General features: G+C 66.3%; 112 protein-coding genes, 1 tRNA gene and 1 riboswitch (2 of these 114 running past the window's edge). Of the genes, 58 read left to right on the top strand and 55 right to left on the bottom strand.

Features of this window, described 5'->3' with window-relative positions; all coding sequences use genetic code 11:
* On the top strand, nt 1-934 hold the 3' portion of the coding sequence (locus SLQ30_RS12240) for an MFS transporter (protein WP_413468031.1). 503 nt of this gene lie to the left of the window's left edge; 934 of the gene's 1437 nt are visible here — the last part of the coding sequence; its start codon lies beyond the left edge, outside the window; the stop codon is at nt 932-934.
* Nucleotides 924-1346 carry a MarR family winged helix-turn-helix transcriptional regulator gene (locus SLQ30_RS12245; RefSeq protein WP_319446565.1) on the top strand — a complete coding sequence of 141 codons (423 nt, stop codon included), beginning with the start codon at nt 924-926 and terminating at the stop codon, nt 1344-1346. Before SLQ30_RS12240 ends, SLQ30_RS12245 begins: the two co-directional genes overlap by 11 nt.
* Here SLQ30_RS12245 and SLQ30_RS12250 read toward each other — a convergent pair.
* Nucleotides 1343-2887: an NAD(P)/FAD-dependent oxidoreductase gene (locus tag SLQ30_RS12250; protein ID WP_319446566.1), complete on the bottom strand. Its 1545-nt coding sequence runs from the start codon at nt 2885-2887 to the stop codon at nt 1343-1345. The two genes, SLQ30_RS12245 and SLQ30_RS12250, sit on opposite strands and share 4 nt — an antisense overlap.
* 27 nt (nt 2888-2914) lie before the next feature.
* Entirely contained in the window at nt 2915-3163 is a 249-nt protein-coding gene (locus tag SLQ30_RS12255) for a DUF2630 family protein (protein WP_319446567.1), read from the bottom strand.
* Between the two features lie 31 nt (nt 3164-3194).
* Here SLQ30_RS12255 and SLQ30_RS12260 point away from each other — a divergent pair, with 31 nt between their 5' ends.
* The 4 genes from SLQ30_RS12260 (at nt 3195) to SLQ30_RS12275 (ending at nt 6106) form a co-directional block, all read left to right on the top strand.
* Nucleotides 3195-3563 (top strand): FKBP-type peptidyl-prolyl cis-trans isomerase, encoded by a 369-nt coding sequence (locus SLQ30_RS12260; RefSeq protein ID WP_319446568.1) that lies wholly within the window; start codon nt 3195-3197, stop codon nt 3561-3563.
* Between the two features lie 162 nt (nt 3564-3725).
* Nucleotides 3726-4739: an OmpA family protein gene (locus tag SLQ30_RS12265; protein WP_319446569.1), complete on the top strand. Its 1014-nt coding sequence runs from the start codon at nt 3726-3728 to the stop codon at nt 4737-4739.
* Nucleotides 4740-4751: 12 nt separating this feature from the next.
* On the top strand, nt 4752-4904 hold the full coding sequence (locus tag SLQ30_RS12270) for a hypothetical protein (protein WP_319446570.1): 153 nt from the start codon (nt 4752-4754) through the stop codon (nt 4902-4904).
* A complete protein-coding gene (locus tag SLQ30_RS12275) occupies nt 4904-6106 on the top strand; it encodes a hypothetical protein (RefSeq protein WP_319446571.1) in 1203 nt (400 codons plus the stop codon). Before SLQ30_RS12270 ends, SLQ30_RS12275 begins: the two co-directional genes overlap by 1 nt.
* 5 nt (nt 6107-6111) lie before the next feature.
* Here the strand turns inward: SLQ30_RS12275 and SLQ30_RS12280 are convergent, their stop codons facing one another.
* Nucleotides 6112-7452, bottom strand: a complete 1341-nt coding sequence (locus SLQ30_RS12280; protein ID WP_319446572.1) for a HAMP domain-containing sensor histidine kinase — start codon at nt 7450-7452, stop codon at nt 6112-6114.
* Nucleotides 7449-8156 (bottom strand): two-component system response regulator PrrA, encoded by a 708-nt coding sequence (gene prrA / locus SLQ30_RS12285; protein WP_319446573.1) that lies wholly within the window; start codon nt 8154-8156, stop codon nt 7449-7451. The genes SLQ30_RS12280 and prrA overlap by 4 nt, the downstream gene beginning before the upstream one ends.
* Nucleotides 8157-8291: 135 nt before the next feature.
* Here prrA and SLQ30_RS12290 point away from each other — a divergent pair, with 135 nt between their 5' ends.
* The 10 genes from SLQ30_RS12290 (at nt 8292) to SLQ30_RS12335 (ending at nt 20893) form a co-directional block, all read left to right on the top strand.
* Complete coding sequence (locus SLQ30_RS12290; RefSeq protein WP_413468019.1) at nt 8292-9260, top strand: phospholipase D-like domain-containing protein; 969 nt, start codon at nt 8292-8294, stop codon at nt 9258-9260.
* Entirely contained in the window at nt 9253-9843 is a 591-nt protein-coding gene (locus SLQ30_RS12295; RefSeq protein WP_319446575.1) for a chromate transporter, read from the top strand. The genes SLQ30_RS12290 and SLQ30_RS12295 overlap by 8 nt, the downstream gene beginning before the upstream one ends.
* The gene (locus SLQ30_RS12300; RefSeq protein ID WP_319446576.1) at nt 9840-10385 is read left to right on the top strand and encodes a chromate transporter; all 546 of its coding nucleotides are present in this window, start codon (nt 9840-9842) and stop codon (nt 10383-10385) included. Before SLQ30_RS12295 ends, SLQ30_RS12300 begins: the two co-directional genes overlap by 4 nt.
* A gap of 105 nt (nt 10386-10490) precedes the next feature.
* On the top strand, nt 10491-12368 hold the full coding sequence (locus SLQ30_RS12305) for an ABC transporter ATP-binding protein (protein WP_319446577.1): 1878 nt from the start codon (nt 10491-10493) through the stop codon (nt 12366-12368).
* 66 nt (nt 12369-12434) lie between these two features.
* Nucleotides 12435-14345, top strand: a complete 1911-nt coding sequence (locus SLQ30_RS12310) for an ABC transporter ATP-binding protein (protein WP_319446914.1) — start codon at nt 12435-12437, stop codon at nt 14343-14345.
* Nucleotides 14342-16162, top strand: coding sequence for an ABC transporter ATP-binding protein (locus SLQ30_RS12315; RefSeq protein ID WP_319446578.1), 1821 nt, complete (start codon nt 14342-14344; stop codon nt 16160-16162). The genes SLQ30_RS12310 and SLQ30_RS12315 overlap by 4 nt, the downstream gene beginning before the upstream one ends.
* 17 nt (nt 16163-16179) lie before the next feature.
* Entirely contained in the window at nt 16180-17145 is a 966-nt protein-coding gene (locus SLQ30_RS12320; protein ID WP_319446579.1) for a LysR family transcriptional regulator, read from the top strand.
* 94 nt (nt 17146-17239) lie between these two features.
* Nucleotides 17240-18598 (top strand): histidinol dehydrogenase, encoded by a 1359-nt coding sequence (hisD, locus tag SLQ30_RS12325; protein WP_319446580.1) that lies wholly within the window; start codon nt 17240-17242, stop codon nt 18596-18598.
* Entirely contained in the window at nt 18598-19428 is an 831-nt protein-coding gene (locus SLQ30_RS12330; RefSeq protein ID WP_319446581.1) for a nitrilase-related carbon-nitrogen hydrolase, read from the top strand. Before hisD ends, SLQ30_RS12330 begins: the two co-directional genes overlap by 1 nt.
* Nucleotides 19429-19438: 10 nt before the next feature.
* A complete protein-coding gene (locus tag SLQ30_RS12335; protein WP_319446582.1) occupies nt 19439-20893 on the top strand; it encodes a cytosine permease in 1455 nt (484 codons plus the stop codon).
* Nucleotides 20894-20906: 13 nt separating this feature from the next.
* On the opposite strand, the gene SLQ30_RS12340 is transcribed toward SLQ30_RS12335, so the two are convergent.
* Nucleotides 20907-22280, bottom strand: a complete 1374-nt coding sequence (locus SLQ30_RS12340; protein ID WP_319446583.1) for an NAD(P)-binding protein — start codon at nt 22278-22280, stop codon at nt 20907-20909.
* Nucleotides 22281-22456: 176 nt separating this feature from the next.
* On the opposite strand from SLQ30_RS12340, the gene SLQ30_RS12345 reads away from it, so the two are divergent.
* A complete protein-coding gene (locus SLQ30_RS12345; protein WP_319446584.1) occupies nt 22457-24082 on the top strand; it encodes an AMP-binding protein in 1626 nt (541 codons plus the stop codon).
* Nucleotides 24083-24123: 41 nt separating this feature from the next.
* Here SLQ30_RS12345 and SLQ30_RS12350 read toward each other — a convergent pair whose 3' ends face one another.
* Nucleotides 24124-24960 carry a VOC family protein gene (locus tag SLQ30_RS12350; RefSeq protein ID WP_319446585.1) on the bottom strand — a complete coding sequence of 279 codons (837 nt, stop codon included), beginning with the start codon at nt 24958-24960 and terminating at the stop codon, nt 24124-24126.
* 38 nt (nt 24961-24998) lie between these two features.
* Nucleotides 24999-26132, bottom strand: a complete 1134-nt coding sequence (locus tag SLQ30_RS12355) for an FAD-dependent oxidoreductase (protein ID WP_319446586.1) — start codon at nt 26130-26132, stop codon at nt 24999-25001.
* Between the two features lie 101 nt (nt 26133-26233).
* Here SLQ30_RS12355 and SLQ30_RS12360 point away from each other — a divergent pair, with 101 nt between their 5' ends.
* The gene (locus SLQ30_RS12360) at nt 26234-26776 is read left to right on the top strand and encodes a TetR/AcrR family transcriptional regulator (protein ID WP_319446587.1); all 543 of its coding nucleotides are present in this window, start codon (nt 26234-26236) and stop codon (nt 26774-26776) included.
* A gap of 18 nt (nt 26777-26794) precedes the next feature.
* On the opposite strand, the gene SLQ30_RS12365 is transcribed toward SLQ30_RS12360, so the two are convergent.
* The 7 genes from SLQ30_RS12365 to SLQ30_RS12395 all read right to left on the bottom strand — a co-directional run bounded on the left by SLQ30_RS12365 (nt 26795) and on the right by SLQ30_RS12395 (nt 33550).
* Nucleotides 26795-26932 carry a hypothetical protein gene (locus tag SLQ30_RS12365; protein ID WP_319446588.1) on the bottom strand — a complete coding sequence of 46 codons (138 nt, stop codon included), beginning with the start codon at nt 26930-26932 and terminating at the stop codon, nt 26795-26797.
* Between the two features lie 249 nt (nt 26933-27181).
* Nucleotides 27182-27859: a hypothetical protein gene (locus SLQ30_RS12370; protein WP_319446589.1), complete on the bottom strand. Its 678-nt coding sequence runs from the start codon at nt 27857-27859 to the stop codon at nt 27182-27184.
* A gap of 47 nt (nt 27860-27906) precedes the next feature.
* A complete protein-coding gene (locus tag SLQ30_RS12375; RefSeq protein WP_319446590.1) occupies nt 27907-28881 on the bottom strand; it encodes an ornithine cyclodeaminase family protein in 975 nt (324 codons plus the stop codon).
* 9 nt (nt 28882-28890) lie between these two features.
* A complete protein-coding gene (locus SLQ30_RS12380; RefSeq protein WP_319446591.1) occupies nt 28891-29808 on the bottom strand; it encodes an ABC transporter substrate-binding protein in 918 nt (305 codons plus the stop codon).
* Between the two features lie 30 nt (nt 29809-29838).
* Entirely contained in the window at nt 29839-31299 is a 1461-nt protein-coding gene (locus tag SLQ30_RS12385; RefSeq protein ID WP_319446592.1) for an MFS transporter, read from the bottom strand.
* 204 nt (nt 31300-31503) lie between these two features.
* On the bottom strand, nt 31504-32115 hold the full coding sequence (locus tag SLQ30_RS12390) for a GntR family transcriptional regulator (protein ID WP_319446593.1): 612 nt from the start codon (nt 32113-32115) through the stop codon (nt 31504-31506).
* Nucleotides 32116-32125: 10 nt separating this feature from the next.
* Nucleotides 32126-33550, bottom strand: a complete 1425-nt coding sequence (locus SLQ30_RS12395; protein WP_319446594.1) for an ADP-ribosylglycohydrolase family protein — start codon at nt 33548-33550, stop codon at nt 32126-32128.
* A gap of 72 nt (nt 33551-33622) precedes the next feature.
* Here SLQ30_RS12395 and SLQ30_RS12400 point away from each other — a divergent pair, with 72 nt between their 5' ends.
* A complete protein-coding gene (locus SLQ30_RS12400; protein WP_319446915.1) occupies nt 33623-34279 on the top strand; it encodes an NUDIX hydrolase in 657 nt (218 codons plus the stop codon).
* Between the two features lie 47 nt (nt 34280-34326).
* On the opposite strand, the gene SLQ30_RS12405 is transcribed toward SLQ30_RS12400, so the two are convergent.
* Both SLQ30_RS12405 and SLQ30_RS12410 read right to left on the bottom strand, forming a co-directional pair.
* The gene (locus SLQ30_RS12405) at nt 34327-35571 is read right to left on the bottom strand and encodes an HNH endonuclease signature motif containing protein (RefSeq protein WP_319446595.1); all 1245 of its coding nucleotides are present in this window, start codon (nt 35569-35571) and stop codon (nt 34327-34329) included.
* 44 nt (nt 35572-35615) lie between these two features.
* Nucleotides 35616-37088 (bottom strand): carboxyl transferase domain-containing protein, encoded by a 1473-nt coding sequence (locus SLQ30_RS12410; RefSeq protein WP_319446596.1) that lies wholly within the window; start codon nt 37086-37088, stop codon nt 35616-35618.
* A 37-nt stretch (nt 37089-37125) separates the two neighbouring features.
* On the opposite strand from SLQ30_RS12410, the gene SLQ30_RS12415 reads away from it, so the two are divergent.
* From SLQ30_RS12415 to SLQ30_RS12440, 6 genes are read left to right on the top strand one after another with little or no spacing between them, the layout of a single operon-like run.
* Nucleotides 37126-37860, top strand: a complete 735-nt coding sequence (locus SLQ30_RS12415) for an enoyl-CoA hydratase (RefSeq protein WP_319446597.1) — start codon at nt 37126-37128, stop codon at nt 37858-37860.
* Complete coding sequence (locus SLQ30_RS12420) at nt 37861-38976, top strand: MBL fold metallo-hydrolase (protein ID WP_319446598.1); 1116 nt, start codon at nt 37861-37863, stop codon at nt 38974-38976. It begins immediately after the preceding gene.
* Nucleotides 38977-39025: 49 nt separating this feature from the next.
* Nucleotides 39026-41416, top strand: a complete 2391-nt coding sequence (locus SLQ30_RS12425) for a cation-translocating P-type ATPase (RefSeq protein WP_319446599.1) — start codon at nt 39026-39028, stop codon at nt 41414-41416.
* A gap of 22 nt (nt 41417-41438) precedes the next feature.
* The gene (locus tag SLQ30_RS12430; protein ID WP_319446600.1) at nt 41439-41648 is read left to right on the top strand and encodes an antitoxin; all 210 of its coding nucleotides are present in this window, start codon (nt 41439-41441) and stop codon (nt 41646-41648) included.
* Between the two features lie 4 nt (nt 41649-41652).
* The gene (locus SLQ30_RS12435; protein ID WP_319446601.1) at nt 41653-42096 is read left to right on the top strand and encodes an SRPBCC family protein; all 444 of its coding nucleotides are present in this window, start codon (nt 41653-41655) and stop codon (nt 42094-42096) included.
* A complete protein-coding gene (locus SLQ30_RS12440; protein WP_319446602.1) occupies nt 42093-43310 on the top strand; it encodes a cyclopropane-fatty-acyl-phospholipid synthase family protein in 1218 nt (405 codons plus the stop codon). The genes SLQ30_RS12435 and SLQ30_RS12440 overlap by 4 nt, the downstream gene beginning before the upstream one ends.
* A 1-nt stretch (nt 43311) precedes the next feature.
* On the opposite strand, the gene SLQ30_RS12445 is transcribed toward SLQ30_RS12440, so the two are convergent.
* The gene (locus SLQ30_RS12445) at nt 43312-43995 is read right to left on the bottom strand and encodes a GAP family protein (protein ID WP_319446603.1); all 684 of its coding nucleotides are present in this window, start codon (nt 43993-43995) and stop codon (nt 43312-43314) included.
* Nucleotides 43996-44043: 48 nt separating this feature from the next.
* On the opposite strand from SLQ30_RS12445, the gene SLQ30_RS12450 reads away from it, so the two are divergent.
* Nucleotides 44044-44931, top strand: a complete 888-nt coding sequence (locus SLQ30_RS12450; RefSeq protein WP_319446604.1) for an amidohydrolase family protein — start codon at nt 44044-44046, stop codon at nt 44929-44931.
* Here the strand turns inward: SLQ30_RS12450 and SLQ30_RS12455 are convergent.
* Nucleotides 44928-46658: an NAD-binding protein gene (locus tag SLQ30_RS12455; RefSeq protein WP_319446605.1), complete on the bottom strand. Its 1731-nt coding sequence runs from the start codon at nt 46656-46658 to the stop codon at nt 44928-44930. The genes SLQ30_RS12450 and SLQ30_RS12455 overlap by 4 nt on opposite strands.
* Before the next feature lie 50 nt (nt 46659-46708).
* Between SLQ30_RS12455 and SLQ30_RS12460 the strand changes: the two genes are divergently transcribed.
* The gene (locus SLQ30_RS12460; protein WP_319446606.1) at nt 46709-47425 is read left to right on the top strand and encodes a 3-keto-5-aminohexanoate cleavage protein; all 717 of its coding nucleotides are present in this window, start codon (nt 46709-46711) and stop codon (nt 47423-47425) included.
* Here SLQ30_RS12460 and SLQ30_RS12465 read toward each other — a convergent pair.
* A complete protein-coding gene (locus SLQ30_RS12465) occupies nt 47415-47861 on the bottom strand; it encodes a cupin domain-containing protein (RefSeq protein WP_319446607.1) in 447 nt (148 codons plus the stop codon). The genes SLQ30_RS12460 and SLQ30_RS12465 overlap by 11 nt on opposite strands.
* A gap of 49 nt (nt 47862-47910) precedes the next feature.
* On the opposite strand from SLQ30_RS12465, the gene SLQ30_RS12470 reads away from it, so the two are divergent.
* Nucleotides 47911-48333 (top strand): hypothetical protein, encoded by a 423-nt coding sequence (locus SLQ30_RS12470; protein WP_319446608.1) that lies wholly within the window; start codon nt 47911-47913, stop codon nt 48331-48333.
* On the top strand, nt 48330-48917 hold the full coding sequence (locus tag SLQ30_RS12475; RefSeq protein ID WP_319446609.1) for a GNAT family protein: 588 nt from the start codon (nt 48330-48332) through the stop codon (nt 48915-48917). Before SLQ30_RS12470 ends, SLQ30_RS12475 begins: the two co-directional genes overlap by 4 nt.
* Here SLQ30_RS12475 and SLQ30_RS12480 read toward each other — a convergent pair.
* From SLQ30_RS12480 to SLQ30_RS12490, 3 genes are read right to left on the bottom strand one after another with little or no spacing between them, the layout of a single operon-like run.
* Nucleotides 48914-49759, bottom strand: a complete 846-nt coding sequence (locus SLQ30_RS12480; RefSeq protein WP_319446916.1) for a winged helix-turn-helix transcriptional regulator — start codon at nt 49757-49759, stop codon at nt 48914-48916. The genes SLQ30_RS12475 and SLQ30_RS12480 overlap by 4 nt on opposite strands.
* A 44-nt stretch (nt 49760-49803) precedes the next feature.
* Nucleotides 49804-51321 carry a carotenoid oxygenase family protein gene (locus SLQ30_RS12485; RefSeq protein ID WP_319446610.1) on the bottom strand — a complete coding sequence of 506 codons (1518 nt, stop codon included), beginning with the start codon at nt 51319-51321 and terminating at the stop codon, nt 49804-49806.
* Between the two features lie 3 nt (nt 51322-51324).
* The gene (locus SLQ30_RS12490; protein WP_319446611.1) at nt 51325-52545 is read right to left on the bottom strand and encodes an acetyl-CoA acetyltransferase; all 1221 of its coding nucleotides are present in this window, start codon (nt 52543-52545) and stop codon (nt 51325-51327) included.
* Between the two features lie 26 nt (nt 52546-52571).
* Here SLQ30_RS12490 and SLQ30_RS12495 point away from each other — a divergent pair, with 26 nt between their 5' ends.
* Both SLQ30_RS12495 and SLQ30_RS12500 read left to right on the top strand, forming a co-directional pair.
* Nucleotides 52572-52865, top strand: coding sequence for a hypothetical protein (locus tag SLQ30_RS12495; RefSeq protein WP_413468020.1), 294 nt, complete (start codon nt 52572-52574; stop codon nt 52863-52865).
* A 142-nt stretch (nt 52866-53007) separates the two neighbouring features.
* Nucleotides 53008-53688 (top strand): ANTAR domain-containing protein, encoded by a 681-nt coding sequence (locus SLQ30_RS12500; protein WP_319446612.1) that lies wholly within the window; start codon nt 53008-53010, stop codon nt 53686-53688.
* A 114-nt stretch (nt 53689-53802) separates the two neighbouring features.
* Here the strand turns inward: SLQ30_RS12500 and metE are convergent, their stop codons facing one another.
* A complete protein-coding gene (gene metE, locus SLQ30_RS12505; RefSeq protein ID WP_319446613.1) occupies nt 53803-56073 on the bottom strand; it encodes a 5-methyltetrahydropteroyltriglutamate--homocysteine S-methyltransferase in 2271 nt (756 codons plus the stop codon).
* A gap of 124 nt (nt 56074-56197) precedes the next feature.
* A riboswitch (cobalamin riboswitch) is annotated at nt 56198-56405 on the bottom strand.
* Between the two features lie 89 nt (nt 56406-56494).
* Between metE and SLQ30_RS12510 the strand changes: the two genes are divergently transcribed.
* Nucleotides 56495-56854, top strand: a complete 360-nt coding sequence (locus SLQ30_RS12510) for a hypothetical protein (RefSeq protein ID WP_319446614.1) — start codon at nt 56495-56497, stop codon at nt 56852-56854.
* On the opposite strand, the gene SLQ30_RS12515 is transcribed toward SLQ30_RS12510, so the two are convergent.
* Nucleotides 56761-57756, bottom strand: coding sequence for an LLM class flavin-dependent oxidoreductase (locus tag SLQ30_RS12515; RefSeq protein ID WP_319446615.1), 996 nt, complete (start codon nt 57754-57756; stop codon nt 56761-56763). The genes SLQ30_RS12510 and SLQ30_RS12515 overlap by 94 nt on opposite strands.
* Nucleotides 57757-57806: 50 nt before the next feature.
* On the opposite strand from SLQ30_RS12515, the gene SLQ30_RS12520 reads away from it, so the two are divergent.
* The 7 genes from SLQ30_RS12520 to SLQ30_RS12550 all read left to right on the top strand — a co-directional run bounded on the left by SLQ30_RS12520 (nt 57807) and on the right by SLQ30_RS12550 (nt 62919).
* Nucleotides 57807-58526 carry a TetR/AcrR family transcriptional regulator gene (locus SLQ30_RS12520; protein ID WP_319446616.1) on the top strand — a complete coding sequence of 240 codons (720 nt, stop codon included), beginning with the start codon at nt 57807-57809 and terminating at the stop codon, nt 58524-58526.
* An 88-nt stretch (nt 58527-58614) separates the two neighbouring features.
* Entirely contained in the window at nt 58615-58899 is a 285-nt protein-coding gene (locus SLQ30_RS12525) for a hypothetical protein (RefSeq protein ID WP_319446617.1), read from the top strand.
* A 214-nt stretch (nt 58900-59113) separates the two neighbouring features.
* Nucleotides 59114-59413 (top strand): hypothetical protein, encoded by a 300-nt coding sequence (locus tag SLQ30_RS12530; RefSeq protein ID WP_319446618.1) that lies wholly within the window; start codon nt 59114-59116, stop codon nt 59411-59413.
* A gap of 45 nt (nt 59414-59458) precedes the next feature.
* A complete protein-coding gene (locus tag SLQ30_RS12535; protein WP_319446619.1) occupies nt 59459-59803 on the top strand; it encodes a heme-binding protein in 345 nt (114 codons plus the stop codon).
* Between the two features lie 229 nt (nt 59804-60032).
* On the top strand, nt 60033-60587 hold the full coding sequence (locus tag SLQ30_RS12540; RefSeq protein WP_319446620.1) for a hypothetical protein: 555 nt from the start codon (nt 60033-60035) through the stop codon (nt 60585-60587).
* Nucleotides 60588-61907 (top strand): peroxidase, encoded by a 1320-nt coding sequence (locus tag SLQ30_RS12545; RefSeq protein WP_319446621.1) that lies wholly within the window; start codon nt 60588-60590, stop codon nt 61905-61907.
* Nucleotides 61908-61917: 10 nt separating this feature from the next.
* Nucleotides 61918-62919: a hypothetical protein gene (locus SLQ30_RS12550; protein ID WP_319446622.1), complete on the top strand. Its 1002-nt coding sequence runs from the start codon at nt 61918-61920 to the stop codon at nt 62917-62919.
* Nucleotides 62920-62969: 50 nt separating this feature from the next.
* On the opposite strand, the gene SLQ30_RS12555 is transcribed toward SLQ30_RS12550, so the two are convergent.
* The 3 genes from SLQ30_RS12555 to SLQ30_RS12565 form a co-directional block, all read right to left on the bottom strand.
* Entirely contained in the window at nt 62970-63620 is a 651-nt protein-coding gene (locus tag SLQ30_RS12555; protein ID WP_319446623.1) for a stage II sporulation protein M, read from the bottom strand.
* A gap of 149 nt (nt 63621-63769) precedes the next feature.
* Nucleotides 63770-63842, bottom strand: a tRNA-Arg gene (locus SLQ30_RS12560).
* A gap of 186 nt (nt 63843-64028) precedes the next feature.
* Entirely contained in the window at nt 64029-65096 is a 1068-nt protein-coding gene (locus tag SLQ30_RS12565; protein ID WP_319446624.1) for an AraC family transcriptional regulator, read from the bottom strand.
* A 208-nt stretch (nt 65097-65304) separates the two neighbouring features.
* On the opposite strand from SLQ30_RS12565, the gene SLQ30_RS12570 reads away from it, so the two are divergent.
* Entirely contained in the window at nt 65305-66108 is an 804-nt protein-coding gene (locus tag SLQ30_RS12570; RefSeq protein WP_319446625.1) for an SDR family oxidoreductase, read from the top strand.
* Nucleotides 66095-67444: a lipase family protein gene (locus tag SLQ30_RS12575; RefSeq protein WP_319446626.1), complete on the top strand. Its 1350-nt coding sequence runs from the start codon at nt 66095-66097 to the stop codon at nt 67442-67444. The genes SLQ30_RS12570 and SLQ30_RS12575 overlap by 14 nt, the downstream gene beginning before the upstream one ends.
* Before the next feature lie 13 nt (nt 67445-67457).
* On the opposite strand, the gene SLQ30_RS12580 is transcribed toward SLQ30_RS12575, so the two are convergent.
* Genes SLQ30_RS12580 through SLQ30_RS12610 form a run of 7 tightly spaced genes read right to left on the bottom strand, consistent with a single transcriptional unit; the run spans nt 67458 to nt 73674 of the window.
* Nucleotides 67458-68279, bottom strand: a complete 822-nt coding sequence (locus SLQ30_RS12580; protein WP_319446627.1) for an LLM class F420-dependent oxidoreductase — start codon at nt 68277-68279, stop codon at nt 67458-67460.
* Nucleotides 68280-68288: 9 nt separating this feature from the next.
* Complete coding sequence (locus tag SLQ30_RS12585) at nt 68289-69008, bottom strand: anti-sigma factor (RefSeq protein ID WP_319446628.1); 720 nt, start codon at nt 69006-69008, stop codon at nt 68289-68291.
* Nucleotides 69005-69586 carry a sigma-70 family RNA polymerase sigma factor gene (locus SLQ30_RS12590; protein ID WP_319446629.1) on the bottom strand — a complete coding sequence of 194 codons (582 nt, stop codon included), beginning with the start codon at nt 69584-69586 and terminating at the stop codon, nt 69005-69007. Before SLQ30_RS12590 ends, SLQ30_RS12585 begins: the two co-directional genes overlap by 4 nt.
* Entirely contained in the window at nt 69583-70368 is a 786-nt protein-coding gene (locus tag SLQ30_RS12595; protein ID WP_319446630.1) for a DUF1295 domain-containing protein, read from the bottom strand. The genes SLQ30_RS12590 and SLQ30_RS12595 overlap by 4 nt, the downstream gene beginning before the upstream one ends.
* Nucleotides 70365-71639, bottom strand: coding sequence for a class I SAM-dependent methyltransferase (locus SLQ30_RS12600; RefSeq protein ID WP_319446631.1), 1275 nt, complete (start codon nt 71637-71639; stop codon nt 70365-70367). Before SLQ30_RS12600 ends, SLQ30_RS12595 begins: the two co-directional genes overlap by 4 nt.
* On the bottom strand, nt 71636-72379 hold the full coding sequence (locus SLQ30_RS12605) for a DUF1365 domain-containing protein (protein WP_319446632.1): 744 nt from the start codon (nt 72377-72379) through the stop codon (nt 71636-71638). Before SLQ30_RS12605 ends, SLQ30_RS12600 begins: the two co-directional genes overlap by 4 nt.
* Nucleotides 72373-73674, bottom strand: a complete 1302-nt coding sequence (locus SLQ30_RS12610; protein WP_319446633.1) for an NAD(P)/FAD-dependent oxidoreductase — start codon at nt 73672-73674, stop codon at nt 72373-72375. The genes SLQ30_RS12605 and SLQ30_RS12610 overlap by 7 nt, the downstream gene beginning before the upstream one ends.
* A gap of 88 nt (nt 73675-73762) precedes the next feature.
* On the opposite strand from SLQ30_RS12610, the gene SLQ30_RS12615 reads away from it, so the two are divergent.
* Nucleotides 73763-75376, top strand: a complete 1614-nt coding sequence (locus tag SLQ30_RS12615; protein WP_319446918.1) for an amidohydrolase — start codon at nt 73763-73765, stop codon at nt 75374-75376.
* A 13-nt stretch (nt 75377-75389) separates the two neighbouring features.
* Entirely contained in the window at nt 75390-76739 is a 1350-nt protein-coding gene (locus SLQ30_RS12620) for an APC family permease (protein ID WP_319446634.1), read from the top strand.
* 1 nt (nt 76740) lies between these two features.
* Here SLQ30_RS12620 and SLQ30_RS12625 read toward each other — a convergent pair whose 3' ends face one another.
* The 6 genes from SLQ30_RS12625 to SLQ30_RS12650 all read right to left on the bottom strand — a co-directional run bounded on the left by SLQ30_RS12625 (nt 76741) and on the right by SLQ30_RS12650 (nt 81603).
* Entirely contained in the window at nt 76741-77790 is a 1050-nt protein-coding gene (locus SLQ30_RS12625) for a poly-gamma-glutamate hydrolase family protein (RefSeq protein WP_319446635.1), read from the bottom strand.
* A 1-nt stretch (nt 77791) separates the two neighbouring features.
* Nucleotides 77792-79018, bottom strand: coding sequence for an Nramp family divalent metal transporter (locus SLQ30_RS12630; RefSeq protein ID WP_319446636.1), 1227 nt, complete (start codon nt 79016-79018; stop codon nt 77792-77794).
* Between the two features lie 88 nt (nt 79019-79106).
* On the bottom strand, nt 79107-79343 hold the full coding sequence (locus SLQ30_RS12635) for a hypothetical protein (RefSeq protein ID WP_319446637.1): 237 nt from the start codon (nt 79341-79343) through the stop codon (nt 79107-79109).
* A 56-nt stretch (nt 79344-79399) separates the two neighbouring features.
* Nucleotides 79400-79675, bottom strand: coding sequence for a hypothetical protein (locus SLQ30_RS12640; RefSeq protein WP_319446638.1), 276 nt, complete (start codon nt 79673-79675; stop codon nt 79400-79402).
* Between the two features lie 48 nt (nt 79676-79723).
* A complete protein-coding gene (locus SLQ30_RS12645) occupies nt 79724-80800 on the bottom strand; it encodes a diacylglycerol kinase (protein WP_319446639.1) in 1077 nt (358 codons plus the stop codon).
* A gap of 11 nt (nt 80801-80811) precedes the next feature.
* The gene (locus SLQ30_RS12650) at nt 80812-81603 is read right to left on the bottom strand and encodes an SDR family oxidoreductase (protein WP_319446640.1); all 792 of its coding nucleotides are present in this window, start codon (nt 81601-81603) and stop codon (nt 80812-80814) included.
* A gap of 138 nt (nt 81604-81741) precedes the next feature.
* Here SLQ30_RS12650 and SLQ30_RS12655 point away from each other — a divergent pair, with 138 nt between their 5' ends.
* On the top strand, nt 81742-82116 hold the full coding sequence (locus tag SLQ30_RS12655) for a phage holin family protein (RefSeq protein ID WP_319446641.1): 375 nt from the start codon (nt 81742-81744) through the stop codon (nt 82114-82116).
* Here SLQ30_RS12655 and SLQ30_RS12660 read toward each other — a convergent pair.
* The 6 genes from SLQ30_RS12660 to SLQ30_RS12685 are packed head-to-tail and all read right to left on the bottom strand — an operon-like array spanning nt 82097 to nt 87231.
* Nucleotides 82097-82540, bottom strand: a complete 444-nt coding sequence (locus tag SLQ30_RS12660) for an RDD family protein (RefSeq protein WP_319446642.1) — start codon at nt 82538-82540, stop codon at nt 82097-82099. The two genes, SLQ30_RS12655 and SLQ30_RS12660, sit on opposite strands and share 20 nt — an antisense overlap.
* Nucleotides 82537-83004 carry a hypothetical protein gene (locus SLQ30_RS12665; RefSeq protein ID WP_319446643.1) on the bottom strand — a complete coding sequence of 156 codons (468 nt, stop codon included), beginning with the start codon at nt 83002-83004 and terminating at the stop codon, nt 82537-82539. The genes SLQ30_RS12660 and SLQ30_RS12665 overlap by 4 nt, the downstream gene beginning before the upstream one ends.
* Nucleotides 83001-83882, bottom strand: coding sequence for a Ku protein (locus tag SLQ30_RS12670; RefSeq protein WP_319446644.1), 882 nt, complete (start codon nt 83880-83882; stop codon nt 83001-83003). The genes SLQ30_RS12665 and SLQ30_RS12670 overlap by 4 nt, the downstream gene beginning before the upstream one ends.
* Before the next feature lie 21 nt (nt 83883-83903).
* Entirely contained in the window at nt 83904-84821 is a 918-nt protein-coding gene (locus SLQ30_RS12675) for a carbohydrate kinase (protein WP_319446645.1), read from the bottom strand.
* A complete protein-coding gene (locus SLQ30_RS12680; RefSeq protein ID WP_319446646.1) occupies nt 84818-86233 on the bottom strand; it encodes a mannitol dehydrogenase family protein in 1416 nt (471 codons plus the stop codon). Before SLQ30_RS12680 ends, SLQ30_RS12675 begins: the two co-directional genes overlap by 4 nt.
* On the bottom strand, nt 86230-87231 hold the full coding sequence (locus tag SLQ30_RS12685; RefSeq protein ID WP_319446919.1) for an NAD(P)-dependent alcohol dehydrogenase: 1002 nt from the start codon (nt 87229-87231) through the stop codon (nt 86230-86232). The genes SLQ30_RS12680 and SLQ30_RS12685 overlap by 4 nt, the downstream gene beginning before the upstream one ends.
* A gap of 120 nt (nt 87232-87351) precedes the next feature.
* Here SLQ30_RS12685 and SLQ30_RS12690 point away from each other — a divergent pair, with 120 nt between their 5' ends.
* From SLQ30_RS12690 to SLQ30_RS12715, 6 genes are read left to right on the top strand one after another with little or no spacing between them, the layout of a single operon-like run.
* Nucleotides 87352-88389 (top strand): sugar-binding transcriptional regulator, encoded by a 1038-nt coding sequence (locus SLQ30_RS12690; protein ID WP_319446920.1) that lies wholly within the window; start codon nt 87352-87354, stop codon nt 88387-88389.
* 2 nt (nt 88390-88391) lie between these two features.
* Nucleotides 88392-89765, top strand: coding sequence for an ABC transporter substrate-binding protein (locus SLQ30_RS12695; RefSeq protein ID WP_413468022.1), 1374 nt, complete (start codon nt 88392-88394; stop codon nt 89763-89765).
* Nucleotides 89765-90739 carry a sugar ABC transporter permease gene (locus SLQ30_RS12700; RefSeq protein ID WP_319446647.1) on the top strand — a complete coding sequence of 325 codons (975 nt, stop codon included), beginning with the start codon at nt 89765-89767 and terminating at the stop codon, nt 90737-90739. The genes SLQ30_RS12695 and SLQ30_RS12700 overlap by 1 nt, the downstream gene beginning before the upstream one ends.
* 4 nt (nt 90740-90743) lie before the next feature.
* Nucleotides 90744-91613, top strand: a complete 870-nt coding sequence (locus SLQ30_RS12705) for a carbohydrate ABC transporter permease (RefSeq protein WP_319446648.1) — start codon at nt 90744-90746, stop codon at nt 91611-91613.
* Nucleotides 91614-91626: 13 nt separating this feature from the next.
* Nucleotides 91627-92706: an ABC transporter ATP-binding protein gene (locus SLQ30_RS12710; RefSeq protein ID WP_319446649.1), complete on the top strand. Its 1080-nt coding sequence runs from the start codon at nt 91627-91629 to the stop codon at nt 92704-92706.
* A gap of 1 nt (nt 92707) precedes the next feature.
* Complete coding sequence (locus SLQ30_RS12715; protein WP_319446650.1) at nt 92708-93976, top strand: DUF4032 domain-containing protein; 1269 nt, start codon at nt 92708-92710, stop codon at nt 93974-93976.
* Between the two features lie 5 nt (nt 93977-93981).
* On the opposite strand, the gene SLQ30_RS12720 is transcribed toward SLQ30_RS12715, so the two are convergent.
* Nucleotides 93982-94203, bottom strand: a complete 222-nt coding sequence (locus tag SLQ30_RS12720; protein ID WP_319446651.1) for a hypothetical protein — start codon at nt 94201-94203, stop codon at nt 93982-93984.
* 32 nt (nt 94204-94235) lie between these two features.
* Between SLQ30_RS12720 and SLQ30_RS12725 the strand changes: the two genes are divergently transcribed.
* The 3 genes from SLQ30_RS12725 (at nt 94236) to SLQ30_RS12735 (ending at nt 101134) form a co-directional block, all read left to right on the top strand.
* Nucleotides 94236-96500 carry an ATP-dependent DNA ligase gene (locus SLQ30_RS12725; protein ID WP_319446652.1) on the top strand — a complete coding sequence of 755 codons (2265 nt, stop codon included), beginning with the start codon at nt 94236-94238 and terminating at the stop codon, nt 96498-96500.
* Nucleotides 96501-97586: 1086 nt separating this feature from the next.
* On the top strand, nt 97587-97934 hold the full coding sequence (locus SLQ30_RS12730; RefSeq protein WP_319446653.1) for an aminopeptidase: 348 nt from the start codon (nt 97587-97589) through the stop codon (nt 97932-97934).
* Between the two features lie 407 nt (nt 97935-98341).
* Nucleotides 98342-101134, top strand: a complete 2793-nt coding sequence (locus SLQ30_RS12735; RefSeq protein WP_319458315.1) for an ATP-binding protein — start codon at nt 98342-98344, stop codon at nt 101132-101134.
* Nucleotides 101135-101741: 607 nt separating this feature from the next.
* Here SLQ30_RS12735 and rnhA read toward each other — a convergent pair.
* The 3 genes from rnhA to SLQ30_RS12750 are packed head-to-tail and all read right to left on the bottom strand — an operon-like array spanning nt 101742 to nt 103575.
* Complete coding sequence (gene rnhA / locus SLQ30_RS12740) at nt 101742-102197, bottom strand: ribonuclease HI (RefSeq protein ID WP_319446654.1); 456 nt, start codon at nt 102195-102197, stop codon at nt 101742-101744.
* A 34-nt stretch (nt 102198-102231) separates the two neighbouring features.
* Entirely contained in the window at nt 102232-102894 is a 663-nt protein-coding gene (locus SLQ30_RS12745) for a glyoxalase (protein WP_319446655.1), read from the bottom strand.
* A 6-nt stretch (nt 102895-102900) separates the two neighbouring features.
* Nucleotides 102901-103575, bottom strand: a complete 675-nt coding sequence (locus SLQ30_RS12750; RefSeq protein WP_319446656.1) for a cutinase family protein — start codon at nt 103573-103575, stop codon at nt 102901-102903.
* Between the two features lie 34 nt (nt 103576-103609).
* Between SLQ30_RS12750 and SLQ30_RS12755 the strand changes: the two genes are divergently transcribed.
* Nucleotides 103610-104503, top strand: a complete 894-nt coding sequence (locus SLQ30_RS12755; RefSeq protein ID WP_319446657.1) for a hypothetical protein — start codon at nt 103610-103612, stop codon at nt 104501-104503.
* On the opposite strand, the gene SLQ30_RS12760 is transcribed toward SLQ30_RS12755, so the two are convergent.
* Nucleotides 104489-105673, bottom strand: coding sequence for an MFS transporter (locus SLQ30_RS12760; RefSeq protein ID WP_413468032.1), 1185 nt, complete (start codon nt 105671-105673; stop codon nt 104489-104491). The genes SLQ30_RS12755 and SLQ30_RS12760 overlap by 15 nt on opposite strands.
* A gap of 132 nt (nt 105674-105805) precedes the next feature.
* Here SLQ30_RS12760 and SLQ30_RS12765 point away from each other — a divergent pair, with 132 nt between their 5' ends.
* On the top strand, nt 105806-106996 hold the full coding sequence (locus SLQ30_RS12765; protein WP_319446659.1) for an ROK family protein: 1191 nt from the start codon (nt 105806-105808) through the stop codon (nt 106994-106996).
* Here SLQ30_RS12765 and SLQ30_RS12770 read toward each other — a convergent pair.
* The gene (locus SLQ30_RS12770) at nt 106986-107651 is read right to left on the bottom strand and encodes a TetR/AcrR family transcriptional regulator (RefSeq protein ID WP_319446923.1); all 666 of its coding nucleotides are present in this window, start codon (nt 107649-107651) and stop codon (nt 106986-106988) included. The two genes, SLQ30_RS12765 and SLQ30_RS12770, sit on opposite strands and share 11 nt — an antisense overlap.
* Nucleotides 107652-107761: 110 nt before the next feature.
* Between SLQ30_RS12770 and SLQ30_RS12775 the strand changes: the two genes are divergently transcribed.
* Nucleotides 107762-108697 (top strand): SDR family oxidoreductase, encoded by a 936-nt coding sequence (locus SLQ30_RS12775; RefSeq protein ID WP_319446660.1) that lies wholly within the window; start codon nt 107762-107764, stop codon nt 108695-108697.
* Here the strand turns inward: SLQ30_RS12775 and SLQ30_RS12780 are convergent.
* Complete coding sequence (locus SLQ30_RS12780) at nt 108681-109556, bottom strand: LLM class flavin-dependent oxidoreductase (RefSeq protein WP_319446661.1); 876 nt, start codon at nt 109554-109556, stop codon at nt 108681-108683. The genes SLQ30_RS12775 and SLQ30_RS12780 overlap by 17 nt on opposite strands.
* A 52-nt stretch (nt 109557-109608) precedes the next feature.
* Between SLQ30_RS12780 and SLQ30_RS12785 the strand changes: the two genes are divergently transcribed.
* A complete protein-coding gene (locus SLQ30_RS12785) occupies nt 109609-110805 on the top strand; it encodes an MFS transporter (RefSeq protein WP_319446662.1) in 1197 nt (398 codons plus the stop codon).
* Here SLQ30_RS12785 and SLQ30_RS12790 read toward each other — a convergent pair.
* Nucleotides 110766-111992, bottom strand: a complete 1227-nt coding sequence (locus SLQ30_RS12790; RefSeq protein ID WP_319446663.1) for a diiron oxygenase — start codon at nt 111990-111992, stop codon at nt 110766-110768. The two genes, SLQ30_RS12785 and SLQ30_RS12790, sit on opposite strands and share 40 nt — an antisense overlap.
* A gap of 92 nt (nt 111993-112084) precedes the next feature.
* Here SLQ30_RS12790 and cobF point away from each other — a divergent pair, with 92 nt between their 5' ends.
* Entirely contained in the window at nt 112085-112843 is a 759-nt protein-coding gene (cobF, locus tag SLQ30_RS12795) for a precorrin-6A synthase (deacetylating) (protein ID WP_319446664.1), read from the top strand.
* On the opposite strand, the gene SLQ30_RS12800 is transcribed toward cobF, so the two are convergent.
* Nucleotides 112794-113106 carry the 3' end of an alkane 1-monooxygenase gene (locus SLQ30_RS12800; RefSeq protein ID WP_319446665.1) on the bottom strand. 863 nt of this gene lie beyond the right edge of the window, so the window shows 313 of its 1176 coding nt (coding positions 864-1176); its start codon lies off the right edge, out of view; its stop codon occupies nt 112794-112796. The two genes, cobF and SLQ30_RS12800, sit on opposite strands and share 50 nt — an antisense overlap.

Below are 113106 nucleotides of genomic sequence, written 5' to 3' on the forward strand. Positions count from 1 at the left end.
CAACTTGCCGATCTGCGCGGCCGCCATCGTGCTGACGGCGATCTTCGTGCCCGAGACCAAGTCGAAGACCATGCGCAACATCGATCCGATCGGTCAGGGGCTGGCGGTGTTGTTCCTGTTCGGCATGGTGTTCACGCTCATCGAAGGCCCTGGTTACGGCTGGAGCAACCCCCGCGTCATTGCGGTCGCGGTGGTGGCGGTGATCGCCTTCGTGGCGTTCCTGCGCTACGAGTCCAAGCGTCACCACCCGTTCATCGACCTGCGCTTCTTCCGCAGCATTCCGTTCGCGGGCGCGACGCTGACCGCGATCTGCGCGTTCTCGGCGTGGGGCGCGTTCCTGTTCATGATGTCGCTGTACCTCCAGGGCGAGCGTGGGTACTCCGCCATGCACACCGGCCTGATCTACGCCCCCATTGCCATTGGCGCGCTGGTGTTCTCGCCGATCTCCGGTCGAATGGTCGGCCGCTTCGGCGCTCGTCCGTCACTGCTGGCGGCGGGCGTCCTCATCACCACCGCGTCGATCCTGCTGACGTTCCTGACCAAGACCACCCCGGTGTGGGGACTACTGGTGATCTTCGCCGTGTTCGGCATCGGTTTCTCGATGGTCAACGCCCCAATCACCAACGCGGCGGTCAGCGGAATGCCGCTGGACCGGGCGGGTGCGGCCTCGGCGGTGACGTCGACCAGCCGTCAGATCGGGGTGAGCATCGGTGTGGCGCTGTGTGGTTCGATCGCCGGGTCGGCGCTCTTGCACACGGGCGCTGACTTCGCGGCGTCTGCCCGGCCGCTGTGGTTCATGTGCATCGGGATCGGCGTCGTCATCACGGTGCTGGGATTCTTCTCGACGACACCGCGCGCATTCCAATCGGCCGAGCGGCTTGCTCCGCTGATCGCGGGTACCGCCGCACCCAAGGTGAGCGTCCATGCCGGATAACCCGATTGCCAACGACGTGTGGCGTGCCATGGCCGCGGTGGTCTTCGACAACCGCGATGTGTGGCGGCGCCACGTCATTGAAGCCACGGGCTTGCCCTTCAGCCGAGTCCGGGTGCTCCGCCGCCTCGCCAGGCGGTCGATGACGGCGAAGGAGATCGCCCACGCCGCGTCCATGGATGCACCCGCCACGTCCGTCGCGGTCAGCGACTTGGAGGATCGCGGTCTCGTTGTGCGGCACGCGGATCCGACCAATCGCAGATGCAAGGTCATCTCGCTTACCGACGCCGGCCACCAGGTGGTTGCCAGTATCGACGGGATCGATGACCCGGCTCCGCCTTCGTTCGCCGCGCTCAGCGCTTCCGAACTGGAGACCCTCCGCGCGATCCTGACGAAGCTGACCGGTTCCGGCTAGCTCTCCACGACCGCCATCGCGGCGTTGTGTCCGCCGATGCCAGAGACCGCGCCGCCCCTGCGGGAACCGGAACCACACAACAGGATCCGGTCGTGTGCAGTCGCCACTCCCCAACGGCGGGCGGGAGTATCGAGCGGTTGGTCGTCCTCGACGAACGGCCAACTCAGCGCCCCGTGGAAGATGTTGCCGCCGGTCATGCCGAGCGCGTCCTGCAAGTCCGCCGTCGTCTTGGTCTCGATGCATGGATGACCATGAGCGTCCTTCATCACCACGTCCTGAATCGGCTCGGCGAGCACCGAATTCAATGAGGCGAGCACCGCATCGGTCAGCGTCTGCCGGACTGCCGCGGGGTCGGCCGCGGCGGTCAACCGGTGGGGCGTATGAACCCCGAACACCGTGAGCGTCTGAGCCCCGGAACGTCGCAATGCCTCGGACAGGATGGTCGGATCGGTGAGCGAATGGCAGTAGATCTCGCAGGGCAGCGGATCGGGCACGTCGCCACCGGCGGCGCGGTCGTAGGCGGCGTCGAGTTGCGACATCGTCTCGTTGATGTGGAATGTGCCACCGAACGCCTGCTCCGGTGCGACGGATTGGTCGCGAAGCCTCGGCAGTCGCTCCAGCATCAGGTTGACCTTCACCTGCGCCCCTGGTGCGAGTTCGGGTTCGGCGTCTCCGAGCAGCCGCGCGAGCACTGCTGGCGTGACGCCCGCCAACACCCAGCGCGCGCTGACCACGTGTTCTCCATCGTCCTTGCGGTAACGCACCTCTCCATCTGGGGTGATTGAGTAAACCTCTGCACCAGTGACGAGTTCGGCCCCGTGAGATGATGCGGCGGACGCCAGTGCCCCGGTGACGGCACCCATGCCACCGATCGGGACGTCCCAGTCTCCGGTGCCGCCGCCGAGTAGGTGATAGAGGAAGCACACATTCTGAGCGAGCGAGGGGTCGTCGGTCCGCGCAAACGTTCCGATCAGCGCATCGGTCGCCATCACGCCGCGCACTAGGTCGTCACAGACCGCGTCGGTGATGGCCGTGCCGATCGGGCGCTCGAACAGTGCGTCCCACGCGGCGCCCGTGTCGGGATCACCGCCGTCGGTGACGTATCGCCGTGCGTCCGTCGCCGTGCGAAGCGGTTGCATCAACGTGGGCCAGAGCCGTTGAGTCACTATGCGGCAGCGGCGATAGAACTCGTCGAATCCGGCCCGGTCGACGCCCGCTCCGATGGTGTCGAACGAGCCGCCGGGGCCCACCAGCAGGCCGGTGCGACCGCCGGTGGCCGGATCAGGCGTGTACGACGAGTAGCGGCGCCGGGCCAGCTGAACCCGCGCGCCTAGGTCGTCGACGATGCGCTGGGGAAGCAGGCTGACAAGATACGAGTACCGCGACAGACGCGCGTCCACCCCGTCGAAAGCTTGCGCCGAAACTGCCGCTCCACCAACACTTTCGAGTCGTTCCAGCACCTGAACCCGGCGGCCCGCCCTTGCCAGGTAGGCCGCGGCCACCAACGCGTTGTGGCCGCCACCGACGATGACGACGTCCAACGGTGCTGCTGCGGTGACGGGCGTTGGTCAGCCTAGATAGCCCTCGACCTGGCCGGGTGGGCGCACTCCGGCCTGACCGGGGTCCTGGCCCGTCTCGCGTAGCGCCCTTCGCTGCCGCAGCAGATCCCAGCACTGGTCGAGCTGAACCTCCACCGCGCGAAGCCGCCGATGCTCATCGGTTTCGTCGATCTCGTGGTGTTGCAGCTTCGTCCGTAGTTCCTGCTCTTCGGCGACGAGTTTATTGACGTCATCGAGAATGTCTCGGTCCTTGTCCACCTGCCCAGTGTGCCCGACTACCGTGAGGGTCGTGGCCAACGACAAGAAACCCGAGATCGACTTTCCCGACGGTCCCGCTCCTGCCGAGCTCCTCATCGAGGACGTCATCGTCGGTGACGGCGATGAGGCAGTTCCCGGCGGAACCGTCACGGTGCACTACCTCGGCGTCGAGTACGACACCGGCGACGAATTCGACAGTTCCTGGAACCGCGGCGAATCCATCGAGTTTCCGCTTCGCGGGCTGATTCAGGGCTGGCAGGACGGTATTCCGGGGATGCGGGTCGGAGGGCGGCGCAAACTAGTGATCCCGCCGGCTCAGGCTTACGGCCCAGAGGGTTCCGGACATCGCTTGTCGGGCAAAACGCTCATCTTCGTTATCGACCTGCTCGGCGTTCGCTGACGCGGGGGTAGCAAACGGGCTGTGCTACGGCACAGTTCGCGTCGAAGTTCGCCGAATCGTCGGATTCCGACGAAACTCTACCGGCTGCTCTTCGTCGGCTCTAGGCTCTAATTTGCCGCATCCGTGCTACATCGTCTTAGTGCGCCGACGACAGGAGTGACCATGTCGGGTTCCGAGGAAGACCGCGCCGTCACTGGCTGGCGGACCGAGTCGAGGTTCTATCGACGCAAACCGGGCGCAGGCTGGCTGTGGGCACTCCTGGCCATTCCATTGCTGCTCGCCGTGATTGGCTGGGGCTGGCTGAACGGGACCAATAATTCCGGACAACTGACGATGCCGTCGATCAATCCCTCGAACAGTCTGTCGGTGCCGACCGCGCCGTCGGCCCCCACGGGTGAGGCAAGTGTCGGCTTCCCGGGGATGTCAATCGTGCGCAGTGGCAACGATTTGACGCTCACCGGTGAACTGCCGGACGCCGACTCGAAGAAGGGATTGCTCGACTCGCTGAAGTTGGTGTTCCCGGGTGCCAACCTCATCGACAAGCTCACCGTCACGCCGGGCGTCAAGGCGCCCGACATGGCTGCGCTGGGCGGATTGTTCAGCGGGGTCGTGGACATTCCCGACTTCAACCTCAACCTCGACGGCGACACGTTGACGCTGACGGGCACCGCCCCTTCCGAAGCGGTGAAGGCGAGTGCCGAGTCGAACGCCCAAGCCGCATGGCCGAATGTGAAGATCGTCAACAACATTGAGGTCAATGCGGCTAGCCCCAGCGCACCCGCGCCACCCGCGCCGGGACCTGGTGCCGGCGGCGCTTGCGCGAATTTGCAGGCGGACATCTCCAGCCTGCTGCAGACGCCGATCAACTACGACACCAACGGCTTCGCGCTCGCAGCCAACTCGCAGGGTCTGGTTGCTCAGATCGCGGACAAGTTGAAGGCGTGCCCGGACGCACGGGTGGCGGTGATCGGATTCACCGACAACACCGGCAATGACGCCATCAACGTGCCGCTGAGCGGCAACCGCGCGAAATCCGTTGCAGATGCGCTCGTTTCCGATGGGGTCGCTGCCGATCACGTCTCGTCGCGAGGTGAGGGCTCGGCGAATCCAGTTGCAACCAACGACACCGTCCAGGGTCGGTCGCAGAACCGTCGCGTCGAGATCACGGTCAGCTAAGGAGATTTGGACATGGCCTTCTTCATTCAATGGGTGTGGTACCTGCTCGCATTCCTGGTCGGTTCCTTGGTGGCGTGGTTGATCGCGGTCGTGACGGTCAAGCGCACCAGTGAGGAAGAGGCATTCGCCGATCTACCCGGCTCACGCGAGATCGGAGCACGGTAATGCACAACGTGAACTGCTGGCTGCTGGCGCTGGCCTTCTTGCTCGGCCTGGTAATCACGCTCGCCTTCTTGCTCAGGCGGGTGAAAAGGGAAGTGCCCGAGTATGGGTCGGGCGGTGGCTCGGCGCGCTTGACCGGTCCGTCGGCGGGCCTGAAGGCTCCGAAGGTGGATCTGCCCGACGTGGACGCGCCGACGGCCAAGGTGCCGAAGATCTCGAGTGGCGGTGCCGTGGCAGCCGGCGCGGCGGGTGCCGTTGGCGGTGCCGCGGCCGCGAAACTCACTGGCTCCGGCGGCGACGTGGATACGCCGACGGCCAAGGTGCCCAAGGTGGACGTGCCTGACGTGGACGCGCCGACTGCGGTAGTGCCCAAGGTGGATGCGCCGAAGATCTCGGGCGCCGGTGCCGTGGCAGCAGGCGCGGCGGGGGTTGCCGCCGGTGCCGGAGCTGCGAAACTCGTTGGCTCGGGCAGTGACTCGGGCAAGGACTCCGAGCCGTACGGAGCGGGTTCGCTACGTCTGGCAGGTGGCGCGGCGGCCCCATCGGGGTGGACGATCAAGGGCAACGAGGATTCGATGCTCTACCACACGACCGAGAGCCCCTCGTACAAGCAGACGATCGCCGAGGTGTGGTTCCGCGACGAACCGACCGCGGAGCGGGCCGGGTTTACGCGATGGGACAAGGGCCGTAGTTCCGGTGGTGGCGGTGGTATTGCCGCGTTGGCCGATGTTCCTGCGGGTAAGCACGGTCCGGGGTCGGCGACGCCCGGTGCCGGTGGCAGCGGCCCGCAGGGGTGGACCATCAAGGGCAACGAGGATTCGATGCTCTACCACACGACTGAGAGCCCGTCGTACAAGCGGACGATCGCCGAGGTGTGGTTCTTCGACGAGGACACCGCGCGGAAGGCCGGCTTCACCCACTGGAAAGAAGGCCGCAAGACAACGGGCGCAGCCCAATTCGCCGCGATCGAGCCGGAGGTGCCGCCGGGTCCGCATGGTCCGGGATCGGCTACGCCGGGGCCCGGTGGCAGCGGTCCTGCGGGCTGGTCCGTCAAGGGCAACGAGGATTCAATGCTCTACCACTCGACCGAAAGCCCGGCCTTTGACGTGACCGTCGCCGAGGTGTGGTTCCGCGACGTGGCGACGGCAGAGGCGGCGGGGTTCAACCGCTGGGACAGCGGCAAGTCCCAACGCGGGAAGCACTAGACGTCCTACTGGGGCCCAGGCAGTCGCAGCAGTAGGCGGGCGCCACCAAGCGGGCTTTGCTCCAACGATGCGGTGCCGCCGTGTAGTTCGGCCTGTTGTGCAACGAGCGCGAGTCCGAGGCCGGACCCCGAGTGGGAGGCGGTCGAGCCGCGCGTAAATCGGTCGAAGACGCGCGTGCGCTCTTCCTCCGGCACACCGACACCATCGTCGTCGATGGCGATCTCGACTCCGGCCCGCGAGCTCACCGCGGACAGCTGAACGCGGGTGGCGCCGCCGTGCTTGACCGCGTTGGCGATGGCGTTGTCAACAGCCAGTCGCAGCCCTGCCGGCAGGCCGATGATGATGACGGTCGGGGCGGGCACCAGCGACACGTCGAGATCGCCGAACACGCGCATGGCGTCATGGGCGGCGCGGTCGAGGAGTTCGGTGATGTCGACCGGAACGTGGTCGTCCGACGTCGACAGCTCGCCCTGGGCGAGTCGCTCGAGCGCGCTCAGTGTCGCTTCGATGCGCGTCTGCGTTCGGATGACGTCGTGCAGTATTTCCTTGCGTTGGTCGTCGGGCATCTCGAGCGTCGCCAGCACCTCGAGGTTGGTACGCATGGCCGTCAACGGCGTGCGCAGTTCGTGCGACGACACCGCCGCGAAATCGCGGGCCGACGTGAGCGCAGCTTTGGTCCGATCCTGTTCGTCCCAGATGCGTTGCACCAAACCGTTGACGGCGTCGCCGATCTCGACGGCCTCGGTGGCGCCGCGCACCTCGACGTCGGGCGCCTCACCTCCGACGTCGATGGCGCGCGTCTGCTGCGCGAGTTGTTTGAGCGGGCGCACCGCGAACGCCGCGAGCAACCATCCCGCGAACGTCGCCGCGCCGATCGCCAACGAGCAGATGATCAGCACCCGGCGGTGCAGGTTGTTGGTGTCGGCGATGGTGGCGTTGTAGGTGTCGCCGACGGCGACGGTCATTCCGTCGGGCGCCGAAATCTCCACGGTGCGGACGCGGTAGCGCACCCCGTCGACGTAGGTGTCGGCGTAGCCGGGCGGTAGTTCGGGCAGAACGACGCTGGTGTTCGACGTCACCTGTCCGCCCCTGCGCACCGTGATGATGGCGTCCTGATCGTTGGGCGACTTCGGGATCTGTTCGAGACCCCTCGGCAGCAGCGGGATCGCGAACCCGGCCACTTCGTCGAGCCGACGGTCGAGCCGCTCCTTGCGGTCGTTCGTGATCCCGATCCACACCACGGTTCCGACGATGCCGACGACGATCGCAGCGGCGATGGCCGTGGCGAACGCGACGCGGGTCCGCAGCGACGGTGTCCGCCGAAACGTCCGCGCCAGGATGTTCACTGCTGCCGCAGCACGAATCCCACGCCCCGCACCGTATGGAGCAGCCTCGGCGCACCACCGGCTTCCAGTTTGCGGCGCAGGTACCCGATGAACACGTCGACGACGTTGGTGTCGGCCGCGAAGTCGTAGCCCCACACCAGCTCGAGCAGCTGCGCGCGCGAGAGCACCGCGGTCTTGTGCTCGGCGAGCACGGCCAGCAAGTCGAACTCGCGCTTGGTCAGGTCGACGTCGACGCCGTTGACCCGGGCTCGTCGACCAGGAATGTCGACCTCGAGCGGTCCCACGACGATGGTCTCCGACGAGAACGTCGCCGTCGCACCGCGCCGGCGCAGCAGCGCCTTGATGCGCGCGACCAGTTCGGTCAGCTGGAACGGCTTGACCAGGTAGTCGTCGGCGCCCGCCTCGAGACCGGCCACCCGGTCGTCGACCGAACTACGGGCCGAGAGCACGCACACCGGTACGTCGTTGTCCATGGCGCGTAGCGCGGTGACCACGCTGACGCCGTCGAGCACCGGCATGTTGATGTCGAGCACGATCGCGTCGGGCCGGGTCTCCGTCGCGCTGCGCAACGCCTCGGCGCCGTCGACCGCCGTTGATACGTCGAAACCCGACAGTCTCAGACCCCGTTCGAGCGACGCAAGCACGTCGGGGTCGTCGTCAACGACGAGCACCCGGGGGGAGGCAACGCTGTCCATAGGGGCCATCTTGCCCGATGACCATCCTGCGGCGCGTTAGGCGCGTGACCGCGTGCAACGCGAAACCATGAATTCATCTCGCCAGAGTCCGAAACCCCCCGCTCACTGCTAGCTTCGACATTTGTGCAGCCGAATGGTCCCCAATTGATCGTTGAACCGGATGACGGTCTCGAACCGGTACTCCAATTCATCGGATCAGCGCAGAATTCACTTCTCGTCAAACAATTCACGTTCACCGACGAGAGCCTGATCCAGGCCGTCATCGACCGCAGGAAAGCGGGCGTCGACGTGCGGGTCATGCTCAACCCGGCCCGATCCGGCGGTGACCGCGCCAACGACGAGACCCATGAACGATTCTCCAACGCGGGCATCGACGTTCAGTGGACCAATCCCAAGTTCTACGTCACGCACGAGAAGTCGATCGTCGTCGACGAACGGACCGCACTGGTCGCGACGTTCAACATGTGCCTCAAATACTTCACGCTGACACGGGACTACGGCGTGATCATCGACGATCCGGTGCACGTCGCGCAGATCGTCGAGGTCTTTAACGCCGACTGGAAACACGACGATTGGGAGCCGTCGGTGTATCGGGGTCTGCTGTGGAGCAATTCCAACTCGCGGTACCACATGGCCCGGTTCATCGACACCGCCACTCACCGCATCGACGTTCAGCACCCCAAGTTCGTCGACGCCGTGATCCTCGATCACTTGGCGGCCGCCGTCGAACGAGGCGTGAAGGTGCACGTGCTGTGTGGTGGCAGACACGGCATCAGCGAAGGGGACGTGCTGGACACCTTCGCATCCCTGCGCACGCTGCGCCGCTTCGGCGCCAAGGTGCACAAGCAGAAGAACCTGCGGGTGCACGCCAAGCTGCTCATCGTCGACGACGAGCGGGCCCTGGTCGGGTCGATGAACATCGACCGCAGCGCTTTCGACCTGCGGCGCGAACTCGGCATCACGATCACCGAACCGGCCGTCGTCGCGCGCCTGAAGGCGGTCTTCGAGTCGGACTGGGAACTCTCGCACCAGTACGAGGCGCCGGATCCGCTCGACCCATCCACCCACCACGAAGACGACTTCCCGCACGACCCCGAACTCGTCCATGAGTGAGGGGGAACTCGCTCCGTCCGCGAACGCGGAGAAGGTCGGTTTGTTCGAACTCGCGTGGACGTTCAATCACATCGCGCTGGCGTCGTTCGGCGGTGGGCTGTCCGCATGGTCGCGGGAGGTGATCGTCGTCGAGAAGGAGTGGATGGGGGAGACAGAGTTCTTGTCGGCGATGACGATGTGCCGAATCCTGCCTGGCGCCAACCAGGTCAACATGGCCGTCTTTACTGGCACCAAGTTGCGGGCCGTTCCCGGCGCCGTCGCGGCGGTGATCGGGCTGTGCTTCATGCCGATGGTGTTCGTCTTGGTGATGGCCTTCCTGTACTTCCGTTTCAAGGAAGTGCCTGCGGTCAAGGGCATCCTGCACGGCGCATCCGCGGCCGCCGTCGCGCTGACGCTGACGATGGTGATCAAGACCGGGAAGAGTTGTCTGACGGGACTGGTGCCAGTAGGGCTGTTCGGGTTGGCATTCGTGCTCAACGGCCTCGTCCGCATGCCGCTGCTGCTCACCCTGGCCATCGTCGCGCCGCTCGCACTGCTGTGGGCGTGGCCGCGCGGTCGTGACAAGGCCGCGGAAGCGTCATGAGCACCTATCTGCAACTGATCGTCATGTTCGGCACGCTGTCGCTGCTGTCGATCGGCGGCGGCAACGCCGTGCTTCCCGACATGCACCTGCAGGCCGTCCGCCAGCACCACTGGCTCAGCGACAGCCAGTTTGCCGACGTCTTCTCGATCTCCCAGACCGCGCCAGGGCCGAGCATCCTGATCGTCACGATGATCGGGTACGCCGCCGGGCTACACGTCGGCGGCATACCCGGCGCCATCGTCGGCGGCGTGATCGCGACCGTCGCGATGGTGCTCCCCGCTGCGTCGCTGGTGTACGCCATCACGTTGTTCTGGCAGAAGGCCGAGCAGTCCAACTGGCGAATCGCCGTCGAGAAGGGCTTCGCCCCGCTGACCGTGGGCCTGATCCTGGCCTCGTCGCTGGTGATGAGCCGCGCCGCCGACCACGACTGGAAGGCGTACACGTTGACCGCGATATGCACGCTGATCTTCGTGCGTACCAAGCTCAATCCGCTGTTCGTGGTGGCCTTCGCCGGGGTGATCGGTTACTTCGGCATCGTCTAATCCGCGGGTTCGGCGCGCTATCCGGTGCTCAGCTCGGAAATGCGCGCCCAAATCACCGGGGGATGACGTTGACCTCATCATTTGTTGAGGTTCTACGGTGATGACATGAACTTCGAGACCGTAGCGCGCCAGTCGCTCCGCCTACAGACGCGCGCGGCGGGCGGTGACCTGCGCACGCTGGCCAACCGCACCCTGCTGTTGCGCATCTGGCGGTTTGCGGCGCGCCATCATCGCCGGCTCGGCGGATTCGTCGCGATCAGCGTGGTGGGGGCGCTGCTGGCGGTGGCAACCCCGCTCATGGCGGGGCGGGTGGTCGACGTGATCGTGCGCGGCGGCGCACCGGGCACTGTGGTGCTTATCGCGTCGGTCATCGCCGTCGTCGCCGTTGCGGAGGCAGGCGTCGGACTGCTCACTCGCTGGTTGTCGTCGACCATCGGGGAAGGGCTGATCCTCGACCTGCGCAGCGCGGTGTTCGATCACGTCCAGCGCATGCCCATCGCGTTCTTCACCAGAACCAGGACGGGCGCGCTGGTGAGCCGGTTGGGCACCGACGTCATCGGCGCCCAGCGGGCGTTCTCCGACACGCTGTCCGGGGTGGTGTCCAACCTGGTCACGCTGACGCTGACGTTCGCGGTGATGGTCAGCATCTCCTGGCAGCTCACCGCACTGGCCTTAGTGCTGATGCCGCTGTTCCTGTTGCCCGCCCGCCGGATCGGTCGCACGATGGCGGCATTGAGTCGCGAGAGCGCGATCTACAACGCGACGATGCAAACCCAGATGACGGAGCGTTTCTCGGCGCCAGGTGCGACGCTCGTCAAGCTGTTCGGCAACCCGGCAAGCGAATCAGCCGAATTCACCGCCCGCGCAAGCCGTGTGCGCGACGTCGGAGTGCGTACCTCGATGCTGCAGTCGACGTTCATGAACTCGCTGACGTTGATGTCGGCACTCGCGCTGGCGCTGGTCTACGGGCTCGGCGGCGTGTTGGCCATCGGTGGTCACCTGCAGGCGGGCGCGATCGTATCGCTGGCCCTGCTGCTCACACGGTTGTACGCACCGCTGACGGCACTGGCCAACGCCCGCGTCGAAATCGCCAGTGCGCTGGTCAGTTTCGAGCGGGTCTTCGAGGTGTTGGATCTGGTGCCGCTGATTCGGGAGAAGGCCGACGCGGTAGCCGTGCCCGCCGGTCCGGTCGCGGTTCGGTTCGACGGCGTGCGCTTCGGCTACCCCTCGGCGGACAAGGTCTCGCTGGCCTCCCTCGAAGAAGTGGCGGTGCTCGACGATCGCGGGGGAGCCGAAGTGCTGCATGGCATTTCGTTCACCGCCCAACCCGGTCAGATGGTCGCGCTCGTCGGATCGTCGGGGGCGGGCAAGTCGACCATCGCGTCGTTGCTGGCCCGGTTGTACGACGTCGACGACGGCAGCGTGCGACTCTCGGGGCTCGACGTGCGCGATCTGTCGTTCCAGTCGTTGCGGGATACCGTCGGCGTGGTCACCCAGGACGGGCACCTATTCCACGAATCCATTCGAGCCAACCTGGTGTTGGCCAACCCCGACGCAGGAGATGACGAACTGTGGGATGCGCTGCGCCGGGCCCGGCTCGACGACGTGGTGGCCGATATGGCCGACGGGTTGGACACGGTCGTCGGCGAACGGGGCTACCGGTTGTCGGGTGGTCAGCGTCAGCGGTTGACCATCGCTAGGCTCCTGCTTGGCAGTTCGCGGGTCGTAGTGCTCGACGAGGCGACCGCGTCGCTGGACTCCGAATCGGAGGCGGCTGTTCAGCAGGCTTTGAACGAGGCGTTGGCCGGGCGCACGTCGATCGTCATCGCACACCGATTGTCGACCGTCCGTGCGGCGGATCTGATCCTGGTCGTGGAAGCCGGCCACATCGTCGAGCGGGGTACTCATCGTCAGCTGCTTGGCCGTGGTGGCCGCTATGCGGAGCTGTACGAGACGCAGTTCCGCGAGCCTGCGGCGGCGTGACACACGGTTATTCGGTTGTTGGTGTCGCAGGTGTGGGATAGACAAGTGCAGAAGGGTGGTGAGGTCATGCGCGCGCAGGAGAAGGGGCTCCGGTCGGAGCCTGCCATCGCGCCGCCACCCCGCAGGATTCGCTCGTCGTCCGACATCCTTCGGCTCCTGCCGTACCTGAAGCCGTACCGCGTGCGCTGGACCGCGATGCTCGTCGCGGCGCTGCTCAGCCTGGTCGCCACCGTCACCATTCCGCTGTTGACCAAGGCCGTGATCGACGGGCCGGTCCGGCACCAGGACCCTGCGCGGCTGTGGGTGCTCGGCACCGCGGCCACCGCCGTCCTGATCTCCGAGGCCGTGCTGTGGTTCATCCGCCGCTGGCTGGTGGCCCGCGCCACCATGGGCGTCGAGGCGGACATCCGCAAGGACCTCTACGCCCGACTGCAGCTGCTGCCCATGGCATTTCACGGCAAGTGGCAGTCCGGCCAATTGCTTTCGCGGGTGATGAACGACCTGAGCACCATCCGTCAGTTTCTGTCGTTCGGCCTGCTGTTCCTGATACTCAACATCATTCAGATCATCGCCGTGACGGGCATCCTGCTGGCGATGTACTGGCCGCTCGGCGTGGTGGTGGTGGTGTCGATCGTGCCGATCACCGTCACGGTGCTGCACTTCCAGCGCCAGTTCACCGTGCTGTCCCGTGCCGCCCAGGACCAGTCGGGCAACGTCGCAACCCATGTCGAGGAGCAGGCGCTCGGATTGCGGGTGGTCAAGGCGTTCGGCCGCGAGGAGTACGCCTACGAGCGGTTCGACCAGCGCGCTACGGATCTGTTCGACACCGAGGTGCGCAAGGTCGGTGTCTCGGCGAGGTTCTGGACCCTGCTCGAGGTCATTCCGAACGTCACGCTGATCATCGTGCTCGGTGTCGGCGCCTACGCGGCGGGTAGCGGGCTGGTCACGATGGGCACCCTCGTCGCCTTCATCACCATGATGCTGTCGCTGGTCTGGCCCATCGCTTCGCTCGGCTTCCTGCTGTCCATGACGCAAGAGTCGATGACGGCAGCCAACCGCGTCGCGGAGATATTCGATGCCCCACGCGAACTGGAGGACGGGCCACGGGCGGAATCGCCACGCGGTGGCCGGCTGGAACTCGTCGACGTCGGATTCCGCTTTCCCGACGCCGAGGACTGGGCGCTACGGCACGTGAACGTCACCGTCGAACCGGGCGAGACGCTCGCCCTTGTCGGTGCTACTGGTTCTGGCAAGTCGGTGCTCGCGGCTCTGCTATCGCGGCTGTACGACGTCACAGAGGGGGCCATCCTCATCGACGGCGTCGACATCCGCGAGTTGACGCTGCCCGCGCTGCGCCGTGCCGTCGCAACGGCTTTCGAAGATCCGACGCTGTTCTCGATGTCGGTCGCGGAGAACCTCCGGCTCGGCAGGCCCGACGGTACCGATGCCGAACTGGTCCAAGCCGTCGACATCGCGGCCGCCGACTTCGTCTACGACCTGCCCTTCGGGCTCGACACCCGCATCGGGGAACAGGGCATGAGCCTGTCCGGCGGTCAGCGGCAACGGCTTTCGTTGGCCCGCGCACTTCTGGCCGCTCCGTCGATCCTGGTGCTCGACGACACGTTGTCGGCGTTGGACGTGCACACCGAGGCCACCGTCACCGCGGCGTTGCGTCAGGTGCTGCAGTCGGTCACCGGGGTCGTGGTGGCGAACCGGGCCTCGACGGTGTTGCTCGCCGACCGGGTGGCGCTCCTTGAACGCGGCACGATCACCCGCGTCGGCACGCACGCCGAATTGCTCTCCAGTGCACCGGAATACCGCTACCTTCTGGCCGCCGACGAGGATCTCGACGACGGGTCCGAACGCAACTGTGATTGGGAACAGGACGCGGACCGCAGTCGGCTCGACCACGTGTATCAGGAGCGGGAGTCGGAGGACAAAGAAGATTACGTGGCCTCCAAGGTGGACAGGCGATGAGCACGACGGACTGGCGTGGTCGCGCCGTCACCAACGACGACGACGATCTGCCCATCGACGAATCGGTCTCGCGGCGCCGCGAGGCCGGCTCGCTGCTGGGGTCGCTGTTGCGGCCCTACGCGCGCACGGTGGCACTGCTGGCGGTCGTCGTCGTGCTGGAGAATGCCGCAAGGCTTTCGGTTCCGCTGCTGGTTCAGCGTGGCATCGACCACGGCATTCCACCGATCGTGGACGGCGGCTCGACAAGCGAACTGCTGTTGATCGTTGCGGCGCTGTGCGGCGTGGTGCTGGTGCAGGCGGTCAGCCGGATGTACTTCCTGCGCCGCGCCGGTCGCATCGGTCAAGAGGTGCTGCTGGAGTTGCGCCGCAGGATCTTTCGGCACTTCCAGCGGCTCGACGTAGCCTTCCACGACCGATACACCTCCGGCCGCGTGGTGGCCCGCTCGACCAACGACGTCGAGGCCATCCAGGACATGTTGGAGACCGGGTTCGACGGTCTGATCACCGCCGCGCTGACGTTGTGCGGCACGGCTGTGCTGTTGGTCGTGCTCGACGTGCGGCTAGGTCTTCTGTGTCTCGGCGCCTTCCCAGCGCTGGTGGTGCTGGTGTGGTGGTTCCGCACCGAATCGTCCAAGACGTACCTGAAGGTCCGAGAGAGCGCCGCCCTGGTGATCGTCCAGTTCGTCGAGACGATGACGGGCATCAAGGCCGTGCAGGCCTACCGGCGCGAGCCGCGCAATCAAGAGATCTTCGAAGACGTTGCCGACCAGTACAAGAACATCAACGAACGGGCCTTCAAGCTGCTGGCGGTGTTCATGCCGGGCGTGCGACTCGTCGGCAACATCACCACCGGGCTGGTGTTGATCTACGGCGGTTACCTCGTACTGCAGGGCGAGATGACGTTGGGCACGTTGACGGCGTTCCTGCTGTATCTGCGGATCTTCTTCGAGCCCATGCAGGAGATCTCGCAGTTCTTCAACACCTTCCAGTCGGCCGCCGCCGCACTGGAGAAGATCGCGGGGGTGCTGGCTGAGCAGCCGGGCATCCAAGATCCCGCACACCCGGCGAAGCTACCAAAGGTCGAGGGCGACATCGGGTTTCGCGACGTGAGCTTCTCCTATTCACCGGGCCGGCCGGTGCTGCCTGAGCTGAACTTCGAGATTCCGGCGGGTCAGACCATCGCGTTGGTCGGCACCACGGGCGCGGGCAAGACCACCATCGCCAAGCTGATCGCGCGTTTCTACGACCCGACCTCGGGCTCGGTGACCCTCGACGGAGTCGACCTGCGCGAACTTGCGCAGGCCGAGTTGCGTCGTCACGTCGTGATGGTCACCCAGGAGAACTTCATGTTCGAGGGCACGGTCGCCGACAACATCCGGTTCGGTAGGCCCGACGCGACCGACGACGAGGTCCGTGCCGCGGCGACGGCCGTTGGCGCCGACAGTTTCATCGACGCGCTCACGGATGGCTACGACACCGATGTCGCCAAACGCGGTGGCCGGTTGTCCGCGGGGCAGCGTCAGCTGATCGCATTCGCGCGGGCGTTCCTCGCCGACCCCGCGGTGCTCATCCTCGACGAGGCGACGTCGTCGCTCGACATCCCCAGCGAGCGGATGGTGCAGCGCGCGCTCGCGACGGTGCTGGCGCAGCGGACCGCGGTGGTCATCGCGCACCGGCTGTCGACGGTGCAGATCGCGGATCGGGTGCTGGTGCTCGACCACGGACGGATCGTCGAGGACGGTCCGCCGGCCGAATTGGTCCGCAGTGACGGTGCGTACGCGGCGTTGCACCGCGCCTGGGTCGACTCGCTGGCGTAGCGGCATAGGGTCACCGCATGACGCTTAGCCAGCTTCGGGCGTTCGTCGAGGCCGAGCGGCTCGGGTCGTTCACCGCCGCGGCCGATGCGCTCGAGATGGCTCAGGCTTCGGTGTCGGAACTGGTCCGAAGGCTCGAGGACGAACTCGGCGCGCAGCTCTTCGTGCGGGGCAGCCGACGGCTGGCGCTGACTGCGGCGGGCCAAGAGCTCCTTCCGTATGCGCAGCAGTCCGTGCACGCCGCCGACGGCGGGGTGCAGGCGGTGCGCTCGGTCGGCTCACTCGGCGGCGGGACGGCGACGTTCGGCGTGCCCCGCAATGCGGACTACTACCTGCTGTCCAGCCTGGTGCAGACCTTCCACACTCGATACCCCTCGGTGCGGGTGAGGCTCGTCGGACAGAACTCCGCGGAGACCGCCGCCGCGATCCAGGCCGGCGAGATCGAGGCGGGCATGTTGATCCTGCCGATCGACGATGAGGACCTCGTGGTGCGCCCGTTGTTGCGCGACGAGGTGTTCTACGTCAGCGCGGACCCGGCGCACACCGAAAAGCCGGTCACCATAGACCAATTCGCACGAGCCACCCTTGTGCTCTACGACGCGCACTACGGCTGGAAGGACCCGACGCGCCGTCAGCTGGCCGAGCGGGCCCAGCTCGCCGGGGTGCGGTTGGAGCCGATGATCGAGATCGAGCACGTGGAGTCCGCGCTCAAGCTCGTCGCCTCGCGGGTCGGCGACACCATCGTCAGCGGCGCGGTGCTGGCCAGCGACGCCTTTCCGCCAGCACTGCACACGGCCCCGTTCGCCGAACCCCTGTACGACACGATCGCGCTTGCGCAGCACCGGGCGCGGCCGCTGTCGAACGCCACCCGCGAATTCGCGAGGCTGGCCGAGGACTCCATACGGGAATTGCCGGTCGTGGGACGGTCGGGCCGCGCCGATCGACGGTCGTCGACGGTTCCGCTGATCGATCGCAGTCGCCGCTGACCAGCAGATATGGCTCTAGTATCGGGTTACCCTTTGGATTGTGCAGGAGTCACCCATCTAGTCCTCTGGCTGAATGCGGCCTACCGTCCGTCCCATGCAGATCACCGCTGATGAAGCTCGCGCCCTCGGTCCGTTTACCTGGCTGAAGAAGCCCGCCGTCGACGGGCCTGCGGCGCAACGGGATCCGAAGGTCGTCGAGCGGGTATCGGCGATGCTGTCCGATATCGAGCGCAACGGCCTCGACGCAGTGCGCGGCTATGCGCAGGAGCTCGACGGGTGGTCCGGTGAGCTCGAGATCGGCGCCGACGAGCTCCGCAGGAGTGGTGATGCACTGCCCGCCGACGTGCGGGCGGCGCTCGAGTTGGGTTACGACCGAACCAGCCGCTTCGCGACCGCGCAGCGCGCGCACCTGTCCGACTTCGAAGTCGACGTCGCCCCCGGCGTCGTCGGCGGTGTCCAGTACATCCCGGTCAGCCGGGTGGGCGCGTACCTGCCCGCCGGCCGCTTCCCGCTGCTCGCGAGCGCCTTCATGACGGTCGGGGTGGCGAAGGCCGCAGGCGTCCCGACCGTGCTGGCCTGTACACCTCCGTCGGGCGAGCACGGCGCGCATCCGGCGGTGCTGTACGGCGCCTACCTGTCCCGGGCCGACCACGTATTCGCGGTGGGTGGGGTCCAGGCCATGGGCGCGATGGCCTTCGGCCTGCTGGGTGAGGCGCCCGTCGACATGATCGTCGGTGCGGGCAACGCGTTCGTCACAGAGGCCAAGCGGCAGCTGTTCGGTCGTGTCGGCATCGACCTGCTGGCCGGCCCGTCGGAGGTCGCCGTGCTGGCGGACGAGTCGGCCGATCCGGAGTGGGTGGCCGCCGACCTGCTGGGCCAGGCCGAACACGGGCCGAACTCGCCCGCCGCGCTGATCACCACATCGGAAGTGTTGGGCCGCAAGGTGATCAAGGCCATCGACCGTCAATTGGAGACGCTGGCCACCCGCGACGTCGCGGGGGCGGCCTGGCGCGACTATGGGTCCGTGGTGGTCGCGACCGATCGCGCGCAGGCCGCGGCCATCGCCGACGTGTTGGGACCCGAGCATCTCGAGGTGCAGACCGACGACGACGACTTCTTTCTCAAGGAGCTGCGCAACTACGGCTCGCTGTTCCTTGGGCCGTGGAGCACGGTTGCGTACTCCGACAAGGGCATTGCAGGTCCCAACCACGTGCTGCCCACCGGCAAGACCGCCCGCTACAACGCGGGGCTCTCGGTGTCGCGCTTCCTCAAGCCGCTGACCTATCAGCGCGTGCAGCGCGAGGCGACGGCGGCGCTGGCGCCTGCGGTCGAGCGCATCTCGGCGTTCGAGGGACTGGCCGCGCACGAAGCCACTGCGACCATCAGGATCGACGAGATCGGCCGTTTCTCAGGAGCGTTCGACGGTACCCCGGCAGTCGACCGGGCCCACTGATGGCCACCATCAGAGTGTCGGCGATCTCGCTTGCGATCGAGTTCGGCTGTGTCGAAGCCAATCTGGCCGCCATCCGCACGGCGCTGACGCGGGCCGAGCGTGGGGCGCATCTGATCGTGCTTCCGGAATTGGCCACCAGCGGTTACGTCTTCACCGACGCCGCGGAGGCTCGTTCGTTTGCGCTGCGCGCCGACGACCCACGGCTGGTGTCGCTGGCCGACGCGGTACCGGACGCCGCGGTCGCCGTCGTCGGGTTCTGCGAAAGTGCGGGGGACCGGTTGTACAGCTCCGCGCTGGTGCTGGGCCGCGCCGGGGTGCTCGGTTGCTACCGCAAGGCGCACCTGTGGGATGCCGAGAAGCTGGTCTTCGCCGTCGGCGACGAGGCGGGCGCGGTGCTCGACACGCCCATCGGCAGGCTCGGCGTAGCCATCTGTTACGACAACGAATTCCCGGAGGTACCAAGGCGATTGGCCCTGGCAGGCGCGGAATTGCTGGCGCTGCCGGTCAATTGGCCGCTCGTAGACAGGCCAGCCGGTGAACGTCCGCCAGAGACCATCCAGGCGATGGGCGCCGCCCGCTCGTCCAGGCTGCCGACGGTCATCGCCGACCGGCACGGTGCCGAACGCGGCGTCGAGTGGACCGGCGGTACGACCGTAATCTCGTCCGACGGCTGGATATGTGCGACGCCCGACGCGCACGGGGTGGCGTCCGCCGTCATCGAGGTCGACGGCAACAAATCCCTTGGCGCGCACAATGATCTGTTCGCCGATCGACGGCCCGAACTGTACGCGGACGCGTCCGTGTCGATCCCTGCCCTACTGACCACCTAGCGAGGAATCCATGCCCGAGACACCCGCCATCGAGTCGAAGTCCATCGACTGGATCCCGCTCGACGAACGGCGAGGGAAGCCCTCGACGCTGTTCCCGTTGTGGTTCATGTCGAACGCGAACCTCACCACCCTGGCCACCGGCATGGTCGGCGCCGCGCTCGGGGCCTCGTTCCTGACGTCGCTTGTCGCGATCGTGCTCGGGGTGGCGGTCGGCACTGTGTTCACCGCATTCCACTCGGCGCAGGGCCCGCAGCTTGGGCTGCCGCAGATGATCCAGTCCCGAGCCCAGTTCGGTTACCGCGGCGTCGTAGTGATCTGTGCGGTCGTGGTTTTCAGCATCGTCGGCTTCAACGTCTTCAACCAGATCCTGGCCGCAGACGTGATCACGCTGACGACCGGTGCCGACTTGCGTGACCTGTGGTTCGTCGTCATCACCGGACTCGCGCTGGCGCTGGCGATCTTCGGCTACCACTGGATTCACCGCTTCCAGACATGGTTGACGTGGTTGTTCCTGGCCACCTTCGGCGTGTTCACGGTCGCGGCGTTCGGCTGGCTGGACCTGCCGGCCGGACAGTTCGGATTCGGTGGGTTCACCTGGGCCGCGTTCCTCGTACAATTCGGCGCGGCCGCGGCCTATGCACTGGGCTGGGCGCCCTACGTGTCCGACTACTCGCGCTACCTGCCGCCGCAGACGAGTCCGCGAAAGGCATTGTGGTACACCTACGCCGGTGTATTCGTCGGCGCGGCGTGGCTGATGGTGCTCGGCGCATTGGTGGCCGCGCTATTCGCCAACGCAACGCCGTTGGAGGCGGTCAAGAGCGCTGCCGACGGGCTGCTGGCCGGGTCGGGAGACTGGCTGCTGATCGCTGCACTGCCGGGCCTCGTCACGGTGATCACCGTGAACATCTACGCCGCCTCCCTCGAACTCATCACGATGATCGACTCGTTCAAGGCCGTCCAACCCACCCGCAGGCTGCGCGTCATCTCGTGTTCGTTGATCGCCGCCGCGGGTCTGCTCGGCGCCGTGCTCTCGTCCGGTGAGTTCCTTGCCAATTTCGGCAGCTTCCTGGTGGTGCTGCTGTACCTGTTGGTGCCGTGGACGTCGGTGAACCTGGTGGACTACTACTTCGTCCGACGCGGGCACTACGCGATCCGCGAGATATTCGTGCCGAGCGGTGGCGTGTACGGCACATGGGGCTGGCGGGGACTCGGCGCCTATGCCATCGGGATCGTCGCGATGATCCCGTTCGTGGTGACGGTCTGGTACACCGGTCCCGTCGCTTCGGCCATGGGCAACGTCGACATCGCGTTGTTCGTCGGGCTGTTCGTCTCCGCGTTCGCTTACCTGCTGATGGCCCGGTCGCTGGACCTCGCCGCCGAAATCGCCAAGGCGGAGGCTGATTCCCGCGACCACGGGATCGAAGCGGTCAGCTTCGCGGGTCGGGTGGCGCCGGTAGAAACCTAGGCGCGCGCAACGATTAGCGCTGTGCCAGTAGGACTTCGAGCTTCTCGTTGGCGGCCCGCAGCCGCGGAATCACCGCGGCGGCCCCGGCCGCGGCGTCCTCGTCACCGGATTGCATGTGGCTCACCGCGTTCAGACGGGCGCGGTTGAGCCAGTGCATCAGCTCGGGGTCGCTGAACCACGTCAACTGGTTGTGGTTGAACGCGACCGACATGGTGAGCCAGTCGATGGGATTGGTCGGGTGCGGGACCGGTCTGCAGTACCCGTTCTTGGCGTCGTCGTCGACGTCCATCGCCTCGACACGAGCAATCACGGCCGCGCTGAAGGCCGGCTGACACGTGCGCACCGACTGCAGCACGAGGTGGCCGGGGGAGAAGATCGGGGTGGCCTCGCGCAGCCCGATCCCGTCGCCGGTGCAGTCGATGTAGAGCGCCGCCGGATCGGTGTCGAAGGTGCCCCCGTCGAGCACGACCCGGCCCGGCTCGATCGACCGGACGCGGCCCATCCGGACGATGTGCTCGATGAGCCGCAACTTCTCGAGCTCGCCCTGCGACAGGATCGCGCACCGGTACATCGTCGGCTCGACGGTCCGATCGATGCGCATAAGGCAGCCCAGCGCCTCCAGCTGCACGTAGAGGTCGTCGATCGACGTCGCCTTCTTGATCGCCCGGCACTGGGCGGAGAAGTCGGCCAGCACGCGGCGGGCGAATTGCATGCCCGGCTGGACGGCGGCGCGGTCGAGCACCCAGGAGTCACGCGGCTTGATCCAGACGATCTTCTCCGGCGCGATGCCGTGGCGCAGCAGCCACAAGCAGGTGTCCATGGACGTCTTGCCCGCGCCGACGATCACGTACTGGTCGTGGACGGGCTGTCGTGGGAGCCCGTTGGGCGGGATGCACGTCACGCCGTCGGCAACGTCATAGGCCGGCGGCCGCATCGACGGCACGATGATGCTCAGGTAGCTGGCGTCGACGATTCTGTGCCGGATCTCGACGCGATAGTCGTCGCCACCGAGGGTGTGGAAGCGGCCATCGCCGGTGTATTCGCTCATCGGGAAGTAGGACACCCGCCCGCTCGGCAGCAGGTGCTGGCGCATCACGGTGTCGTAGTAGGACACGACCTCGCTGCCACCGGCGAGCTCGTAGAACCCCGCGTTCCAGCCGTCGGTGTCGATCGAATCGCTGCCGAGTTGTCGCGAGTTCACGCCGTAGTAGGCGGACGGCTGGTGGAGCCGCACGTACGGGTACGCGGTGGTCCAGTGCCCGCCGGGTTGATCATTGCGGTCGACGATCACCACGGACGCGTCCGTCTCGGTGATCAGGGTGTCGACGAACGCCATTCCCATTGCGCCGGCCCCAACTACCAGATAGTCGGCCTCGATCGTCTGCACGCCGTCAGCTTGCCAGGCGCCCCGGCGGCAGGTGGCCAGGGGATGAGCCGCCAGCGCCTGGCCTAGACGATTTCGGGCAAGATCCGCCGCGTCGAGTTGCGCAGGCGGGAGGATGACGCCCACCGGTCGGGTACGCCGATCGAGACGGAGCACCGTTACGAGGACCTGGTGACCTAGTGAAGTCATACGATGCGGGCCCGACCGACGTCGCCGTGCTGGAAGAGTCCATCGGCGCGAACTTCGAGCGCACCGCGGCTGCGCACCCCGCCAACGAGGCGCTGGTGGACGTGGCCCAAGGACTGCGCTACACCTACGCCGAACTGAACGCCGAGATCGACCTCATCGCACGGGGTTTGATGGCGGCGGGCATCGGCAAGGGCGACCGAGTCGGGATCTGGGCGCCAAACTGCGCCGAGTGGGTGATCGCGCAGTTCGCCATGGCCAAGATCGGTGCGATCCTCGTCAACATCAATCCGGCCTACCGCACTTACGAACTCGCGTACGTGCTCAACCAGTCGGGGGCGCGGCTGCTCATCGCGGCGACGGCATTCAAGACGTCGAACTACGTCGCCATGGTCGAGCAGGTGCGTGACGAGGCGCCCGGCCTGACCGACGTGGTGTTCATCGGAACGCCCGGCTGGGCGGCGCTGCGGTCCCGCGCCGCGGAGGTGTCGGCTGACGCACTGGCCGAACGCATGGCCACACTGGTCAACACCGAGCCGATCAACATCCAGTACACCTCGGGCACAACGGGTTTCCCCAAAGGTGCGACGCTGTCGCACCGCAACATCCTCAACAACGGCTATTTCGTGACCGGGCTGATCAACCTGGGCCCTGGCGACCGGCTGTGCATTCCGGTGCCGTTCTACCACTGCTTCGGCATGGTCATGGGCAACCTCGGCTGCACGACACACGGGGCCACGATCGTCATCCCTGCCCCGGGCTTCGACCCCGGGCTGACATTGGCGGCCATCGAGAACGAGGGCTGCACAGGTCTTTACGGGGTGCCGACGATGTTCATCGCCATGCAAAATCATGCCGACTTCGCCAGGCGCGACGTCTCGTCGTTGCGCACGGGCATCATGGCTGGCGCGGTCTGCCCGGTCGACGTGATGAAGCACTGCGTCGACGACATGAACATGTCGGAGGTCGCGATCGCCTACGGCATGACGGAGACGTCACCCGTCTCGTGTCAGACGATGCTCGACGACGATCTCGACCGACGAACGTCGTCGATCGGACGGGCGCATCCGCACGTCGAGGTGAAGATCGTCGACCCCGAGACCGGCGACCCGGTGGAGCGCGGCCAGCCAGGCGAGTTCTGCACGCGCGGCTACTCGGTGATGCTCGGGTATTGGAACGATGCCGAAAAGACGGACGAGGCAATCGATCCCGAGGGCTGGATGCACACCGGCGACCTGGCCGTCATGCGCGAGGACGGCTATTGCAACATCGTCGGACGCATCAAGGACATGGTGATCCGGGGCGGCGAGAACGTCTATCCGCGTGAGATCGAGGAATTCCTCTACGGCCACCCCGACATCGAGGACGCACAGGTGATCGGCGTACCCGACAGGCGGTATGGCGAAGAGCTCTGCGCCTGGATCCGGATGAAGCCCGACCGCGCCCCCCTCGATGCGGCCGCGGTGCGCTTGTTCGCCGCGGGCCGGCTGGCGCACTACAAGATCCCGCGCTACGTGCACGTCGTCGACGAGTTCCCGATGACGGTGACGGGCAAGGTCCGCAAGGTCGAGATGCGCGAGCGCAGCATCGAGATGCTTGGGTTGGACGCAGGCGAGTAGCGACCCGAACGCCCGTCGACCGTTATGACAATGCCTCTCGGTTAGGCCTTGGGCGGGGTGAACTGGCTGAGCACGAATTCCGCGCCCTGCGGATCGCGGACGTTCGCCGTCTTGGTCCACTCCGCGTTCTCGGTGCTGACGACGGTGCCGCCGAGGTTCTCGACCTTGGCCGCGGATGCATCCCGATCGGCGACGGTGAACGACACCTGCCAAGCCTCGGCATGTCCTTGCGGGACGATGCCCATCCAAGCGACAGCGTCCTCGAATCCCGGAGGCGCGTTGACGTCGGATTGAATGTTCAGGATGGCGGGGTTGACTGTCGCGGCCAGGTGCGCGCCGTAGCCGGGCCTGCGCACCATCGTCGCGAACCCGACGTCGTCGAGCTCCCATCCGAACAACGACGCGTAGAACACCGAGGCGGTGTGCGGATCGGTGGTGAGTAGATCGCTGAAGTTCCACGACCCGGGTTCGTTGACGAGTTGCGCGCCGAGCCGCTCGCGGGCCTGCCACAGCCGGAATTCGGCGCCGCGCGGATCGACGCACACCGCCTGCCGACCGCCTGGCCCGGCGTCGACGGGAGCCACGGTGACGGTGCCGCCCTGGGCCTCCACGGCCTTGGCCGTGGCATCGGCATCGTCGACGGCGATGTAGGTGCGCCACGACGGGACGTCGTCAATCGTGTCCGGTGAGCCGATCGCCGCGACGTCCGCACCGCCGAGCGTGGCGATCAGATAGTTGCCCGGTGCAGCGGGCGGCATCGCATCGGTGAAGGTCCAGTCGAAGAGTCCGCCGTAGAAGCGCTTGGCGTCGTCGAGGTCGTGCGCGATGGTGTCGACCCAGCTGGGTACGCCGTGTGGGTAGGTCCTCGATTCGGTCATGGCCACATGGTTACCGTGCGGACCGACAACCAAACGCGTCAGCGGTAGACCAGGCCGGACAGTCGCGATGCGAGCGCCCGCGTGGCCCGCGGAATGCGGCCGATGATGCCCAGCATGACGTTTCGCACCGGGCGAAGCGCGCGGGGCAGCGTGGCGAGTTTCGTCAGCCGGTCGGTCAACGCCACGACTTGCGTAGCGATGGGGCGCCGAGTAGCGCTGTACTCGTCGAGGAGGGCGTCGGGCCCGCCGTCGAGCACGGCCGCCAACGCGTCGGCAAGCACGACCGCGTCCTGGATGCCGAGGTTCATGCCCTGCCCACCGGCGGGGCTGTGTACGTGGGCGGCGTCGCCGGCGATCAGCATCCGGCCTGCGCGGTACGTGTCCGCGACGCGGTGGTGAATCCGGAACCGCGAGCCCCAGGCGATGCCCGTCACGGTGATGCCGCCTGGGCCCCTGGCGTCGAGGAGCTGCTGAACGAGCTCGAGCGACGGCACTTCGGGTGCGTCGTCCACGGGCGCGACGATGCGGAAGTCACCGTTGGGCAGGGGCGCGACGACGGTGAGCCCTTCGCTCGCCCAGAACAGGCGCACCTCGTCGGTGGGGGCGTCGCCGCTGAGTTGTGCGTCGGCGAGCACGAACGAATGCTCGTATGCGCCACCGGAGAAGCCGATGCCTGCCTGCTCGCGCACGGTGCTGTGCATGCCGTCGGCGCCAACGATGTAGCGGGCTCGAATGGTGTCGCCGTCGGCGAAGGTCGCGGTGACGCCCGTTGCGTCCTGGATGACGGTGTCGAGCACCTTGGGTCGGATCACGTCGCCGCCGAGCTCGCGCACGCGGTCGAGCAGCAGCCGTTCCGTCGTCGACTGAGGTACCAGCAGTGTGAATGGGTACGCGGTCTGCAGCCCGCTGAAGTCGATGGAGAGCAGCGCCTTCGCACCGTCCCGGATCGCGAACCGGGGCGCCTCGATGCCTTCTTTGACGAGGCGACGGGCGACGTCTAGCCCCTCGAGCACTTCGAGCGTGCGGGCGTTCACAGCGGCGGCACGCGAGGTGTTCGCGCCCTCGGACTGTCGGTCGACGAGCGCGACGTCAACCCCCTTGAGCAGCAACGATGCGGCCACGGTCAGTCCGGTCGGGCCGGCTCCCACGATGAGTACATCGGTGTCCTTCATCTCTATCCTCCTTGTCCGAACTTTTGCCAACGCGTGTTGGTATTTCTATGGTGCGCCCGGATCCTAGAAAAGTCAACATGTGTTGGCCTACACTTGTTGGCATGGGTAAGAAGGCCGACCAGACCAAGGCCGTCATCCTCGCCGCGGCCAGGGAGCGGTTCGCCGAATCGGGGTACGAGGCCGCCACCATCCGGGCCATCGCCGCGGACGCGAACATCGACCCATCGATGGTGATGCGCTACTTCGGCAACAAGGACCAGTTGTTCGCGGCGGCCGCCGAGTTTGACCTCCGCTTCCCGGATCTGTCCGACGTCCCGCCGTCTGGGCTAGGGCATGCGTTGGTGGCGCACTTCCTCGCGCGCTGGGAGGAGGACGACGCGCTCGTCGTGTTGTTGCGTTCGGCCACCACGAATGCCGAAGCCGCGCAACGGATGAAGGACATCTTCGCGGCGCAGTTGATGCCAGCCATCAGCAAGTTCGTCCCGGATGACGCCCCGCGCCGGGCCGGGCTCATCGCCACGCAGGTACTCGGGATGGCGTTGTGCCGCTTCGTATTGCGGCTACCTCCCGTGGTCGCGATGAGCCCCGACGAACTGGTCGACTGGCTGGGGCCCACACTGCAGCGCTACGCGACTGCGCCCTGACGATTGGTGGCGTCAGCCCTACTTCGTGCCGTAGACCCTTGCCTGCAGTTCGGTGTCCGCAATGCTCACGGCCTTCACCACTAGGCCGTTGCGGTAGGTCAGGACGTCGGCCTGAAGCGCGGATTCGTCACCAGCGGTGATCTTGGTGATGACCACTACGTCGTCGCCGTCGGCAATGATGCGCTCGGGTGTCGTCGAAGCTCGCCAACGTCGATTCGATGTCTCCCGTACCGAACGCCGCGTACGCCTTCTTCGCGATTTCGCCATTCTGATTGGACATGTCGTTCCCCCGAACCCTGTTTCGTTCTCATGCGGGTGTTCCCGCCGAGCGGGGTTGATCTTGCTTGGCCGAGGCCGCCGAGTGCGCATTTTGGACAAAAGAGTTGACGATGTCGTCAATTCGCGTCAGGCCTCGAGTTCCCCCGCGACCCGGTGCTCGATGGCGGTGCGGGTGGCAGACGGCAACACGATGAGGCCGTCGAGCTCGCGTTGCGCCTTGGCGTATGCGTTGTGCCGCTCGTCGGGGGTGGCGGCCTCGTCGGTGGCAAGTCGAATCAGCCGCTGGGCACGCTCGATCCGCTCCTGGCCCTCGGTCGAGAAGTCACTGCGCCGCCTGCGGATGGCCTCCGCCTCGGCGACGTCGAATGCCGCGACGTACTCGTGCACGGCATCGCGATAGTCGAGCGTGGCGGCACGGTCGGCGACGAGGTCGTCGGCGCTGCCCGGCCGCAACAGGTCAGCGCGGCTGCGGGCCTTGTGGAACGCGACCGTGAGCGGCTGACGCATGTCGGTCATCATCGGGAAGTCCAGCAGCTTCGCGACGTCGACCTCGTACGACAGCCAGCGGGCATCAGTGCGGTCGTGCTTGTCGAGCAGCTTCGTAGCCTCACGCCTGGCAACCCCTTCGTCGAGCCTGCCGCGTCCGGATGCCTCTGCCACGGCGATCTTGGTCTGCTGCTTGATCCGGTACCGCTCGAGCCGACGTTCCGCGCGCCTGTCGTTGGCCGCTGCCACCGCCCGAATACCTCCGGCGAGCATCCCGCCGAGCGGAAAGATCAGCCACCAGAAGTGAAGGACGTCCATTCCTCCCAGAATGCCATCGCTACCCGCGAGGGGTCATCCCGTTATCGCTACGCGCTTAGCTCGACACTTGCTCCTACCCTGAGAGCTTGCGCGTGCGCGATCACCAGCTGGGCGGTGGCGAGGTCTTGAAGCCCCATGCCGACGGACTCGAACAGCGTGATGTCGCCGTCGGAAGATCGACCCTCACAGGCTCCGACGATGACGTGTCCGAGTTCGGTGCGGACGTCGTCCTCGATGATGGCCCCCTCGGCGATGGCCATGAGCACGCCCCCTGACTTGACCATGGCCGTGGAGTGGCTGTCGACGATCACGCGGGATCGCTTCATGGCCTCCGAGTCGACCTCGCGATGGTCTGGTCTTGGCGGCGCACCGACGGCGTTGATGTGTTGGCCGGGCCGCAGCCAAGCGCCGCGGACGATGGGTTCGCGTGCCGGGGTAAGCGTGCACACGATGTCCGCCGCGGCCAGCACGGCCTCTGCCGACGCCGCTGGCTCGATCGGGATGCCGAGGCCCTCGGTCGCAGCCCGAAACGCCTTGAGCGTGGCGTCGCTTCGAGTCCAGACGACAATGGTGTCGATGTCCCTGACGGCGGCGATGGCGTGAGCGTGCTCGATCGCGAGGTTCCCCGCGCCGACGAGTCCGAGGACGGAGGCGGAGCGGCGGGCGAGGTGATCGGTGGCCACGGCGCTGACCCCGGCGGTCCGGATCGCGGTGATCGCCCGGCCGTCGAGTAGGGCGACGCACTCGCCGGTCAGCGCCGACGTCACCACGATGGACGAGCGTTGCACCGCAAGTCCGCGAGTCCTATTGCCGGGCAGGTCACAAAGCAGCTTGAGGGATACCGAGTCGCCGCCGGCCGCGGTCATGGGGATCGCCGACCCGTCGCCGGGCAGGCGCATTGATCGTGGCGCGGGGTTTTGCCAGTCACCGCGCGCCAGCCCGGCGTGTGCCAGCTCGACGGCCCTGCGGACTTCGTCGCGGTCGAGCAGCGGCGTGATGTCGGAGTGGTTCAGGATCAGCACCACGGTGGATCAGACCGAGACCGCAGCCGAATCGACCTTGTCGACGATTGTGGTGTCGACGACGTCGCCGAAGTTCGGCACGCTGCGAACCATGCTCTCCTCGAACAGGATTCGCATCCATCGTTCGGTGGCGGGCTGGTCTATGCGCGCCGTATCCCAGGTGTGCGACTGCAGCATGCGTGCGCAGGCGCTCGCCATTACGTCCTGGGGCGCAGTAGGCCAGTGCTCGGCGAGCAGCGCCTCAACGTCGGCGACGTGCACCGACTTCAGCAGCTTCATCGACTCCTCAAGCGCCGAGGTGAACCGCTCCAGGCGGTCGGACAACTCCCCGATCCGGTCGGTGCGGCAGTAGTAGACGCTGTTGGGCCCAAGCCCACCGCTTACGGTGTAGTCGTCGACGATCGCGCCGGTTCCCCTGTGCTGCAACGCTTCCGCGTTGACCAGGTCCAGCACGATTGCGTCGCCGAGGCCGGCTTCGAACAGTTCGACGTACATCGGTGTCGACAGGTCGCGAAGCCACGTGATCGACGCGGGGTCGACGCCGGACTCCCGGATCAGGCCCGCAGTGAAGGCGTATGGGGCGCTACCTCCGATGCCTGGTGCGAGCACCGTACGTCCAACCAGGTCGGACCACCTGAAGTCCGGGCGGGGCGTCCGGATCACCAATGCCTTGGGGAACTGGTGATTGACCTGAGCGAAGACGGTGAGCTTGCGGGGTGTGTTGGCATACATGGCGGGCACCCAAAGGCCACCGAGTGCCACATCGGCAGCCCCGCTGTCCAAGTCGTCCAGCACGCCGGTCCAAGGATCCTTCGCGGTGGCCGTCACGGCAAGGCCGCGGTCGGTGAACAACCCGAGCTGGTCGGCGTAGTACTGCGGCAGATAGTTCAGGGCGTGTGCGGTCGCGGAGATGTTGAGTGTCAACATGTTCGGTGCTTCCTCTCTAGATGTGGATGATCAGGCTGCGGTAGCGAGCGCTGGCTTCTCGGTAACGGATTCCAAGGTCCTGCCGAATGTTTCGGGTCCGAAGCGTGCGGCGACGACCAGCAGTCCGTACATGACGGCGATCATGGCGAAAACGCCCGCCACGCCCGCGCGGTCGAAGAAGAACAGTGCGGCAAAGGGCATGACGGCGCCTGCGACGTTGCCGATCCCGTTGACCACCGACGTACCCATGGCGCGCACCGAGGTCGGGAAGAGTTCGGGCGACCAGACCGACAGCATGGTGTTGAGCATCATGGTGAAGAACTGGAAGATCATGCCCAGCACCAGGATCAACGCCGTCGTGTTGGCAAACGACGCGAAGCAGATGGCGGAGATGCAGCCCAGCACGGCGGCGACGGTGACGGTCATCCGCCGTGGGGCCTTGCCTGCCAGGTATGACGCCGCGCACGCTCCGAACAGCGACCCGATGTTCATGATCATCGTGAAGGCCAACGAATCGGACAGCGAGTAGCCGCGAGAGACAAGCAAGATCGGCATCAGGAACAGCAGGGTGACCTGAGCACCGAACGACATCCAGGAGGCCGCGCCGATCGCCGCGGTGCGTTTGAGGTTCTGCCCCTTGAACACCTCGGCGTAACTCGACTTCACCTTCACGGGGATGTCGGCAGCGGTGACGAATTGCCTCGTGATGCCGGGTTTGCGCAGCGCCGTGATGCTTCCGCTGGCCAACCGAGTCAGGCTCTGGTTGGCGTCGTCGACGCGGCCCTTGGACAGCAGGAAGCGCGGTGACTCGGGCAGGTACCGCCGGAAGAAGACCACCAGCACGGCGGGCACGGCGAGCAGTACGTAAGTCCACCGCCAGGCCGTGTCGTTGCCACCGAGCATTCCGTTGAGTGGTCCGAGCACCAGCCAGAAGAAGCCGAAAGAGGCGATGTTGCCGATTCCGCCGGAGGAGATGTTGAGCGTCGCGAGCAAGGACCCGCGATGCCGGGTGGCGACGATCTCGGCCAGGATCGCAAGGCCGACCGTGAATTCGCCGCCTAGGCCGATGCCGACGATGAACCGGCTTGCCAACAGCATCTCGTAGTTGACCGCCGCGGCGCTGATCAGGCCGCCAAGGGTGTAGACGAGCAGGTTGAGGCTGAGCGCCGCGCGTCGTCCCCAGCGGTCGGCGATGTAGCCACCGAGGAGCCGTCCGGCCAGACCTCCGACCACGGTCGCCGTGTTGATCATCGTGAGCTCGGCGTTGCCGATGCCGAAGGATTCCTTGAGCAGCGGGCCCATCGCGCCGGTGGAGTTCTGCTCGAGCGAGTCGAAGAACAATCCGGCCATCAGAAGCAGGATCAGGGCGGCTTGGACCCGGCCGAAGCCGATGCGGTCCAGGGCGGCGGTCAGTCCGGGCGACGCGGCGTCGTCCTTGGTCAGGTGGGTGTCGGGGGGAACTGATTCGGTACTGGTGCGGATGGGGGACATGTCGGGCTCCGGGTGGACGAGTCGACACCGACGGCGGTTGCGTCGGTGAGCCGACCTCTGGTCGTCCCTGACCGAAATCGTGCTGCCCAATTTGTATACGAAATCTGTTACGCAACTGTTTCCCACCAGCCATGTTTCGTTACGGCTACGAAAACTCGGTTCCGATTGTAATACAATCGTGGAGTGTGTTGACTGGTGCCGGTCTTACTGCTGATCGAACTTGTCGGCGAAGTACTGCTCGTCGCGCCGCAGGTGCTCGTCCATCAGATACCCGGCCTGCATGACCGATCCGTTCACGATCGCGATGGCCAGCACGCGGTGGTCGCTGGTCGATGCATCCGGGTTGTGGCCTAGACCCCACTGGACTCGGCGGTTGACTCCGGCCAGCATCTCCTCGAGTTGTCGGTTTCCGGAAGCGATGGCGACGAGTTCGTGAAACGACGGCCCGTCGTGGTCGTGGTGCCGATCCTCGGCGATGGCGGCCAATTCGTCGGCGACTGTTCCGCCGCGGTGTTCGGCGGCTAGCTGGGCCGCTAGCATCTCGAGGCCACGACGGATCTGCAGTAGCTCACGGCCATCCTGGACCAACGTTTCCGACACCGCCGCACCGCGATAGCGGACGATCGTCACGAAGCCTTCGGACTGCAGCCGGTTGAGGGCCTCGCGTACCGGAACTCGCGAGACGCCATACTTCTTGGCGATCGCCTCCTCGACCAGCCGCTCGCCGCCGGTCAAACGGCCCGCGAGGATCTCCTCACGCAGGGCGTGGGCGATCGAATCGCCGGTCGACTCGACGCGGGACAACGGCTCTGCCACGAAAGGCAGCCTAATCCGCTGGGGCCGTGCGATTCAGTGCTGCGCGAAACGCCGGGTTGGGGTTCGCATCGGGCAACACCTTCAGTACGGCCGCGAGGGCCTCGTCCGCGCTGACGCGGCCCACGCGTGCGCCGTAGAGCGCGCCGATCGTCGGCGTCCGGCTGTATGCGCCGTGGCAGTGCACCAAGACCGTCCGCCCTTCGCGGCGCAGCAGTTCGATCAGCCGGACGGTGTCGGTCAGCACGAAGTCGAGGTTGGGGTTGGCGTCGTCGCACTCCTGGTCGATCAGTCGCACGTCGATCTGCTCGACACCAGCGGGCAGGTCGTCGTCGTGCACCCGGCACAACGACACGACGGCGTCGACGCCATCGGCGAGGTCGCGCAGCGCCGCGGCGTTGCCCAGCCACACGCCCTCGTCGTCGGGATGCTGAACGTAAATCGCAGGCTCGACCGGGCGTGGAAAGTCCCCGTCCGCCTTGATGATTCGATTGACCAGCGCCACCAGGCCGCGAGTCCGTAACCCGGGCCACCCGTTGAGCAGCCTGCGCCACTCGGCAGGCACGGCCGACGCGCCGTACCTGGCGCCGAGCAGGCCGCCCGCGATGGCGGCCACCGTGTCGGTGTCGTCGCCGGCCCGCACGGCGGCGTCCAGGCCCCGGCGCAGGTGCTCGGCGGGTAGTCCGTCGCCGGTGTTCGTCATCGAGATCGCCGACCACGCCGCCTGCAGAGCGGCGACAACCCAACCGTTGTTGCGAATGTCGGCCGGCCGGGCTGCCTCGGCATCATCCAATCGCATGTTCCACACTTCGCGCCTGTCCGGGTCGAGGTGACGTAGGCCGATGCGCACGTCCAACTCGCCCGTGCGCACCGCGTGCCGGATTGCGCAGCACCACAGCACACATGCGTCCTGCGCGTCGGGGTCGAAGTGCGTCAGCGCACTGATCTCACGCGCCGCGGTGACGAGCGCGTCCTCGTCGTGCTCACTCAGATACGCCAACGCCACGGGTGCGGTGCGCATCAACGCCCCGTTGCCTCCGGTGTGGCGGCTGTGTTCGTGGAGTGCCCGTGAGGTGGCCAATGCGCTTGCCGCCCAACCATCTTGGGCTCCCACCCTGCTGAGCACGTTGCGGGTTTGATTGCCGACGTCGGTCGCCGTACGCGACCAGTGATACCAGCGCTCGACGATGGCGTCCTTCGCGGATTCGTCCCGCAGGTCGGCCCCGGTGGCGGCGACCTCGGCGATCGCGAGGGCCATCGAGGTGTCGTCGGTCCATTCGCCAGGCTTCCACCCGAAGCTGCCACCGCCCACCATGGCGACCTGCTTCTCCGGGCCACGTGCGGACTGGAACTCGTAGGGCGCGCCAAGCGCATCGCCCGCCGCGGTGGCCACCAGTACCCCGCAGGCCCGATCGATCTGTGCCGTCGTCAGTTTCATGTCGTTCCCCCCTCTGCGCTGATTTAGCGCGATAATGAGCTAAATACATTCAACCATGAGAGGCAGACAGAAATCGCTGAGTTCTCGGACGCCCGCGGTAAGACACTGCAGGACTACCCTCGGCCGTCGGTCGCCGTCGACACTGCGCTGCTCACACTCGAAGACGACGAGCTGGTGGTCCTCGAGGTACGGCGCAACGACGGCACAGGCTGGGCACTGCCGGGCAGGATCGTGCGCGAACGCGAACGGCTCGCCGCCGCGGTCGAGCGATCACTGCTGGAGAAGGCGGGCGTCGAAGGTCTGCGACCCCGCCAGTTGCGCGTCTTCGACGAGCCCGACCGCGACCCTCGCGGCTGGGTGATGTCCGTTGCGCATTCCACCGTCGTGCCACCGGAGAGGTTGGCGATACGGTTCCGCGATCGCACGCGGCTGATGCCCGTCGCGAATCCCGGTCGGCTGCCCTATAAGCACGACGAGATCATCGCGCTCGCCGTGGCGGAGTTGCGCAGTCGCTACCTCACCTCACCTGACCCCGGTGGACTGCTCGGCGAAGAGTTCACGATGCGCGACCTACGCCGAGTCCACGAAGCCGTGCTGGGCGCGAAACTCGAACCCGACACGTTCCGCCGCAGAATGCTGAAGACCCGCAAGCTGGCGCAGACGAGGCGCGACACCGAGGGCACTCGTGGCCGACCGGCCGAGCTCTTTCGCCGAAGTCGGCCGCGCTGAATGCCACCTGTGGCCCACTGGCTCAACAACTTTCGCAGTGAGCCGTGTCAGTTGCCGGTTGGTGGTGGTTGTGGTTGGAAGGGGTCGTACCACCACCAGTCGGCGCGTTCGCCGGTGGGCCCGGGGCAGGGTGGGACTGCGGGTGGGGGTGTGGTCGGTGGGCGGGCCAACGACGCCGAACTGAGTGGTCGGCCGGCGTTGTCGGTGACGATGAGGTGGTCGGCGGGTCCGGTGATGGTGATGACGCCGCGGTGATGTGCCCGGTGGTGATGGGGGCAGAGGAGCACCAGGTTCGGTAGTTCGGTGGGGCCGCCGTCTTCCCAGTGCTGGATGTGGTGGGCGTGCAGTCCGCGGGTGGCCCCGCAGCCGGGCACCACACAGCAGCGGTCGCGGTGTTCGAGGGCGCGGCGCAACCGTCGACTCAGCTGCCGGGTGTCGCGTCCGGATCCGATGACCTGGCCGTGGCGTTGGAACCAGACCTCCCAGGTGGCATCACAGGTCACATACTGGCGTTCGTCGTCGGTCAGCACCGGTCCCAGATGCAGTGCCCCGAGGTGGGTGTCGAGGTCGAGGTGCACGACCACGGTGGTGCGTTGCCCGTGCGGGCGGCGCGCCACTTCGGTGTCCCAGCCGGCCTCGATCAGGCTCATGAACCCGTCGACCGCACCGGGAAATGGTGGGGTCTGCTCGGAGGCACCGTCGGCGTGGACGCGTTTCCGTTCGGCGACCAGCGCGTCCTGGTGCGATTGCAGGGCGGCGTCGAAGGTGGCCGCCTCTGCGTGGGGCAGGGTGATGCGCCAGGTGGCCGACTGCTCATCGCTGGTCTTGGTGATCGACCGCAGCGGTTCGGGCCGCGGGTCGGGGTCGGGGCGCGGTTCCAGTTTGACCGCGGTACGCAGTTGGCTGACCGTCGCCACGGCGGCCAGTTCGGCGTAGTGCGCATCGGAGCCGTCGGCCGCGCGGTCGGCGATGACGCCGACCTGATCCAGCGAGAACCGGCCCTCCCGCATCCCCTCGGCGCAGCGCGGGAACTCCTGCAGCCGGTGCGCGACGGTGGCGATCGTGTGGGCGTTCGCCGGTGACACCCCGGTCTTCCACGCCACCAGCGCCGCGACCGACCGGGCGCCGGTCATGCCGGCCAACTCGTCGTGGTCGATCTCGGCCACGATGTCGACGATGCGCCCGTCGATCGCGTTGCGCTGACCGGTCAACTCCGCCAACTGCTCGAACAGCACCTCAAGCCGTTCCTTGGGGAGCATCTCGGTGTCCAAAGCGGCTGCGGTCGAGGACATACCGCCATCAAAGCAGACAGGTCCGACAACAAATTTCGCGCGATCTAGCGCAGCCCGATGCGGCGATATCGGCGCAGCCGGGCGGCCAGTCGGGCGTCGTCCGGCACCGACCGCAATTGATGGAGTTCGGCCGCGATGGTCGCCGACAGCCGCTCGGTGAAGTCCGCAGGGGTGTCCGCGGCGTCGGGGTGTTCGGGCACGATCGCGTCGACGATTCCGTTGTGCATCAGGTCAGCCGACCGAATGCCCTGTGCCGCAGCGAGTTCCGGGGCATGGGCGATATCGCGGAAGACGATCGCGCTGGCTCCTTCCGGCGGGAGGGGGGCCAGCCAACCGTGCAGTGCGGCCAACACCCGGTCGGCGGGCACCATCGCCAGCGCCGGCCCGCCGCTGCCCTGGCCGAGCAGCACCGAGACCGTCGGGGTGTCGAGCGTGACGAGATCGGCCAGGCAGCGGGCGATTTCACCGGCCAGGCCATCCTGCTCGGCTTCCACCGACAGTGCGGGCCCCGCGGTGTCGATGACGAGTACCAGCGGCAGCTTCAACCCGGCGGCCAGCGCCATGCCGCGGCGGGCTTCCCGAAGCGCGGCGGGTCCGGCCAGCCCACCGACCAGCCGCTGCTGCCCGACAACCACCGCGGGCTGACCGCCGAACCGGGCCAGCGCAAGCACCGTCGTCGCCGCTTCACCCCGTTCGGTCCCCGAGAGCAGCACGCGTTCCGTCGTCCCATGGCGCAGCACGTAGTTGATCCCGGGCCGGTCGGGCCGCCGGGACGCCTCGACGGAATCCCACGCGGGTACGTCGGGCACCGCTTCTTCGGCCGGTGTCGCAGGCGGAGCCCCCGGCGCATCGGCCACCACTTTCAAGGCGCGGTTCAGCGTCGCGCGCAGCAGTTCGAGCGGCACCACCCCGTCGATGACGCCGTGGCGATGCAGGTTCTCCGCGGTTTGGATGCCGTCCGGGAACGGCTCGCCGTAGAGGTGCTCGTACACCCGTGGCCCCAGGAAGCCGATCAAAGCGCCCGGTTCGGCCGCCGTGACGTGGCCCAGCGAACCCCACGACGCGAAGACCCCGCCGGTCGTCGGATGACGGAGGTAGACCAGATAGGGCAGGTGGGCCTGTTTGTGTAGTTCGACGGCCGCGGCGATCTTGACCATCTGCAGGAAGGCGACCGTGCCCTCCTGCATGCGGGTGCCCCCTGAACTCGGCGACGCCACCAAGGGCAGCCGCTCGGCCGTCGCGCGTTCCACCGCCGCAGTGATGCGCTCGGCGGCGGCTACTCCGATCGAGCCGGCCAGGAAGTCGAACTCGCAGGCCACCACCGCGACCCTGCGCCCGAACACCGTGCCCTCGCCCGTCAACACCGCTTCGTCGAGACCCGTCTTCGCCCGGGCTTCGGCCAGTTCAGCGCGGTAGGAATCGTCGGGATGCACGTCCAACGGGGCGACGTCCCAGCTGACGAACGACCCCTCGTCCAACACGGCGTCGCGCAGCGCAACAGCGCCGATCCGGCTCACAGCGCAAGGCTAACCGGACGGTGGATAGGCTTGACCCATGATTGGAGTTACCCGCGACGGCGACGTGATGACCCTGGAGATGCAACGCGAGGACCGTCGCAACGCGCTGAACTGCGAGCTCGTCGATGGTTTGCGGGAGGCAATCGAGCACGCCGCCGCCCAGGACGTGCGCGCCATCGTGCTCACCGGCGCAGGCCACGTCTTCAGTTCCGGTGCCGACCTGACCGATGCGGCGGGGATGGCGGAGAAGCTGCCGGACAAGGCCAAGGCGCTGAACCTCGCGATCGATGCGGCGCCGATCCCCGTCATCGGCGCGATCAACGGGCCGGCGATCGGGGCCGGTGTCATTCTCTCGATGATCTGCGATCTGCGCGTCGTCAGTCCCGATGCCTACTTCCAGTTTCCCGTCGCGAAATACGGTTTGGCACTCGACAACTGGAGCATCCGCCGCCTGACGTCCTTGGTGGGCGCAGGGCGGGCGCGTGGCATGTTGATGGCCGCCGACCGGCTCACCGCGGACGTCGCGCTCCAAACGGGGTTGGCCAACCGGCTGGGCACGCTGGCCGACGCGCAGGCCTGGGCCGCGCAGCTCGCCGACTACGCTCCGCTGGCCATCCAGCACGCCAAGCGGGTGCTCAACGACGACGGTGCGTACGAAGATCCGTGGCCGGCCCACCAGGAGCTGTTCGACAAGGCCTGGAGTAGTCAAGACGTCATCGAGGCCCAGGTGGCCCGCATCGAGAAGCGGCCGCCGAACTTCCAGGGCGCCTAGATGCTGCGCGCGGCGGTCCGGCTGGCTGGTGGCACCGCCGCCATCGTCGGCGGGGGCTGGGCGTTGCGCGCGCTGCAGGGCGCCCCGTCGGCGCTCGGTGCGTCCCCGGTCGAGATCGACGCCGTTGCGAAGCGCTCGCCGAATTACCGCGACGGCGTGTTCGCCAATCTTGAACCCGCATCGGACGTCAGCCTGAGCCGTCAGGAGCAGTTCTTGCTGGCGCGCGAAGTCGTCGCGGGCAGCGTCAATCAACATCCTTCTGCGTCGGTTCCGCTGGTGACGCCCGCGGTTGGACTGGCCGCCGCCGACCTGGCCGTCACCTGGTACGGCCACTCGTCGGCCGTCATCGAAATCGATGGTTACCGCGTGCTCGCCGATCCGGTGTGGAGCGAACGGTGTTCGCCGTCGCACGCCATCGGCCCCAAGCGACTCCATCCACCGCCGTCGGCGTTGGAGGCGCTGCCCGCCATCGACGCCGTGATCATCAGTCACGACCACTACGACCACCTTGACGTCGACACCGTGAGGCAACTGGCTCGCATGCAGCGCGCGAAGTTCTTCGTGCCGCTCGGCATCGGTGCGCATCTGCGCCGGTGGCACATCCCGGCCGACCGGATCGTCGAACTCGACTGGAACGAGAGCGCGACGCTCGGCGAACTCACCCTGGTGTGCACGCCGGCACGGCACTTCTCCGGGCGGTTCGTGAACCGCAACGTCACGCTGTGGGCGTCCTGGGCGTTGATCGGGCCAGCACACCGTGCCTTCTTCGGCGGAGATACCGGCTACACCAAGAGCTTTGCCGACATCGGCTCCGATCACGGCCCGTTCGACCTCACGCTGATGCCGATCGGCGCGTACCACCCGGGTTGGCCGGACATTCACATGAATCCGGAGGACGCGGTCCGCGCGCACCGGGACATCACCGATTCCGGTCTGCTGGTGCCCATCCACTGGGCGACGTTCCGGCTCGCGCCGCACCCATGGTCCGAGCCGGTGGAGCGAATGATCACGGCCGCCGAGGAAGAGCGCGTGGCGGTGGCAACGCCACGGCCGGGCCAGCGCATCGAATCCGGCGCGGGGCCGATAGACCCATGGTGGAGGACGTTGACCGGCTAGCGTGCTGGTGTGCAGCGTTCACCGATGTTCCGCGACTCAGCCTTACGAGATGATTAGTGCACTTGCCGTAGGCCTTTCCGATGCCGAGGTGGCAGCACGGGTTGCGGCGGGCAAGACCAACGACGTCCCCAGCCGGGCCGCCCGCTCCGTGTCCGAGATCGTCCGTGCCAATGTATTCACCAGAATCAATGCGATTCTCGGCGTGCTGTTCCTCATCGTGTTGAGCACCGGGTCGCTGATCAACGGCCTGTTCGGCATCCTCATCGTCGCCAACAGCGCGATCGGCATCATCCAGGAACTGCGCGCCAAGCAAACGCTCGACAAGCTGGCGATCGTCGGTCAGGCGAAACCCATGGTGCGCAGGCAATCCGGGACGGCCGCACTCGCGCCGAGCGAGGTCGTGCTCGACGACGTCATCGAACTCGGGCCCGGTGACCAGATCGTCGTCGACGGAGAAGTTCTCGAGGAGGCGAACCTCGAGGTCGACGAATCACTGCTTACCGGTGAAGCCGACCCGGTGGACAAGGCCGCAGGCGACGAGGTGAAGTCGGGCAGCTTCGTGGTCTCGGGTAGCGGCGCATACCGGGCCACCAAGGTCGGCCACGAGGCGTATGCCGCGAAGTTGGCGGAGGAGGCCAGCAAGTTCACCTTGGTCAAGTCCGAATTGCGTACTGGCATAAACAAGATCCTGCAGTTCATCACCTACCTGCTGATCCCGGCCGGCCTCCTGATCATCTACACCCAGCTGTTCACCACCGACGCGGGCTGGCGGGAATCGGTGTTGCGCATGGTCGGTGCGCTGGTGCCGATGGTGCCAGAAGGCCTGGTGCTGATGACCTCCATCGCGTTCGCCGTCGGCGTGGTCCGACTAGGCCGCCGCCAATGTCTTGTGCAGGAACTGCCGGCCATCGAGGGGCTGGCCCGAGTCAATGTGGTGTGTGCCGACAAGACCGGCACTTTGACCGAGAACGGTATGCGGGTAAGCGATCTCAAGGTGCTGAGCGCGCAGGACGTCGGCGACGTACTGGCTCAGCTCGCCAGCGACGACACCCACCCCAACGCCAGCATGGTCGCGATCGGCGAGGCGTACAAGATGCCGCCGGGCTGGACGGCGACGGCGAGCGCGCCGTTCAAGTCGGCGACGAAGTGGAGCGGGACGTCGTACGGCGAGCACGGCAACTGGGTCATCGGGGCGCCCGACGTGCTACTCGACCCGGCGTCGGCTGAAGCGGAGCAGGCCGAGCGCATCGGAGCGCAAGGGCTGCGGGTGCTGCTGCTGGGTTCCGCCGATCGCCCCGTCGATGCCGACGACGCGCCCGGTGAGGTCACCCCTGCTGCGCTGGTCGTGCTCGAGCAACGCGTCCGACCCGATGCCCGTGACACCCTGGATTACTTTGCCGCGCAGAAGGTTACGGTCAAGGTCATCTCCGGCGACAACGCGGTGTCCGTCGGTGCGGTAGCCGACTCGCTGGGACTGCACGGCGAGACGATGGACGCGAGGCAACTGCCCGAGGACGCGGATGCACTGGCTGACACGCTCGAGGAGTACACCACCTTCGGCCGGGTGCGGCCGGATCAGAACCGCGCCATGGTGCATGCGCTGCAAGCGCGGGGCAACACGGTTGCGATGACGGGCGACGGCGTCAACGACGTGCTCGCGCTCAAGGATGCCGACATCGGCGTCGCCATGGGATCGGGTAGCTCCGCGTCGCGGGCCGTGGCTCAGATCGTGTTGCTGGACAACAAATTTGCGACGTTGCCCTATGTGGTCGGCGAGGGCCGTCGCGTCATCGGCAACATCGAGCGCGTCTCCAACCTGTTCCTCACCAAGACCGTGTACTCCGTGCTGCTGGCGGTACTGGTCGGATTGGCTGGGCTGTCGTCGAAGTTCTTCGGTACCGATCCGCTGTTGTTCCCGTTCCAACCGATTCACGTCACGATCGCGGCCTGGTTCACCATCGGTATACCCGCGTTCATCCTGTCGCTGGCACCCAACCGCGAACGCGCACACTCCGGGTTCGTACGCAGGGTGATGACCTCGGCGCTGCCCTCGGGGCTCGTCGTGGGCATCGCGACGTTCACGTCGTATCTGCTCGCGTACCAGGGGCGTGCGTCGACTTGGCTGGAACAGACGCAGGCGTCGACGTCGGCGCTGATCACGCTTCTGGTCTGCGCGGTGTGGGTGCTCGCAGTGGTGGCCCGGCCCTACGAGTGGTGGCGGGTGGTGTTGGTCGCGGCGTCAGGGTTGGCGTACGTCGTGATCTTTTCTCTGCCGTGGGCCCGCGAGAAGTTCATGCTGGACCCTTCGAATGTTCAAGCCACGGCATTGGCGCTGGTCATCGGTCTTTTCGGGGCTGCGCTGATCGAGGCCAGCTGGTGGATTCAGGGTCGGATGCTGGGAGAGCGCCGTACGTTGTGGCGAACGGATCCAGAGGGCTAGCCAGGCCCATTAGGCTGGGGTCATGGGATTCATAGATACGTTGAAGGGCCTGCTGTCGAAGAACGCCGACAAGGTCGACTCTGCGATCGACAAGGTCGGCGACGTCGTCGACTCGAAGACGGGCGACAAGTACAAGGGCGCCGTCGACAAGGTGCAGGACGTCGCGAAGAAGGCCGTTGACGGGACGAACCCGCAGACTCCGCCTCCGGCGGCACCGCCTCCCACCTCGTAGGTCGATGGCGAAGCTGTCAGTCTCGGTCGACGTCCCCCTGTCACCGGAAAAGGCATGGGAGGCGGCGTCCGATCTTTCTCGCTACAAGGAGTGGCTGAGTATCCACCGGGTGTGGCGTAGCAAGCTGCCCGAAACCTTGGAGAAGGGCACGCAACTGGTCTCCATCGTCGAGGTCAAGGGCATGCCCAACCTCATCAGGTGGACCGTCGTCAACTACAAACCGCCGGAAGCCTTGACGCTCAACGGTGACGGCAAGGGCGGCGTGAAGGTCAAGCTCATCGGGAAGATCAAGCCTGCCGAGCAGGATCCCGAAGGGTCGACGGTGACGTTCGACGTGCACCTCGGCGGTCCGGCGCTCTTCGGGCCCATTGGCATGCTCGTCGCGGGTGCGCTCAAGGGCGACATCCGGGCGTCGCTGGACACGTTCAAGTCCGTCTTCGCGCCGTGACCGCTGCGGACCGGCTGGCGGCGCTTGTGCGTGACGCGGCCGGTATCGAGCTGCCCGTTCGCGTGCGGGCCTGGGACGGCAGCGAGGCTGGGCCCGCCAACACTCCGGTCTTGGTCATCAAGCGCCGCAAGGCATTACGCCGCTTGCTGTGGGCGCCTGGCGAAATGGGTTTGGCCCGTGCATACGTCACGGGCGACATCGACGTCGAAGGTGACCTTGCCGACGGCCTCCGCAGGGTGTGGGCCATCGCGGCGGAGCGCCCTCCGGCGCCGACGGGCTGGCGCGGCAAGGCTTCCGCAGCACTGGCGGCCATCAGGCTCGGCGCGGTCGGACCGCCGCCGCGGCCACCCGCGTCCGAGGCACGACTGAGCGGCCGCCTGCACACCCGGTTGCGTGACCGCGCCGCCATCGCGCACCACTACGACCTGTCGAACGACTTCTACCAGTTGCTGCTCGACGACCACATGGCCTACTCGTCGGCCTATTACACCGACGACGGCCAGTCGCTGCACGACGCGCAGACGGCCAAGCTCGAACTCGTCTGTCGCAAGCTGGAATTGAAGCAAGGTCAGCGGTTGCTCGACGTCGGCTGCGGGTGGGGTTCGATGATTCTGTACGCGGCCCGCAACCACGGCGTGCACGCCACCGGCATCACGCTTTCGACCGAGCAACGCGACTTCATCGAGGCCCGTGTTGCGGAGCACGGGCTCATCGGTCGCGTCGAGGTTCGGCTGCAGCACTACCGCGAATTCGATGATCCACCAGCGTCATTCGACGCGGTCAGTTCCATCGAGATGGGCGAGCACGTCGGCGAGGAGCATTACCCGAGCTACGTCGACGTCATGCACCGCGCGCTCGAGCCAGGTGGACATCTTCTGCTGCAACAGATGTCGCGCAGTGCCGATGCCGCACCAGGTGGTGGCCCCTTCATCGAGTCGTACATCGCACCCGACATGCACATGCGGCCGTTGTGGCAGACCGTGCGACATCTGCAATACGGCGGCTTCGAGATTCGCGACGTCGAGGCCATGCGTGAGCAGTACGTGCGCACCGTCGCGCACTGGCTGGAGACGTTCGAGCAGCGGTACGACCAGTTCGTCGCGTTGCAGGGTGAAGAGGTTGCGCGGGTATGGCGGTTGTATCTCGTCGGCGGCGGGCTGGCGTTCGAGCAGGGCCGGATGGGCGTCGACCAGATCCTGGCGCGCAAGAGCTAAATCAGCCGGCCAACTCGCGGATGCCGCGCCCGATCAGCAACGCGCCAATCAAGACGAAGAGCACCATCATCACCGTCTTCTCGTTGGCGAGCAGCCAGCCCTTGAGCCCAGTGAGTCGACGCTGCGCGGCCTCGCCGCCTGCCAGGTAGGCCAGCACGGGCCCGGTGACGGTCACCGTCGCAGCCAACACGAACACCACGACGAAGAGTACGTCCGCCAACACGGGCAGTCTGACGGACGCGATGTCCAACCCGACCAGTATCCCGATGGAAATGCTCGCCGGATCGATGGCGGTCACCGCCAAGCCCATTCCGAACGAACCCCGCACCGTCAGGCCGTCGACCCGACGGACCAGCCGGCTGGGCTGACCGTTCGATTCGGCTCCGCGGCGCCGCCACATCCTGGCGGCCAGGCCGATGAGCACGACGCCGACCACGATCCTCAGGATCGACACCACGGGCGAGGGATGCCCACGATGGCCCAGGGTCGGATCGTTGATCGCCGAGAAGATCACCAGCGCGGCGCTGACGAGCAGAATCAGGCCGACCAAGCGGCCTCCGGCGAACGCCATGCCCTTCGACCTGGCCCCTTCGGAGGTCAGAATCAGCATGATGGCGATGATCGGAAGCGGTCCGACCGCCAGCGCGACGGCGAGCGGCAGCAACTCTCCAATTGCGTTACCCACGGTTCGTCACCCTTCCATGCCGAAGGCCCGCTGACTACACTGCGCCGAGTGGCCGCCGAAACCTACGAATACGGAATCGATTTCGACGCAGTCAGGGCCATCGACATCCACACCCACGTGGAAGTCGATTGCCACGGGCACAACGCCTACGACGACGAACTCGTCGACGCGACACGGTCGTATTTCAAGATGGGTGACACCGCGGCCGCATCGGTCGATGAACTCGCCGAACACTATCGTCAGCGCAACGCGGCCGCGGTCGTCTTCACGATCGATGCCGAGACGGCGACCGGTCATGCACCGAACTCCGTCGAGGACCTGATCGCCGGGTGCGCGAGGAACAACGACGTGCTGATTCCGTTCGGCTCCGTGGATCCGTTATCCGAAAGCGTCGTCGCGCAGGTGGGCGAGCAGATCGCGCTCGGGGTGAAGGGCTTCAAGTTCCACCCGAGCGTGCAGGCCTTCGAGCCCAACGACCGCCGCTACTACCCGATCTATGCGGCCATCGCCGATGCGGGTCTGCCTGCGCTGTTCCACACCGGGCAGACCGGGTTGGGGTCCGGGCTGCCAGGCGGGCACGGCATCAAGATGCGCTACAGCGATCCGGTCTTGCTCGACGACGTCGCCGCCGACTTCCCGAACCTGACGATCGTGATGGCGCACCCGGCGGTCCCGTGGGTCGATGCGCAGATCGCGATCGCCACCCACAAGTCCAATGTCTACGTCGACCTCTCGGGTTACTCGCCGAAGTACTTTCCGCCCCAACTCGTCCGTGCGCTGGGTCGGCAGTTGCGCACGAAGGCACTCTTCGGCACCGACTACCCGTACGTCCAGCTCGACCGTTGGGAGCGGGACTTCGCGGCGCTCGACCTCGACGCCGAGCTAGCGCCGCTGGTCTACAAGGAGAACGCGTTGCGGGTGCTCGGATTGCGCTAGGAGATCGCGGGGCTGACCCGCTGGCCCTTGCGCAACGTGTCGAGCAGCTCGCGGTAAGGCCCCACCAGGTAGGCAGTGTCGCCCGCACTCAGTCGGGTATCGCGGCGGGGGTGCAATCGGACCGGCTGGCCAGGCGTCGTGATCGCGATGACCCGAGTTTGCGTCGACATCTCATCCATCCGAGTCCCGTCGAGCCCGCTGCCCCGCTCGACGTACACGCCACCCACCATGAATGAGGTCTGACCCACCGAGAACGTGTTGAGCACCTGCAGTCCGAGGGCGGCGCCGATGAACCACGGCGCGGCCAATTCCACTGTCGAGCGCACATTTTCGAATCCAAAGCGGTGCGCGACGGCGGCGCCAAGCGCGCGGTCGTACACCCGCAGCACCACGGGTACACCAGGGGTGTCCGCGGATCGCATCCAGCGCACGCCCAGCCGTTCGCGCAACACGATGCCGGTCTCGATGTTGACCATGTCGTCCTGGGTCAGCACCGCGACCGCGACGGCGTCGTCGATTCGGGCCGAGTCCAGCGTCGCGGCCAATGTCGAGTCACCGAAGATCACGGGCACGCCGAGTTCGGCTGCCGAAGAAAGGAATCGGTTGTCGGGGTTGCGCTCGATGACGACGACGTCGTGGCCCGCGGCCTTCAAGTCGGCGACCACCCGAATCCCGAACGAGCCGAGCCCAACCACGATGACGTGGTCGTTGAGCTCGCGCACCTTCCGCAGGCCCGCATTCTGAGTGATGCGACGGGACAACAGCAGGTCGGCGACGAACGCCATCAACACCGCCGTCGACGTCACGCCCGCGAACATCAGCCCGATGCCGAACAGGCGCAGCCAGGTGGGTTGACCGACGAAGCTGAAGTCGCCGTATCCGACGGTGGCGATGGTCTCGGTCGAGAAGTACAAGGCGTCGATGAAACTCATGCCCGGCTTGTGATATGTGAAGCGCAGCAAGACCGTTGCGGTCAACAACAGTGACATCGACGCCGCGAATGCCTTGAAGAAGTTCGGGTTCACGTCGTCCCGAAACGCCCGCACCGCATCGAGGACGCGCCTCAGTGGTTTCCGACGATGCTGGTGGTATCCCCGCGCACCCGGATGGCCGACTGCGGTCTGCGCGGTCGCCGGCGAAGCGACCTCGATGCCTTGCGCGACCAACTCCTCCGCGGTGCCGATCATGGCCGTCCAGTCGCCAGCGTGGACGCGGACGTCGCGTCCGGGGCAGGCCACCACTTCGCCAGGGGTTGACGAGTTCTCGTCGCGGACCACCGCCACCGGTGCGAGGTCGCCGAAGAGCTCCCGCAGCGTTGCGTCGCGCGGCGCGTCGGTACCCGAGACGACGAATTCGATGCCCGCCGCAGAGATGACGTGGGTGGTGCGGGACAGGCACGCTTCCACCACGGAAGGCGCGGCGAGATCCGCGACGTCGAGTACTGCGCCCGGTCCGTTGCCGATCGCGACGGCTTCGCGCAGCACGCTGTTGGCCAGCCGCGTCACGACCCGTACGTCGTGGTTGAGTTGCCGCGCCAATAGCGCTACTTCCAGGTTGACCGCGTCGTTTGCGCCAACGCACACGACGGCCGCGGCGTCGGTGATCCCGGCGTCGGTAAGTCCGTTCGCGTCGTCGCAGGGCACCACGACCGAGCCGGCGTCGCGCAACCCGTCGGCGATGCGGCCCGCCAGCGCATCGGAGCCGCAGACGATGGTGTGGCCTGGCATGGATGCACGCTACTTCGGAAACCTTCGCCGCGACGGGTGAAGATGTACTCATGCCCAGCTACATCAAGGCCTGCATCAACGGGGCCCGCACACCTGACCAGCACCCGAACCTGCCGGTGACGCCCGACCAGCTGGCGGCCGCGGCCGTCGCCGCGCATCAGGCTGGGGCGCAGGCGGTTCACATGCACCCCAAGGCGGCGGACGGAAGGGACTCGCTGGAGCCGGCCGCCGTCGACGCGGCGGTGGCGGCGGTGCGGGCGGCGGCGCCGGGACTGCCGCTCGGCGTGACGACCGGGTTCTGGGCGCTTCCGGATGCCGAGGCGCGCAAGCGGGCGGTTCAGGGGTGGACGATCCTGCCCGACTTCGCCTCGTTGAATTGGCACGAACCTGGCTCACCCGAACTGGCGGAGGTGCTGCTCGGCAGGGGCCTTGGCGTCGAAGTGGGGCTCTTCCACGCCGAGGCCGCCGCGTCATGGGCGGAGTCCGACATCGCAAAGCACTGCATGCGGGTGATGATCGAACTGCAGGGTCACGAGGACGTCGCGGTCGCCGACGACATGCTCGCCAGGGTCCGTGCCGTGGGTTCCCCGGCGCCCGTGCTGTTGCACGGGCTCGACGAAAGCTGTTGGCCGCTTTTGGAACACGCAGGCATCGTGGGCGTTCAGACCCGAATCGGGATGGAGGACACGCTGAAGCTGCCGGACGGAACGACCACACCCGACAACGCCGCGCTGGTGTCGGCGGCAGTGGCTCTGCTCAGTCGGTAGGGCCGGCCAGCGCGAAGTCGGCGAAGTCGAATCCGGGTACCACGACGCAGCTCACCAGCGTGGGCTCGTCGTCGCGGGGGCGGGCCCGTTGCCAGTGTCCTGGCGGAACGAGCAGTTGCGGCTGTTCGCCTGCGTCGACGTCGCTGCCGAGCAAAAGCGTTGTCGCACTGTCCTGTTCCTGCCCGACCTCGAGCAGCAGTGGACTGCCGCGGTGGTAGAGCCATAGTTCGGCGCTGCGGACCGTGTGCCATGCCGACTGCTGACCGGGCATCAGGAGGAACAGAATCGCGGTGCCCGCGCTGCGGGGCCCGTTGTAGTCCTGAGGTAGTGCGGGCTGGCGGAAGGTCAGGTCGCTGCGCCACGTTTCCCGAAACCAGCCCCCTTCCGGGTGCGGGGCTAGCTCGAGCCGCTGTGCCCAGCCGGGTAGGTCCGCCATGGGGCCAGCCTACGTCGACGCCGGGATGGCACCCGATAGTCTCGTAAACATGGCTCGGCTGCGCCCCGGATGGTTGGTGGTGGTGTGCGCGACGGTAATCCTGGTCAGCGCGTGGCTGCCATGGCTGACCACGACCACCGACGGTGGCGGGCGGGCCAGTGCGATCGGTGGCAGGGTCGGCCAGATCGCTGTACCGCCGCACGGGTTCGGCGTCGGACAGCTGATCGTGATCTTGACGTCGACGCTGATGGTGGCGGCTGCGATGTCGGCGCGAAACCTGTCACCACGGAGCTCTTCGGCTGCGGCGCTGGGGATCTCGGTGCTGTTGGCGGTGATGACGCTCTGGTACTACCGGCTCTACGTGGGGGCGCCCGTCGCAGCGGGGTACGGGTTCTACATCGGAGTCGTCACGATCGTCATCGCCATTGCACTTTCGGTGTTGGCCATGGTCGTGGCGTGGGGCGCGCGATGAACGTCGAACCGGTCGTGCTCACCGGACCACGCTGGGTCTCGCTGGAGCCACTCACTCGCGCGCACGCTCCCGAAATCGCGACGGCGTCCGCAGACGGGGACGTCGGCGGCTTGTGGTTCACCCATGCGCCTTCACCACAGACGGCGGAGCAATGGATCGACATGCGGCTGGCCCTGCAGCACCCCGACACCGGGCTGACCTTCGTGGCCCGCAGGCCGGACGGCGTCGTCGTCGGTTCGTCGAGCTATCTCAACGTCGACCCGCCGAACCGTCGGCTCGAGATTGGGAACACCTGGTTCTCGGCTTCGGTCCGGCGGACGGGGGTGAACACGGAGAGCAAGCTGCTCATGCTGAGCCATGCCTTCGACGAGTTGGGCTGCATTGCAGTCGAATTCCGTACGCACTTCTTCAACTCGACCAGTCGCGCGGCCATCGAACGCCTTGGCGCCAAGCTGGACGGGATTCTGCGCAGCCAGCAGCTGCTGCCGGACGGGTCGCGGCGGGACACCGTGGTGTATTCGATCCTCGACGTGGAATGGCCTGCGGTGCGCAACAATCTGCGCTTCCGGCTGGACCGCCCTTAGCGCGTCGCTACCTCCGCACCGTGCAGCAGCACCGCGCACTGGTCACACGTCAACGTCGCCTCGAAGTCCGCGCCGCAACCCGTGTGCGTCAGTTCGACCGCTGGGCCCTCCGGCGCATGAAAGCAGTGTTGCGCCCACTGCAAGGCGGTGATGAGGATGGGGAACACCGCGCGGCCCTTCTCGGTGAGCCGGTAGCGGCCATCCGTCGCCGTCAGCACCCCGCTGGCGGTGAAGATCTGAAGCCGGTCGGTCAGCGATCCCGGTGGCGCCCCAAGTTGAGCTGCGAAGTCACCGAACCGACTGGTTCCGACGAAGGCCGCCACCAGAAGAGCGAAGCCCCAACGGTTCCCGAGGATGTTCATGGTCTGGGGGAACAGCCCGGCTCGGCCGCTGGTCGACCGGCGCCGCGTCGAGTGGACGGGCATGGATCGTGACCAGGAGCCACTTGGACCCCATTGGACAACAAGCTCCTTCTCCGTCACTGCCACGCCGCACGCGCGGCAGCACAGCACGGGTGCGAAGTCTGCACCGCAACCCGTGTGGTGCATCGCGGGTAGCCGCTCGGCATGGTCGGTCACCCAATGGCGTTCCCACTCCCAGATCGACACCAGCACCGGCCAAACCCCTCGCCCCCGCGGGGTGAGCACGTAATCCGAGCGCGGCGGTTTGACCTCATACGCCCGCCGCGCCAAGAGTCCATCGGCGGTCATCGCCGTCAGCCGCTGCGTGAGTACCGCGTGGGAGATCGGCAGGCGCGCAAGGAACTCGCCGTACCGCGTTGCGCCGAGCGCCGCCTGCTGGAGGATGAGCAGCGTCCACTCGTCGCCGAGCACTCCGAGCATCCGGCCGACGGCGTTTGTTCCGCCTGCGGGTAGCTCGGTCGGCACTAGAGCCCGATCGCTGCGGCCGCGGTGTCGGTCGACCGCCAGCGCCGCAGTTCCGAGCCGTCCGCCCACGTGGCGTGGGTGCCGCTCGAAACCCGTTCCGGTAGTGCCAGTTTGCATACCGGACCATCGCCCACCCTGGCCGCGTCGAACACCAGGCAGTAGGACGCGTCGTCGTTCATGTCGGTGGTGATCGTGACGAGGTAGCCGTCGTCCTCCGCCGTGCTGCCCACGCGCGGCGCCATGGCCGTCTCGCTGCCATAGACACCGTCGCCGAACCCGATGCGTTCTTCGGAGCCGGTGTGCAGGTCGTGTTTGACCAGCCCGTCGAACAGGAACCAGCCCGGCTTGCCCGTCGCCGCGTAGGTGTAGCGGTAGGGGCGACCGGCATAGCAGGAATTGACCATGCCGAACTCGGAGATGCTGTCGGATAGGCGTTCTTCGCGCGTCGCACCGGTCTTGAGGTTGAACCGCCACCGGTGCAGGCGAGTCTGCATGCGGTCCATGGCGAGGAACCGGAACCTGCGCTGCCACTTGTCGCCAACGCCGTCGTCGGCGGGTTCGGGGTCGCCCTGGAAGAAGCCGTCGAGCACAAGTTCGTCGCCGTCCTCGTAGGCGTTCGGGAAGTGCAGCACATACGTCGGGTCCGCTTCGAACCACATGATCTGCGAGGTGTCTCCACGCCGCGGAATGACGGCGAAGCGCGACGGCATGTCCCGGTGCAGCCGCGGTAGGTGCACGTTGTGCTCGAGCATCGCGGGATCCCAGAACAGTGGAAAGTCGTTGAGGATCACGTAGTTCTCGGTAAACGCCATGTCGTGGGGCAGTCGCGGCCCTGGCAGCGGGACGTCGACGAGGTGCACGAGTTCGTTGTTGGCATCGACGACGCCGTAGTGCATGTACGGCGCCTGCTTGCTGTAGTTGAAGAACAGCAGTTCGCCGGTCCTGTCGTCGACCTTGGGGTGCGCCGAGACTCCCCATTCGAACGGGAACGCGCCGCGCCAGTCCTCCTTGCCGAGCGTGTCGCCGGAGTAGGGGTCGATGCGGTACATGTCGCCGCACTGATAGTGGCTGGTCAGCGCGGTGCCCCGGTGCACGATGACGTCGGTGGACGACGCATCCTTCATCAATGTCCTTGCGCCCCAACCGTAGTCGCGGCGCGCGAGTTCGACGGGCTCCCCGATACCCGGCCACAGCGGACCATTTGCGTCGAGTTCCTCGGCGAACCCGTCGGTACGAACGAATCGATTGCGGTAGAACGCCTTTCCTTCGCGAAAGCCGACGACGTGCACCATGCCGTCTCCGTCGAACGGGTGGTAGTACTTCAACGCGGGATGCAGCGGGTTCTCGGTGTTGCGCAGGTAGACACCGTCGAGGTCGCGCGGCAGCTCACCCTCGACGACGGTCAGGTCGTCGGCGTCCCACTCCGTGCTCTGGGGGAGCCACGGCCCGGTGCGATACGGGTGGTCGTCGTCCTCTGGCAGCGTGGACAGAAACTTGCCGACTACTTCAACGTCCATGGCCTACTCCTTCGCGGTACCGACGACGAAACTGACTGTGGTGGCGGTACTTCCGCCGAAGTTGAGCGTGCCGAACGTCTTGGCGCCGTCGACTTGGTAGTCGCCAGCCCCGCCACTGACCTGCTTGGCCGCGTCCAGCAGCATGCGTACCCCTGATGCGCCGACGGGATGGCCGCCGCCGATGAGCCCGCCGCTGGGGTTCATCGGCAACCGTCCGCCCGGCTCGAGTTCGCCGTTCTCGATGGCCTTCCACGATTCGCCGGGACCAGTCAGCCCGATGTGGTCGATCGCCATGTACTCGCTTGGGGTGAAGCAGTCGTGTACCTCGATGCCGTCGAGGTCGTCGAGCGTGACGCGGGCGCGGGTGAAGGCGTCCAGCACGGCCCGCCGGACGTGCGGCATCACGTAGGGATCGGTCGCGGAGTGCTCGAACTTCTGCTTCATTCCGAGGCCGACCGTGCGGTGGCCCCACCCTTCGATGCGCCCGATGGGTCGCGCGTCGGGATGGTCGCGCAGGTAGTCGTCGGTGACCAGCACCAGGCCCGCGCCGCCGTCCGTCATCTGGCTGCAGTCGAAGCGCCGCAATCTGCCCTCGACGACGGGGTTGGTCTCCACGTCGCTGGTCCCGGCCATCAGGTCCGGCACCGTCCACTCGCGGGTCTGGGCGTTGGGGTTGTTGCGCGCGTTGGCGAAGTTGAGCTGGGCGATCGCCCGCAGGTGAAGCTCGTCGATGCCGTACCGACGGTCGTACTCCTCGGCGACCGACGAGAACATGTACGGCCACATGAACGTGGCCTCGCTGCCCTCGTGGCCGATCCACGCGGCTGCGCCAAGGTGCTGCGCGGCGGTGTCGCCTGGCACCGTCTTCTCGAGTTCCACGCCGACGACGAGTGCCGTTTCGTATGCGCCGGAGCGCAGGTCGGCGATCGCGGCGAGCGTGGCGATGCTGCCCGACGCGCACGCGGCCTCGTGTCGCGATGACGGGGTGTCCCACAGCCCGTCGACCATGGTGGCCGGCATGGCGCCGAGGTGTCCCTGACCAGCGAAAAGCTCGCCGAAGGCATTTCCCACGTGGACGACGCCGATGTCGGACGCGTCGATCTTGGCGGCCTCGAGCGTCGAGTTCACCACCTCGGCGGTGAGTCCTGCGAAGTCGACGCCCTCGCGGTGCAGATTGCGCGCGAAGTCGCTTTGGTAGCCACCGAGGATCCACACGCTGGTCATGACCGCACGGTACTACAACTAACAGAGTGACTGGGCGGAATGGTCGCGGAAATCTGTCGCATCATCCCGCGGGCCTGCCGCCTCTCACCTACATGAAGGCACACAAGATCACCTACGAACTCGTCGATCGGTTGCACGTCGGGCGCTCGGCACGCGTCTCGGGGGACGGAATCGCATCGGTCGTCTCGACCTGGCTGGCCGAATTCGGCGTGGACAGCCCACTGGCAGAGGAGCTCGCCAGGGCCGCCCGCGCCAACAACTGGCCCGCGGTACACGCGATCGGCGACAGGCTCTCCCTCGAGGTGATGGTCGCCGCCTGACGGTCTCGCCGGCTCTTGCTGAACCGGCGAGACCTAGACGTACTCGGGCGTCGACTACCGAGTCCATCTATATGCGAGCATTGCCCGCGCGTGGGATGCACAAACTTCCGCGCACACCGATCGACAGAGGAAGATGGCGGACATGACGTCGCAGAACCACGACCTCGCCCTCCGGATGGCCGAACTGGCCAGGACCATCGCGCTACGCAAGGTCGACGAAGTGCTGGCCGACGTCACGGCGACCGCCAAGGAGCTCATCCCCGGCGTCGACATCGCTGGCGTGCTGCTCGTCGGCAAGGCGGGCAGCTTCGAAACGCTCGCACCCACCAACGACCTCATGTTCAAGCTCGACGAACTCCAGATGCGCTACCTCGAGGGCCCCTGTGTCACGGCGGCACTATCGGAGATCGTCGTGCGCACGGACGACTTCCGCAACGAGTCGAAGTGGCCCAACTATTCGCCTGAGGTCGTCCAGCTCGGCGTGCTCAGCGGGCTGTCGTTCAAGCTGTACACCGCCGACCGCACCGCGGGCGCGCTCAACCTGTTCGGGTACGAGCCCAAGCTGTGGGATACCGAAGCCGAGACCATCGGCATGGTGCTGGCGGCGCACGCGGCCGCGGCGATCCTGGCCAGTCGCGAGGGTGATCAACTCCAGTCGGCACTATCGACGCGGGATCGCATAGGGCAGGCCAAGGGCATCATCATGGAGCGATTCAAGATCGACGACGTCCAAGCGTTCGGCATGCTCCGTCACCTGTCCCAGGACACCAACACCAAGCTCATCGACGTCGCACTGCGCGTGATCGACACTCGGGGCGACTGACGCCGAAGCGCTGGTTTCCCGTCGGACGGTTCCGCCACCCCGGCCGAGTGTCGACTTATGCCACGCCATTCTCGAGCGCGCGTGACATAAGTCGACATTCGGCGGGATGGACGCTCAGCCGTCGGCGCGCACCTGAGCGGTAGCGGCGACCAGATTTCGCAGCGACTCGACGACTTCTTCGGTGCCACGGGTCTTGAGCCCGCAGTCCGGGTTGACCCACAACCGTTCGGCCGGAACGGCTTTCAACGCTGCGCGCAGCGACTCGGCGATCTCGGCCGTTCCTGGCACCCGCGGTGAGTGAATGTCGTACACACCCGGACCCACGGAGTTCGAGAACCCGACGGCATTGAGGTCGTCGAGTACCTCCATGTGGGAACGCGCTGCCTCGATCGAGGTGACGTCGGCATCGAGGTCCGCGATGGCTCCGATCACTTCGCCGAACTCTGAATAGCAAAGGTGAGTGTGGATCTGCGTCGAATCGGCCACTCCGGACGTGGCGAGCCGGAACGCGCCGACTGCCCACGTTAGATACTCGCCCTTGTCCTTCGACCGCAACGGCAACAGTTCGCGCAGGGCGGGTTCGTCGACCTGAATGATCGCGATGCCCGCGGCCTGCAGGTCGACGGTCTCGTCCCGGATCGCCAGCGCGATCTGGTTGGCGGTGTCGGCGAGCGGCTGATCGTCGCGGACGAACGACCACGCCAGAATCGTCACCGGACCGGTCAGCATGCCCTTGACCGGCTTGCTCGTCAGCGACTGCGCGTAGGTGGCCCACTCGACGGTCATCGGCTGGGGGCGCCCGACGTCGCCGAACAGGATCGGCGGGCGCACGCACCGGGTGCCGTAGGACTGCACCCAGCCGTTCTGCGTGGCGAAGAACCCGTCGAGTTGTTCGGCGAAGTACTGCACCATGTCGTTGCGCTCCGGCTCGCCGTGCACAAGCACGTCAAGACCCAATTGCTCTTGCAGTGCAATGACTTCGGCGATCTCCGACTTCATCCGAGCGACGTACTCGGCTTGGTCGATTTCACCCTTGCGCAGCGCGGCGCGGGCGATGCGGATCGCCGAGGTCTGCGGGTACGAGCCGATGGTGGTCGTCGGCAGGGGCGGAAGGTGCAGCCGCGCGTTCTGACTCTCCCGCCGCGCCGCTGCCGAGCCGCGCTGGGTGCCCGATGCGGTGATCGACTCGATGCGGGCCCGGATGTGGCCGTTGCGGAGCCTTTGATCGGTGCGCCGCGACGCGATCGCCGCGTTCGACGCTTCGATCGCGTCGGAGACCGAGTCGCGGTCGTCGCGCATCGCCTTCGCCAGCGTCGCGACTTCCGTCACCTTCTCGCTGCCGAAGGCCAACCAGCTGCGCAGCCGATCGTCCGGCTCGGTCTCGGGGTCCAGCGAGTACGGCACGTGCAGCGTCGAGCATGATGTGGATACCGCAAGTGCGCCAACGGAACCCAGCAACGAAGCGAGGGTGCCGAGGGCCGCGGCGAGGTCGGTGCGCCAGATGTTGCGGCCATCGACGATGCCTGCGACGACGGTCTTGTTGGCGAGTTCGGGCACGGCGGCCACCGCCCGAGCGTCGCCGGCCACCAGATCCACTCCGATGGCCTCGACGGGTGTGCGGGCCAGCGCAGGCAATGCAGCGTCGAGTCCGCCGAAGTAGGTGGCGACGAGAATGGCCGGTCGCTTCACCAGCGAGCCCAGCACGCCATAGGTGCGTTCGGCCAACTGGGGCCCGTTGTCGAGGATGTCGGTGACAAGTACCGGCTCGTCGAGTTGTACCCACTCGGCCCCCGCATCGACGAGTTGTCCGAGCAGTGCGCCGTAGAGCGAAATCAATTCGTCCAACCGGTCGATCGGAGCGCCCGCTCCGCCGACGGCCTTGCTCAGGGCCAGGAATGTCAGCGGTCCGACGATCACCGGACGCGCGTCAATACCTTGTGCGCGCGCCTCTTTCAGTTCGCCGAGCACCTTCTCCGGGTTGAGGGTGAACTTCGTGTCGGGCCCGAGCTCCGGGACGATGTAGTGGTAGTTGGTGTCGAACCACTTGGTCATCTCCAACGGCTGGACGTCGTCGTTACCGCGAGCCGCGGCGAAGTAGCGGTCGAGGTCGTCGGCGATGCCCGCTACTCGCGGAGGCAGGGCACCGAGCAGCACGGCGGTGTCGAGCACCTGGTCGTAGTAGGAGAAGGTGTTGACCGGCACGGAATCGAGTCCGTTGGCGGCCAGGCCGGCCCACGTGCTGCGGCGAATGTCCGCGGCCACCGATTCGAGCTCCGCGCGACTGACGCGTCCGGCCCAATACCCTTCGGTGGCGCGTTTGAGTTCGCGATTGGGTCCGATCCGCGGCGAGCCGAGAATGGTTGCGGTGAATGGTTCAGTGGTCATGACGTTCCTTCGTATGCGACGCGGTGGTTCATCGCCCGAGGACCATCAGCCGAACCGGCCACGCGTTCAACGTCAACCGTCACGGCCATGCGCCCATTCCGCGAGGCGATGCACCGCCGGACGCGGCGCGTCCGGCACAGCGGGCAGGTCTTCGGACTCACGAGCGCGCACCGACTTCGGTGCTCCTACTGGCCGTCGCTTCCCAATCGCAGACGTGTCTGCGAACCAGTGCTGATGACGGCGGTCGTTCTCGTATACCGCTGCGGGACAGTCCCGGATTCTCACCGGATTCCCTCTCGCGCTGCACCCAAACCGGCGTGCAATGCTCGATGCCGGGACTTCGCTTGCGCTCGGCCCGGTAAACCAGCTGCAGTGGGGAGCCTACCGCCACGCTTGACGGACGGGACTAGGGTCGGGGTCCATGGCCAGCTTCTTCGTTCGATGCTCGGCCGCCACGGTCGTCCTGCTGGCGGTGGGCGCCCCTGGGCTCGCGCACGCGTCGCCGACGTTCGACGATCCGGGTTTCTCCGCGTGTACCGGGACCACGCTTCCCGGTCTGGACCAGACCACGGACGACGTCACGAACAAGTGCTGCGCCACCCACGGCGGAATCCCGATGAGCACCACGTACGGAATGGGTTGCGTTGCGCAGGTGGATAATCCACCCGACGACTATCGCCCCACCATCTACATGCCGACGCGGCCGTCGCCGCCGGGGGAGGGTGACGATCCCGCGTTTGACGAGTTGGAGAAGCAGCCGCCGCTGCCTCCGCCGCCGTGAGATTCGGTGATGGCGCGGCGGACTTCGGGGACGACCTCGTGCATCCAGCGCTGGATCGCCGATTCTGGTTGGCCGCCTGGTAGGTAAATGAGGCCTGCTGCGTCGTAATCGAGCACCGCTGAGGTCAATTCGTCGACCCACTGGTCGACGGAACCGCCGATCCAGCGGCCGTCCTCGTCGCGTGTCTTGGGTACGGCGCGGCCGGTGAGCCGGCCGCCCAGGTTGTAGATGGTGGCGACTTCGTAGGGCGCTCGGCCCGCCGCCGCCGCGGCTTCGTCGATGAGCGGGCGTGACGTGGCGACCAGGGCGCTCCTCCAGTCCGCGGCGTGGGCGGGTATCCAGCCGTCGGCAAGCCGACCGGTGACCGCTAGCGATCGCGGACCTTGGGAGCCCGTCCAGATCGAGGGCGTCGGCTCCGGCGATGGGTCCGCCTGGCGCAGTTGGTAGAAGCGGCCGGTGAAGTCGACGGGCGGCCCCCCGCCGGTGAGCGCGCGCACGACGGTGATCGTTTCTTCCATGGCCTGAACCGATTCGGCGGGCGAGCGGGGTGGCACGCCGAGGCGGGCCAACTCGTCCCACAGGCTGCCTGCGCCGATCCCGAGGACGATGCGGCGGTCCGCAAGGGCGGACAGGCTTGCGACGGTGCGCGCGAGCAAGGGCGCCGACCTGATTCCGATGTTGGTGAGGTTGACCACGCCGCTGATTCGCCGGGTGGCGCCGAGCACCATGCCGAGCGCGGCGTAGGCGTCGATCTGGTCGGCGTAGTTCGGGTGGTCGGGGATCGACACGATGTCGAGGCCGGCGTCGTCGGCCGCCGTGGCACGGGGGAGGAGTTGGCGTACGTCGGCGAGGCCGGGTTGCAGGCCAAGGCCGAACCGCACCTGCGGCCGATTGATAAACACGAACACCGTTCTAGTTACGAACAGTGTTCGTGTCAAGTTATGGTGATCGCGTGAACCCGAAAGCGCGCCGCGCGGCGCGTCACCAGCCTCCGAACCATGAGGGCGATGCCGAACCCGGGCCGCGGCGCCGCACGGCGCAGATCACGCCCGAGCGGGTCATCGACACGGCCCTCGACGTCGTCGCCACCGAGGGTTACGACGCGCTGACCATGCGCCGGTTGGCGGGCGCGCTCGACACGGGACCCGCCTCGCTCTACGCACACGTGGTCAACAAGGCCGACCTCGACGAGCTGCTGATCGGGCGGCTGTGCGCCCAGATCGTCCTACCCGAGCCAGACGCCACCACGTGGCGGGCACAGCTCGGCGGCGTGTGCGCGCAGCTGCGCGACCAGTACCTGAAGTACCCCGGAATCTCCCGTGCCGCGTTCGCCATGGTCCCCACCGACCTCGAGATCGTGCGCGTCACGGAAGGGATGCTGGCGATCCTGCTGGCCGGGGGTGTCGCCCCGCAGGCCGCCGCGTGGGCCAGCGACGCCCTGTTGCTGTACGTGGCTGCCTACTGTCTCGAGCTATCGGTCGCGCGCCAGCGCTCGGCAGATGACGACGCAGCCTGGGTGCTCGACCGCGACGAACTGGTGCGCCGGTTCACCGCGCTGCCCGCCGCGGCCTTTCCCCACGTCACGCGTCACGCCGCCGAACTCACCGCCGGCGACGGCCACGACCGATTCGACTTCACGATCGGCCTGATGGTCGCCGGCCTCGCTTCGTAGCGCCGAAGAATTCGAGTGGCGGCAAACTCCCGCTTCGCCGGGCCATCCGTGACGAGCTTTGCGACGAATACGGGTTATGGGCCCGACGATGCGTACCTCAGCGGCGCCCCAATTGGCGGGGGAAGTGCGGTTTCGACGCGAAGGCGACCAGATCTGCGTCGATCACGCGACACCGGTCATGTGGTTCGCCCGCCATGTGCTCGAGCGCTGCCGAGCGAACCCCGACGTGGGACTGAGTTTCGACGGCGTGCACGTGACGCTCCATGCACCGAACGGACTATGGGTCTGGAAGCTCACCGGCCGCAGTTGGTCCCATCGCGACGGGCCTGGCGCCGAACTCCTCGTCATGGTCGAAGGAGTGTGGGCGGACTGAGGGCCGGGTTCCAGTGAGGCAATGGTTCACCAAGTGAAACGAGTTCCCTTCGGGCAGTGGCCGACTCGGCTGGCGCGGCGATCGCGACACGGAGCCGATCATGAAATGTGCGATACCGCTGCGTACACAGCTTTGGCGATTTATGCTGCGCGAGACTGGTCATGCACCTCGACACGGGGCCGCGGTGGGACCGTCATTGCCGGGGGGAGCAGACGTGCGCACGAGCCTTCGCTACCTGACTTTGGGGCTTGCCTTGACGTTGATGCCCGTCTTCATCGTCACCGCTGCCTCGCCCGCTTTAGCGGACTGCACCAACGCCGGGAACGCGACCGTGTGCGCACAGGGCACCGTCCGCGGCGGCGGCCCGACACCGCCGTCGGCGGGACCTTACTACCCCTCTTACTGCGCCGACCCCTGGTATTGCGATGACGGGTGGGACATGGACATCATCTGGGACCCGGGGCGTCCGAACAGGCCCGGTGGTGGCGGCGGCGGTATCGGGCCGCGGCGCTGACTCGCAAATCACGTCCCCAACGCATTCGATCAAGGAGCCTCAAATATGTTCGAACGTAATCTGATTGCCGCCGGGATGATCGCCGGCGCGATGCTTGTGGGTACTTCGGCAACCGCCGCCGCCGATCCGCCGAACTGCACCGCGGCCGACCTCGCCGGCGTCATGTCCGGGGTGTCCGCGGGGACGTCGGCATATTTGTTCACCCATCCCGAAGTGAACGACTTCTTCACCAGCCTCAAGGGCAAGCCCAGGGACCAAATGCGGACGGACATCGAGGCCTACATGTCCGCGAACCCGCAAGTGAGCGACGAACTGAAAAACGTCAGGCAGCCCGCGGCCGACTTCCGCGCGCGTTGCAACGCGCCGCTGCCTGACATGCCAATGGGCTAGGTCCTGAGCTGCAGACGTTGCACTGAGGAGCAAACAGTCGTGCCGCGCTACGACGTTGCGTTGCAAGACAACTGAGGTATTTTCGCAGGTCTTAGTTCAATTATTGAAGGTATCTGCTTTCTTGGATTCCGCGATCCCGGTCGGCTCTTCTTTCTGGCTGTCAAAGCCCGCAACTGCAGGCGGTACCGGTGCTACGTTCTGTTCACCAATACCGTGAAGGGGCGTCAATATGACCGAACAAGATTGGTCCAAACCCGCCGCGCTCGCGATCCCCAAGGAAGGCTATTTCGAGCTGGAGCGGGGACGGTACGGCCCGGTCTTTCCACGGACCCCGGCGTGCTACGGCTTCTCGATCATCGCCAAGGTCAAGGAGGGCCGAGAGGATGCCGTGCGGGCATATGGCAAGACGATCGAGGAGACCATCGCGGCCAGCCCGGACGCGTTGGCGCCGTTGCGGTTGCATTACCTGCGGTGGAATCTCTTCGACGTCGGGTCCGGGTTGCACTTCCAATACATGGGCATCTTCGACACCGACTTCGACAAGTACACCGAGGACGCGGTCGCCCTGTTCGGCGCGACCGGCATCACGACCATCTTCACCCAACTCGAAGGCTTCCCGGAGGACTGGAAGACCAACCCGGACGCGTTCATCAAGTTCGTCCGCGATCACCACGTCCCCAGTTTTCTGGAGTACGGGGAGTACCCGTACGCGACGGCCGATGAGATCAAGAAGGCGCTGCGGCTCAAGGCTGCGTTTTCGACGATGCTCGATCAGATGCAGTAGATGCTCGAGTTCGACGACATCCAGCACCTCCTGCTGACGCGCACTCCGGCGATCACAGGGCGTTACGAGTTCCTGTCCTTCGATACGCCCGAAGGTGGGCGGGCCTGGCTGACGGAGTTGCTCGACAAGGTCCAGTCGGCAACCGATGCGCAGGCCACGATGGACGAGTCGGAACGCTGGGTTACGTTGGCGTTCACCTGGAATGGGCTGCGCGCGCTCGGTGTGGACGAGGGGTCCCTGGCGAGCTTTCCCGACGAGTTCCGCGAGGGGATGGCCGCCCGCGCGGACATCCTCGGAGACACGGGTTCAGCGGCTCCCGAGCACTGGGTCGGCGGGCTTGCCGGTGACGATGTGCACGCGATCGCGATCCTGTTCTCGCGTACCGAGGAGCAGTGTCAACGCTCCATCGCCGAGCACGACAAGCTTCTGGCAAGAACCGACGGGGTGCGGAGTCTGTCGGTGCTCGATCTGAACGCGTCGCCGCCGTTCAACTATGCCCACGACCACTTCGGCTTCCGTGATCGGTTGTCGCAGCCTGTGATGAAGGGATCCGGCGAGGAGCCCACACCTGGATCCGGCGCGGCGCTGGAACCCGGGGAGTTCATCCTCGGCTACCCCGACGAAAACGGACCGGTCGCCAATCTGCCTGAGCCGCAGGTGTTGTCGCGCAACGGCAGTTACATGGCGTACCGGCGACTGGAGGAGCACGTCGGGCTCTTCCGTGATTACCTGCGCGAACGGGCCGACACCGCGGAGGGCCAGGAACTGCTGGCCGCGAAGTTCATGGGCCGCTGGCGCAGCGGCGCCCCCTTGGTGCTCGCGCCGGACAAGGACGATCCGGAATTAGGTGCAGACCCGATGCGCAACAACGACTTCAACTACAAGGAGATGGACCCGCTCGGCTACGCGTGCCCGCTGGGCTCCCACGCACGCCGGCTCAATCCGCGGGACACCGCGCACAACATGAACCGCCGCCGCATGATCCGCCGCGGTGCCACCTATGGGCCCGCCCTGCCCGACGGTGCGCCCGACGACGGCGTGGACCGCGGGATCGCCGCCTTCATCATCTGCGCCGATCTGGTGCGCCAGTTCGAGTTCGCCCAGAACGTCTGGATCAACGACGAGACCTTCCACGAACTGGGCAACGAGCACGATCCGATCTGCGGAACCCAGGACGGCACCCTGGACTTCACCGTCCCCCAGCGCCCGATCCGCAAGGTACACAAGGGGATACCGGCCTTCACGACGTTGCGGGGCGGCGCCTACTTCTTCCTGCCCGGGATGAATGCACTGCGCTACCTCGCCACACTCGGCAACTAGAAGGATCACCATGGCTGCTCGCACGTACAACCAGAACCATGTCGCCCGAGCTCACACCGGTGGCCGGCGTGTCAGCATCTACTGGACGTGGAGCTATCCCTGGGAATCACAACGGGATCCAGCCGAAATCTACAACCGCTTCTCCACCATTACTGAGGTGCGCAACGTCTTGTGGCCCGCCTACGAGACACCGGAGTACGACGCAGCGAACTTCTTGCAGGGCATCGCGGGCACCTTGGAACTGTTCCACCGCTCGGCCCTAGCGTTCCAGGACCTCGCCCAGGAGGCCACCGGGCACCCAGTGGCCGTCTTCCAGCGCATCGACCAGGCCGGCTACAAACTCCCGATCGACGAGCGCATCCTCGCCGACACCGACACGCTCATGGTGTTCGGACTCGACCATCTGCTCGGCGAAGAAGAAGCCGCCCCCGAAGAGATCGCGGCGATCACCGAATGGCTCAAGCGAGAGGGCACCTGCCTGCTCCTGGCGCCGCACCACGATGTCGGATTCACCGACGATCTCAGTCAGCGCCAGGTGGAGTACGAGCACCACGGCGACCGGCTGGTCCCACGCCAACAACGTTTCAGCCAGTACACCCGCTCGCTGATGCGCGCACTCGACGTGCCCGTGCACAACATTTGGGGGCTGCGGCCCGCCGTCGTCGAGGGCACCAGGGAGATCGCGCCACTGACCGCCATCCGCGACCTCGACAGCCCGCGGTTGTTAGACAACGTCACCACCTTCAACTTCCACCCCCACCTGCCGCACTACGAACTCACCGCGCCGGAAAGCGACGCTCTGCGGGTCCTCGGACGGCAGCGGGTCGACCCCAACCGGCCCCATCCATTCACCGAGGCGGGCAACACGGAGTTCAACGCACTGATCTGGATGCCGCCTGCCGCTCAGCGCGCCGGTGACATCGTGCTCATCGACTCCACGCACTTCACCACGCTGTTCGGCGGCACCGACAGCCTGCGCAATCTCTGGCACAACTTGGTCACCATGAAGTGAAGCCGGTCGAGACGGGACGGCACCAGATAGTGGGGCTGCGGTCACAACAGTCACAACAGCCATTGGGCCAGCGGATGCACGAGGTACCTCAGGGAGAAGGCTTCGTAGACCGCGCCGATGACGAGCAGGGTGGCGGCCGGTAGGGCCAGCCAGCCGAGTTGTTGGAGTCCGCGAATGTATCCGCTGCGCCAATTGTCAGAACTGGCAGTGTGTGGGCGAATCCAGCTCTTGCCGAGCAGATATACACCCAGTACGAGCAGGATGTAAGCCTCGAACTCGATGATGATCGTGAGGGTGTGCGGGATCAGGGCTACCCAGCCAATGTCGGTCGCGGGGACGAGGGTCACGCCGGTCGTATAGGCCCAGTAGGCCAAAAGCGGGATGCCCGCGAAGGGCACGATCATCGATGGCAGGACGATGGTCAGCGCGCTCATCTTCAGAACGTTCACCCCGAGGATCGTGAGTGCGAAGAGCCACGGATTGTTGATCAGTGACCGGACCAGGGCTGATGTGCCGTCCTCGTCTAATCGAGCGTGCTGGTCTTGCGCGAGATGCGGGAAGATCAGTCCGACGGCGAAGCCGACCAAGAAGAGGCCGAATATGGCCGCATTCGCCATGAGGTAGGCGCGGGTGTTCTCGCGGATGATGCGCAGTGGGCGCCATCGGGAACGTCGAAAGTTGGGTTCTGGGTGGGAATTCATGACTCCTGTTCGGTTGACGTTCGCCTTGTTGGGCTTCGGTTGATGTGACGGATCAACCGAAGTAGGTGTAAGGCATCAGCCGAAACACTGTCGCCCATCAACCGAAGCAGAAATGTCAACCATCAGCCGACCCAATACATTCTGAAGTGTGCCCCCGGCATGATTCGAACATGCGACACCGGCTTTAGGAGAGCCGTGCTCTATCCCCTGAGCTACGGGGGCCGGGGGCTGGGACCTATCGAAATAGGTGTCCAAAACCCTAAGGGACGACTCATGCTAGTCGGCGAACGGGCGGTGGCGGTATTTGGGCTCGCCATAGTGATGGGGCTCGAGCAGATTGCCACCGATTTCGGGGCGCATCCGATGGCGCTGTCCCAATGGATGCGCCAGGGCCGATACCGACGAGGGCTACACACCGCCGAACCCGCTGACCGAGGACCGATCCGGGCGCCGCTCGGAGCGGTCCTGTGCATGTTGAGCGTAGGTGCGTGGCGGCGTTCCGCCTTTCCATCTTTTGAATGCGGCGGTGAAGCTGGGGGTGTCGGCGTAGCCCAGCCGTCGTCCGATCTCGGCGACGCTGAGTGCGCCGGTGGCTAGTAGTTCTTCGGCGAGATGCTCGCGCACTTCATCGACGAGATTGCGGTAGGAGGTTCCTTCTCGGTCGAGGTGGCGCCGCAGGGTGCGTGAACTCATGTGGAGCTCGGAGGCAACGACTTCGAGATCGGGTAGATGGCCTGGCTGTTGAACCAATCGGTCACGTATTCGTCCCGCGTAACCGGAGCGTGCACGTCGCTGGGCCAGCAGCTGCTGACACTGTTGTTGAGTTGCCGCCGCGGCGTACGGATCCGCTTGCGGGACAGGCAGATCGAGTACGTCACGGTGCACCTCGATGAAGTTCGTGTCCGCGCCGAAAACGGGTGGCGGCTCGAATACCTGGTAGGCATCGGCCGCACTCGGTGCGGGGAACGTGAAGTGCACGTGGCCGAGCGGCGCCAAACTGGACAGAACCTGGCGCCCCAGGTTGATGATCGAAGCTGTCTCCCGTTCGACAAAGAATCGTTGGACCTCGCGGGGCAGGTGTGACGGATCGAGCACCAGCCGGACGTGTTCGCCAGCGGGGACCAGCGACATCTGGGTGAAGGCGAACGTCAGGTCCACATACCGCAGCCCGACCTCGATCGCCGAGCGGACAGTCGGGCAACTCGACAGCGCAAATCCCCAAATGCCGTGGGTGGTTAGGTGATAGCGCATCCCTGCCGTGACGCCCAGGCCTGCCGTATCACCCATCGCGGCGATCAGATTCTGGACGATGCGCAGCTCTTGCCGGCCCGATACCGATGTCTGCGGATCTGTCAGCGCGTCGAATTCCAGCCGGGTGCCCTGCAGCACTTCGTGAGCGGGAACGCCGTGCTCGCGCGCGAGATTGGTCAGCAGCAGAGCACTCGCAGGTGGTCGAGGCAGGTCCAAGTCGAGCATCGGTGCACCGTCACCTCCTGTCCGAAAATCCTATATCCCTGACCGCTGGGCGGCTGTTGGTTGGGTATTTGCGCAGGTAAATTGGCCCGACTGCCTGCGCACATCAAGGAGCGACGATGCTCACCACTCTCAAGAACGCCATGACTCGGCTGATCCGGGCGGCGATCTCGGATACGTTCACCAATCGCCGCATGCAGTCCGGCGCGCTGTGAGCCGATCGGTCGCGGGACGCGTCGTCGCGGTGACCGGAGGCGCGGCCGGAATCGGCCGCGCGATCGCCGAACAGTTGGCGGCGGCGGGGGCGCAGGTCGCGATCGGTGATCGGGACGAGGCCGGTGCCCACCGGGCCGCGTCGGCGATTACCGGCGAGGTGGCGGGGTTCGCTCTCGACGTGACGGACACCGGGTCGTTCACAAGGTTTCTCCTTGCGGTGCAAGCGAAATGGGGCCAGGTCGACGTGCTGGTCAACAACGCGGGCGTGATGTGGGTCGGCAAGTTCGACGAGGAGCCCGAGGATGCCGCGCGCCGCCAGATTGAAGTGAATCTGCACGGCGTCATCCGTGGTGTGAAGGCCGCCGCTCCCGCGATGCGGGCACGCGGCAGCGGGCACATCGTCACCATCGCGTCGGCGGCGTCGAAGCTGTCCCCGCCAGGAGAGGCCACTTACGCCGCCACCAAGCACGGCGTGCTCGGCTACCTGCGCGCCGTCCGTGCCGAACTGCGCGGCAGCGGCGTAGAGCTCTCGGTGATCATGCCCGGTGTGGTCGATACCGAGTTGGCCCGCGGCACCGCCACCGGCGCGGCCAAGCTGCTGCAACCCGGCGACGTGGCCGCCGCCGTCGTCGCGGTGATCGAGCGGCCCCGGTTCGAGGTCACCCTTCCCAGCTATGTGCGACCGGCCGTCGCCCTCGTCGAGATGCTGCCGAGCGTTGTTCGCGACTTTCTCCTGGCCCGAATGGTGCCTGACCAGATCCACAGCACCGACGAAGGAGGCCGCGATGCGCGCCGCTGACCGCCTCGAAGCTCCTCTGCTGCCCAGGGAGGATCCGTTCTTCGAGCCGCCCGCCGGATTCGAAGCACAACCACCCGGCACCGTTCTGCGTGCGCGGGAGGTCCGCGTCGCCCTGCTGGGCCGGGTGCCGCTGAAGGTGTCGGCGTGGCAGCTGTTGTACCGCAGCAGCAATCTGAACCGCCGCCCGGAGGCCACGGTCACCACCGTGTTGCTGCCCGCCTGCGCCGACCCTTGTCAGCTGCGTCCGGTGCTGGCCTACCAGTGCGCCATCGACGCGGTGGCCGACCGGCACTTTCCGTCCTACGCGCTGCGGCTGGGCGCCGACGCGCCGTGGTGCGTCCCGCAGTTCGAGTTGCTGGTCCTGTCCAACGCGTTGAGCCGCGGCTGGGCGGTTTCGATCTCTGATCACGAGGGTTTGGACGGGCACTTCGGCGCTCCGCGTGAGCCCGGATATCGAGTGCTCGACGGCGTCCGCGCGGCAGTCTCCTTCGAGCCGCTGCGCCTGGCCGCGGACGCGCCGGTCGCCCTGTGGGGCTATTCCGGGGGCGGGATGGCCAGCGCCTGGGCCGCCGAAATGGCTCCGACGTATGCGCCCGAACTCAACATCGTCGGCGCCGCGCTGGGTTCCCCGGTGGGCGATCCCGGACAGGCGTTGCTCAGGCTCAACGGCAGGGCGCTGGCCGGACTGCCCGCCATGGTCATCGCCGCGATCCGGCACGTCTATCCCGAACTGGGTCGCTTGATCGACCAGCACGCCACCGACACCGGACGGCGCCGGCTCGAGGAGATCGAAACGCTCGGCACCATTGCGGCCATCAGGCGGTACCGACACGACGACGTCGACAACTACATCGACGTGCCGCTGGCCGACCTGCTCGCAACGCCGGAAGTCGCCACCATCATCGACGACTTGCGGCTGGGCGCGGGTGCTCCGCAGTGCCCGCTGCTGGTGGTGCAAGGCGTGCACGATCAGTTCATCAGCGTCGGCGACGTCGACGGACTGGTGCAGCGCTACGCCGACGCCGGGGCCCACGTGCGGTACGTGCGCGACCGGCTCAGCGAGCACATCACCTTGCTGCCGTTGTCGGTGCCGGTAACGATGGCATGGCTGACCGACCGTTTCGCAGGACGGCAGCTCGGCGCGCCGGGAGTCAAGACGGTGTGGTCGATAGTGGCGTCGCCCAAGGCATTTGGCGGGCTGCTCATGACTGCCCTGGTGGCCACCAAGGTTGCTATCGGTCTATCCCTGACACCTCGGTCATGGAGCGCGCAGACCGCGGTCGCGCAGGGTCATCCGGCCAGTCAAAGCCCGATGGTGGATCGGTTGTCATCGTGACGGCGGTGACGCGTCAGCGCAGTTCGGCGATGACCTTCGCGAACGCCTCGGCGTAGGCCTGCTGGACGATGACGTAGGTAACCCCGTACTCGTCGCGGTAACGCCGGATCGTGTCGGCGATGTCGGCGGTCGACCCCGACAGCACGGTCGGTGTCCGCAGCATGTCCTCGTCGGATAGGTCCGGGAGAAACCTGCGCGCGATCGTCAGGTCCGGGATTCCAGAGTCGTCCGTCGGCATCCCGATGATCGAGATGTTCAATTCCAGGTCGTCGAAGCGGTCGGGGGCGGCGTCGCGCACGAATGCGATGCGGTCGACCAGCGGATCGGACTCGTCGGTGATCGGGCCACCGCCCGTCAGCCCGATGATGTCGGCCTTCTGCGCGGCCATCGTCAGCAGCTTGTTGCCGTTGCCCGCGATGAGCAGCGGTACGTCGGGTACGTGTTCATTCAGATGCTCGGTGACGTGACGCAGGTAGTCGACGCGCTCACCGGCGCTGGGGAAGGGCAGCTCGGCTTCGTCGAACTCCACCTTGTTGTAGCCGGCGCCGAGTCCCAGTTCGAGCCGTCCGCCGCTCAGGTCGCGCAGGGTGGTGACTTCGCGCGCCAGCAGCGCGGGCTTGTAGAAGCAGGCGTTCAGCACGAACGTGCCGACCCGGAGTTTCTCGGTGGCCATCGCCACGGCCGTCAGCATCGGGAAGGGCGCCGTCGAGTACAGGTGGTCGGGCAGATGGACGACGTCGAAACCCATGTCCTCCGCGCGACGTCCCCAGTCCTGCACGGACTGTTGGCGACGAGCCGCCTGCAGACCCATTCCGAAGCGTAATTCCTTGGCCACGCTCCGACTCTAGGTCAACGACAATTGAGCGAAGATGGGGCTCGTCGGTTGGCTCGATCCGCCACCCGGCTCGACGGTGAAGGCCAGCACCTTGGAGTCGCCGAGGTCGGGCAGCACCGCCGTGGTCGACGGTGCGACGGCCGCGGCGTCCATGATGCCTGCCGACCGCGCATGTTCGGCGTTGACGAGCCACATCTGGTACACGGTGCCCGCTTGTGGTGGCGCAACGTTGTTCATCACCAACACCGCCGCGTTGCGCTCCCTGGAGAACACGACCGTGGCCGTGCCGCCGGTCGGGATCGCACCCGACACCGTGCGGACGTCGCTCGCGGCGAAGATCTGTTCTGCCATGGTCGGTTTGGGTTCGGGCCGGATCGCCCACCCGATGCCGACCACGGTCAGTCCGACCACCAGCGCGGCGGCCGCCGACAAGACGATGCTGCGCCAGTTGCGCCGTTGGGGCGGCTTCAGCTGTCGCACGCCTGCACTGTCGTTGACCGCAGCGAGCAGGCGCTCTCGAAGCCCGTCGGGTGGTTCGATCGCCGTCGCACTGGAGACGACGGCCATGGTCTCGCGGACGGCGCGCACCTCGTCGGTGAAGGCCCGAAAGACGAGCTCGGGAGCGGTGGTCAGTTGCCGTTCGATGTCGTCGTACTCGGTCCCGGATACCGCGTGCAACGCGTAGGGCGTCGCCAGCGTCATGAGGTCGGGGGCAGTCGGCTCGGTCACGACACCCCCAGGCATTTGCGCAGTCCGCGGATGGCATCGCGCATCCGTGACTTTATGGTCGCAAGGTTTGCGGTCAATCGGTCGGAGACCTGCACGTAGGTCAGGCCTTCGTAATACGCAAGCTGGATGCACTCACGCTGCGCATCGGTCAGCGAATCGAGGCAAGCGCTGACCTGACGCTTCTCGTCGAGGTGGATGACGGCTTCGGCGACGCGGTCCGCCGGCGTTTCGACGTTCGCGGCGCCGTAGCGGGATTCGCGCTGGCTGGCGGCCTGTTCGGAGCGCACCCGGTCGACGGCCCTGCGGTGCGCGAGCGTCATCAGCCAGGCCAGCGGACTGCCCGCCGCTGGGTTGTAATTGGTCGCGTTCTGCCAGACCTGCAGGTAGACGTCCTGCGTGGTTTCCTCGCTGTAGCCGGGGTCGCGCAGCACCCGGGTGACGAGTCCGAACACCCTGGCGCGCGTGTGGTCGTAGAAGCTGGCGAAGGCCTCCACGTCGCGTTGAGCAACCCGGCGCAGCAATGCGTCGAGATCAGCTGTCACGCCCGGTAGCCTAGCGGCGATTTCGAGCAGCGTCACGGTATTGACGATCTAGGCGGCCATGGCACGAAAAACGATGTGCGCGCGCAGTATTCGGCAAATCCTGGTCGGTTGGCCATGATCTTCTCGGTCAATCGCGCTCCGGTGGCGTACACCAGGAAGTACGACATCGCCACTGGGGAAAGCACCGTCGACAGCGAGAGCAGACCGGCGATGCTGATCAGCCACAGCCCCCACCACACCGACGCGTCCCCAAAGTAGTTGGGGTGACGCGTCCAGGCCCACAGCCCGCGGTCCATGACGACGCCCTTGTTGGCGGGATCGGCTTTGAACACCCGCAATTGGTGGTCGCCGACGGCCTCGAACGTCACGCCGACGACCCACACCACGATGCCTGCGACGAGTACGGGGAGCAATGCGGTGGGGGTCGGGCCGAGCGTCGCGGACAGCTGTATCGGCAGCGAGATGAACCACGTCGCGACCGCCTGGATGAGGAAGATCCTGCGTAGCACGTTGAGCGCCGAGAAGTCGTCCTTCAGGAGCCTGCTGTACCGCGGGTCCTCACCCTTGCCCGCCGACTTGCCGATCATGTGCCACGCCAGCCGCAAGCCCCATACGGCCACCAGGACCAGGAGCAGCAGCCGTCGGAACAGGTCGCCCGAGCCAACCACCGCCGCGACGGCAGCGACCGCCACGAAGCTGACGCCCCACGTGACGTCGACGACGTTGTAGCGGCCGATGCGGCGGCCGATCAGGAACGTGATGCCGTACACCACCACCACGGTGGCCAGTGCGGCGGCCGAAACGAGGAGGAAGGTCATGTTCCGCTGCCCGTCGGTGCGAAGGTCCACTGGTAGACGTCGAGGTATCCGGACCGGAACCCGGCCTCGGAGTATGCCAGGTACAGCTCCCACATGCGCTGGAATACCTCATCGAAGCCCAACGCCGACACCGTGTTCCGGTGCGCTAAGAACCGCGCCCGCCAGAGCCGGAGCGTCTCGGCATAGTGCGGCCGCAGCGAAAGCATGCCGACGGTGCGCAGCCGAGTGTCCCGCTCGGTGATGCCGATGAGGGCCTCGACCGATGGGATCATGCCGCCGGGGAAGATGTACTTCTGGATCCAGGTGTAGGTGTTGCGGGACAACAGCATTCGATCATGCGGCATGGTGATGGCCTGAATGGCGACGCGTCCGCCGGGCGAAACCAGCCGGTCGAGCGTCTGGAAGTAGGTGGGCCAGAATCGATATCCGACGGCTTCGATCATCTCGACCGACACTACGGCGTCATACAGTCCGTCGATCTCGCGGTAGTCCTTGAGTTCGATCAGCACTCGATCGGAAAGCCCCGCGTTGGCCACCCGCTGCTGCGCCATGCGCTGCTGTTCTGCGGACAGCGTGATCGAGTGGACGTGTGCGCCGCGTGCGGCGGCCCGAATGCACAACTCTCCCCAGCCCGTACCGATCTCGAGCACGCGGCTTCCTGGCCCCACCTTGGCCGAGTCGAGCAGGCGGTCGATCTTGCGGTGCTGCCCCTCGGCGAGGTCGTCCCAGCTGGGCGCAGCCGTCTCGAACAGCGCGCTGGAATAGGTCATGGTCTCGTCGAGGAATTCCGCGAAGAGCTCGTTCGACAGGTCGTAGTGCTCGGCGATGTTGTGCCGCGCCTGCTTGAGGCTGTTGTACATCGACCGCGGGTGTCGCACCACTGCGAGCGGTCGAAGACGTTGCAGCGCAGGTGGAATGAGATCGGCGACCGAGTTGGCGAACGCGGTCATCACGCCAGCCAGGTCGTTCGACTGCCACTCGCCTGCCATGTAGGACTCGCCGAATCCGATCAGGCCGTAGCGGCCAACGCGGCGGGCCAGGTTCTTGGGCGCAAGGACCATCATGGTCGGCAGGGTCGGGTCGGCTGCACCGATGACCGAACCGTCCGGATACACGAGTCGGATCGGCAGGGTTGCCACGGCGCGCCGGAGCAGCCCGTCGGCGATGCGGCCCGTGGTCACGCTGAACGCACCCCGGGGCACCCGCGCGACGGCGGGCCAGCGCTGGGGATCGGTTGCCGTGGAAGCACTTCCGGTGATCTGAATGGTCACAGCTGATCGACCTTCTCCCGCTCGGCGACGGGTGTCCGCGGAATCACCGGAACCCGTCTCGCCCACAACGTGATGCCCTGGATGCGAATCCACATCGCCCCCATCAGGGGTGCGACGGGCGCCACCAGCTGGAGCCGCAGGACTTGGCCGATCGTCGCGCGCCGTCGCGTGCCGCGCAGTGTCGCGACGAAGGCCGGCTTGTGCTCCCGATGCAGCGAGATCGATATGTTCAGTTCGGCATCGGGGAGGGGCGCGCGTACCAAGTAGTACCCGTCGACCTCGTTGAACGGCGACACGTAGAGCTTCTTCTTCACGGCCGCAGGCTGGTCGCCGGTGGCAGGCAACAGGTATGCGCGCCTGCCGCCATAGGTGTTGTGCACCTCGGCCACCACGTGGCGCACCACGCCTTCGGCGTCGTGGCACCAGAAGACGCTCAACGGGTTGAAGACGTAGCCGAGCACCCGGGCCTGCATCATCGCGGTGACGGTGCCGCCAGGCAGGGTGATGTCGCGATCGGCGAGAAACGCATCGACGCGGTCCCGAAGAGTCTGGCCGTCCTCGACGGGCATCGAAAAGTGGTCGCTCGCTTCGAATTTCGCAAACACCTTTAGCCAGCGCGGTAGCCGCGGAAGATTGTCGAGGTCGACGTACCAGCAGTACCCGCGCTGTTCGAAGTAGTGGTGGACGGGAGCGCGTCGCAGATGCGTGATCCGGGTCCGGTAGATGGCCGGCGTCAGCATGGCACCGTTTCCCTTTCTGACGGTGCGCGCCAACGCGCGCCGAGGTGCTGGGCCGCCCGCAAGCCCGATGCGGCCCCGTCCTCGTGGAAGCCCCAGCCGTGGTACGCGCCCGCGAAGACCACCCGTTCGTCGTCGAGCGTCGGCAACAGTCGTTGCGCGGCAACCGATTCTGGGGTGTAGAGCGGGTGGCCGTAGGTCATCTCGGCGATGACGGAGGCGGGATCGATGTAGTCACGACCGCCGAGGGTGACCAGGAACCGGCGCTGGTCCGACAGCCCCATCAACCGGGTGATGTCGTAGGTCACCAGCACGTCGTCGGTGTCGGGGCAGGCCAGGTAGTTCCACGACGCCCGTGCGCGTTTGCGACGCGGGAGCACCGAGGCGTCGGTGTGCAGTTGGGCGTGGTTGGTCGAGTACGGGATGGCTCCGAGCACGTCGCGTTCGGCCGGTGTCGGCGTGGCCAACATCGTCAGCGCCTGGTCGGGGTGGGTGGCGATGACGGCGGCGTCGAACCGACGTGGCGCGTCGTCGCCCGCTGAGATGAGCACGCCGTCGGGTACGCGCTCCACCGCCCGAACGGGCACGCCTGCGGCGATCTCCTGGACGTGTGCGGCGATAGCCTCGACGTAGGTGGCCGAACCTCCGACGACGGTGCGCCAGGTCGGAGATCCGAAGACCGACAACATGCCGTGGTGCTGCAGGAACATGAACAGATATCGGGCGGGATAGCGCATTGCGTTACCGGGTGCGCACGACCAGACGGCGGCGACCAGTGGGGTCATGAAGTGCTCGACGAAGTAGTTGGAGAAGCCGTGTCGCGTGACGAAGGTGCCGAGCGCTTCAAGCTCGCACGTCTCGTCTTCGAGCAGCCGGGTGGCCACTAGGTGGAAGCGCTTGACTTCGAACAACATCCGTAGATAGCGCGGGCGAGCCAGCGTCGTCAGCGACGGGAACAGGCCTCGGAGCCCGCGCGCCCCGGCGTACTCCAGGCCGATGGCGTCGTCGCGGACCGACATCGACATGTCGGTGTCGTGCGTCGCGATGCCGAGTTCGGAGAACAGCCTGCATAGCGTTGGATAGGTGCGGTCGTTGTGCACCAGGAACGCGGAGTCGACGCCAATGGCCGTTCCGTCGCCCCCGTCGATCAGATGGGTGTGGGCGTGGCCGCCCAATCTGGTGTCGGCCTCGAACAAGGTCACCCTGTTCCGGGCGGACAACACATAGGCCGCGGTCAACCCCGCGACACCACTTCCGATGACGGCTATCGAGCCGTCGGCCAAGTCTTCACGTTCCACGCCAGATATTCGGAGCGGACCGCGAAACGGATGGGTGTCGTTCGCATTGCGGATCTCGGGACGCCGCGTAGTGTGCCAATCCGTGGCGATGACGCTGTTTCGCAACGGAACCGTGTGGACAGGTACCTCCGGACCGACGGTTGGCGCACTTCTCGTCGACGGCGACGTCATCGCGGCGGTGGGTGACGCGGCGCTGGTCAGGGCCGCCGAGCCGGGCGTCACCGAGACTGACCTCGAGGGCGGCTTCCTGATGCCGTCGTTCGGCGACGGTCATGCGCACCCACTGCTCGGCGGGCTCGAATCCGTCGGACCCCCGGTGCGACCGTGTTCCTCGGTCGACGAGATGGTCGAAGCGGTGCGGCGATTCGCCAAGGACCACCCCGACGACGAGTGGATCGTCGGCGCCTCCTACGACAGCAGTCTGGCGCCGGGCGGGCTGTTCGACGCCAGGTGGCTGGACGATGCGGTGCCCGATCGGCCGGTGGCCTTGCGGGCGTGGGATTACCACACCATGTGGGTCAATTCGGTTGCCCTGCAACGTGCGGGCATCACCCCGGAGACGCCCGACCCGCCGCTCGGCGAGATTCCACACCGCGAGGACGGTTCGGTCCTCGGCACCCTGCGGGAGTGGGGCGCGGTCGACCTCGTCAGTGCCGTCATGCCGGTTCGTGACGAGCACACCCGCATCGCCGCGCTCGACACCGCGGCCGACTACTACTTGGCCAGAGGCGTGACGTGGGTGCAGGACGCCTGGGTCGAGCCCGCCGACGTCGAGACGTACCTCGCGGCGGCCCGCAGCGGCGCGCTGCGGATCAGGTTCAACCTTGCCCTGTATGCCGATCCGCGTTATCTCGACGCTCAGCTGGCTCATTTCGCGGAGGCCAGTCGTCGGGTGCGGGAGTTGGCGTCGCCCATGCTGACCGCGCAGACGGTGAAGTTCTTCGCCGACGGCGTCGTGGAGAACGAGACGGGTGCGTTGCTCGCGCCGTACTGCTCCGGGCTTCATGACCACGGCATGCAGGTCTGGGAGGGCGACAGCCTCGCCCAAGCCGCGCAAGCCGTCGACGCTCTCGGGTTGCAGATCCACATCCACGCCATCGGTGACGCCGCGGTCCGTCAGGCGCTCGACGCCATCGAATACGCCGTCGAGACCAACGGGCCGCGCGACCGGCGCCCGGTGATCGCGCACGTGCAGTTGGTCGACGACGCCGACTTGGAGCGGTTCGCGACGCTCGGCGTCATCCCGTGCATGCAACCGCTGTGGGCACAGCAGGACGCGTTGATGACCGTGCTGACGGTCCCGCGGCTGGGTCGTGAACGCGCCGACAAGCAGTATCGGATGCGATCACTCGTCGACTCGGGCGCGCCGCTTGCGCTCGGGTCGGACTGGCCGGTGTCGTCGGGAGCGCCGCTGGACGGCATCGCGGTTGGGGTCTCGCGACAGACCGCAGAGGGCGATCCCGAAGGCGGCTGGACACCCGAGGAGCTGCTCACCATCGAACGCGCACTGAGTGCGTACACCGCAGGGGTCGCCGAACAGGCGTTCGCCGAAGGCATTTGGGGCCGGCTGGTTCCTGGCGCGAGTGCGGATCTGCTCTGGCTGGACCGCGATCCGCGGGAGACGCCCGCGCTGGAACTTCCCGCAATCGGCATCCGTGGGACTTATGTCCGAGGCAAGCTCGGATATCCATCCACGCCGTAGGAAGGGATCCGCTATGACGGCAGACGCACCTGCTCCCGTCGATGCTCAGGCCGAGGGCCATCTCAAACGCGCCCTCGGAGTGCCATCGCTGGTGCTGTTCGGGATGGTTTACATGGTGCCGCTCACCGTGTTCACCACGTACGGCATCGTCACTCAGCTGACCGGTGGCCGACTGTCGGTGGCCTATCTGGTGACGCTGGCCGCGATGGTGTTCACGGCCAGGTCCTACGCGCGGATGTCGGCGGCATACCCAGTGGCCGGTTCGACGTACGCGTACACCCAGCGGACGTTCGGGGCGCCCGTCGGCTTCCTGGCCGGCTGGTCCCTGCTGCTGGACTATCTGTTCCTGCCGATGTTGAACTACCTGGTCATCGGCATCTACATGACCGCCGCGATACCCGCTGTGCCGCCCTGGGTGTGGATCCTGGTGTCGATCGTGGTGGTGACGGTGCTCAACATCATCGGCATCGTGTCGGTGGCGCGAGCCAACTTCCTGCTCTTGGCGCTGCAGGTCGTCTTCATCGTCGTGTTCGTGGTGATGGCCTTCGTGACCATCAACAAGGTGGGCAACGTCAACCTGATGGCGCCGTTCAGCGGCGACGGAACGGTGGGCGGCGCAAGCCCGATCTTCGCCGGCGCCGCGATTCTGTGTCTGTCGTTCCTCGGCTTCGACGCCGTGTCGACGATGTCCGAGGAAGCCAAGGACCCGACGCGGACCGTGCCAAGGGCGATCATGATCGCGACGGTGGGCTGCGGGCTCATCTTCTTCGGCCTGTCCTACGTCTCCCAGTTGGTGTTCCCGTCGAATCAGTTCGCCGACGTCGACTCGGGTTCGCTCGACGTGATGACGACGGCGGGTGGCCAGTTCCTCAACACGTTCTTCACCGCCGCGTACATCGCAGGCTGCATCGGATCGGCGCTCACCTCGCAGGCCTCGGTCGCGCGAATCCTCTACGCGATGGGCCGCGACGGCATCATGCCGCGGAAGGTGTTCGGTCACGTCTCGGTGCGCTTCGCCACTCCGACGTTCGCCATCCTGGTGGTGTCGGTGATCTCGCTGGCAGCGCTCTTCATCGACCTTGGATTCCTGGCATCGATCGTGAGTTTCGGTGCGCTGGTAGCCTTCTCGGCGGTCAACCTGACCGTCATCAAGCATTACTTCGTCGACAAGGGCGACAAGAACGTATTCAACAACCTGATCCTGCCTGCGATCGGCTTCGTCCTGACCGCGTGGCTGTGGACAAGCCTGTCCTGGTTGACGCTCGAGGTCGGGTTGATCTGGCTGGCGCTCGGATTGGCCTGGTTGCTCGTCGTCACACGTGGCTTCCAACGGCCAACGCCGGTGTTGGACATGGAGGAATGACTTAGCCCCAGGACGCGGCGGCCGCCACCAGGCCCGCGACCAATGCGGAGGTGGCGCGGGTGAGTCCGTCGTCCCCGATCATTCCGCTGCGCGGGCTGATGCCACGCACCCGCGGCGACAGTTCGAGTTGTGCTCCGCCGCTGTGGGTTTGGTTGACGGGGTTGTCTGGGTGCAGCCCGCGTAGTTCGGATGGGATCTGCTCGAGCTCGGTGACGAGCTCGTAGCCGGGAATGGCGACGTGGCGGGCGAGGTGCTCGGCGAGTACGCGATTGCGCCCGCCGACCAGCAGTTGAGTGCTCCGGTTCATGCGGCCGTAGCCGTGTAGCGACACCACGACGTCGACGTGCTCGAGGAAGCCCGCAAGCAGTTGCGACTCCTCGGCGCGAAAGGCCTTGGACGCCAGGTGGTTCGGATAGTTGCGAGGATGGCTCACCACGTAGGCCGACGCGTCGGCCGCGTCGGCGGCCCGCTCGGCGATGACGTCGGTCATCTTCTCGAGTCCGCCGCCGTGAATGGCGAGGAAGCCGAACGTCGACCGCAGTGTGCATGTCTCGGTGACCTCGGGATCGGCGAGGAGTTCCGAAAGTGATTGCGGTGCAGTCGGCTCGGGCTCACCCAACTGGCGGGGCCAGTTCACCGGATCCCAACGGTCGAGGAATTCGACCCACCGGCTCGGCAGTCCGTGGTGGCCCGCAGCGGCGATGATCCTTTCCAGGTATCCGTCTCGCGGTGGCCCTGGCTCGACGCGGTGGTCGATGTAGACCCAGGCGTCGACGGGACCGTGGGCGGTCTGCACCTCCAGCCGGTCGCGCCGGTACCGCACCGGCACGCCCTCGGCCCGGTCCAGCTCCGCCAGATCGTCGTCGCTGACTTGCCAGAGGATGCCGTGGACCTCGCCGCCGTCGAACGGCTCGACCGTGGCCACCCCGCGCTCGTTGATGAGCCAGTCGTGGTCCGGGAGCGTGGCCGGACGTGGGTCGACGGCGTCGGGACAGCGTTTGGCCATCTGCGACACGTCCAGGTTGGAGCCGTAGGCGAAGTAGGGCTGCAATTCAGCCCGTCACGGTCAGATAGATCAACACGACGTTCAGTACACAGATGACGGCCGCGACCGTCCACCCCAACGCCGTGGTGATCCGGTGGTTGGTGTCCTCGCCCATGAGCGTCCGGTTGGCAGTCAGCCGGACCAGCGGGATGAGCGCGAAGGGGATGCCGAAGGACAGCACCACCTGGGAGAGCACCAGTGCACGACTGGGATCGATGCCAATCGCAAGGACGCCCAACGCGGGTATCAGCGTCACCACCCGACGCAACAGCAGCGGATACGAGCGGCGCAGCAGACCCTGCATGATCATCGCGCCGGCGTACGCGCCGACTGACGTGGACGCCAGCCCGGACGCCAACAGGCCGATCGCGAAGAACAACGCGACCGTGTGGCCGAGCGTGGTCTGCACCGCCGCGTAGGCGCCCTCGATGGAGTCGGTGTGCTCCATGCCCTGCAGGTTGGTGGCCGCCACCAACAGCATGGCGAGGTTCACCGCGCCCGCGACGAGCATCGCGAGTCCAACGTCGTAGCGGGTGATGCGCAACAACCGGCGCCGCGGCGCACCGGCCTCGGGCTGGCCGTGCCGATCTCTGGCAAGCCCGGAGTGGAGGTACACCGCGTGCGGCATCACGGTGGCGCCCAACATCGCGGTGGCCAGCAGGATGCTCTCGGGTCCGTCGAATCGCGGCAAGAGCCCGCCCGCGACCTCGCCGGGCGACGGGGGCGCGACGAAGAGGCTCGTCAGGAATCCGATCGCGATGACCAGCAGCAGTCCGGTGATGACCCGCTCGAAAACCCTTTGGCCACGGCGGTTCTGCAGGGCGAGCAGCAGCAGCGACACTACGCCGGTGATCACGCCGCCGACCAGTAGCGGCAGCTCGAAGAGCAGATGGAGTGCGATGGCCCCGCCGACGACTTCGGCGAGATCGGTTGCCATGGCTACTAGTTCGGCCTGGATCCAGTACGCGATCCGGGTGGGGGTGCGCGTCTGGTCGGCGACTGATTCGGGCAGTGAGCGTCCGGTGACGAGGCCGAGTTTGGCCGACAGGTACTGCACCAGCCCGGCCATGACGTTGGCGACCAGGATGACCCACACCAGCAGGAAGCCGTACTGCGCGCCTGCACTGACGTTGGCCGCGACGTTGCCGGGGTCGACGTACGCGATGGCAGCGACGAAGGCCGGTCCGAGCAACAGCAGACCCGGGCGCAGCGGGACCCTGGTGTCCGTGGCCAACCAACTCACCTTCCGACATGGCGAAGAGAAAAGTTAGGTTAGCCGAAACCTTGCTCGCCCTGCAACGAAGGCAGGGCTAATGCCAGCGCTACCAGCGGAAGCCGAAGCCCCCGAAGCCGAACGCCGGCCAGCCGCCGTAATTCGGGCCTTGCATCGCCGGCGGTGACGTGGTGATCTGCGAGCTGCCATTGGTGGTGCACTGCGTGGTGTTGGGACCGGTCTGGGTGCACTCCGGACGGGCCTGCGCCGCAGGAGCCAACGACAGCGCACAGGCGACACCAGCCATCGCGAAAGTCGTTGCGAGCCTGCGAATATGGATTGACATGATTGGCCTCCTCAGTGGGCCAGGGCGGCTATCGGTGGTCGCCACCACCGCCCACATTAGGGACCCAGGAACAGCCCGGGGCCGTAGAACTCGTCGCCCCACGGGTAGGGGTAGGCGGGCTCAGGCGCCTCGGCATTGATCTCAACGTTGCCGGGCGTGGCGCACTCGGTCGTCGTGGTGCCGGTGTACGCGCCGCCGTCACCGGTCGTCGTGCATGTGGGCAGATTCGATACCTCGTCGGAGGGATCGGAGGGATCGGCCGAGGCGAGCGGAGCGAGCAGGAGGGCTGCCGCACCTGCCGAGGCGATCAGTGGGATCAGGTGGCGTGTCATCCGCATCGGCTCGGGCTCTTCTCGTCGGCTGGCTGCAAATGTTGGCAGTCAACTCCCAGCGTACAACCCATTTCCCGTGACGAGAGGCAAGTCGAGCGTCGTCCGGATGCCTGGCGGTGCGGCGACCACTTCGGGAATCGCGTTGACGACCCGCGCGGCCGTCGCCACTAGCCCAGCGTGGTTGTGGTCACCATTCGGACTGGATAGGCACAGGTCCAATGCGTAGGACGGCTCGCCGGTGAGCTCGATGCGGTACGAGCCACCTTCACGTGCCGGTTGCGGCCAGTCGGGACGCAGATCGTCGCGCAGTCGGGTGACGTGCTCGAGCACCACGGCCACCTTGCCGTCCTTCATTCCACGCACCTCGAATCGGAGCGCAGCGGCGGTGCCCTTCGCGATGTGGCCCGACGCGATGTCGAAGTCGTCGGGGGCGGGCTCGCGGATGTAGGTCTCGGTGACCTCGTCGAGGTCGATGCCCAACCCGGCCGCCAACTGCCGCACGACCGAACCCCACGCCAGGCTCAGCACCCCCGGCTGCAACAGCATCGGGATCTCGTCGAGCGGTCTGCCGAAGCCCATCACGTCGAACATGACGGTGGCGCTGTCGTAGGTGTCGTAGTTGATGATCTCCATGCACCGGATCTGCTCGACGCGCTGGCACGTGCCTGCCAGCGCCAGTGGCAGCAGGTCATTGGCGAAGCCGGGGTCGATGCCGTTGACGAATATGCTGGCCTTGCCTGCTTCGGCCGCGTCGGTGATGGGCTTGATCATCTCGTCGGGCAACGTGCCCCACGGGTACTGAAGGAACACCGCAGCACTGGCGACGACGTTGACGCCCGCGGCCAGGATGCGCCGGTAGTCTTCCAACGCCTCGACGAGCCGGTTGTCCGCCATCGCCGTGTAGACGGCGCATTCGGGGTTGGTCGCGAGCACGGCGTCAAGATCGGTGGTCGCCGTGATTCCTGTCGAAACATCCAGTCCGGCAAGATCTCCCGCGTCCTTGCCTGCTTTGGCGTCCGAGGACACCCACACAGCGGTCAGCTCGAATCGAGCATCGTTGATCAGTTGGGTCAGCGCGTGCTTGCCGACGTTTCCGGTGCCGATCGCGGCGACCTTGATTGTCATGCGTGGGCTCCTCAGAGGTCGGGGATGGGCAGGTCGAGGTTCGGGAACGTGATGCCGCCGTCGACCTCGAGCGTCTTGCCGGTCAGGTAGCCGCCCGCAGGCGAAGCCAGGTAGACCGCCGCGGCGGCGATGTCGAGCGGATCGCCCAGCCTGCGCAGCGGGGTGGCCTGCTCCATGGGGTCGCGCAATGCGTCGTTGCTGGCCACGATCTCGAGCGCCGACGTCAGGATCGAACCCGGCGCGATGGCGTTCACCCGGATCCGCGGCGCGAGATCGAGTGCCGACAACCGGGTGTAGTGCGCGAGCGCGGCCTTGGCCGTGCCGTAGGCGGCGAAGCCGCGCCCCGCCACCCGGCCCATCGTCGAGGTGATGTTGATGATGCTGCCGCCGCCGGAATGCTCGAGCATGAGCGGTACCGCGGCCGTGGTCAGAGCGTGAGCGGTCGTGACGTTGAACGTGAAGGCGTCGCGGAGGTCCTTGGTCGAGGTGTTCAACAAGGCGTTCGGCATGGTGCCGCCGACGTTGTTCACGACGATGTCTAGTTTGCCGAACGCTTCGACGGCCTGCTCGGCGAGCTTGGCGGTGTCCTCCGGGTGAGCCAGGTCGGCGACGACGACGTGGGCCTTCCGGCCGGTGGCCCTGATCTGCTCGGCCACTTCGTCGAGTTGCGACTGCGTGCGGGCCGCGATCACCACGTCCGCACCGGCTTCCGCGAACGCCAGCGCCATCGCCGCACCCAGGCCGCGGCCCGCTCCGGTGACAACTGCCACCTGATCGTCGAGCCGGAATCTATCGAGAATCATCTGTGCCTCTCTTCCCCGCCGGGCGACACGCTAGCAAGGCTGGCGGCTCTCCGTGGCCGCTTTCTAGAACACGTTCTAATTGGTTGCGACTCGCCCAATGAGGCACACCGGCCATGACTCTGCGCGAAGATCGTGATCATGAAACTCTTGCTGCTGCGCGCGGCCGTGTTCCTGGGCTCGTCGGCCATCGGGCTCCTGATCGCCGCGTGGCTGATCAAGGGCGTGTCGCTGTCGGTGTACGGCTTCGTCGTCGCGGTCGTGATCTTCTCGGTGGCGCAGGCGATCCTGGCGCCGTTCATCGCGAAGATGGCCAACCGCTACGCGTCGGCGTTCCTCGGCGGCATCGGGTTGGTGTCCACGCTGGTGGCGTTGTTCCTCGCGTCGTTGTTCAGCAGCGGGTTGAGGATCAGTGGCGTCGGCGCATGGATCGGTGCGACGGTGGTGGTGTGGCTGGTCTCTGCCGCGGCGACGATGGTGCTTCCGATGCTGCTGATCAAGAAGAAGGTCGGCTGACGTAAACGACGCGGCTTCTGAACAAGAGGTCCTGCAGCGAGCGGCGTTGCGCGTCGACCGCCACCCACGCCAGCCCGACGGGAAACACCACGCAGGCCACGGCCCGCAGTAGTGCGATGACGCCCGGCAACCGTTCGGACTTGCGGCCCCTCACGCGCAGCCCCATGACGACCGCGCCCACCGTGCAGCCCGAAACCGCCCAGCAGCCAGCGAGATACAGCACCGAGATGCTGAACGTCACCGTCGTGGAGAACAGCACACCGATGGCGGGCAACTGGAACGCTGACGGATTGATCGCAAGTCTGGTCAGAATCAGCCCGACGTAGAGCACGCCGATGATGACCAGCACCACGCCGAGGTCGATGACGGCGGCCACGCAGCGGCTGACGATGCCCGCGTTGCGTGGCGGCTCGGCGTCATTCAACGGGAGTCCTTCTCCCGACCGAGAATTCGGTTGACGATGCCCGATACGGCGTCGTCGGCGCGCTCGCCTTGGCTGCGGACGTCGTCCATGACGTCGGCGGTGACGCTGCCCGTGGATTCGCGGATGATCGACGGCAGGTCGATGCCCGCGACGACCTCGTCGGCCAACCCGATGAGGTCGACCCGTTCGCGCACCAGCGCGTTGATGTCCAGCTCGTCGAGCACCCGATCCACTAGCTCCACGGCGACGGCGGTGATGGTCGCCTTGAGCGGCTCGAGGCCAACGGCAACCGCGTGCTCGCCACGGCGCTCGAGCGTCGACCGGACATCACGTAGCCGATCGCCCACGAACGGCAGCCGCTCACACGCCTTGTACCCCTCGGCGGCCAGGCCAAGCGCCGTCGCCGCTGCACCGACGGCCACCGTCGTCACCGGATGCTTGGCGAGCCCCGAGAGGTCGGTCACTTCTTGGCCGGCGCTTTTTTGGCCGCGGCCTTCTTCGCAGGCGCCTTCTTCGCGGCGGCCTTCTGGGCCGGCTTGTCGTCGGAACCGCCCTTGCGAGCCGCAACACTGGCCTCGAGCTTGGCGAGCAGATCCGAGACGTCCTCGGTCTCGTCCAACTCGGCGGGCTGTTCCTCGGCGGTGAAGGCCTCTCCGCCTTCGATCTTGGCTTGGACCAGCTCGAGCATCTCCTCGCGATACGTGTCGGTGAACTTCTCGGGGTGGAAGTCGTCGGTCATCGACTCGACCACCTGGCCGGCCATCTTCAATTCGGCGGGCTTGATCTCCACCTTCTGGTCGAGCACGGGGAAGTCGGGATCGCGGATCTCGTCGGGCCACAGCAGCGTGTGGACCACCATCACTTCTCGCTTGCCAAAGTCCTTGACCCGCAAGGCCGCCAGGCGCGTCTTGTTGCGCAGGGAGAAGTGCACGATGGCCACTCGATCGGTCTCCGCGAGCGTCTGCGCCAGCAGCACATAGGACTTGGACGACTTCGAGTCGGGCTCGAGGAAGTAGCTCTTGTCGTACATGAGCGGGTCAAGCTGATCGGCGGGGATGAACTCCAGTACCTCGATCTCGCGGCTGCGCTCCTCGGGCAGGGTGGCGATGTCCTCGTCGGTGATGACGACGGTCTGGCCGTCTTCGGATTCGTAGGATCGGGCGATGTCGCGGTACTCGACTACCTCGCCGCACACCTCGCAGACACGCTTGTAGCGAATGCGCCCGTTGTCCTTGGCATGTACCTGATGAAACTTGATGTCATGGTCTTCGGTCGCGCTGTAGACCTTGACCGGCACGTTCACCAGGCCAAAGGCGACGGATCCCTTCCAGATGGAACGCATGCCCCAGTATGGCTCACAGGATCAGCGCTGTTGGAGAGCGGCGCGATCGGGTAGGTCTGCGCCTGCCCGCGTCACGGTCACCGCGGCCACGCGTACGGCCTGCTCCGCCGCGCGCTGCAAGTCGGCCAGGGAGATGCGCGCCAGGTCCGCGCGTTTGGCGGCGCCCAACAGGTCGAGGCTCCACAACGCGTCGATCAACCCCGTCATGAATGAGTCGCCAGCCCCTACCGTGTCGACGACGTTGACCGGCGGGGCGGGCACGCGCACGGTGCCCGCCGCGCACATGGCGAACGCGCCCTCTCCGCCCATGGTCACCGCGACGATCGCCGGTCCCAGCCCCAGCCACGTCTCGGCGAGACGTTCCGGATCGTGTCTCGGATCGATCCACCGCAGATCCTCGTCACTGGCCTTGACGACGTCGGCGCGCCCGACGAGGCGCTCGATGCGCGTGCGCGTCTGCTCGTGGTCGGAGCTCAGCGCGGGTCGCACGTTGGGGTCGTAGGTGATGGTCGCCGACGGGCGGTACGTGTCGAGCAGCGCGGCGGTGGCCAGGCAGCCGGGGTCGAGGAAGCCGGCAATGGATCCGGTGTGTACGACGAGCGGGGGCGCCACCTCGGGCGTTCCCGACAGCGCCCACTCGATGTCGAAGACGTAGTTCGCCGCGCCGCTTGCGTCAAGCCGGGCCACGGCAGTCGGGGTGCGCTTGGCGTCGATGCTGCCCGAAACGAGTTGCACCCCAGACGCTTCGACGTAGTCGATGATGCGCCGACCGCGGTCGTCGCGGCCGATGTGGGTGAGGAAGTCCACGGGGTGGCCAAGCCTGCCCAGCCCGATCGCCACGTTCAGTGGACTGCCTCCGACGTGTTCACCGAGTGGCACCCCATCGCGCTCGACGATGTCGATCAAGGCCTCGCCGATGACGAGGGCGCGCTCGCTCATGTGTCTTCCCCGTGAACCAGCTTCTCGAGCGTGGCCCGTGCGCCATCCCGATGCAGTGAGTCGAGCGACCACGTGTACGCCTCCACGAAGCGCTCCTGCTTGACGAGGTCGCCGAACACCGGATGCTCCAGGAACGAGGTGGGGTTGTCGCGCTGCGATTTCGCAAGGGGCACAAGGCTGTCTGCGAGTTGATCTTGAACGTCGATCGGGTCACCCTGCTCATCGACGCCCTCGTCGTAACGGGCCCAGCTGGCCACCGTCGCCGCGGACAGCCGGACCGGGGCGCCTGTTGCGAGGTTGTCGCGGATCACGGGCAACAGCCATTTGGGGATGCGGTCGGACGACCCGAAGCAGAGCCGGACGATGGTGTCGCGCACGCCGGGGTTGGCGAACCGCTCGATCAGCGTGCGCTTGTAGTCGGGCAGGTCGATGCCCGGCACCGGCAACAACGTCGGCGTCGCCTCGTCATCCATGTACTGGAGCAGGAATTCGGCGAACAGTGGGTCGGCGGCAGCGTCGTGCACCAGCCGGTAGCCGGCCAGGTAGGCGAAGTAGCACAGGCCCTGATGGCTGGCGTTCAACAAGCGCAGCTTCATCAACTCGTATGGCGTCACGTCGTCGACGAGCAGCACGTCGACGTCCTCGAAGGGAGGTCTGCCGTCGGAGAAGGCGTCTTCGAGCACCCAGGACGTGAAGGGTTCGGCGGCGACGGGCCACTGGTCCTCGACGCCGAATTCCGTTGCCAGCGAATCGATGACGTCGGGGGTGGTGACGGGGGTGATCCTGTCGACCATCGAGTTGGGGAACCGGGTGTGCTCGGTCATCCAGTCGGCCAACTCGGGGTGCGTGCGTTCGGCGTGCGCGGTGAAGGCTGCCCGTGCGACGTTTCCGTTGCCCTCGATGTTGTCGCACGACACGATCGTGAACGACGGCAGTCCACGCTCGCGCCGACGGTCCAGCGCGTCGGCCACCAGCCCGAACACGCTGTCTGGGCCTGCCCCCTCGATGTCGTAGCCGCCCTCGGTGATGGTCAGCGAGACGATGTGGGTGCTTGGCGCGGCCATCAGTTCGACCACGCCTTCGCGGTCGTCGGGGGCGTAGCGGTAGTCCACGATCGATCCGATGACCCTGGCGTCGCGGTGACCGTCGGGATGTTCGGCGACCAACGTGTAGAGCCCGTCCTGCGCGGTCATCACATCGGCCATCTTGCGGTCCGCGGGCAGGACGCCCACGCCGCAGATGCCCCACTGTTTGGCGGTCCCCGTCTCGAGCAGCCGGTCGACGTACATCGCCTGATGCGCGCGGTGGAATCCGCCGACGCCGAAATGCACGATGCCGATACCGATCTCGCTGCGGTCGTAGCCCGGCTTGGCGATCGGGATTCGTGACAAATTCTCTGCGTTGAGTTTCATGACACGGTCACCACTGTTTTGACGGTACCCGGCAGCCGGTCCGAGTCCAGGGCTTCGCCGACGTTTTCCAACGGGTACCTTCCGGTCACCATCGCATCGAGATCGACGCGGCCGGACTCGACGAGGGCAAGCGCGCTCGGCCACGTGTTGGCGTAGCGGAACACCCCGGTGAGCACCAGTTCGCGGTTCTGGATCAGCTGCGTCGGCAGGGTCATTGATTCCGCGCCCGACCCGACCAGCACCACGGTGCCCGCGGGCCGCACGGACCGAATTCCTGCCGCGACCGCCGCAGGCGCGCCCGACGCGTCGATGAAGGCGTCCACCCCCAAGTCGTCCATCGCGTCGGAGCCGGGGTCGAGCACGGCGGTCGCACCGAAGTCCTCGGCGCGTGTGCGTCGCGTGGCATCGGGATCGCTGATGATGACCTCGGTCGCGCCATACGCGCGCGCGACCTGGCCGACGACGAGTCCGATCGGACCTGCGCCCGCGATCAACACGCGCGCGCCGGCGTCGAGTCGCGCCTTGCGCACCGCGGCGATGCCCACCGACAGCGGTTCGCACAGCGCGGCCGCATCGTCGGTGACGCCGTCGGGCACCGGGTGCGCGAACGCCGCGCCGATGGTGACGTAGTCGCAGAAGGCCCCGTCGACCGGCGGGGTGCCGAAGAACTGCATGTGCGGGCAGAGGTGGTAGTCGCCGCGGCGGGTCTCCGCGCTGTCGGGGTCTGGCCGTTGCGGTTCGATCGAGACGCGCTGGCCGATGCGGCCGGGGTCGACCCCGTCGCCGACGCCGACGATGGTCCCGGCGGCTTCGTGGCCGAGCACCAGCGGACCGTCGACGACGAAGCTCCCTATCCGGCCCTCGCGGTAGTAGTGGGTGTCCGAGCCGCATACGCCGACCTTCGAGACGCGGATCAGCACGTCGCCGGGCGCCGGTGCGGGTACCTCGCGTTCTTCGACCTCGATTCGGTTGGTCCCGACGAGGACGGCGGCACGCATGTGTTTAGGAATCGAGAGTGTTGTGTACGTCACACTTGGATGTTAGCGTGATGAACATCTACTCGCACCCCTGAGCATCTGCTCATGCGAGGGAGGGGAACGGGACACGTGGCGACACCGATGTCGAACGGCCGGGTGCTACACGCCAGCCAGGACGTTTCCGATGGCGCCGCGCGTGCGTCCGCAAGCCCAGAGGACCTCCGCCTGGCGTTGCGCGCTGCGACGCTCTACTACCTCGACGGACTCACTCAGGCCGAGATCGCCAGCAGGCTCGGCGTCTCTCGACCGACGGCAGGCCGACTCATCGCCCGGGCCAAGGCCAACGGACTGGTCCGCATCGAGGTCGTGGTTCCGCCAACGCTGCAGGACAGCCTGCACGCCGACGAGGAACGCGAACTCGAGGTGCGCTTCGGGCTCACCGAGGCCGTCGTGACCGGACACGGCATCGACGTGGGAGCGCCAGGGCGGCCCGCCGTCTTCGCGAGCGTTGGCCGCGCCGCCGCCGCACTCCTGATGCGCAGGCTCTCCGCCGACGACGTGCTCGGCTTCACCTGGGGTCCCGAACAGGTCGCCGTGGCCACCTCCCTGTCCCCGGGAGTGGCGAGTTGCCGGACGGTCGTCCAACTGGACGGCGCCATGTCGACAGCGGCCTACCAGACCGGGATGGAGCTCATCCTCAGCCGCAGCGCGGACGCCCTGCGCGCCGATGCGATCCGGCTGCCCGCACCGCTGTACGCCGACGCGTCGACCGTGGCGTCGATCCGCAGCGACTCCGTCATCTCTCGCACGCTGGAAGCCGGTCGGCACGCCGACACCATGCTGTTCGGCGTTGGCGCCGCGTCCACGTCGACGACGCTGTTCGAAGGCAGTTTTCTCGATGGCCGGATGCTCGACGAACTCGTCGCGCTCGGTGCCGTCGGTGAGATCGGTGGCCGCTTCTTCGACGCCGAAGGGACTCCAGTCGTCACCGAACTGGCCAGCCGCTCGGTGTCGGTGTCGCTCGAGGACGTCCGGGACTGCGCCAAGACCATCTTGATTTCCAGTGGGGCGGGCAAGCACGTCGCCACCCTTGCGGCGCTGCGCGGAAAGTTGGCCAAGTTGTTGGTGTGTGACATCGATTGTGCTCGTTGGTTATTGGCTCAAGGAGGAGCGAGATAAAAGTGAAGACCACACGAAGAGTGCTCCACAAGCTGTCTGCGTGCGCGGCTGCCGCCGGACTGCTTCTGGCCACCGGATGTTCGGGCGCAGGAAGCCTCGGCGCCTCGTCGAACGAGGTGACGATCGCCTTGGTGTCCAACTCGCAGATGACGGACGCCCAGAAGCTTTCGTCGGAGTTCGAGAAGGCAAATCCAGGCACCAAGCTGAAGTTCGTTTCGCTATCCGAGAATCAGGCCCGCGCGAAGATCACGATGTCGACTGCCATGGGCGGCAGTCAATTCGACGTCGTGATGATCAGCAACTTCGAGACGCCACAGTGGGCCAAAGACGGGTGGCTCATGAACCTGTCCGACTACGCGAAGAACACGCCAGGCTACGACGAGGACGACATCATCCCGTCGCTGCGGAACTCGCTGTCCTACAAGGGCAACATGTACGCGGTTCCTTTCTACGGCGAGTCGTCGTTCCTTATGTACCGCAAGGACCTCTTCGAAAAGGCTGGCATCCAGGTCCCGCAGGACCCGAACTACCAGCCCAAGTGGACCGAGGTCGCGCAGTGGGCGGAGACCATCAAGGAGAAGAACAACACGGCCGGCATCTGCCTGCGTGGCAAGCCGGGCTGGGGTGAGGTGCTCGCGCCGCTGGACACGGTGATCAACACCTTCGGCGGCCGCTGGTTCGACGAGAACTGGAACGCTCAACTCAACAGCCCGGAAGTGAAGAAGGCCGTCAACTTCTACGTCGATCTCGTCAACAAGGCGGGTGAACTCGGCGCCTCTTCAACGGGATTCCAGGAGTGCGCCAACCTGTTTGGTCAGGGTCAGACGGCGATGTGGTACGACGCCACCTCGGCGGTCTCGGTGCTCGAGGATCCGAAGACCTACCCGGATCTCGTCGGCAAGATCGGCTATCTGCCCGCACCCATCATGGAGAAGCCCAACTCGGGATGGCTCTACACCTGGGCGCTGGGAATCCCCAAGGGCGCCAAGAACCCCGACGGCGCATGGAAGTTCATCTCCTGGATGACCAGCAAGGACTACATGAGGCTGGTCGGGGAGAAGCTCGGCTGGGCCCGCGTACCACCGGGCAGTCGCACGTCGACGTACACGGACTTGCCTGAGTACCAAGCGATCTCGAAGTCCTACGGTCCGTTGACCTTGGAGTCGATCAAGAATGCGACGCCGGACAAGCCTACGGTGCAGCCGGTTCCATACACCGGCGTGCAATTTGTCGGAATTCCGGAGTTCCAGGATCTCGGGACGCGGGTCAGCCAGCAGATCAGCGCGGCAATGGCAGGCCAGAAGTCCGTCGACGCCGCGCTCGACCAAGCACAGGAATACGCCGAAGTCGTCGGCAAGACATATCAGGAGAAGTGATGACGCTTATTGCTGATACCGGAACAGCGGCGGCGGACGCCGAAGTAGCCGAACGGGTTCGCAAGATTCGGGAAGCCCAGGACACCGGCGTCAGCCGGGCCGAAGGGTGGCGCAGGCGGGGACCGCTGCTGCCGGCGTTGATCTTCATGATCGTCGTCACGCAGATCCCATTCCTGTTCACGCTGTACTACTCGACGTTGTCGTGGAACCTGGTTCGTCCCGGCTCGCGGCAATTCGTCGGACTCAACAACTACATCGCCGTGGTCAAGGACAGTCAGTTCTGGTCGGTGGCCTTCAACACCGTCGTGCTGATCGTCGGCGTCGTGATCATCTCGGCCTTCCTCGGACTGCTACTCGCACTACTTCTGGACCGGGCGTTCCTGGGTCGCGGCGTGGTACGGACACTCCTGATCACCCCGTTCCTCGTCACACCCGTTGCGGGAGCGTTGATCTGGAAGACGACAATCCTCGACCCGACGAACGGCATCCTGAACTGGGTGCTGTCGTTGGTGGGTATCAGCCCGGTCGACTGGATCGGAAAGTTCCCGCTGTCGATGGTGATGGTGGAGCTGATCTGGCAGTGGACGCCGTTCATGATGCTGCTGATTCTCGCGGGCCTGCAGTCGATGCCGCGTGACCAACTCGAGGCCGGGCGCGTCGACGGTGCTGGTGCGTTCCAACTCTTCCGGGAGTTGACGCTGCCCCACCTGCGCCGCTTCATCGAACTCGGTGTCGTGCTCGGGGCGATCTACTTGGTCAACACGTTCGACGCGATCTTTATGATGACGCAGGGCGGACCCGGTGTCGCTAGTTCCAACCTGCCGTTCTACATCTATCAGCGCGCCTTCCTCGGCTTCGACATGGGCCAGGCGGCAGCCATGGGTGTGGTCGTCGTGATCTTCACGATGATCATCGCCAGCTTCGCACTTCGGTTGATCTTCAAATCGTTCTCCGGCAAGGAAGAGGCGGCGTAAGAGCATGACTACTACAGTCGAAAGAACAACGGCGACAAGCGATGCCGCACCCGTGCGGAAGAAGAAGTCGCGCAAGTTCAGCCCGTGGGGGGTGGTGGCATGGATCGCCGCGCTCGGATTCTTCTTCCCCGTGTTCTGGATGGTGCTGACGTCGTTCAAGTCCGAGAGTGACGCCGCGACCAGCCCGCCGAAGCTGTTCTTCACCCCGACGCTCGATCAGTACAAGGCAGTGTTCGAACAGGGCATCGGTCCGGCGATGCTGAATTCGGTGTGGGCCACGGTCGCATCGACCGTCCTGGTGCTGCTGCTCGGCGTGCCTGCCGCGTTCGCGCTGTCGCTGCGGCCGGTGCGGAAGACCTCCGATGCGTTGTTCTTCTTCATGAGCACGAAGATGCTGCCCGTCGTGGCAGCGATTCTCCCGCTCTACGTGATCGTGTCCAACATCGGTCTGCTGGACAACATCTGGGCTCTGGTCATCCTCTATACCTCGATGAACTTGCCGATCGCCGTCTGGATGATGCGGTCGTTCTTCCTTGAGGTGCCCGGTGAACTACTCGAGGCGGCCAGTCTGGACGGCGCCAGCCTGTGGCGGTCGGTGCGAGAGGTGATCCTGCCGCTGGTATCGCCCGGTATCGCGGCCACGGCGCTGATCTGCGTCATCTTCGCTTGGAACGAGTTCTTTCTCGCGGTGAACCTGACCGCGGTGAACGCTCAGACCATGCCCGTGTATCTCGTCGGCTTCATCGCCGGTGAGGGTCAGTACTGGGCCGTGCTGTCGGCGGCCGCAACGATGGCCGCACTCCCCGTGATGCTCTGCGGGTGGTTCGCCCAGAACAAGCTCGTTCGTGGTCTTTCCTTCGGCGCTATCAAATAGAGGAGCAACTCCCATGGCATCAATCACCTACAAGAACGCCTCTTGCATCTACGAGGGTTCGGACAAACTCGCGGTCGACAACCTCAACCTCGACATCCAGGACGGCGAATTCATCGTCCTGGTAGGGCCTTCCGGCTCGGGCAAGAGCACTGCCCTGCGCATGCTGGCCGGCCTGGAGGACATCGACGAAGGCGCCATCGAGATCGGCGGCAAGGACATGACCGGTGTCCCGTCGAAGGACCGCGACATCGCGATGGTGTTCCAGAACTACGCGCTGTACCCGAACAAGACCGTCGCCGAGAACATGGGCTTCGCGCTCAAGTTGCGCGGGGTGTCGGCCGCGGAGCGACGCAAGAAAGTCGAGGAGGCCGCCAAGGTGCTCGACCTGACCGAGCATCTGGATCGCAAGCCCGCCAAGCTATCCGGCGGTCAGCGTCAACGCGTGGCGATGGGCCGTGCCATCGTGCGTGAGCCTCAGGTGTTCTGTATGGACGAGCCGCTCTCGAACCTCGACGCCAAGCTGCGGGTGCAGACCCGTACCCAGATCGCCGCCCTCCAGCGCCGGCTGGGGACCACGACGGTCTACGTCACCCACGACCAGGTCGAGGCGATGACGATGGGCGACCGCGTGGCCGTGCTCCGCTTCGGCAAGCTGCAGCAATTCGCCTCGCCCAACGAGCTTTACGATCGCCCGGCCAATGCGTTCGTAGCGGGCTTCATCGGGTCACCGGCGATGAACCTGGTGGACCTGCCCGTCACCGCCGACGGCGTGAAGATCGGCGACTCGACGCTGCAACTCGAGCGCGACGATCTGACCAAGCTGAGCGCCGCAGGCCTGTCGGAGGTCACCTTCGGAATTCGGCCCGAGCAACTCGAACTCTCCGATTCCGGTGGCGTCGAGGTCGTCGTCGACCTGGTCGAGGATCTCGGCAGCGAGGCGTACGTCTACACCCATGCGGGCTCGGGTGTCGAGTTGGTCGCACGGTGCAACCCGCGTACGGCGCCCAAGCTGGCCGATACGGTGCGACTGCGCAAGAACCCCGACGGCGCGGTCCACCTGTTCAAACCGAATACCGGCGAGCGCATCAACTAGCGTGCGCGCTCCGGAGTTACGGCTCCGGGCACCAACACCGGATCTGCTCGGATTGCCGTGGGACAGACCGCTTTCGGACTGGGTGGTCCCTGACGTTCCGTTGCGCGACATCGCGGTGGGGATGAGCCGCCACCTGGTGAAGTTCGTCGACGCCGACGAGCACCTGTGGGCGGTCAAGGACATGCCGCCGCGGATAGCCGTCAAGGAGTACGACGTGCTGCGTCGGCTGGAGGAGATGGGATTGCCTGCGGTGCGCCCGGCGGGCCTGGTGCTGCAGCCCGAGTTCGACACCGCAATCCTGGTGACCCGCTACCTCGAGGGGTCGTGGCAATATCGCCGGCTCTTCATGCGGTTGCCGCCCGATCAGCCGACGCATCGAGCCCGCCTGCTGGACGCGATGGCCGGCCTGCTGGTGGAGCTTCATCGCCACGGAGTCTTTTGGGGTGACTGCTCTTTGGCGAATACGTTGTTCTCGAGGGACGGGCAGCTGCTGCAAGCCTGGTTGGTCGATGCCGAGACGTCCGAGGTGCACCCGTCGCTGAGCCGGGGCCAGCGCAGGCACGACCTGGAGATCCTGGTGGAGAACGTGGCGGAGGGCCTGGTCGATCTCGCCGAGCGGCTCGGTCAGCCGGAGTCGTTGCAGGACACGTTGATTGCCGAAGCCGAGCAGGTTGCCGTCCGATACGACGAATTGTGGGCGCTGCTGCACGCCGAGCCGGTGTTCGGGTTCACCGACCGGTATCGCGTCGAGGGCACCATCCGTCGGCTCAACGATCTCGGCTTCGCTGTCGACGAACTCTCGCTGCAGCCCGACAGTGCCGACCCGAGCCGGCTGCGCGTTCACGTCGCAGTGGGCGATCGCCGGTATCACGCCCAGCATCTGCAGGAGCTGACCGGTTTGGACGTGGGGGAGGGGCAGGCCCGCATACTGCTCGGCGACCTACACGCCTATCAGGCGCAGTTGTGCCGGGAGGCCGGGCACGACGTGGACGAGGCGACGGCCGCACGTCTGTGGGTCATGGAGATACTGACCCCCTACGAGCAACTGGCGCACGAAGCGGTGAACCTGAAGGGCACGCCGATCCAGGCCTACTGCGACCTGCTCGAAGTGCGCTGGCTCCTTAGTGAGCGGGCCGGTCGCGACGTCGGCACCAACAAGGCGCTCGCGGCGCTGGCCGGTGACGTCATCCCGACTGACTCCGCGGCCAAGATGGCCATCGCGGAGACGCCCACGGAACCGTTCGCCGTGCTGACGCCCGACGACGACTGAGGCGGCTAAATCACCGGGACTGAGCCGGGGTTGACGCCGAAGGGAAGGTCGGGGCTCAGGCCTGACTGCGGGTCGATGCCGCTCTGCGACGGGGCGACCCTGCAGTTGGAGTCCATGGGAGTTTGAGCGCCCGTGCAGTACGGCACAAGGTCGGCCGGCTCGGCGCGCGCGGGTGCAGCCACTGCCACACCTGCGATGATCGCCAACCCGACCAGGACCGTTCTCACTCTTTCGACGATACCCGCGGGATACTGAGCCGATGGAGCGTTACGAACGGGTTCGGCTGACGAACCCGGACAAGGTGCTCTATCCGGCGACGGGCACCACCAAGGCCGAGGTCTTCGACTACTACGTCGCGATCGCCGACGTCATGGTGCCGCACATCGCGGGCCGTCCTGTCACCCGCAAGCGCTGGCCGAACGGGGTCGGCGAGCCGGACTTCTTCGAGAAGCAATTGGCCTCGTCGGCGCCAGACTGGTTGGGCCGCGGCTCCGTCACCCACAAGTCGGGCACCACCACCTACCCCGTCATCGACACCCGGGAAGGGCTGGCGTGGATCGCCCAGCAGGCCGCACTGGAAGTGCATGTGCCGCAATGGCGGTTCGTCGACGCTCAACCAGGTCCGGCGACGCGCATCGTGTTCGACCTCGATCCCGGCGAGGACGTGACGTTCCGTCAGCTGTGCGAGGTGGCCCGCGAGGTGCACGGAATCATCTCCGACATAGGGCTGACTACCTATCCGCTCACCAGCGGCAGCAAGGGCCTGCACCTGTACGTCCCGCTGGAGGAGCCGATCAGTTCGCGCGGTGCGTCCGTGCTGGCCAAGCGGATTGCGATGCAACTCGAGCAGTCCATGCCCAAACAGGTGACGGCGACCATGACCAAGAGCCTGCGCGCAGGCAAGGTGTTCTTGGACTGGAGCCAGAACAGTTCGGCCAAGACGACGATCGCCCCCTATTCGATGCGTGGCCGCGACCATCCCACCGTCGCGGCGCCGCGCACGTGGGAGGAGATCGAGGATCCGGACCTGCGGCACCTGACCTTCGACGAGGTGCTTGCGCGCGTCGAGGCCGACGGCGACCTGCTCGCCGGGCTCGACGAAAACGTCCCGCTGCCAGACAAACTCACGACCTACCGGGGCATGCGAGACGCCGCCAAGACACCGGAACCCGTGCCCGCCAAGGCACCCGCGACGGGCAACGACGACACCTTCGTGATCCAGGAGCACCACGCGCGCCGACTGCACTACGACTTCCGGCTCGAACGAAACGGGGTGCTGGTGTCGTGGGCGGTCCCGAAGAACCTGCCCGAGACGACATCGGTGAACCACCTCGCCGTGCACACCGAAGACCATCCGCTGGAGTACGCGACGTTCGAGGGCTCGATTCCCAAGGGGGAGTACGGCGGTGGCGACGTCATCGTCTGGGACTCCGGCACGTACGAAACGGAGAAGTTCCGCGACAACGCACCCGACGGGCCGGAGAAGGGCGGCGAGGTGATCGTCACCTTGCATGGCAGCAAGGTCTCCGGGCGTTACGCGCTGATCCAGACTGGCGGCAAGAACTGGCTCGCCCACCGGATGAAGGAGCAGCCCGTCGCTACCGCAGGCGATCTCGCGCCGATGCTCGCCACGCACGGGTCGGTCGCGAAGCTGTCCTCGGTCGTGTGGGCGTTCGAGGGCAAGTGGGACGGCTATCGGCTGCTGGTCGACGCGGATCACGGTGACCTGCAACTGCGTTCGCGCAGCGGGCGGGACGTCACTGGCGAGTACCCGCAGCTCGAGGCGCTGGCCGCCGACCTGGCCGATCATCACGTCATCCTCGATGGCGAGGTCGTCGCGCTCGATGAATCCGGCGTGCCGAGCTTCGAGGAAATGCAGAACCGGGCGCGCTCGACCCGAATCGAGTTCTGGGCCTTCGACATTCTTCAGCTGGATGGCCGATCCTTGTTGCGCGCCAAGTACTCCGACCGACGCAAGGTACTCGACGCGCTGGCTGCCGGCGGTGGGCTGATCGTCCCCGAGGCGCTGCCAGGGGAGGGCCCCGCGGCGCTCGAGTATGCCCAGGAGCACCGCTGGGAGGGCGTCGTCGCCAAGAAGCGCGACTCTACTTACCAGCCGGGGCGACGTTCGCAGTCGTGGATCAAGGACAAGCTTTGGCGGACACAGGAAGTCGTCATCGGCGGATGGCGGGCAGGCGAGGGCGGTCGCACCAGTGGCATTGGCGCGCTGCTCATGGGAATCCCGGAAGACGGCGGGCTGCACTTCGCCGGTCGCGTCGGCACGGGCTTCACCGAGAAGGAACTGGCGACGCTCAAGAAGACCCTGGCGCCCCTGCAGACCGATGAATCACCCTTCACGTCAAGACTTGTCGGACCCGATGCCAAGGGCGTCACGTTCGCGCGCCCGGAACTGGTGGGCGAGGTGCGCTTCAGCGAGCGCACTTCAGATGGCCGGTTGCGTCAGCCGAGTTGGCGGGGGTTGCGGCCGGACAAGGCGCCCGATGAGGTGGTCTGGGAATTATAGGATCAGATGGGCCCGCTCGTCCCAAATCGCCCAAAGCGACTGGAGCCTGCGGTTTCTTCTCGGCTTTGAATCGCCAGCATTCGACAGCGGTGGCGGCGATCTTCGACGAGTACGGACCCGACAGCATTGAGACTTGGCGGCCCCCGTGGGTGTGCCGCTCCGTGGTCCATGCCGCCGCTGCCGGTAGCCAGTTTGTAGGGATATTCCTTATTCCTCTGGCCCTCCGTGGCCGTTAGCGTCGAGCTGGTCGTCGGGTTTCAGCAACGTTTCAGCAAGTACGTCTCGGAGGTTCCAGTGTCGAACCGGAGCAAGGTAATTGGCGGTGGTCGTCATCGCTGCGCTCGAAGGCCGCCGCTCAGGCTGAGTGCGGAATCACCGGTCGTCGGCAGCCTCTTTGGTGCAGCTTTCACGGCGGCGGATCCGTTCCTGGCCGCCTCCGCTCATATCCCGGGGTTTAACCGTGTTCACCGGCGGAGCCGGCAGGGCTCCATGAATCCCCTAAACCGCTGCGAATCCACATTCCGATCGCTACGGGCCAACAGCGTCAAATGGAGTCACCATGAGCAGCAGTAGCAGCGGGAAGTCGGTGGTCAGCGTGGCGAGACCACTATTCGTGGGGCTGGCAACGCCTGTGTTGATCGCCGCCGCACTAGGTCTGGGCGCCGCAACCGTCCACGCGTATCCCAATGGGCCGTACCAATGGTGCCCGGGGGAGCAGACGAGAAGGTATCTCGAATGGGACCAGAGTGTCTGCCACACCTTCTGGATTGTCGGACACGGGCAGGGCAACGTGGGCGGTACACCGATCGTCGCTGACGGTACGCCCCTGGCCAATATCTGGGAAGGAGACAGTCCACCGGCCTCAGTCCCGCCACCCAACCTTCCTCCCGGCCTGTGTCGCAGTGAGTTCCCACCTCAGACATGCGATTCTTGGGGGCTTTGACGGCGCCGGCGTCTTGTGAGGGTTGACGCCTCTTGACTCGTCGGTGCCGGGCACGGTGGGCCTGCAACGGTGACCCAGTCAGATTGCCGAGTATTTCACACTGAATTATCTTTGCTGGCAACGACTTCGAAAAGGAGGAGCGGGTGAACTCTCGGATACGGAATGTGTTGGTAGCCGCAGCGGTGCTCATCGCCGGTGTGGCCGGACTGCTCTTGCCGATATCGGTGTTCGACGGTGGTAATTCCACGGTCGGGTGCGGAAATGCTGTGGCGGCCGACGAATCTGGGCCCGGCGCGGCGAAAGTGACGCCGGTGGCCAGCCTCCCTGCGGTAGCTCAGGGCGTTCCGCGACCCGACTTCGTCGTCGCATGTGATGAGGCAATATCAGGACGCCGCCACTGGGCGATCCCGTTGGTGATTGTCGGGGCGGTCGGGTTGGTTGTCGGAGTGTTGTTTCGCGGCCGCCGTGGAGTTGCGCGCGGCGGCGTCTGACCGCGAATGTTCGACTCCAGAACGGATCGTGTCAGCGGCGTCGAGAAGGCGGAGGCGTGCCACAGGGCATCTGGTCAGGGCTTGCCAAGCCCTTTCCGCTTGTTCGAAGCCGTCGTACGACCGGTCTATTGCTGGCGGTGGTCATTGCTGGATGCGAAAGCGATGCTGAACTGGGCTCGCTCGCCGCTAGCACCAGTAACGGTCCCGGACGCTTCCCAGGGGGTTCGTTTCCCGCGCGATGGAACCGCGCCGTCGCCCGAAGCGATGTGCCCGACGCTCTGACAGCTAGCGACAAGCCATCTCACAGGGTGTCTGTAGGGGCTGCACGGCAAAGCATGTGCCGATAAGCTAAGCCGTTGCTGAAGCCGCTTCTTAGTGAGTTTGCGAATGCCCTATTGGACGTATCGATGTCGACTGCGGCTGACGTTGAGCGCATGCCCGACGGCGTGGTGAGCCGGGAGCCCGAGGATCGGGCGGTGACCGATTTCTTGACCTCGGCCTGTGCTCAGCCTTCTGCACTGGTGATCGCGGGCGAACCCGGCATCGGCAAGACCACCTCGTGGTTGGCGGCTGTGGCATCGGCCCGCCAACGTGGTTTCCGAGTGTTGTCGGCGCGTGCCGCGGCAGCAGAATCGGTGCTGGCGTATGGCGCGTTGGCCGATTTGCTGGCCGGTCTTGATGCGATCGCGTCGGCAGATTTGCCGCACCCACAGCGGCTCGCGGTAGACCGGATTCTGTTGCGCGCCAGCGCAGATGGTGCCGCGGTCGATCAGCATGCGATATCGGCCGGTTTCCTGTCGGCCGTGGAGAGACTTGGCGAGGAGTCACCGGTTTTGGTGGCGATTGACGACCTGCAGTGGCTCGATCCCTCCAGCGCGCAGGTGATCGCGTTCGCAGCCCGGCGGCTCACGGCACCGGTGGGGGTACTGGTTACCGTGCGCGGCGATGCTGACAGTGCGGCCTCATGGCTGCAGCTGCCCAACCCTGACTCGGTTGCACGGATCACGCTGAGGCCGTTAGCTATTGGCGCCTTATATGCGCTGATCTCGGAGCGGCTGGGGCGGACGTTCTCGCGTCCGACGATGCTGCGTATCCACGAAGTCTCTGGTGGTAATCCCTTTTACGCCATCGAGCTGGCGCGGGGGATCGACGCCGGGCCGCGGGACGTCGACCCGCTGCTGCCGAGGTCGCTGGCCGAGTTGGTGCGGGCCCGGCTCGGCAGTCTCACCGCTGACGCGCGAGACGCCTTGTTGGCCGTGGCCTGTCTGGCCGATCCGACCGTCTCGTTGGTGTCGAGGGCGGTCGGTACCGACGCAGATCGGATGGTCGACATCCTCGCGGAGGCCGAGGAAAAGGCCATCATTGGGATCGACGGTAACCGGCTGCGGTTTACCCACCCGTTGCTGGCTACCGGGGTTTACACCGATGCCGCGCCCGCGCAGCGTCGGATGATGCACCGCCGCTTGGGCGAGATCGTGGATCAGCCCGAATTGCGCGCCCGCCACCTCGCCCTGAGCGCCACTAGCGCGGATCCGCTGACGCTTGCGGCACTCGATACGGCGGCCGATTCGGCGCGTACTCGTGGGGCGCCAGCGGCCGCTGCTGAACTGTTCGACCTAGCCCTTCGGCTCGGCGACGACACACCGGAGCGCCAGATGGGTTCGGCTGCATACCATTTCGATGCTGGCGATACCGGACGCGCCGGGGCCCTCCTTGGAGAGGCGATCGAGCGGTTGGCACCCGGGATGCTGCGCGCCCAAGCGCTGTGCCAGCTTGCCTTGGTGCGGGTGTTCGACCAGAACTTCGTCGAGGCGGCGGACCTGCTGCGACGGGCGCTCGGCGAGGCCGAAGACAATCTCACGATGCAGGTCCAGGCGCTGGTGGCGTTGTCGTGGGCGTTGGTCAACTCTGGTCACCTCGGTACCGCCGTGGACACCATCGAGGACGCCGTTCTGCGTGCAGAGTGCCTCGGGCAACATGATCTGCTGAGTCAGGCCCTGGGCTTGCGGGTACTCATGCACTTCATGCGCGGAGACGTCATCGATGAGCCCAGCCTGCGACGCGCGCTGGAGATGGAAGGGCGCCACACGAGTATTCCGCTGCCATTCCGCCCCAGCATGCAAAACGCCATGATGCTGGGCTGGACCGGGCAGCTCGACTCGGCGCACGATGAGATGCTGTCGATCCGGCGTCGCTGCCTCGAGCACGGCGATGAGAGCGGACTCTTGTATGTCGCCTTTCATGCCGTTCTGATAGCGATCTGGCGCGGCGACCTGATTGAGGCGATGCTCGTCGCCGAGGACGCTGTGGAACGCGCGACGCAATTGGGTGGGGACGTATCACTGTCCATCGCAATGACGATCCGGGCCGCGGCTACCGCTTACGGCGGCCGCGAAGACGACGCTCGTCGTGACCTTGCCGAGGCGTTGGCGGCCAGCCAGCGCTGCGGCTCCTACCGGTTGGCGGAATGGCCCATCACCATCCTGGGGTTTCTGGAAGTGTCGCTGGGCAACTACCAGGAGGCGCTGACCGCACTCGAACCTCTCCTATCGCACCTCGACGCCGCACCGGAGGCGACGGAAATCGTGGCCGCCTCGTTTGTGCCAGACATCGTCGAGGCCATGATCCAGTTGGGCCGGCTCGGCGAGGCTGAGCCGCTGATCGGCACGTTGGAGCGCAACGGTTGCCGGCTCGACAGGGCCTGGATGCTGGCTGTCGGTGCTCGCTGTCGCAGCATGCTGCTGGCCGCTCAGGGTGATCTCGACGCGGCGGTAGACGCCGTCGAACGAGCAATGGTTGAGCACAAGCGCCTGCTCATGCCGTTCGAGCGTGCGCGGACCCAACTCCTGCTCGGCCAACTCCAGCGCCGGCAACGCCAAAAAAGCTCCGCCACAGCCAGTCTCGGCGAGGCGCTGCAAACTTTCGAGGGCCTGCAAACCACGCTGTGGGCAGACCGGGTTCGCGGGGAGCTGGTCCGAACCAACGTCGGCCCGAGCGGGCGCACCGCGCAGCAGCTGACTCCGGCGGAGCAGCGGGTGGCCGAGCTAGCGGCATCGGGGATGACCAACCGCGAGATCGCCACGGCGCTGTTCATCAGCCCGAAGACGGTCGACGTCAACCTGTATCGCGTCTACCGCAAACTCGATATCCAATCCCGCAGTCAACTGGCCCGGCGATTGGTCCATCGAACCGAGCCATAACGGAACGCGGTAACCCACTTTGTAGGGATATTCCTTATTCCTTCCTCCACCGTGGTTGATTAGCGTCGACATCGGGTTGGGGCCAGCAATTTTGGGGGGTCTGGAAGTTGACACGTAGCAAGGCGGTTGGTGGCGGTGGTGCCAAGGAGAATGGCCCCAAATGTGTGAAGCGAATAATCGTGGGGTGTGCAACGGCGATGCTGGTATCTAGCGGCTTGGGTCTGGCCGGTCTAGGTGCCGGCATCGCCCACGCGGATGATGATTGTTCGCCTGCCACCAGGGTCGACGGTAGGTGCTACGGGCCGAATCACTGGTGCCCGGGGGATTCCTTGTTCCACCTGACCCAAAATCACGTTCACGCCCCCGTGACGTGGGACATGAATGTCTGCCACACCTACTATCACGTGGCGCCTGACCAGGCCAATCAAGGTCAAGGCATTTATGAGGGCCCCAACCCTCCGCCGCCGGTGGGCCCTCCGCCTCCCATGCCGCCCGCGATCGTGGTTCCCGACGAGTGCCTGCCCTGGTGCCATTAGGCATTGAGGCTCGATACCTGAATATTTCGCCTCCGCCGGTGGTCTGGGAGTAGGAGCGCCTGCGTCGACACTCAGCCGCCGGCGTCGATCGCTTCCTGCATACCCCGGGTCGCCAGCTCGTCGGCCAATTCGTTGTCGGCGACACCCGAGTGGCCCTTTACCCAGAACCACTCGACCTGGTGCCGCGCGCAGGCCGCCTGTAGTCGCTTCCAGAGGTCGACGTTCTTCACCGGCTGCTTCGCGGAGGTCTTCCAGCCGTTGCGTTCCCAGCCGAGCACCCACTTGGTGATGCCGCTCCGGACATAGGTGCTGTCGGTGTACAGGTGCACCGCCACCGATCTGGTGAGCGCCTCCAACGCCATGATCGGTGCCGTCAACTCCATCCGGTTGTTGCTGGTCTCGTCGGGCTCGCCGCCGCACATCTCGCGGACGTGCTCACGCTGGCGCAACACCGCGCCCCAGCCGCCGGGGCCGGGGTTGGGTCGGCACCCGCCGTCGGTGTGGATGACGACGACATCCTCGGTCATGCGCCGAGGATAGGCATCACGACTGGCGGTCGGGTCAGCGACTCGCCGAGATCATCGCCGAACGGACCGACATGCCGAACTCGCGATGCCGCAGCGTGGTGATCCGTCGCCCGGGCTGCACCGCTTCCTTCACTGGTGACGTGCGGTCGCCGAAGAACGAAGCAGTCGCGTCGACGTCCGCGACGACGTACGTGATCCCCCAGAGCGTGGACGGGCCCTCGCTCGCCGACTCCGGCGAACCGACGACCTCGATGATCACCTCCCCGAACCGGAAGAAGACCTGGCGGATCCGTCGTCGGCCGAGTTCGCCGTCCCGTTCCCGGCGCGGGTCCACACCGATGGTGGCCAGCGCTTCCACGGTCCGACTCAAGTCAGGTGACAGCAGTACGACGTGGTCGATGGAGGTGACGCCGTTCGCGTGTGCGGCAGGCGTTGCAATGTCGGTGTCCGAGCGTGTCGTCGGGACGCCGTCGAGGTCGTCGATCGTGCGGCCCTGGGGCAGGCCGCGCAACGACCATCCGACGATGCCCGTGCCGGTGTCTGATGTCGCCGCCGGCGCGGCTCCGCGGCCACGCCCGACCAACCGTATGCGTACGCCACCGATCCGGCACACGTCATCGGAGTCAACGCTGAACCCGGCTCGCATCCAGGCCTCGGCCGGATCAGCGACCTCTACCTCGTCGACGGTGACGGCCAAGCGGACTCAGACCCGCCCCGCGGCGTATGTCGCGGCCTGGTCGGTCATCCCGATCGTCGTGTAGCTGGTGTGTGCGGCGCCGTCGTTGCCGTCGGAACAGATCGGGTCGCCAGGCGCGCAGAGTTCGAGCGACTTGTCCGCATACAGCGGTCCGATCGTGACCGGGGGATCGTTGATGGACTTCATGAACTCGGTGTCTGGCTTGCCGAGCAGCACGACCGCCGCGACGTGGTTGGCCACGTCGGCGGGCATCGGGTGTGGCACGTCGGCCGGATCGACACCGTGTGGCACCACGTTGGCCGTCGTGAAGCCGATGACTGCCGCGCCCTGTGAATAGCCACCAAGCACCTGCTTGGTGTTCGGGCACCGCGTAGCTACGTCCTGAATATGGTTGGCCGCATCTCGGATGCCGTCGACCGCGGTGGGGAAGTCGGTGCTCGCGGGGTAGACGACTGCGTAGACGTCGACGGACTTGGTGCCGACCTTCGAGCGCAGCGCGTTGACGAAGTCCTGTCCGATTCCGCCGAGCCCAGGCGGTGCGAAGGTGCCGCGCGCGAACACGACCGCGACGTCGGGACACGCTGCGGCCGAGGCGGTGGGAAGCGCCATCGGGGCCACCAGAAGCGTCCACGTGGCGAGGGCCGCGACGCCGGCTAGGCGCGCGAGGTGGCGAGCGGTCATGGTCCCATGCTGGCACAGCGGGCAGACTGCTGACGTGGTGCGTTGGCTCTCGCTGTCCGATCAGGTCGCGTTGGCGGAGCAAATCTTCGGCGATCGAGGCCCAGGCTTGGTCGAGGACTGGCTCGCCGAGCAGGTAGCACGCATCGACGATCCCGGTTTCGCAGAAGGTTTCGCCGCCCACGTCGAGTTGTCCGGCGTCGTGACCGGCGACTTCAATCACCGGGACCTGCGCACTACCAACGGCCGGCTGCTCGGCGGGATCCGGTTCTACGGCCGCGACGTCCGCAGGCCGTTCGTCGAGGTGTGCTGTCACGACTTCGCCGAACTCGACGACCTCCGCGCGTGCGTGCGCTCCGAATGGTCGGCGTTCGCGCCGAAATACCTGCGTCTGCAGGAGCTGCCCGGCCGTGTCACCGGACCCGGTGTGGTGCTGGACACCACCTTGCACGCCGCCCGCTACCGAGACATGCCCGCCCCCGACGGTCGCATCACCCTCGAACCGTTCGACCGGGTGGAGGACGCCGTCGCAATGGTCGAGCGGCGTTACGCGCTCATCGCAACCAGCGATCCGGCGTTGCGGCACAACGTCTCTCCAGCCGCAGCCGAGGACCTCTGGCACTGGCACGCGACCGGTGAGCTACGCGCGATTCGGGCGGGCGACGCGACCATCGGTCTGCTCGCCGTCGCGCCGGGCACCATCGGTTGGCTGCCCGGCGACGAGATCAACGAGGAGATCGTCGACGTCGACCACCTGGGTCACGGCTACGCCGCTGCCGCGCAGTGCACCTGGGCGAAGGTCGTGGCGAACGATCCCGGTGGCTTGCTTATCGGCACCATTGATCGACTCAACGGCGCCTCCCGCATTACCGCGGAGCGCGCAGGACGGCCGCCGATTCTGGAGGCCGTGTTCGTGTCACTTGGAACGTGAAAACCGCTGCAGCAGCACAGAAACCGTCAAGATGACCAACCCGGCGACGGCCAGCGTGGCCCCAGCCGCCGCAGGAGCGGTGTATCCGAGTCCGGCCGCAATCACCACGCCGCCGATCCATGCGCCCGTCGCATTCGCGATGTTGAGCGCGGAATGGTTCAGCGCCGCGGCCAGCGTCTGCGCGTCGTGCGCGACGTCCATCAGTCGGGTCTGAAGGGCCGGGCCGATCGAGGCGCCCGTCGCTCCGATCAGGAACAGCCCCGCAAGCGCCGTCCACGGGTTGTGTGCGGCGAACACGAAAAGGGCGAGCACGATGCCCAACGCTGTCATCGAGGCGTAAAGCGCGCGCACCACGGAGCGGTCGGCGAGCTTGCCGCCGACCAGGTTTCCGATCACCATGCCGAGTCCGAATACCATGAGCGCCAAGGGAACCAGTGCGCGCGACAGGCCCGCGACGTCGGTCAGCGTGGTCGAGATGTAGGTGTAGACCGCGAACATGCCACCGAATCCGACCATGCCGACGAGTAGGGCCAGCCAAACCTGCACGCGCTTGAGCGCGCTGAGTTCGGTCAACGGACTGGTGATGTGCATTGTGTCCATGGTTGGCAGCCACCACCAGATGGCCGCCAGGGTGATCAATCCGACGGCGACGACGAGGGCGAACGCACTGCGCCAGCCGAACAGCTGACCGAGCCACGACGCCACGGGCACGCCGAGCACGGTGGCGACCGTCAGCCCGGTCAAGACGTGGGCGACGGCCTTGGCCCGGTTCTGCGGGCCCATCAGGTGGGCGGCGACCAGTGCGGCGATGCCGAAGAACGCGCCGTGCGGCAGGCCGGCGATGAACCGCGCCGCCATCAGCGTGCCGTACGTCGGAGCGAACATGCTCGCCAGGTTGGCGACCGTGAAGACGACCATGAGCCCCAGCAGCAAGGTCTTGCGCTCCATGCGCGCGGTCAGTGCGGCGATGAGTGGTGCACCGACGACCACGCCCAACGCGTAGGCCGAGATGATATGTCCCGCAGTCGGTTCGGTGATCCCGAGGCTGGCTGAGATGTCGGGGAGCAGGCCCATCGCGACGAATTCCGTGGTGCCGATGCCGAAGCCACCCAGCGCCAAGGCGAACACCGCGAGCCACCGGAGGGTGGGGTCGGGTGCGACGACGGACATGGGCCGGTCCGGTCGGGCGAGGGATCGTGTCACGGGTAAACGGTAGCCGTACTTAGGTCGTTCTTCAAACCGACTTTTGCCTTTCTGAGGCAAAAGTGGCGTAACTTACGTTTCTCGGGTTCAATCGATGGTGTGACGAGCACCGGTGATGTCTTCGCCCTAATTCGGGAACTGAGGGACACCACGCGCGCCGAACTGGGCCAACTCACTACGTTGTCACGCACGGCAGTGGCGGCCAGGGTGGCCGCACTGCTCGAGCTCGGCCTCGTCGCTGAGAGTGAGCAGGCCGCCTCCACCGGCGGTCGTCCGGCCACGCTGTTGACCTTCGACGCCGACGCAGGCGTGGTTGCGTGCGTGGCCATCGGCATCAGTCGCACGCGGATGGCGATCTGCAACCTGGCCGGTGAGCTCGTCACCACCTCGGACATCGACCAGGAGGTCGCGCTCGGTCCGGACGACTTGATGCCCGACGTCGTGAAGCGACTGGACGTGCTGTTGGAGGACCACCGCGGTGTGCCCGTCTACGGCATCGGGCTCAGCCTGCCGGGGCCGGTCGATCGCGAACGCGGCTGCAGTCGCGACTCGCCGATCCTGCGCGGTTGGGATGGTGTGGCGCTGCGGCCGTATTTCGAGGAGGTGCAGCGGCATTCCGGAGGGCAGGAGCGGAGCGACCGGGGATTTGGATCGGGTGTGCCGGTGTTGCTCGACAACGATGCCAACGCCATCGCACTCGGCGAACGCGGTGGTGAACTTCAACGACACGATGATCTGTTGGTGCTCAAGGCGTCGACGGGCCTCGGCGCCGGAATCATCGCCGGTGGCGTGCTGCAGCGCGGCGCGTGGCAGGCGGCGGGAGAGTTCGGGCATAACAAGACTGCTGCGGCACAAGGCATTCCATGCCGGTGCGGCGATACAGGTTGCCTCGAGGCGATCGCCGGCGGCTGGGCGGTGGTGCACGCGCTGCAGCAGCAGGGCTACTCGGTACGGCACATGCGCGACGTCGTCGAACTCGCGCACGCGGGGGACCCCGAAGTGCGCCGGATGATCCGAGACAGTGGCCGACACATCGGCGAAGTCGTCGCCTCGGCGGTCAATCTGCTCAACCCCAAGGTGCTGGTCATCGCGGGCGATCTCGCAGGTGCCTACGAGACATTCGTCGCAGGGCTACGAGAGACGTTGTACGGCAACGCAACAGCGATGTCGACGCGCGAACTCGAGGTGGTGCCCGCTGCGCACGGAAGTCACTCCGCGGTCGCGGGTACGGCGGCGATGGTGCTCGACGAGGTGCTGAGCCCGCGGGCGGTCGACGCGCTCATCGGGTGAGCAAGCCGGCCAGGATGACGTCCAGCGCGTCCCGAAGAGTCGTGGTGAAGTCCAGCCGGTGTTTCCGCAGCGACTCGTCGGATTCGTATGCCGCGACCACCGCGGGTGGAACCTGAGCGTGCGTCCACACCGAGGTAGCCATCAGTGCGGCGAGCATGGTGAACCGTTCCGCCCGCTCCTGGCCGAGCTCGGGCAGGTGGCGCAGCACAAGCCCGGCGAGCCGTTCGACGTTCGCGACGCTCGCGCGCTTGTACTCCAGCACCGTGGCGGTCGTGATGTTGCGTTCCAACACGGCAGCTTGCGCACTCATCAGGTCGCACAGCGTCGGGCGGGCGGCCAGTGAGGCGGCGATGACGTCGGCGACCGTGCCCGTCCGCGCGTTGAGTGGGTCGGCCGAGTCGATCGCGTCGGCCAGTGCGCGGTCCAGCGCATCGACCCACTCGCCGAGTGCCGCGGCGCACAAGTCGAGCAGCACCGCCTCGCGCGACTCGAAGTAGCGCAGCACGTTCGACTTGGCCATGCAGGCCCGGCGGCTCAATCCGTTGAGCGTGATATCGGCGACGGGCATCTCGTCCAGCATCGCGCGCGCAGTGTCCAGAATTGCGGTGCGCCGGACTTCCCGCTGCTCAGGGCTGTGCGCACGGACGAAGGACATCACGCCTCCAGCATAAGCTACCGCCGGTCTCTTGCCTAGCGACCGGCGGTCTGTTAGCTTCGAATCAGGTAGAGACCACTGGTCGCTTAGCGACCGCGAAAGGAGATCCCATGTACCAAGTCAGTGCTCAGGCCGGACGACGGTTCGTCATCACCGGCGCCAACAGCGGAACGGGCAAGGAGGCTGCGCGCCGGATCTCAGCGGCGGGCGGTCACGTCGTGATGGCCGTCCGAGACGAGGCCAAGGGCAGCGCCGCCGCCGACGACATCCGTCGCGACGTGCCCGACGCAGCGTTGGAGGTACGCCGCCTCGACCTCGCCGACCTGGCCAGTGTCCATGCGTTCGCCGATGGGTTGCAGGCCGACGGCCGACCGATCGACGTGCTGATCAACAACGCCGGGGTGATGGCGGTGCCCCAGCGGATGACGACCGTCGACGGGTTCGAGTTCCAGTTCGGCACGAACTACCTCGGACCGTTCGCATTGACGAATCTGCTTCTGCCGCTGGTGCTCTCGTCCGACGCTCCACGCGTGACCACCATGTCGAGTGGCGCGGCGAACTTCGGCCGCATCAACTTCCGTGACCTGCAATCCGCCGAGTCCTACAGTGCGGTCAAGGCGTACGCCCAGTCGAAGCTCGCGGACCTGCTGCTCGGGGTGCAACTGGCGCGCCTCGCCGACGAGCGCGGCTGGAACCTGTTGAGTGCCATCGCACATCCCGGTTACACGCGCACCAATCTGCAGAGCTCGGGTCCGAACCTAGGCCGCGACAAGAAGCGGTTCAACCCGATGTTGGACCTGCCGATTTTGCCGTCGCAGGACGTGGTCGTCGGGACCGAGCCGCTGCTGTTCGCGGCCACCGACCCGGACGCCCGACAGGGTGCCTACTACGGGCCCAGCGGATTCGGCGGGCTGGTCGGACACACCAAGAAGGTCGACCTGCCTCGCTCGTCGCGCGGCGTCGATCTTGCGGCCTCACTGTGGGCGGTCGCCGAGCACCTGACCGGAACGTCCGTGCCCGCCGGGGTGGTCACGCCTTCGCGATGACGTTCTCCGCGAACCACTCCAGGTGGCGGATCTTGTCGTCGAGCGGCTGGGTGTCCTGGCCCATGATGTAGGGCAGCCGGAAGCCGACGATGACGTCAGTGACGCCCTTGTCCTCAAGCCGTTTGACGCCGTCGAGGCTGAACCCGTCGATCGAGATGACGTGGATCTGGAACTCGTCGGCCAGTCCGATCCGCTCCTCTTCGTCGCGGTACTTGTTTAGCTTGGCCAGCAGGGGGTCGAGTTCGGCCGGGTCGCCTCCGCCGTGCATCCAGCCGTCGTTGCGCGCGGCGCGCCGCAAGGCGGCGTCGGCGTGTCCGCCGATGAGAATCGGCACCGGCTTCGTCGGCGCGGGCGTCATCTTGAACTTGGGGAAGTCGTAGAACTCGCCGTGGTACTCGAAGTAGTCGCCGGAGGTAAGGCCTCTGATCACGTCGATGCATTCGTCCATCCGCTTGCCGCGCCTGGCGAACGGCACGCCCATGATCTCGTAATCCTCAGGCCACGGGCTGGTGCCGACGCCGAGGTTCAGTCGGTTGTCGAACATCGCCGCGAGCGAGCCGGCCTGCTTGGCCACCAGCGCGGGCGGCCGGATCGGAAGCTTCAGCACGAAGATGTTGAAGTGCAGCCGCGTCGTGACCGCGGACAACGCCCCGATCAGGGCGAAGGTCTCGATGAACGACTTGCCGTCCAAGAATTCGCGATTGCCGTCTTCGGTGTACGGATACTTCGAGTCCGATACCTCGGGATACGCGACGCTGTCCGCGATGGTCATCGCGTGGTACCCGGCCTCGTCGGCGGCCTTGGCCAACGGGATGTAGTACCTGGGGTCGGTCATGGCCTCTGCATAGGTGAACCGCATGAGCCGATACTAGAACACGTTCTAGTTCTGCAATGAAGAACGGTCGGGCATGATGAGCCGAGTGCCTAAGCCGTGGCTCACCAGGAATGTGCGTGTGCTTTCGGCGGTGTCCTTTCTGCAGGACACCGCGAGTGAACTTCTCTATCCGCTATTGCCCATCTATCTGACCGCGGTGCTCGGAGCTCCGCCCGCCATCGTGGGTGCCATCGAGGGCGCGGCCGAAGGTGCGGCGGCGCTGACGAAGCTTGCGTCGGGGCCGCTGGGCGACCGGTATGCGCGTCGTCCGCTGATCGCCACCGGGTACGGACTGGCGGCACTCGGCAAGGTGATGGTGGCTGCCTTCGCTGCGTGGCCGGGCGTGCTCGCAGGCCGGGTCGTCGACCGACTCGGCAAGGGGTTGCGGGGTGCCCCGCGCGATGCCCTGTTGGTGGCCGACGTCGACGACGCGGCGCGGGGTCGGGTGTTCGGTTTCCACCGGGCCATGGACACGGCGGGGGCGGTGGTCGGCCCGCTGCTCGGACTGGTCGGGTACGAGTTGCTCGATCACCAAATCGCGCCGCTGTTGTGGGTGGCCGTCGTTCCGGCCGTGCTCAGCGTCGCGCTGGTGTTCGCGTCGCGCGAGCGCCGCCGGGTGGTGGCCGCTGTCCGGCCTGCGCTGTTCGCCCGAGTGCGCGAACTGCCTGGCGGGTACTGGCGGGTGACGGCCCTTCTGGTCGCGTTCGGCATCGTGAACTTCCCGGATGCGCTACTCCTGCTGCGGCTCAACGAGATCGGGTTCTCGGTAGTTGAGGTGATTCTTGCCTACGTGGGCTACAACGCGGTGTACGCACTCGTCAGCTATCCCGCGGGCGTGCTCGCCGACCGCGTTCCTCGGCCAGCCGTGTTCGGAATTGGGTTGGTGTTCTTCGCAATCGGCTACGGCGGCCTCGGGTTGACCGAAGACAAGCTGACCGCATGGCTGCTGATCGGGGTCTACGGGCTCTTCACGGGATGCACCGACGGCGTTGGCAAGGCGTGGATCTCGTCCTTGGCTGGCCAATACCTTCAGGCCAGCGCGCAGGGCGTGTTCCAGGGCGCATCAGGCTTCGCGATGTTGATCGCCGGAGTGTGGGCCGGCCTGCTGTGGGGCACGAACGGTCAACTGCCGTTGCTGATCTCGGGTGCCGTCGGGGCAGTGTTCGCGGTCGTATTGCTTGGTGGCGCGGTGCGTCAGGCGAAGGGCGGAGCGCCCATGCCCGTCACCGAGTAGCCGCCCTGGGGGGAGCGCTCGGTGAGCCTCGCCGCGGCAGTGCGGCCGTTGGCCGTCAACAGCGCCTCGGGTCGCTTGAGCACGTCCTCGGGCAGTGCGCCGAAAACTGTTCCGCGCCAGTGGTACTTGCCGTCGATCGGATCCAAGCGACCGGTGAGTCGCACGCGAACGGAGTGGTCGTCGTCGGCGACGCGCAAGACGGCTGGGCCGTCGTACACCGTCTCGAACCCCTCTGCCACGTCGGGGGCAGCCTCGACGGCGAGCGTCTTGGGCGGGAGAAAGTTGGTGCGTCGCCACATGCGCCGCGCGATCCGGCCCATCAACCCGACCTCGTCGAGGAACGCGGCCAGTGGGGCGAAGCCCGCGATCTGGACCTCGTGGCGGTGCGGGCTGCGGCGCGCGATGCGGCGGGCCTCGCGCGCATCGAGTCCGACGCGGCGGTATGGCACCTTGTTGGTGAACAGGAATCGGAAGAAGTAGCCGCCGACACCGTTGAGATTGCCTACCCACCAACGGTTCCGCCGCGGCATGTCGCCGATGCGCTTGCGCACGCCGTCGCGCGCGAACTGGATGTGCCTGGCTTCTTCGGTGACGTGAATTCGCATGAGCCGCTGCACCATTGGTTGCAACTCGGGGTCGTCCATCATCTGGCGTTGCAGTGAGTCGAAGATCTCTTCGCCGATCAGTGCGGCGATCCACAGCAGCGAGCCCTTGAACGTCAGCGGGAGCGCGTTGATGAGCACCCGCTGGTACCACTTCGGCTGGATGGGCTTGGCGCCGACGCGCTCGATCGCTTTACCGAACATCACCATGTGACGGGTCTCGTCGCCCAGCTCGGTCAGCGCGTAGTGCGTCGCGTTCGACGTGGGGTCCTGGTGCATGATCGTCCGCAGGATGGCCTGGTTGAGGATGTTCTCGAACCAGATGCCTGCCGAAAGCGTGTTGACGAGTTCCTGGCGGGACAGTTCGATCTGCTGTGCTCGGGGCATGGCGTCCCACATCGGCGTGCCGTACAGCGACACCACCTTGGGCGGCAGGAAGAACTTGTCGGGATCGAGCTCGGCGTCCCAGTCGATGTCGACGACGGGTTCGTAGTACTTCTTCACCGAGCCGCGCAGCAGCCGCTCCGAGAACTCTTCGCGGGTGGGGGCGCTGGTCGATCTGATCGCTTCAGGGGAAAGAGTCACCGTTGACGTCCCTTCGCTGACGTTATGCTCCAAAACCTAATGACGGCCGCCTCAAGATGTCAATACCCCGGGTACCGGATACTGGCGGTCCCATGACGCGCCTGATTCACGTCATCGGCATCGGAGCGGGTGATCCGGACTATGTGACGGCCCAGGCCGTGGCCGCGCTCAATGACACCGAGGTGTTCTTCGCGATGGACAAGGGGGACACGAAGGACGACCTGGTGGCGTTGCGTCGCGAGGTGTGCGCCCGCTTCATCCGCGAACCGGGCTACCGCTTCGTCGAACTCGCCGATCCGAAGCGCGCGAAAGACGGCGACTATCGCCAGGCCGTCAGCGACTGGCATGCGGCGCGCGCAGATATTTGGGCGCAGGCGCTGCTCGACGAACTACCCGACGACGGCACCGGGGCGTTCCTCGCGTGGGGTGACCCGTCCTTGTACGACAGCACGTTGCGGATTCTGGAACTGGTCGCGCAACGCATCGACGTGAGCTACGACGTGATCCCCGGCATCACGGCGATCCAGGCGCTTACGGCCCGACACCGTATCCCGCTCAACGACATTGGCGAGCCGGTGCTCATCACGACGGGCCGGCGATTGCGTGCGACGGGTCTGTCGGGGGCGGCCGTTGTGATGCTCGACGCGGACTGCTCATTCCTCGAATGCCCGTCCGACACCAACATCTGGTGGGGCGCCTACCTCGGCACGCCGGACGAACTCCTGGTTGCAGGCACCGTCGGCGGGGTGGGAAAACGGATCGTCACCGAGCGTGCCGAGGCCCGCGAGCGCCACGGCTGGATCATGGACACGTACCTCTTGCGACTCCCGGCTGCAGGGCCGCCAAGGTGATGTCGCCGCCGTAGTGCTCCAGCACCCGCCAGTCCATTACCCGTCGCCAGAGTGGAGGGACCAGCGCCAGCAGCATCATCGTGGTGTAGCCAGTGGGCAGTTGCGGTGCGTCGTCCCAATGACGGAGCGCCTGGAAGCGGCGGATCGGATGGGCGTGGTGGTCGGAGTGTCGCTGTAGATGGAAGAGCACGACGTTGGCGACGACGGTGTTGCTGTTCCAACTGTGGGCGGCGCCAACGCGTTCGTACCGTCCGTCGGCCGTT

The sequence above is a fragment of the Mycobacterium sp. RTGN4 genome, from assembly GCF_033804635.1.
Taxonomy (GTDB): Bacteria; Actinomycetota; Actinomycetes; order Mycobacteriales; family Mycobacteriaceae; genus Mycobacterium.

Excerpts from the sequence above, each read along its gene's own strand:
- SLQ30_RS12245 (WP_319446565.1), top strand. The coding sequence starts at position 924 with ATGCCGGATAACCCGATTGCCAACGACGTGTGGCGTGCCATGGCCGCG.
- SLQ30_RS12265 (WP_319446569.1), top strand. The coding sequence starts at position 3,726 with ATGTCGGGTTCCGAGGAAGACCGCGCCGTCACTGGCTGGCGGACCGAG.
- SLQ30_RS12270 (WP_319446570.1), top strand. The coding sequence starts at position 4,752 with ATGGCCTTCTTCATTCAATGGGTGTGGTACCTGCTCGCATTCCTGGTC.
- SLQ30_RS12275 (WP_319446571.1), top strand. The coding sequence starts at position 4,904 with ATGCACAACGTGAACTGCTGGCTGCTGGCGCTGGCCTTCTTGCTCGGC.
- prrA (WP_319446573.1), bottom strand. The coding sequence starts at position 8,156 with ATGGCCCCTATGGACAGCGTTGCCTCCCCCCGGGTGCTCGTCGTTGAC.
- SLQ30_RS12295 (WP_319446575.1), top strand. The coding sequence starts at position 9,253 with ATGAGTGAGGGGGAACTCGCTCCGTCCGCGAACGCGGAGAAGGTCGGT.
- SLQ30_RS12300 (WP_319446576.1), top strand. The coding sequence starts at position 9,840 with ATGAGCACCTATCTGCAACTGATCGTCATGTTCGGCACGCTGTCGCTG.
- SLQ30_RS12305 (WP_319446577.1), top strand. The coding sequence starts at position 10,491 with ATGAACTTCGAGACCGTAGCGCGCCAGTCGCTCCGCCTACAGACGCGC.
- SLQ30_RS12310 (WP_319446914.1), top strand. The coding sequence starts at position 12,435 with ATGCGCGCGCAGGAGAAGGGGCTCCGGTCGGAGCCTGCCATCGCGCCG.
- SLQ30_RS12315 (WP_319446578.1), top strand. The coding sequence starts at position 14,342 with ATGAGCACGACGGACTGGCGTGGTCGCGCCGTCACCAACGACGACGAC.
- SLQ30_RS12320 (WP_319446579.1), top strand. The coding sequence starts at position 16,180 with ATGACGCTTAGCCAGCTTCGGGCGTTCGTCGAGGCCGAGCGGCTCGGG.
- hisD (WP_319446580.1), top strand. The coding sequence starts at position 17,240 with ATGCAGATCACCGCTGATGAAGCTCGCGCCCTCGGTCCGTTTACCTGG.
- SLQ30_RS12330 (WP_319446581.1), top strand. The coding sequence starts at position 18,598 with ATGGCCACCATCAGAGTGTCGGCGATCTCGCTTGCGATCGAGTTCGGC.
- SLQ30_RS12335 (WP_319446582.1), top strand. The coding sequence starts at position 19,439 with ATGCCCGAGACACCCGCCATCGAGTCGAAGTCCATCGACTGGATCCCG.
- SLQ30_RS12350 (WP_319446585.1), bottom strand. The coding sequence starts at position 24,960 with ATGACCGAATCGAGGACCTACCCACACGGCGTACCCAGCTGGGTCGAC.
- SLQ30_RS12355 (WP_319446586.1), bottom strand. The coding sequence starts at position 26,132 with ATGAAGGACACCGATGTACTCATCGTGGGAGCCGGCCCGACCGGACTG.
- SLQ30_RS12360 (WP_319446587.1), top strand. The coding sequence starts at position 26,234 with ATGGGTAAGAAGGCCGACCAGACCAAGGCCGTCATCCTCGCCGCGGCC.
- SLQ30_RS12370 (WP_319446589.1), bottom strand. The coding sequence starts at position 27,859 with ATGGACGTCCTTCACTTCTGGTGGCTGATCTTTCCGCTCGGCGGGATG.
- SLQ30_RS12380 (WP_319446591.1), bottom strand. The coding sequence starts at position 29,808 with ATGTTGACACTCAACATCTCCGCGACCGCACACGCCCTGAACTATCTG.
- SLQ30_RS12385 (WP_319446592.1), bottom strand. The coding sequence starts at position 31,299 with ATGTCCCCCATCCGCACCAGTACCGAATCAGTTCCCCCCGACACCCAC.
- SLQ30_RS12395 (WP_319446594.1), bottom strand. The coding sequence starts at position 33,550 with ATGAAACTGACGACGGCACAGATCGATCGGGCCTGCGGGGTACTGGTG.
- SLQ30_RS12405 (WP_319446595.1), bottom strand. The coding sequence starts at position 35,571 with ATGTCCTCGACCGCAGCCGCTTTGGACACCGAGATGCTCCCCAAGGAA.
- SLQ30_RS12415 (WP_319446597.1), top strand. The coding sequence starts at position 37,126 with ATGATTGGAGTTACCCGCGACGGCGACGTGATGACCCTGGAGATGCAA.
- SLQ30_RS12420 (WP_319446598.1), top strand. The coding sequence starts at position 37,861 with ATGCTGCGCGCGGCGGTCCGGCTGGCTGGTGGCACCGCCGCCATCGTC.
- SLQ30_RS12425 (WP_319446599.1), top strand. The coding sequence starts at position 39,026 with ATGATTAGTGCACTTGCCGTAGGCCTTTCCGATGCCGAGGTGGCAGCA.
- SLQ30_RS12430 (WP_319446600.1), top strand. The coding sequence starts at position 41,439 with ATGGGATTCATAGATACGTTGAAGGGCCTGCTGTCGAAGAACGCCGAC.
- SLQ30_RS12435 (WP_319446601.1), top strand. The coding sequence starts at position 41,653 with ATGGCGAAGCTGTCAGTCTCGGTCGACGTCCCCCTGTCACCGGAAAAG.
- SLQ30_RS12455 (WP_319446605.1), bottom strand. The coding sequence starts at position 46,658 with ATGCCAGGCCACACCATCGTCTGCGGCTCCGATGCGCTGGCGGGCCGC.
- SLQ30_RS12460 (WP_319446606.1), top strand. The coding sequence starts at position 46,709 with ATGCCCAGCTACATCAAGGCCTGCATCAACGGGGCCCGCACACCTGAC.
- SLQ30_RS12465 (WP_319446607.1), bottom strand. The coding sequence starts at position 47,861 with ATGGCGGACCTACCCGGCTGGGCACAGCGGCTCGAGCTAGCCCCGCAC.
- SLQ30_RS12470 (WP_319446608.1), top strand. The coding sequence starts at position 47,911 with ATGGCTCGGCTGCGCCCCGGATGGTTGGTGGTGGTGTGCGCGACGGTA.
- SLQ30_RS12475 (WP_319446609.1), top strand. The coding sequence starts at position 48,330 with ATGAACGTCGAACCGGTCGTGCTCACCGGACCACGCTGGGTCTCGCTG.
- SLQ30_RS12480 (WP_319446916.1), bottom strand. The coding sequence starts at position 49,759 with ATGCTCGGAGTGCTCGGCGACGAGTGGACGCTGCTCATCCTCCAGCAG.
- SLQ30_RS12485 (WP_319446610.1), bottom strand. The coding sequence starts at position 51,321 with ATGGACGTTGAAGTAGTCGGCAAGTTTCTGTCCACGCTGCCAGAGGAC.
- SLQ30_RS12490 (WP_319446611.1), bottom strand. The coding sequence starts at position 52,545 with ATGACCAGCGTGTGGATCCTCGGTGGCTACCAAAGCGACTTCGCGCGC.
- SLQ30_RS12500 (WP_319446612.1), top strand. The coding sequence starts at position 53,008 with ATGACGTCGCAGAACCACGACCTCGCCCTCCGGATGGCCGAACTGGCC.
- metE (WP_319446613.1), bottom strand. The coding sequence starts at position 56,073 with ATGACCACTGAACCATTCACCGCAACCATTCTCGGCTCGCCGCGGATC.
- SLQ30_RS12510 (WP_319446614.1), top strand. The coding sequence starts at position 56,495 with ATGGCCAGCTTCTTCGTTCGATGCTCGGCCGCCACGGTCGTCCTGCTG.
- SLQ30_RS12525 (WP_319446617.1), top strand. The coding sequence starts at position 58,615 with ATGCGTACCTCAGCGGCGCCCCAATTGGCGGGGGAAGTGCGGTTTCGA.
- SLQ30_RS12535 (WP_319446619.1), top strand. The coding sequence starts at position 59,459 with ATGTTCGAACGTAATCTGATTGCCGCCGGGATGATCGCCGGCGCGATG.
- SLQ30_RS12540 (WP_319446620.1), top strand. The coding sequence starts at position 60,033 with ATGACCGAACAAGATTGGTCCAAACCCGCCGCGCTCGCGATCCCCAAG.
- SLQ30_RS12545 (WP_319446621.1), top strand. The coding sequence starts at position 60,588 with ATGCTCGAGTTCGACGACATCCAGCACCTCCTGCTGACGCGCACTCCG.
- SLQ30_RS12550 (WP_319446622.1), top strand. The coding sequence starts at position 61,918 with ATGGCTGCTCGCACGTACAACCAGAACCATGTCGCCCGAGCTCACACC.
- SLQ30_RS12555 (WP_319446623.1), bottom strand. The coding sequence starts at position 63,620 with ATGAATTCCCACCCAGAACCCAACTTTCGACGTTCCCGATGGCGCCCA.
- SLQ30_RS12565 (WP_319446624.1), bottom strand. The coding sequence starts at position 65,096 with ATGCTCGACTTGGACCTGCCTCGACCACCTGCGAGTGCTCTGCTGCTG.
- SLQ30_RS12575 (WP_319446626.1), top strand. The coding sequence starts at position 66,095 with ATGCGCGCCGCTGACCGCCTCGAAGCTCCTCTGCTGCCCAGGGAGGAT.
- SLQ30_RS12595 (WP_319446630.1), bottom strand. The coding sequence starts at position 70,368 with ATGACCTTCCTCCTCGTTTCGGCCGCCGCACTGGCCACCGTGGTGGTG.
- SLQ30_RS12605 (WP_319446632.1), bottom strand. The coding sequence starts at position 72,379 with ATGCTGACGCCGGCCATCTACCGGACCCGGATCACGCATCTGCGACGC.
- SLQ30_RS12615 (WP_319446918.1), top strand. The coding sequence starts at position 73,763 with ATGACGCTGTTTCGCAACGGAACCGTGTGGACAGGTACCTCCGGACCG.
- SLQ30_RS12620 (WP_319446634.1), top strand. The coding sequence starts at position 75,390 with ATGACGGCAGACGCACCTGCTCCCGTCGATGCTCAGGCCGAGGGCCAT.
- SLQ30_RS12635 (WP_319446637.1), bottom strand. The coding sequence starts at position 79,343 with ATGTCAATCCATATTCGCAGGCTCGCAACGACTTTCGCGATGGCTGGT.
- SLQ30_RS12640 (WP_319446638.1), bottom strand. The coding sequence starts at position 79,675 with ATGACACGCCACCTGATCCCACTGATCGCCTCGGCAGGTGCGGCAGCC.
- SLQ30_RS12645 (WP_319446639.1), bottom strand. The coding sequence starts at position 80,800 with ATGACAATCAAGGTCGCCGCGATCGGCACCGGAAACGTCGGCAAGCAC.
- SLQ30_RS12650 (WP_319446640.1), bottom strand. The coding sequence starts at position 81,603 with ATGATTCTCGATAGATTCCGGCTCGACGATCAGGTGGCAGTTGTCACC.
- SLQ30_RS12655 (WP_319446641.1), top strand. The coding sequence starts at position 81,742 with ATGAAACTCTTGCTGCTGCGCGCGGCCGTGTTCCTGGGCTCGTCGGCC.
- SLQ30_RS12670 (WP_319446644.1), bottom strand. The coding sequence starts at position 83,882 with ATGCGTTCCATCTGGAAGGGATCCGTCGCCTTTGGCCTGGTGAACGTG.
- SLQ30_RS12675 (WP_319446645.1), bottom strand. The coding sequence starts at position 84,821 with ATGAGCGAGCGCGCCCTCGTCATCGGCGAGGCCTTGATCGACATCGTC.
- SLQ30_RS12680 (WP_319446646.1), bottom strand. The coding sequence starts at position 86,233 with ATGAAACTCAACGCAGAGAATTTGTCACGAATCCCGATCGCCAAGCCG.
- SLQ30_RS12685 (WP_319446919.1), bottom strand. The coding sequence starts at position 87,231 with ATGCGTGCCGCCGTCCTCGTCGGGACCAACCGAATCGAGGTCGAAGAA.
- SLQ30_RS12690 (WP_319446920.1), top strand. The coding sequence starts at position 87,352 with ATGTCGAACGGCCGGGTGCTACACGCCAGCCAGGACGTTTCCGATGGC.
- SLQ30_RS12700 (WP_319446647.1), top strand. The coding sequence starts at position 89,765 with ATGACGCTTATTGCTGATACCGGAACAGCGGCGGCGGACGCCGAAGTA.
- SLQ30_RS12705 (WP_319446648.1), top strand. The coding sequence starts at position 90,744 with ATGACTACTACAGTCGAAAGAACAACGGCGACAAGCGATGCCGCACCC.
- SLQ30_RS12710 (WP_319446649.1), top strand. The coding sequence starts at position 91,627 with ATGGCATCAATCACCTACAAGAACGCCTCTTGCATCTACGAGGGTTCG.
- SLQ30_RS12725 (WP_319446652.1), top strand. The coding sequence starts at position 94,236 with ATGGAGCGTTACGAACGGGTTCGGCTGACGAACCCGGACAAGGTGCTC.
- SLQ30_RS12735 (WP_319458315.1), top strand. The coding sequence starts at position 98,342 with ATGTCGACTGCGGCTGACGTTGAGCGCATGCCCGACGGCGTGGTGAGC.
- rnhA (WP_319446654.1), bottom strand. The coding sequence starts at position 102,197 with ATGACCGAGGATGTCGTCGTCATCCACACCGACGGCGGGTGCCGACCC.
- SLQ30_RS12750 (WP_319446656.1), bottom strand. The coding sequence starts at position 103,575 with ATGACCGCTCGCCACCTCGCGCGCCTAGCCGGCGTCGCGGCCCTCGCC.
- SLQ30_RS12760 (WP_413468032.1), bottom strand. The coding sequence starts at position 105,673 with ATGTCCGTCGTCGCACCCGACCCCACCCTCCGGTGGCTCGCGGTGTTC.
- SLQ30_RS12770 (WP_319446923.1), bottom strand. The coding sequence starts at position 107,651 with ATGTCCTTCGTCCGTGCGCACAGCCCTGAGCAGCGGGAAGTCCGGCGC.
- SLQ30_RS12775 (WP_319446660.1), top strand. The coding sequence starts at position 107,762 with ATGTACCAAGTCAGTGCTCAGGCCGGACGACGGTTCGTCATCACCGGC.
- SLQ30_RS12780 (WP_319446661.1), bottom strand. The coding sequence starts at position 109,556 with ATGCGGTTCACCTATGCAGAGGCCATGACCGACCCCAGGTACTACATC.
- SLQ30_RS12785 (WP_319446662.1), top strand. The coding sequence starts at position 109,609 with ATGAGCCGAGTGCCTAAGCCGTGGCTCACCAGGAATGTGCGTGTGCTT.
- cobF (WP_319446664.1), top strand. The coding sequence starts at position 112,085 with ATGACGCGCCTGATTCACGTCATCGGCATCGGAGCGGGTGATCCGGAC.